This is a genomic window from Fretibacterium fastidiosum (genome assembly GCF_964642095.1).
In the GTDB taxonomy this organism is placed as follows: domain Bacteria; phylum Synergistota; class Synergistia; order Synergistales; family Aminobacteriaceae; genus Fretibacterium; species Fretibacterium fastidiosum.
On sequence record NZ_OZ209244.1, the window covers coordinates 628,108 to 743,450 of the forward strand.

Sequence of the window (115,343 nt, forward strand, 5' to 3'; positions counted from 1 at the left end):
CTTCTTCAGGGTCCTGCCCCGGCTGGTCAGGGTCTCGGCCGCGAGGTCGATCTCCACCTCCTCGCAGCCGCAGACCGCCGGCTTGCCCATGCCGCGGGCGACGACCGCCGCGTGGCTGGTCATGCCGCCCCGGCTCGTCACCACAGCGGCCGATGCAAAGAGGCCGTGGATGTCGTCCGGGCAGGTCTCAGGGCGCGCCAGGACGACGGACTTGTCCTGATGGGCCCACGCCTCGGCCTCGTCGGCGGAGAAGACCAGTATCCCGACCCCGGCGCCCGGCGAGGCGGGGAGGCCGACCGCCAGCACCTCCTGCGGCGCGCTCTTGTCCACCTGGCGGTGCAGCAGTTGTTCCACCTGTTCGGGCGACACGCGGGCCACGGCCGTTTTGGTGTCGATCAGGCCCTCGCCCACCATGTCCATGGCAACCTTCACCGCCGCGGCAGCCGTCCTCTTGCCCGTCCGGGTCTGGAGCAGGAAGAGCTTGCCGCGCTCGATGGTGAACTCGATGTCCTGCATGTCCCTGTAGGACTTCTCCAACTGGCCGGTCAGCCTGCAAAGCTCCCTGTAGATATCCGGCATGGCCCCCTCCAACTGGCCGATGGGCATGGGGGTGCGGATGCCTGCCACCACGTCCTCGCCCTGAGCGTTGATGAGGAACTCGCCGTACAGCTTGTTCTCGCCGGTGGAGGGGTTGCGCGTGAAGCAGACGCCCGTGCCGCAGTCGTCGCCCAGGTTGCCGAAGACCATGGAGATGACGTTCACCGCCGTCCCCAGGTCGTCCGCGATCTTGTTGATCTTGCGGTAGGTCACGGCGCGCGGAATGTTCCAGCTCCTGAACACGGCCTCGATGGCCCTGCGGAGCTGATCCCACGGGTCGGTGGGGAAGTCCCGGCCCGTGGCGGCCTTGTAGATCGCCTTGAACTCAGCCACCAGCTTCTCCAGCGCCTCGGCGGGGATCTCGAAGTCCTGGGCGACGCCAAGCGCTTTCTTGCAGGCCGAGAGGGCCTGCTCGAACCGGTCGGAACTCACCTCGTCCACGACGCTCCCGAACATCTGGATGAAGCGGCGGTAGCTGTCGAACGCGAAGCGGCGGTTGCCGGAGACGGAGGCCAGCCCCTCGACGGTCTCGTCGTTCAGGCCCAGGTTCAGGATCGTCTCCATCATGCCCGGCATGGAGATGGGGGCGCCGGACCGCACCGAGACCAAAAGCGGGTTCTTCCCGTCGTTGAAGCCCTTGCCGGCCTCCTTTTCAAGCTCCTTGACGTAGCGCTTGACCTCGTCCCAGATCGCGTCCATGATCTTCGGGTCCTGCATGTACCTGCGGCAGACCTCGGTGGTCAGGATGAAGCCGGGCGGCACGGGAAGACCGCTCTGCACCATCTGGCACAGGTTGGCCCCCTTGCCCCCCAGGAGCAGCTTCTGATCGCCCTTGCCTTCCTTCAAACTGTAGATGAACTTCTCCGCCATACCACTCACTCCTCGTTCGACAAAAACGTTTTGCGGAAGCATGCCACACTTCGCAATCCAAAGCGACGCGAACCCGCTTCCAACTCCAACCCTCCGGCGCGCTCAGACCTCGCAGCATCAACAAACCGCATCGAAAGCATCACTATCTTTTATACTATAGCGTTTTCCGTGGCTCCCTTCAATGGGGATTTCAAAGGATTTCATCCGTTGGAGGACACGCTCCGGCGGTCGGACGAGTCCGTCTTGCAGCGGCGGAGGCTTCGCCGGAACGGTATAATGCAGGGGCGGCTATATGACGAACGACGAAACGGGGGTGTCCATTGTGCAGACGACGGCCGACACGGTGTTTCAGCGCGTGAACGACACGGAGAAGGAGTATTGGAGCTCCTTTGCGGTGAGGTATCGCCAGCTTCAGGAGCAGATAGCGGAGTGGGATCGACGGGCTTTCCTCAAGGATGCCCGCAATCAAGGCCTTGCCGAAGGCCACAAACAGGGGCTTGAGGAGGGGCGCAAAGAAGGGCTTGAGCAGGGACTTGAACGGGGGCGCGCGCTGGGCGAGGCAAAGGGTCGGGCCGACGTAGTACGGCAACTCGCCGCCTCCGGTCTTCTGACGCTGGAGCAGGTCGCGCAGGCGACGGGAATGTCCACGGAGGAGGTCAAGGCCATAACTTCGGAATAAAAAGCGCAGGAGGCCCTCATGCGGGCACGTTCATGGCTTGCCCGCCTGGAGGCCTCCCGGCTTTCACCGCTCCTTCACGAACACCTGGCGCCGCGAGATGGAATTGATGTAGCGATCCTCCGTCAGGCTCAGGCCCCGTTCGCGGCAGATTGCGGGATAGGCGTTGTTCCAGTTGTCCCGGTTCCGCTCGCCCCAGCGGCAGAAGGGGTACCAGACGATCCCCCAGAGGCCGAAGCGTGGCCGGCTCCAATCCACCAGCAGAAAGGTCCCGCCCGGCCGCAGCAGCCGCGCCGTCTCCGCGATGGCGGCCCGCCGAACCGCAGGGGGTGTCTCGTGCAGCGCCATCGAGGTCATGACCAGGTCGAAGTGCCCGTCGGGAAAGGGAAGCTCATCCATGGACGCCTTCAAAAACTCCACCTTGCAGGCGAAGGCCCCCGCTCCCCGACGCGCGCACTCCAGCTGGTCATCCGAGATGTCCGCCCCGACGATCGACGCGCTGGCTGGGCTCGTTTCAGCCAAAGCGTAGCTCAGCCCTCCGGGGCCGCAGCCCAGGTCGAGCGCCCTGCCGCCCTCCCCAAGCCGCAGGTCCCCCACGGCCTGACGATAAAACCGCTCCTGAAAGCCGAACAGTGCGGCAAACCTCCGGTAGTTCTCCCCTCCGAACGCGCCCTTGAAGGCCCTGCCCTTACCCCGAAAATCCCGTGCTTCCTCAGTCATCGTGCCAACCTCCCCGATCTCTTTCCAATACGTATAGTTGCTATACAATTAAGAACGCGCAAACCCCCGCCTAAAAACCCTAACCAACTCACCGGTGGGCGCAGGACTGAAATTTTCCTTCCAGCGCGGCATCCAATGCGCCCAGAAAGTCCAGCAGAAAAAGCCTCTCTCCCTCCGCCGCGCCCGAGAGGAGGCCCTCCACCAGGCGGTCGAAATCCGCGTGAAGGCGCTCGTGGAAGCGGTAAGCCCGCTCGCCGTCGGGCGTCACCCTCAGGATGCGGCGGAGGCTGCTGCCCTCGTCCTTTTCCTTGACGAGCATCCCCTTCTCCTCCAGCTTCATCGCAATCTGGGACACGGCCCCCCGCGTCACTCCCAGCACCTCCGCCAGAGCCGTCATGTGCCGGTTCGGGTTCTCCTTGACGCACTTGATCAGGTGAATCTCCGCCGCGAAGAGGGGCGTGTCGGTGCCGTAACGGTGCAGCCGCTCCTGCGCTTCCTGCAGCTTCAGCATAACGTTCAGCAGGCGATAGCTGACTTTGCTCTCGTTGGCCTCGTTGATGATCTTCATGATGCCTATTGTATAGTATCTATACAATTAAGGCAAGAGGGTGCGGCCCTTGCACAAGCGCCTCGAAAGGCTATAATCGTCTGTACTTAATTAAGGCCTGCTCAGGCGGCCGAGGGAGGATTCTGCAATGCCGTACGATTTTCAGGCGATAGAGTCGAAGTGGCAGAGGAAGTGGACCGAGACCCGCTGCTTCGAGGCGAAGCCGGACCCGTCAAAGGAGAAGTTCTTCTGCCTCGAGATGTTCCCCTACCCCAGCGGAGCGCTTCACATGGGACACATCCGCAACTACTCCATGGGCGACATGCTGGCGCGCTTTCTGCGCAAGAAGGGCCGGAACGTGCTCTACACCATGGGCTTCGACTCCTTCGGAATGCCCGCGGAGAACGCCGCCATCAAGTACAGGACGAAACCCCACGACTGGACGCTCAACAACATCGACTACATGACAAAGCAGCTGAAGCGCATGGGCTACAGCTACGACTGGAACCGTGAGGCCATCACGTGCCTTCCGGAGTACTACCGCTGGAACCAGTGGATCTTCCTTCAAATGTACAGGAAGGGCCTCGTGTTCCGCAAGGAGGCGCCCGTCAACTGGTGCGACACCTGCGGCACCGTGCTGGCCAACGAGCAGGTGGAGGACGGCCGCTGCTGGCGGTGCCACAACCCCGTCTCCAAGAAGAACCTGAAGCAGTGGTTCATCAAGATCACGGACTACGCTCAGGAGCTCCTGGACAACATCGAGAAGGACCTGCAGGGCTGGCCCAAGCGGGTGCGCATCATGCAGACGAACTGGCTTGGCCGCTCCGAGGGCGCCGATCTGACCTTCCGGGTCCCTGAGCTGGACTGCGGCATCGAGGTCTACACCACGCGCTTCGACACGGTGTTCGGCGTCACCTTCATCGCCCTGGCCCCGGAACACGAGCTGGTGCGGCGCATGATGGAGCACATGCCCCAGGACGAGGCCGAGGCCATGGGGGACTTCGTTCGGAAGGCCGCGGCCCAGAGCTCCATCGAGCGCTCCGACGCCGGCGCGGAAAAGCTGGGCTTCAAGACGCCCTTCAGCGGCATCAACCCCGTCACGGGCAAGCCCGTTCCCATCTGGCTGGCCAACTACATCCTGACGGACTACGGCACGGGGGCCATCATGGGCGTGCCGGCGGGGGACCAGCGTGACTTCGAGTTCTGCCGCAAGTACGGCATCCCCGTCGTTCCCGTGGTCCAGCCGAAGGACGGCACGGTCCTGGACGGCGACACCATGACGGAGGCCTTCACGGAGCACGGGATCGTCGCCAACTCCGGCCGCTTCGACGGGATGACCACCGAGGAGGCCATCCCCGCCATGATCGAGTGGGGCGAGGAAAACGGCTACTGCAAGAGGACCGTCACCTTCCGCCTGCGCGACTGGCTGATCTCCCGCCAGCGCTACTGGGGCACGCCCATCCCCTTCGTACACTGCCCGCAGTGCGGCGACGTGCCCGTGCCGGAGGACCAACTGCCCGTGCGCCTGCCGGAGGACGTGACGGTCAAGGAAGTGGGGCACTCCCCGCTGCTGGACCTGCCGGACTGGCTGGCGACGACCTGTCCCCGGTGCGGCGGCCCCGCCAAGCGTGAGGCCGACACCATGGACACCTTCTTCTGCTCCTCCTGGTACTTCGACCGCTACTGCTCCCCCGGCGACGCGGAACGCCCCTTCGAGAGGGCCGACGTGGACTACTGGATGCCGGTGGACCAGTACATCGGCGGCATCGAACACGCCTGCCTGCACCTGATCTACGCCCGGTTCTTCACGAAGTTCCTGGCGGACATCGGCCTGATCCGCGTCCGGGAGCCCTTCACCAACCTGCTGACGCAGGGCATGGTCATCAAGGACGGCGCCAAGATGTCGAAGTCCCTGGGCAACGTGGTGGACCCCACGGAGATCGTGAACCGGTTCGGCGCGGACACCGTGAGGCTCTTCATCCTGTTCGCCGCGCCGCCCCAGAACGACCTGGACTGGTCGGAGAAGGGCGTGGAGGGGTCCAGCCGCTTCCTGGGCCGCGTGTGGCGCTGCGTGGAGGAGAACCTGGCGACGCTCAAGGCCCACAGGGGGCGCATCGTCCCCATGGGAGAGCTCGATGAGGACGCCCTGCGGGACTTCAAGCGGAAGATCCACACCACCATCCGCGACGTGACGTGTGACATCGAGACGGAGAAGCAGTTCAACACGGCCATCGCCCGCCTGATGGAGCTGACGAACAGCCTGACCGCCCTGAAGGAGACGGGGGAGACGGCGGATTCCCTGCGCGCCGAGGCCGTGGAGGCCCTCCTGCACTGCCTCTCACCCTTCTGCCCCCACATCGCGGAGGAGCTTTGGGAGATGCTGGGGCACCAGGAGGTGATCAGCACGGCCCCCTGGCCGGAGGCCGACCCGGCGGCGCTGGTCCGGGACGTGGCGACCATCGTCGTTCAGGTGAACGGCAAGGTCCGCGCCAGGCTGGAGCGCCCTGCCGGGCTCTCCAGGGAGGAGCTCGAGAGGAGCGTCGTCTCGGACCCGGCCGTGCAGGAGAAGCTCGCGGGCAAGGCCGTCCTCAAGGTCATCGCGGTGCCCGACCGCCTGGTCAACATCGTGGTGAAGGGCTAGTCCTTCCGCGATTGCAAGGGGGCCTCCCGCGGAGGCCCCCTTTTTGCGTTCTTTGCCGTTCTTTGCCGTTCTTTGCCGTTCTCCGCGGCCCGCCCTCCGGCGTCAAAGGGGACGGATCATGCGCCAGAGCGTGGTGCGGCTGATGCCCAGCCGTTCGGCCGCGGCGGTGCGGTTGCCCCCCGCCTCCTCCAGCACCCGAAGGGCGACGTCCCGATTGATCTCCTCCAGGGTTCGGTTCAGGTCCAGGGGGGCGGAGGCGTTCTCCGCGTTGGGCGAGAGCGTCCCCACGTGGCGCTCGCGCCCCAGCGTCCGCCGCACGTCCTCCGCACTGATGCGCCCCTGAGCCGTCACCACCAGCTCCCCCACCACCCTTCGGAACTGAGTGGCGTTGTGGGGCCAGGGGAACTCCTGGAGGAGGCGCAGCGCTTCGGGAGACGCCCCCAGGATCGGGCGCGGCAGGTCCGCGTTCAGACGATTCAGCAGAAGGCTCAGCAGGAGGGGGATGCGGGACGCGGTCTCCCTCAGAGGCCTCAGACAGAGGGAAAGGCAGCACAGCCTGTCCAGGAACAGGGACCCGACCTCGGAGGCGTACTCCCCCTGGCGGCACGCGCAGGAGAGGAGGACGCGGTTCTGTCGGCACACCTCCATGTCGGAGAGGATGGCCAGGAGCTGCCGGCGGCGCTCCGGGCTCAGCGCGTCCAGGTTCGAGAAGTAGAGCGTGCAGGCCTCTCCGTAGAGGGGCGAGGAGTGGCGCTCCGTCAGGAAACTCCAGCTCCTCTCCGTCAGCAGGCTGCAGTTGACGGCGACGAAGGGGTTTCGGCTCAGGGCGCCCTGCACGTGGAGCGCGCAGGCCATGGGCTCCTTGCCCGTGCCGTCCTCCCCCGTGATCATGACGGGGGCTTCGCTCCGATTGATGCGGTCCAGGTCCCGCCGATAGTCCGCGATGCCGTCGGCCAGGCTCAGCAGGCTGCCGTCGTAGATGCGCTCCGCCTCCTCCCGCGTCAGGAAGCGGATGCCCATCTGGCGGGGCGACAGGGGCGACCGGTGGGCCGTGAAGAAGAACGCCGTGCAGGAGAGCCCCCCGGCCTCGACGCGCCGGCTGCGGATGGAGTAGAGCATCCCGTCCGCGTTGCGCAGGATCCGACGCTCCTGCGCCGCACCGGCCCTCTCGATCTCGCCCCTCAACAGCGCCAGGAGCCTGGGGGAGGGGTTCTCGATGGAGGAGAGAAAGAGCCGTCCCCGGTCGTCGAAGACGACGGTCTGCCCCACCTGCCCCTGGATGACCTCCTTGAAAAAACGGTTCTCCGCCCACAGCTGCGCCTGGCTGTCGTAGAGCCGGACCGCCTGGTCAAAGGCCCGACGGACGCTGTCGGCGCCCGATGCGATGAGGAAGGAGTTCATCCCCAGCCGCCTGGCCGCGGCGTGGGAGATCGCGTCGCACAGGACGACCTCGAAACGCCTCTCCCGCAGTCGCAGCAGGGCGGGCTCCACCTCCTCCGGGGATTCGATGGTCACGATCTCGATCGGACGGCCCATGAGCTCGCAGAGCTGCCGCGCGCTGTTCGTGATGTTGGCGAAGGCCACCATGGCCGTCGGGGCCGCCACGTCGTCCGACAGCTTCAGGGCGCAGAGGACGTCGTAGGCGGACACTTCGATCTCGATGACCGGAAGCGTCAGGTGCTCCTGAAGCATCCGTGCCGTGCCGCCCCTGGAGACGAGGGCGTCGTAGTTCCCGTGAAAGCTGCTCCGCACCGCCTCCAACCCCTGCTCCATGTCCCCAACGAACGACGTCAGGTCAACCTGCGGGTATTCCCCCGCCAGCCTCTGCATCAGGGCCCCCATGCCCTCGTAGGGAGCGACGCCCAAAAGCCTGATCCGCCGTTCCACCCTCACGTCCCCCTCCTTCCCCTCCAATTCCAGACCTTGTTTCAAAACGAAACAAAATCATTCGCTTAAAATTCTTGCAAATCCAAAATCCCCCGGTATAATGAGGCCATTCGAGGAAGCCCCACGACAAAATTATAGCGGATCGAAGTAGCCGAACCAACAGGCGTTGAATTTGTTTCATTATTTAACAATCGAGACGGAGTTTGAGGGGCGTGGACGATGGTATCCCTTTTGATCGTAGCCGATGACTTTACGGGAGCGTTGGACACGGGCGTGCAGTTCGTGGCCCGTGGGGCCTCCACGCGGGTCGTGACGGACCTCGATCGGGACTTCAGCCGGGACGAAGCGCAGGTGCTGGTGCTGGACACCGAGACGCGGCACCTCGCGCCGGAGGCCGCCTACGCGGCGGTCCACCGTGCCGTGTCGGCGGCACTTCGCGCGGGCGTCCCCTACATCTACAAGAAGACGGACTCCGGGCTTCGAGGGAACGTCGGCAGCGAGCTGGCGGCCGCCATGGACGCAGCGGGCGTTCAGAGCCTGCCCTTCGTCCCCGCCTTCCCCTCCATGGGCCGGATCACGCGGGACGGCGTCCAGTACGTGGACGGCCTGCCCCTGGACCAGAGCGTCTTCGGTCGGGACCCCTTCGAGCCCGTGCGCTTCTCCCGGATCGGCGACGTCATCGCCCAGCAGACGTCAAAGGCGGTCTTCGTCCGCAGGCCGGGGGAGCCGGGGATGGGCCAGGGCATCCAGGTCTACGACGCCACGACGGACGAGGACCTGAAGCTCACCGCACGCGCCCTCGGCCCGGAGGGCCTGCGCCTGTCGGCGGGCTGCGCCGGATTCGCCTCGGTCCTGGCAGACCTCCTGATGCCGGCCGCGCGCCCCGCCGCGGTCCCCTCCCTGCCCCCGGCACTCCTCATGGCCTGCGGCAGCGTCAACCCCGTGACGCGGCGCCAGACGGCCGCCGCCGAGGGCTGCGGCTTCCAGCACGTCCATCTCAGCGTGCGGCAGAAGCTCGATGAGGCCTGGCCGTCGGAGAACGAGAGCTCCGCCCTGATCGAGGACTGCCTGGCGAGGGCCCGTCGGTACGGCCGGGTGATCCTGGACACGAACGACCCGGAGGGAAGCGCAGAGACGCAGGAGCGGGCCGCGGCCATGGGACTGAGCCTGCCCCAGACCCGGGTTCGGGTGTCCAAAGCGCTGGCTGAGTTGACCAAGGGACTTCTGGACCGAGGGCTCGAGGCCACGCTGCTGTGCGTCGGCGGGGACACGCTGCTGGCCCTGATGCAGGCCGTGGGGACGCACGAGTTGACGCCCGTCTGCGAGATGGCTCCGGGCGTCGTCCTGACGAGTTTCGTCTACGGGGGAAGGGCCCGTTACATCCTTGCCAAGTCCGGAGGGTTTGGCAAACCGGACCTTTTGTGCTGCCTGGCCGACCGGATTGGCGCCGGGAGAGAGGAGAAAGCCTGATGCTGACGAAGTACGATCTGAAGATGCCGAGCGCGGTCTACAGCGGCGAGGACGCGCTGACGAACGTGGGCAACGTCTTGGCCGAAAACGGCGTGAAGAAGCTGGCCGTCTTCACCGACAAGGGGATCGAGGGCGCAGGGCTCCTGGAGCCCCCCATGGCGGAGGTGCGCAGGACGGGCGTCGAGTTCACCGTCCTGGACGACCTGCCGGCCGAGCCCTCCTACGCTCAGGCTCAGAAGCTGGTGGACCAGTGCCGCGAGAGCGGAGCGGACTTCATCATGGCCGTGGGCGGCGGCAGCGTCATGGACACGGCGAAGCTGTCGAGCGTCCTGATGACCGACGAGTACGGGATCAAGGAGCTTCTGGAGGACCCCGGCCGCGCCCGCAAGCACGTCAAGACCCTCATGATTCCCACCACGGCGGGGACGGGGGCCGAGGCCACGCCCAACGCCATCGTGGCCGTGCCCGAAAAGGAGCTGAAGGTGGGCATCGTCAACCCGCGCATGATCGCGGACTACGTCGTCCTGGACGCCGTGATGGTCAAGAAGCTCCCCCGCAAGATCGCGGCGGCCACGGGGCTGGACGCCCTGGCCCACGCCATCGAGTGCTACACCAGCAACAAGGCCAACCCCTTCAGCGACATCTTCGCCCTTCAGGCCCTCGACATGATCCTGAACAACATCGAGCGGGCCTGTGACGACCCGAAGGCCATGGAGGCCAAGCGCATGATGCAGATCGCGAGCTTCTACGGCGGCATCGCCATCACGGCCTCCGGCACCACGGCAGTCCATGCGCTGAGCTACCCCCTCGGAGGCAGGTATCACATCGCCCACGGCGTCTCCAACGCCATCCTGCTGGCGCCCGTGATGCGCTTCAACGAGCCCGCCTGTCGAGAGCTGCTGGCCCACGCCTACGACCGCTGCATCCACGGCGACGCCTCCTCGACGGAGGCCAAGAGCGCAGCCGTCATCACCCGCATCGAGGAGATCGTTAGACACCTCGACATCCCCGTCAGCCTGCAGGAGTTCAACGTGCCCAAGGAAGACCTGGAATCGCTGGTACAGTCTGGAATGCAGGTCACGCGCCTCCTGGTGAACAACCGTCGCCCCGTCACGGAGGAGGACGCCCGCCGGATCTATCAGGAGATCCTGTAGCATTTTACGAGCCGAACAGGAAGGACAGAGGAGGAGAACGACCTTGAAGAAGATCGACATGAGGGGCATCATCGTCCCCATCCTGACCCCCATGAACGAGGACGAGAGCGTCAACGAGGGGGAGCTTCGCAGCCAGGTCCGCCGCATGATCGACGCGGGCATCCACGGCATCTTCGCCTTTGGGACCAACGGAGAGGGCTACGCCCTGAGCGACGCGGAGAAGGAGCGCGTGCTGACGGCTGTTGTCGACGAGGTGCGGGGGCGGGTCCCCGTCTACGCCGGGACAGGCTTCATCACCACGGCGGACACCGTCCGGCTGAGCCGTCGGGCTCAGGAGCTGGGCGCCGACGCCCTCTCCATCGTGGCTCCCTTCTACGCCGCGGCCTCTCAGGACGAGCTCTACGACCACTACATGGCGGTGGCCGAGGCCGTCGACCTGCCCATCGTGCTCTACAACATCCCGCCCCGCACGGGCAACGCCCTGGCGCCCGCCACGGTGGCCCGCCTGGCCAGGGACGCCCCCAACATCGCAGGGGCCAAGGACTCGAGCGGGAACTTCGACAACCTCAAGCAGTACATCGAGCTGACGAGCGCCCTGGACAAGGACTTCAGCGTCCTCTCCGGCAACGACGCCCTGATCCTGCCCGGGCTGGTCTTCGGAGGCAGGGGCGGCATCGCGGGCTGCGCCAACGTCTTCCCTCACACCATGGCGGAGATCTACGAGGCCTTCGCCGCCGGGGACCTCAAACGGGCTATGAGGGTCCAGGACAGCATCCGCACCTTCCGAAACTGCTTCAAGTACGGCAACCCCAACACGATCATCAAGATCGCCACGGGGCTTCTGGGCTATCCCGTCGGGGCCTGCCGCAGGCCCTTCTGTCGCCTGTCCGACGAAGGCATGAAGGCGCTGAAGGAGGCCCTGGAGCACTGCAGGGAGAACGGGCTCCATTAGGCCCGCAGCCTGTCTTTCTTAAGGAGGCATGTTCCATGGACAAACCCATCCTCGGCATCACCATGGGGGACCCCTTCGGCAACGGGCCGGAGATCACCGTCAAGGCCCTGGCCGACGCGGCGGTCTACGATCGCTGCCGTCCCCTCGTGGTGGGCGATGCATCCAGCATCCGATACGCCGCGGCGGCGGCCCGGACGCTCTCCGGAGCGGACCTGGAGGTCCGGCCCGTCAAGGCCGTGAGCGAGGCCGCCTTCACCCCCGGCGTCATTGACGTCCTCGACCTGGGCCTCGTGAAGGCCTCCGACATCCCCGGCGACCCGGCGGCCCCGAAACCCTTTGGACTGGGGGTCACGAAGCTGGGCGGCGAGGCCGCGTTTCAGTACGTGGTGAGGGTCATCCAGATGGCGATGGCGGGCACGGTGGACGCCACGGTCACGAACGCCCTCAGCAAGGAGGCCATCAACCTGGCGGGGCACCACTATTCGGGACACACGGAGATCTACGCCGACTACACGCACACGCAGAAGTACACCATGATGCTGGCCCACGAGAACCTGCGCGTCGTCCACGTCTCCACCCACGTCTCCCTCCGCGAGGCCTGCGATCGGGTGAAGAAGGAACGGGTGCTGGACTGCATCCGAATTGCAAACGACGCCTGTCTGGCTCTGGGCATCCGGGACCCGAAGGTCGGGGTGGCGGGCCTGAACCCCCACTGCGGCGAGAACGGCATGTTCGGCACGGAGGATATTCAGGAGATTCAGCCGGCCATCGACACGGCGCTGGCTCAGGGGATCAACGTCCCCGACCGCAAGCCCACGCCACCCGACACGATCTTCAGCAAGGCCATCGGCGGCTGGTACGACATCGTGGTGGCCATGTACCACGACCAGGGGCACATCCCCCTGAAGGTGAAAGGATTCGTCTACAACAAGGCCGAAAAGCGCTGGGAGGCCGTGGCGGGGGTCAACGTGACGCTCGGCCTGCCGATCATTCGCGCCAGCGTGGACCACGGCACGGGGTACGGCCACGCCGGCAGCGGCGGCGCCAACGCCCTGAGCCTGGTCAACGCGATGGACTACGGCATCCGGCTGGCGGAGCACCGGGGGTAAAACTGAGCCGGTAACCGAGCTCAACTTTAAGAAGGAGTTCATTGTTATGAAGAAAACGCTTGCTCTTTTGCTGACTCTGGGACTGGCTTTGAGCGTAATCAGCGGGAGCGCTTCCATGGCTTCCGCCACCGAGGCGAAGTTCGTATTGAAGCTCTGCACTGAGCAGACGGATGGCGACCCCATCGACGACGGCTGCGACCGATGGGCGGAGCTCGTGAGCAAGGCCACGGACGGTGCCGTCAAGATTCAAGTGTACCCCTCCAGCCAACTGGGAGCCAAGGCCGACCTCATCGAAATGATGCTCATGGGGCAGAACGTATGTACAATCGCCGACGGCTCCTACCTCATGGACTACGTACCGGACTTCGGCGTGGTCATGGGCCCCTTCCTGTTCTCCGAATGGTCCGCTATGTATCAGATCACCGACAGCGACTGGTGGGGGGAGGTCGCCGCTCAGCTTGAGGAGCAGGGCCTGAAGATCATCTCCACCAACTGGGTGTATGGCGAGCGTCAACTGATGACCCGCAGCCCCGTCAAGAGCCTGGCGGACATGAAGGGACTGAAGATTCGCGTCCCCAACAACGACATCTCCGTCACCATGTTCAACGACCTGGGCGCAGCCTCCACCCCCATGGCGCTCAGCGAGGTGTATACCGCCCTGAGCCAGGGCGTGGTGGACGGCGTTGAGAACCCCCTGACTACCCTCTACAACAACAAATTCCAGGAGGTTTGCAAGAACGTCACCATGACAAACCACCAGATGACCTTCTCCAACTTCATCGTGGGGAAGACTTTCTGGGACAAGCTACCCCCGAAGTACCAGGAGGCCATTGTTTCCTGCGGCAAGGAGGCGGCCCTCTACAACAACGACCTCTACCAGCAGGTCAGCCAGAAGATGCAACAAGCCCTCACCGACGAGGGTTGCACCATCATCACCCTGGACGAGGCCGCCCAGGCGGAGTTCAAGGATGCCTGTGTGAAGCTCTACAAGGAATACGAGGAGAAAGGTACCTGGTCTAAGGGGCTTTACGACAAAATCCAGGCCATTATCAATCATTAGGGATCGGTCAGGAGGGGCGGCGGCACGCCCGCTCCTCCTGATGACAGAGGAGTCGACATGAAAAAGACACTGAACGCACTTTTGAACCTGGACACGTTGGTCGCCGGCGTGGGACTGGTGCTCATCGTGGTGATGACGGTGGCCGGTGTCTTCATGCGGAAGGTGATGGGACGACCCTTCGCTTGGATGGAGGAGATGCAGATATTCTTCTTCATTTGGACGATCTTCTTCGGTGGCAGCGTCGCCTTCCGCACGGGCAGTCAGGTCAGCATCGACCTGATCGCCGTGCGCCTCAGCCCCAGGGCCCGGTGTATCCTGGACATCGTGGACTATCTCATCACGGTCCTGGTCCTGGCCTACCTTACAAAGGGAGGCTATCAGCTGATGATGTCCGTAACGAAGAAGGTTACACCCTATTTCAAGATCAGCTACAGCCTCATTGATTTGGCGGTTCCCATCGGGTGCGTGCTGATGATCATCCAGTACAGCCTTATAGCCTGGGACAAATTCCTCCGGAACAGGGAAGCTGCGCAAGAGGAAGGAGCTGAGGCATAATGTCACCTATCGCCCTATCGGCAGCCATTATGCTCGTGCTGCTCTTCGCCAACGTCCCCGTTTTTGCCTCCGTGGTGGGCGCCTGCATCGCCTACTTCGTCTCCGCCCCAGACACCGGCTTCACGGCCATGATGGCCACCCAACGCATCATCAGCGGCATGCAGTCCGTGACCATGCTGGCCATCCCATTCTTCGTGGCCACAGGGGTTTTGATGAACTACTGCGGCATCACCGGGCGTATGCTCCAGTTCTGCAAGGTCCTGACCCAGCACATGTACGGCGGACTGGGCCAGGTGAACATCACCCTCTCCACCCTCATGGGAGGTATGTCCGGCTCTTCCCTGGCAGACGCCGCCATGGAAGCACAGCTCTTGGTTCCAGAGATGCGCAAAGCAGGCTACTCCAATGGCTTCGCCTCCGCCATCACTGCGGCATCCTCCATGATCACGCCCCTGATCCCGCCGGGAATCGCCGCCATTATCTACGGGTCCATCACAGGCACCTCCATCGGCCGCCTGTTCGTGGCCGGTATTCTACCTGCGGCGGTGTTATGCGCTGCCATGATGATCATCGTATCCCGCTTCTCCAGGAAGAACGGCATCCCCCGCCTCTCCGAGAGGCGCGCCACCATCTACGAGCTCTGGGAGGCCTTCAAGCCCGCGTTCCTGCCCCTGTGCCTCCCCATCATCATCATCGGCGGCATTCGCATGGGCATCTTCACCCCCACTGAGGCCGGGTCCATCGCCATCTTCTACGCCCTCCTGCTGGGCATCCTCTACCAGGAAATCCGCCTGGACAACATTTTGACCTGCATCAAGGAAACTGTAGCCACCACCGCCTCCATCATGTTGATCGTAGGGGCAGCCACCTGCTTCAGCTGGATTCTAACCTGGGAGAACATCCCCCAGACCATGACGGCGGAGCTCATCGCGCTCTGCCACAACAAGTACGTGTTTCTCCTCGCCGTGAACGTTTTCCTGCTGGCGGTGGGGATGTTCGTGGAAGCCACGGCGGCGCAGATCGTGCTGGCTCCTATGCTAGCCCCGGTGGCGGTAGCCTTCGGCATTGACCCCGTGCATTTTGGCATGATATTCATCTTTAACATGGCTATCGGCTCCATCACGCCTCCCATGGGGAACCTCATGTTCGTCACCTGCGGCGTGACCCGTTGCACCACCGGTGATTTCATCAGGGAGTGCCGCGTGTTCTACGCTCTCTTAATTATCATCTTAATGCTGATGACCTACGTTCCCTTCCTCTCCACCTGGCTACCCAACCTGCTTTACGGGGTGCGCTGAGGTCAGGAGGAGCTTCCCCCTCCGAGGGAGGCGGTAAAGCCTAAATATTGAATTAAGCGCAAAAGCAGAATCGAGGGATCTGGTATGAAATTCGTACTCACTCAGGCTCTTTGTCCTGAGGGGATGGAACTCCTCAAGATGGGGGCAATCGACGTCCACGTGGCGGACGATCCGGACCCCAACCGCTACCTCGACGTCCTTCAGGACGCGGACGCCTTGATCGTCCGCATCGCCAGGTGCGACGCGAACGCCATTGAGCACAGCCCGCGGCTGAAGGTCATCGGGCGGACCGGCGTCGGCTACGACACCGTGGACGTGAAGAAGGCCAGCGAGCGCGGCATCCCGGTGGTGCTCACGCCGGGCGCCAACAATCGGAGCGTAGCCGAACACGCGGTCGCCATGATGTTCGCCCTCTCAAAAAACCTGGTGGAGGCACAGAACGAGATGTGCGCCGGGAACTGGGAGATTCGAGGGGCTGGCAAGGCCTTTGAGCTGGAGGGCAAGACGGTGGGCATCGTCGGCATGGGCGCCATTGGTCGCGAGGTGGCGACGATCTGTCGGGGCTGCGGCATGAAGCTGATCGGCTACGACCCCTTCCTGAGCCGTGACAAAATCGAGGCGCTGGGGGCCCTGTACTGCGCCGACTACGAAGACCTGCTGAAGCGGGCGGACGTCGTGACGATCCACGTGCCCCTGACCAACGAGACCCGCGGGATGATCGGAGCGAGGCAGCTCGCCTCGATGAAGAGGACGGCCCTCATCATCAACTGCAGTCGCGGCGGTATCATCGATGAGGGCGACCTGGTCCGCGCACTGAAGGACGGCGTCATCGCCGGAGCCGGTACGGACGTCTACTGCCACGAGCCGCCGAAGCCGGACGACCCCCTGCTGCACTGTCCCAACCTCATCCTGAGCCCCCACTCCGCTGCACAGACGCGCGAGGCCGTCGTCAAGATGGCGCAGATGTGCGTCCGGGGATGCCTCGCCGTCTGCAGCGGCAAAAAGTGGCCCCACGTGGCGGACCGATCAGTGTACGACCACCCGATCTGGGCGGGCAGGGACTGGGCCGAGGCCGACTAGGCCGTCGCACCGACAAAACCGGCGCAAAAGGAGGCGGCAGCGTGAAAATTCAGGAACAATCTGCGTTGCGCGAGGTGCTGAGGACGGTGAACCTCCCGAAAATGCTGACGGTTCGGCAGAGGTTCAAGAGGGACGGGATTTCGGACGTTTCCTCCTGCCTCCGGGGAAAACTGATGCGCGAGGACCTGATGCGCCGTATCCAGCCTGGGATGAAGGTGGTCCTGACGGGCAGCAGCCGCCAGGTTTCCAACATGCCTGTCGTCCTCCGGGAGCTGGCCGCGTTCGTCAGAGGGTGCGGCGCGACGCCTTGGATCATCCCGGCGATGGGCAGCCACGGAGGGGCCACCGCCGAGGGGCAGATGGCGATCCTGGAGGGCTACGGCATCACCGAGGCAGCCTGTGGGTGCCGGATCTTCTCCAGCATGGAGACCGTCCGGGTGGGACAGCTGGACAACGGTGACGAGGTGTGCGTGGACCGGTTTGCCCACGACGCCGACGCCGTCATCGTGGTGGGACGAATCAAGCCCCACACGGCCTTCCGCGGCCCCTACGAGTCCGGCCTCGTCAAGATGATGGCAATCGGCATGGGCAAGCGGGAGGGGGCGGACTCGCTCCATCGGTCGGGCTTCGGCGCGATGGGCAAGCGTCTTCCACAGTACGCCCGGGTCGTCTTTGACCACTGTAACGTCGTCTTCGGGGTTGGGCTAATCGAGAACGAGTTTGACGAAACGTGCCGGATCGAAGTCCTCCCCGCGGAGAATATCTTCGCGAGGGAGCCGGAACTTCTGGAGTACGCGCGGGGGCGGATGCCCCGCATCCTCCTTCCGGAGACGGACGTCCTGGTGGTTCGGGAGATCGGCAAGAACTTTTCCGGAAGCGGCATGGACCCCAACGTGACGGGGACGTTCGGCACCCCCTACGCCTCGGGCGGCATCAAAAAACAGCGCGTCGTGGTGCTGGACATCTCCCAGGAGAGCCACGGCAGCTTTATCGGCCTGGGGAAGGCGGACGTGACCACGCTCCGAGCCTTCGAAAAACTCGCGACGAACGCGACCTATCTCAACATGCTCACCTCCACGGTGCTGGAGGTCGGCAAGATCCCGATGGTGCTGGAGGACGACCGGCTCGCTATCCAGGCAGCCATCAAAACCCTGACCGGGGTGGACAGGGCACGGGTCCGGGTCGTCTACATCAAGAACACGCTGTCGCTCGCCTCCGTCATGATCTCCGAGGCGCTCATGGACGAAGCGAGGGCGACGGAGGGCATGGAGGTCCTTGGAGACCCCCAACCCCTTCGATTTGACGGGATAGGGAACCTGCTGGACCTTGCGTGAGCACCTATGCTGGCATGCTGATTTCAACATAAAAATTTACAGTAGAAACTTGAGGAGGGGACTCTCATGATAAGATGGAAATTTAGCACGGTAATTTTGGCGATTGCTTTCATGACTGCTGTATGTCCTGCAACTGAGGCTGCTGACGCGATACACCTTACGTTGGCCCATGCAGATACACCGGAGGGGAGCCTCTTCGGGACTTGCATGACTGAATTCAAGAATGTGCTTGAGCAGAGGTCCAATGGTTCAATTATCGTAGATATCTTTCCTAATGGGCAATTGGGGACCGTGTCAGAATACGTCGTTGGCGTCCAAAGTGGTACGATCGATCTGGCCCCCGCAGCCAGTACCTTTATAGCAAACTTCTGCCATACGGTTTCCATTTTTGACCTGCCTTTCTTGTTCGAGGATTATGAGCACGTATGGCAAACGCTAGACGGGGAGGTCGGAACCCAATTGACCAGCGCCTTGGCAGACAATGGCATAGAGGCTCTAGCATGGTGGGGGCTTGGATTCCGCAACGTCACGACCTCAAAAAAACACCCGATTAACAGTATCGGGGATCTAAAAGGCTTTCGTATTCGCACCATGCAGTCTGCGATCCACCAAGCCCTATTTCAGGCCTTAGGTGCTGATGCCGTTCCTATGGATTGGGGCGAACTGTACACTGCCCTGCAACAGGGGACCGTCGATGGCGAGGAAAATCCTTTTACCCAGGTGCTAAGCTCCAACATCTGGGAGGTTAATCCCATTATCGTCAAGACAGAACATGCCTTTACTCCAGCTGTATTCATGATGTCCCCTCAAGTTGCCTCAAAAGTCAGCTCGGAGCAACTCGAATTGATCCGCAACTGTGCCAAGGAATGCACACCTATCTTCCGTAAGGCGACTGTAGATATTAACGCTGATGCATTGAAAACGCTGATTCAAGAAAAAGAGTGTTCCTTCATTGAAACAATCAGTAAGGCGGATCTCCAGGCTGCCACCGCTTCTGTATACAACAGCTATCCGGAGTATGCCGATCTAGTGCAGAGCATCCGTAACATTCGGTAATCTCGTCCATATACAGCGTCCTTTCATGTTCATATCCCTGATGCGGTGTACCTCATCAGGGATTCAAAACAGAGGAAGCGAAGGGGGGCTATTTTAGAATGCTCAAGCTACTTGTTAGACTGAAAAAAGCAGACAATTTTTTGTACTCTATTCAGAAAATATTGATCCTTTTTGGCGTCATAGCCATGGTGATTATTAACGGCGCCCAGGTTTTTTGCCGATATGTCCTGCACTCAAGCCTTGCATGGTCTGAACAAGTCAGCGTTCTTCTCTTCTTCATCTTGATTATGCTTGGCGCAAATCTGGCTGTCAAAACAGACAGCGAAACAAAAGTCGACATCCTGAAATTTAAGAATAAGAGGACTAACTCCGCCCTCCATATCCTAACCGATGCGCTGTCCATAGTAGCCCTGGTAGTTTTTATCGTTTCTGGATTCGCATTGCTGAAACATGCCCGTAAATTCCCACAGTTTCTTTCCTCTATTCGTCTAAATTATTTTTACATTTATTTATGGCTTCCCATGGGCTTTGGGCTGGTACTGTTTGATAAAGTTATCAACGTTCTTGAAAATACGTGCGTATTGATGGGAATCGACACTTCAACTTCTTGTAATTCCGAGAAAGAAATGGAGCAAGCGCAATCATGACCATTTCCATGTTTTTCCTTGCTCTTTGCTTCGCTGTTACTCTAGCGATTGGCGTCCCCGTAGTGTGGTCCTTGGCCCTCTCCAGCATGGTTGCATGTCTGTCAATACCGGGCATTTCTCTCTCTTTTCTCGCTCAGAAGATGGAACTTGGCAGCGAGAAATATGCCTTGCTGGCCATATTCTTCTTTCTGCTGGCTGGTTCTATCATGCAACATGGCGGTATTGCCAAACGACTGATAGCCTTTGCAAAATCTATCACCAGCTTTATCCGTGGTGGCATGTCCATCGTTGCAATCATTACCTGTATGTTTTTTGCGGCCTTGTCTGGCTCGTCCGTTGCTACAACAGCAGCGATCGGCACCATCTTCTATCCGGAACTGGTTAAAGATGGCTATAAAAAAGGTTATGCTGCAACGTTACCTGTCGTCGGTGGTACGCTGGGCATTGTTATTCCTCCCAGCATCGTGTTCGTTGTCTACGGTACAACGACAAACACGTCTGTGGCTCGCCTTCTTATGTCCGGCGTGCTGCCCGGCCTCCTTGGTGGTTTAGCCATGTGTCTATATGCCTATTTCTATGCATTGCGGCATAAAATGCCAAAAGGAGCTCCCTTTCGCTTCAATGCATTTCTTGATGCGACGAAGGACGCCATGTGGGCCTTGATGATGCCCATTATTGTCCTTGGAGGCATTTACGCTGGCATCTTCACACCAACAGAGTCAGCTGCCATAGCGTGCATTTACGGCCTTTTCGTCTCATGTGGGGTCTATCGTGAGCTAAAACTGAAGCGATTGATTCAAATCGCGATTGAAAGCGTAAAATCGACGGCTAACGTTATGTTGATCATCATGGCGGCGACTTTGTTCTCTTACGTATTAACACGTAATAACATTCCCGTTATGTTGTCTAACGCCATAACAAGTGCTATCACTACAAAGACGGAATTTCTTCTGGCACTCAACATACTCCTGCTTATCCTTGGCATGGTTATGGATGCGGGCCCCATCATTTTAATTATCGCACCAATCGTCTATCCTATAGCTTTAAAGTTTGGCATTGACCCCGTACACTTGGGGTGCATTATCGTGTTTAACCTATCCGTCGGGCAGGCAACACCGCCCTTCGGTCTATGCCTTTTCGCGGCACAGCCCGTTACAGGGCAGAGCATCGCAACCCTAAGTCGAAACGCCATGCCTTTCGTTATCATTTTGTACCTTATGGTTTTGGCAACGTCTTTCATACCAGAGATCGCGCTAACGATTCCGCGCCTTATGATGGCGCGCTAGAAGCAGAAAAGAGGCGTTGAGTTTTGTACGACCACATTATCAAGAACGGGATAGTCATTGATTTTCAAACAATGCAAACCAGCCAGAGGAACATATGCATCAAAGATGGCTTCATTGCACCACCAGATGAAGGGAGTGAGGCAAGGTTTATTATCGACGCTTCTGGCAAATACGTCCTCCCCGGATTAGTTGACGAGCACGTTCACCTGAATTACAATAACAGCAACATTGGTGCTAATGCTGACTTATTGTGCATTCCCATGGGTGTTACAACGGCGGTGGACGCAGGCACCAGCGGCTGGACAAATTTTGAGGGATTTTATCGTTACAATATTGTACGGTATACCACAAATGTACTGGCCTATATACACGTTTCTCCTTATGGCGTTCATAATGGTGGCCTTCAGCGTGATGAGGATCACAACCCGGCGGACTTCAACGAAACCGAAATTATAAAGCTGGCTGTAAAATACCCAGAGGTCATTCGGGGATTGAAGGTCCGTATGTGTCGTGCGACCCTAGGTGACTTTGGCATTAAACCACTGTTGCGCACTATTGAAATCGCGAAAAACGTTGAAGCGGCAAGAGGTTTTCCCTGTATCGTAGACGTGCATTATGACGATTTGCCAGATAATGTCACGTTACAAGCCATCTTGGATGCGCTGCGCACAGGGGATATCCTTTCGCATGTCATGCAAACGCACCGAGAAACTATTTTTAACAAAGATAATAAGGTTCGCAGCATACTAAGGCAGGCACGCGATCGAGGTATTTGGATGGATAACTGCCATGGGCGCGTTCACTGGTCGTTTAAAAATCTGAGAAACGCATATAGTGATGACTTCTTTCCTGATATTATCAGCTCAGATATCGTGAGGAACAGCATGTACGTCAAACCAGGATGTTCTCTGATACATGCTCTGTGCGTAAACTCTGCGGCAGGAATGAAGGACTTGGACATCCTCAAAGCTGTTACCTACACTCCTGCAAAAGCGCTAGGTATTTTGGACCGTGCCGGCACCTTGGAGGTTGGGAAACCAGCGGATATCTGTTTAATGGACGTTCAAAAAACAAGCGAGGTGTATTATGATTGGTGGGGTGGGTCCTGCCAAGGCAATAAAGTATTTGTACCACTTATGACGCTTAAAGACGGTAATATCGTCTATCGTCAGTCGTTTTTTTAGATAGAGCTAAACAAGAGGAAGTATTCCAAGTCGAATCACTAGTTTATTAATTTTGTAACTTTAATAGAATCAAAAACGGGAGGAGAATATCTTGAAAAAAGACGGCCAATATAAGCTGGATATCGTTCCCGGCGTGATCCTGGCCCTGTTCTCCGCGTTCTACATGGGCAACGTTCCGGGCATTCAGGCGTTCAAGGGGCTGGGATCGACGCCCATCAACAATCGCTTCGTTCCCTGGCTCTGGGGTGGATCGCTCATGCTCCTGAGCCTGTGGCTGATCGTCAGAGGGGTGTTGAAGTACCGGCGCTTCACGGCGGCGAACGCCCGCCCGGCGCGGACATCCCTGTGGCGCGCCCTTCTGGAGAAGCGTGAGGTGATCGCGAGTTTCGTCGCCCTGACGCTTTACGTCATCTTCATGGAGTCTGCGGGGTTTATCCTGGCGACCGTCGCCTACACGTTCGTGCAGATCCTGATCCTCACCCCTGTGGAGCGGTGGGGAAGAAACCTTCTGCCCGCCGCCGTGACGGCGATCATCACGGGCTTTCTTTTGTTTTACGTCTTTCGGCGGACGCTGGGCGTGTTGCTTCCCGCGGGCGCGTTCGGCGAGTTCATGCTGTAGGGGGGATAGAGGATGATCATGGAAGGACTGCTGGCCGTCTGCCAGCCGCTCACCCTCCTGTTCATCGCCATCGGCGTGGCGGTGGGCATCGTCTTCGGCGCAATCCCAGGCCTGACCGCCACGATGGCCGTCGTCATGTTCCTGCCCCTCACCTACTCCATGGCCGCCTCCGAGGGGATCGCGATGTTGATGGCCCTCTACATCGGGGGCATCTCCGGTGGACTGATCTCTGCCATCCTGTTGAATATTCCCGGAACCCCGTCCTCCGTCGCCACCTGCCTCGACGGCAAGCCCATGGCGAACAGGGGAGAGGCCGGGAAGGCGTTGGGCGTCGGGGTGGTGTTCTCCTTCATCGGGACGCTCATCGGCATCGCCATCCTGGTCGTCCTGGCCCCGGTGCTCTGTGCCTTTGCCCTCAAGTTTCAGTCCTACGAGTACTGCGCGCTGGCCCTGTTCTCCCTCAGCATGGTCGTCGCCCTGACGGGAACCGACATGACCAAGGGGCTGATCAGCGCCATCCTGGGAGCCCTGCTGGCAACCGTGGGGCTGGCCCCCATCGACTCGCGCCCTCGCTTCACGTTTGGCCTGTTTCAACTGAACAACGGCTTCGCGCTGGTGGTGCTCCTCATCGGCCTGTTCGCCATCTCCGAGGTCATGGCCTTTGCGGAAACGGTGCGCCGGAGACAGGACTACACGGTTGAGGCAAGCGTCAGGATCCGGGGAGCGGGCTTCAGCCTCGCCGAGTTCTTCGGCCAGATCCGGAACGCCATCGTCTCCGCGCTGATCGGCGTGGGCATCGGCATCCTGCCGGGCATCGGCGGAGGCGTGTCCTGCATGATCTCCTACACCGTGTCCAAGAACACGTCGAAGCATCGGGAGCTGTACGGCACGGGAATCATCGACGGCGTCGTCGCCTCCGAGACGGCAAACAACGCCACCATCGGCGGCGCCATGATCCCGCTCCTGTCCCTGGGCATTCCGGGGGACGCCGTCACGGCCATGCTGCTGGGAGGGCTTCAGATCCACAACGTCGCCCCCGGACCGCTGATCTACGAGAAGAACGGCGTCGTCGTCCACGCCATCTTCTTCGCCATGTTGATCGCGGCCGTGATGATGCTGTTCTTCATGCTGTGGGGCATGAGGTTCTTCATCTCGGTGCTGAAGGTGCCGAAGAACTACCTTTTGCCCCTGGTGCTGGTGCTGTGCGGCATCGGCGCCATCGGCAACGCAAATCAGATCTTCGACACCTACACGATGGTGGCCTTCGGGCTGATGGCGTACCTGATGATCAAGGCAAGGATACCCACGGTCCCCATGATCCTGGGCTTCATCCTCGGCCCGACCTTTGAACAGAACCTGCGTCGGGCCTCTCAGCTCACCTCGAGCGACCCGTTTTGGAATCACCCGATCTTCTGCGTGCTGATCGTCGCCACGCTCCTGGTCGTCGTCTTCTCCGCGCGCGCCAACATGAGGGACGCGGCCCGCGAGGAAGCGGCGCAGGGTGACGATTGATGAAAACAGGCGATTGTAGGACAGGAAAGGAAGGTTTTTGAAGATGAAGAAAGCGTTTTCAGCGCTCCTCACCGCCCTCTTGCTCACGGGCATGGCCTCCGCCTCGTTTGCGGCCGACTGGCCCACGAAGCCCATCAACGTTTACGTGACCCATGCGCCCGGCGGCGACACCGACTACATGGCCCGTCAGCTCTCCGCTCAACTGGAGAAGGTCCTGGGGGTTTCCGTGGTCGTCAGCAACGTCACCGGCGCCAACGGCGCGACCTGTATGCAGCAGTACAAGGACGGCAGCAAGGACGGCTACACCTTCATCGCCACCAACACGGCCGCGCTGAACGGCAACGAGGCCACTCAGATGGTGGACTTCGGCTACTCCGCCTTTGAACCCGTCGCCGTCTACGGCATCCAGTCCGGAGAGAACATCGTAGTCCCGGCCGACTCCCCTTACAAGGACCTCAAGGAGCTCATCGACGCCTCCATCGCGAACCCCGGCCAGATCCGGTTCGGGATATCGACGGGCGGCGGCGTGTACATCATGGCCTGCGTCCTGACGAACTTAGGGCACGCCCAGTTCAACATCATCGACGCCGGAGACGGCGCCAACCGCCTGACGGCGCTCCTGGGGAAGGCGATCGACGCCACGTCGCTGCCCTACTCCACCGCCGCCGACTACATCGAGAAGGGCCAGCTCCGAAGCCTCTGCACCGTCCTGTCGAAGGCCCCGACGCTGCTCCCGGACCAGCCCTCCGCCTCCGCCGTGATCCCGGAGCTGAAGCTGGACACGGAGTACGTGATCCTGGCGCCCAAGGGGACGCCGGCCGACCTGGTGAAGTCCATGAACGACGCCATCCTGAAGGTCTGTGGCTCTGAGCAGTGGAAGAAACTCGTCAACGACTACTGCTATCAGGACCCCTTCTTCTTCAACGTCGAGGACACGGTCCAGAACCTCAAGGAACAGCGCGACCTCTTCCAGAGCTTTCTCCCCTTCCTGTAACCCCCGCAGGAGGCCTGAAGGTTTGGTCCGGATTTTCGCCGCCGACTGAGGCGGCGTGCAGCAAAAAACGTCTTACTTTTTGAAGGAGGAAGAACCATGAAGAAGATCCTTGCGTTGTCGTTGATCCTCGCGTTTGCCGCCGCTGCGTCGGCCGAGTTGACGCAGCCCGTCAACCTGACCTTTGCGGCCCAGGAGGTGGGGACCGGAGCCTACTCGGTGGCGGCCGCCATCCAGTCGGTGCTGGTGAAGGGCCTGCCCCAGGGCTCGACCATCGACCTCACCACCAACTCCCCCGGCGGCGTGGGCGCCCCCATGCTGATCCAGAACGAGGACTGCGACCTGATCGTCTCCAACGCCGGCCCCTCCCTCTGGAGCTACGAGCGCACGCCCGATCAGTATCAGTTTGGCGGCTGTAAGGACGTCCGCAGCATCGGCGGCGGCCTTGGGCACACCTTCACGAACGTCATGTTCACGAAGAAGTTCGTGGACGAGACGGGCATCACGACCCTGGAGGAGCTCATCGCAAAAAAGCACCCCGTCAAGATCGTCACGAAGAAGAACGGGTCCCTTGGGGAGCTGACGGCTGAGCGCGTCATCGAGGCCTGCGGCATCTCCGTCGAGGAGTTCAACTCCTTTGCCAAATGGGAAAAGACCGGCACCGACGCCATCAAGAGCGGCCTGCAGGACGACCTGTACGAGATGACCATCGATCACATCGACGCGGGACAGGCCACCACCACCGAGATCGCCCTCACCCACGACATGTTCTTCGTTCAGCTCTCCGACGCGACGCTCGCCAACATGCAGAAGATGGGCTACGCCCCCATCGTCATGCCGGCCGGCACCTGGAACAAGCAGGACAAGGACATCAAGACCATGGGGTCACAGCAGAACGTCCTGGTCCCCGCGGCGATGGACGAGGAGCTCGCCTACGCGCTGACCAAGGCCATCTGCGAGAACAAGGACGAGATGGCCAAGTTCGTCGCCTCCCTAGGCTGGTTCGACCTCAAGACCGCCGCCAGAAAAGAGCTCAACGGCGCCCCCCTGCACCCCGGCGCGATCCGATACTACAAGGAGATCGGCGTCCAGGTGGACGAATAGCTCCGGCGCCATGCAAAGCCTCCTGAAGGGGAAGGCCGCGATCGTCACGGGCTCGTCCCGCGGCATCGGCAGGGACATCGCCCTCGCCTTCGCGGAGAACGGCGCCGACGTGGTGATCCACGGCACGCGAGAACAACCCGACCTGCGGGACCGCATCCGCGCAACGGGTGTTCGCTGTGAGTGTGCAGCAGGCGACATCGGCGACTACTCCACGGCGGAGCGCCTGACGGCGGCCTGCCTGGACGCCTTCGGCCGGATCGACGTTCTGGTGAACAACGCCGGCGTCAACAGCCGGACCCCCTTCGCGGACCTCTCCCTTGAGGAGTGGGAGCGCGTGCTGCGAACGAACCTGACGGGCGCCTTTTGCACGTGCAAGTGCGTGGTGCCTCACATGCTGAGGCAGCGCAGCGGCTGCATCATCAACCTGTCCTCCTCCGCCGGAAAGACGGCACACCCGAACGCCGCCCTTCCCTATGGCGTCTCCAAGGCCGGAATCAACTCCCTGACGCAGAAGCTGGCGTGGGACCTGGCGCCCTTCGGAATCCGCGTCAACGCGATCTGCCCCGGCCCCATCGAGACGGATATGACGAGGCAGTGGATCCCGGAGTACCGTGAGGAGGTCCTGAAGTCCATCCCCGTCCGGCGGCTGGGCTGTGGGGCGGACGTCGCGAACGTGGCCGTCTTCCTGGCGTCGGACATGTCCACGTTCATCGTGGGCGAATCCATCAACGTCAACGGCGGGAAGTACATGAACTGACCCTGCGCTCCATGCCGGCGCAGTGCGGGGAGCCGGGCTCACCCCGGCTCCCCATTATTAAGGAAGCGCTGATTAATCTTCAAAAGTTGTTGAAACAATCAAGGAGTATCAAGCGAAGGGTATCCTTCAGCGCTTCCTTAAAATTTTAACATGGGGCTACGCCCCAATCCCCACGCGCTTCGCGCGGCCTGATGAAGTTTCAGACACTAAATATAGAGAACATACGGTTGACAGTTCTCAACGACTTAATCAGTGTTTCCCTAAAATCCTTACAAGTAAGGAAGTGAGCGACTTGAGTACCGATAAGAAGATCGCCCCGCGGACCGTCGCCGCCGTCGTCGTCACCACGGCGTTCTTTGCGTTTCAGCTCTACATCGCCCTCGTGAAACAGTTTCCCCCCATGCTGCAGAGCCCGCTGCACCTGGTGTTCGCCCTGACGTTGGTCTTCATCTACTTCCCTGCGGACCACAACCACCGCAAAAAGGTGCGGAAGGCCGCGGAATCCCAGGGCCACGCGCCGGACCCGACGGAGCTCAACCGCTACGCCTGGACCAACTGGCTGGACCTCCCGGCCTTCGCGGGGATCGCCTACCTCCTGTGGTACGCCCTGACCCAGAACGCCCGACTGACCGACTACGTGGTCAGCATCTCCCCCGTCTACGGCATCGACTACGCCTGCATGATCGTCACCGTGGGGCTGCTCCTCGTGGCGGTGTACAGGACGCTTGGGATGACTCTGGCCGCCTTCATCGCCGTCTTCATCCTCTACGCCTGGACGTCCCCCCACCTGCCCGGCATCCTCTACACGAAGCCGAAGAGCTTTCTCAAGTTCCTGAACCAGTTCACCGCGGGCATGACCATGACGGAGAGCGGCGTGTTCGGCACACCCCTCTATACGAGCGCCAGCACGTTGTTCTACTTCATCGTGTTCGGAGCGTTCTTCTCCACCATAGGCGGCGGCCAGCTCCTGATCGACATGGGGATGAACGTGTCCAACAAATCCGCAGGGGGGCCGGCCAAGGCCGCGGTGCTCTCCTCAGGCCTCATGGGCATGATCTCCGGCTCCGCCGTGGCCAACGTCGCCACCACAGGGGTCATGACCATCCCCATGATGAAGAAGATCGGCTACGCCCCGGAGGAGGCCGGAGCCGTCGAGGCCGTGGCCTCCACCGGCGGGCAGATCATGCCGCCCATCATGGGCGTCGGCGCCTTCATCATGGCCGAGATGCTGGGGGTCAACTACATGAGCGTCGCGGCGTCGGCTATCATCCCCGCGCTGGCCTACTACTTCGCGGTGTTCGTCCTGGTGGACCGCCTCGCCGCCAGGCGCGCCTCCCACCTCAACGCCAACGTGGACGCGACCATCCAGATAAAGCGGGCCATCCTGCCCCGCCTCTACCTGCTGATACCGGCCATCCTCCTGGTGGTCTGGATCATCCGCGGCGCCTCGCTGATGCGGTCCGGCATGGTAGGCATCTTCGCCTGCATCGCCTGCAACGTCCTCAACCGCTTCTTCAACCGGGACGACTACATCAACCTCAGAGGTCTCGCCGCCTGCTGCATGGACGGCGCGCGTCAGGCCGCCAGCATCGCCATCCCAACGGCGGCGTGCGGGATCATCATCAACGTCGTCACGGGGCAGACCTCCCTGGCCACCAACCTCTCCAACCTGATCAGCGCCCTGGGGACCAGCAACCTGTTCCTCGCCCTGAGCATCGCCATGATCGGCTGCATGATCCTGGGCATGGCACTGCCCACCGTAGCCGCCTACCTGGTGGGCGCCATCCTGTTCGTGCCCTGCATCCAGCCCATCCTGCTGGCCAGCGGCATGAGCGGCCCCGTCGCGAGGCTCTGCGCCAACATGTTCGTGTTCTACTACGGCATCATGGCTCAGATCACCCCGCCCGTCTGCGTGGCGTCCTACACCGCAGCGGGCATCGCGGAGGCCAACGCCATGAAGACGGGCATGAAGGGCTTCACCTTCGCGATGGTCGGCTTCATGGTCCCCTTCGTGTTCGTGTACAACCCCGCCATCCTGCTTCAGGGCTCCGTGGCGGAGATCGCCATCTCGACGCTTCAGTTGGGAGCCGGAACCTTCTTCCTGGCCGTCGTCGTGGCCGGTTACTTCAAGGGCGAGCTGAACGTGATCGAGCGCGCGCTGCTGTTCGTGGCAACCCTGTGCCTGATCGCCCCGGAGTACGTCAGCTCCGTCGTGGGGGCCGTCCTCGGCGTCACGGTCCTGGCCGTCAACTCCCTGAAGCGGAAGCGCGCCCTCACGGAAGGGGGGACTTCCGAATGAGCCGGCACAGCGTGGCCATCGCGGGCAGCGGCCTGGCCGCCCTCGCCACAGCAGCCCGCCTCCACGAGCTGGGCGTGCGCGACATCGCCCTCTACGCAAACGGCTTCGGAGGGACGCCCTTCATCGCGGCCATCAACTTCGTCCTGCCGGACAACCCCTACGGCGACACCCCGGAGCTGTACTGCACGGACATGCTGCACGCGGGTTACGACATCGCCGATCGGGAAACGGTACGTCGGATGACGAGCCGGACGGCGGACGGCTACGAGCTCCTGTGCCGTTGGGGCGTGACCTTCGCCCGCAACGAGGACGGGACGCTCAAGCGCCGCCACGTCTCCGGTCACACGCACCCCCGCTCCCTCTGCCAAACCACCCGGCTCATCGGGGCCGAGATCCTGGAGGCCATGCTGACGCGCCTCGAGGCGGCGGGCATCGAGGTCCATCGCAGGTGTCCGGTGGCGGGCCTCCTGACGCGGGGCGGGCGCATCGAGGGGTTCACGGTCCTGCAGGACGGCGAACCGCACAACGTCTACGCCCCAGCGACGGTCGCAGCCTGGGGCGGCGTGGGCGGCCTTCTTGGCCCCACCACCTATCCGGGCGACGTCCAGGGCAACACCCTGGGGATGGCCAAAGAGGCCGGAGCCACGATGATCGACATGGAGTTTCTGGAGTTTGAGCCCATGGTCATGATGGACCCGCCGGGCACGGTGGGCGAGCCGGCCCCCACCGCCATGCTGGGGGAGGGCGGACACCTTCTGAACTCCCGGGGTGAGCGCTTCCTTCTGTCCGTCCGGCCCCAGGGAGAGGGCGGCGCGCCCAAGTCCCTCATCAACCGCGAGGCCTGGAAGCAGGTCCAAAGCGGCAAGGGCAGTCCCAGGGGCGGCGTCTTTCTGGACCTGCGCCACATCGACCGCGCGGTGTTGCAATCCTATCCCTGGTTCTACGACCGCCTCATGAAGAACGGCTGCGACCCCAACCGACAGTTGTTGGAGGTAGGGCCCATGGCCCACAGCTTCTCCGGAGGCATTCGGGTCGACGCCGACTATCGCTCCGACGTCCAGGGGCTCTACGCCGTGGGCGAGGCCTGCGGCGGGCTGCACGGCGCCTGCCGCTGCGCTGGAAACGCCGCGAGCCAGGCCGTGCTCTCGGGGCTCCTCTGCGCGGAGGGCATCGCAAAGGAAGGCGGCCTGGACCGCGCGATCTCCCCTCACCCTCTGCGATGTACTCAGGACGCAACCCTGCGCGGGAAGGTCCTGCCGAAGCTGCGAGGCATCGCCGCCCACGCCCTGGGAATCTACCGGAACGGCCCCGACCTGGAGGCGGCCCGCTCCGCCGTGAAGGCCATCCTGGACGAGCCGGTGACGGCACGGGACGACCTGACGCGCCAGTCCGCGCTGGCCATCCTGACGATCGCCGAAGCGGCGCTGAACCGCAAGGAGAGCCGCGGGACCCACAGCCGCCTGGACTTTCCGGAGACCGATCCGGCGTTTCAGCGGGAGTTCACCCTTTGAGAGAGGCGCCCCTGCGGCACAGACGGCAGCCCGACGTCGCCTGTGCCGCGGGATCGCGGCTCCGCCAAAGAAGCCCCTTACGATATTCTCCAGTATTCTGTAATTATCAATTACATGTTTCTTCTTCCTTTCCTCATATAGTGCTCCCCAAATAGAGGACCACTATACAATGACTGTTTTGCCATCCGCAAAAATGCGAACATCTCCATCGGCTTTTTCAATCTCTTCCATTTTAGCCGCAGTAATTGGAGTGCCCCTTAGCCTTTGATATACCTCTTGGATCGGCTTGAACTCCACCCCTTCGGGGCAGTATTCCTGAATCAATTCATCCAGTCTGCTCATTCGCTCTCACCGTCTTTTTCGGTTTCCGTTTCGGTAGCTGCCGGCAAACCTGGCGCTGCTTCCTCAAGAAGCATTCGGTCAAAGTCGCTTTGATACAGCCGGTCCTGCCGGACGCGGTATTTTTCAAACTCGGTCAGGGCGTGCCGTTCGGCAATTTTTGCGGAAATGCTCCCCGCATGAACCAGGATTTCCTTTCTGCTCAGCCGGAGGGGACCCCCTCGAACTGTTCCGCCCAATCCTCCATGGTCATGGGGACTTCTTCCTCGGCCCGCAATTCCGCCAAGTCCAGATAGGCGTTGACGATTCTCGCCATTGCGGAAAGCTCTTCCTGCGTCAGATAATTCTTTGCCATCACCACGTCGAATTTCTGTATTTTGCCGCCTGGCGCATCCTTCCAGGTGGTCAGCCCCATGTGCTCTTTGCTGCTGTCGGCACGGCGATAGATGGTCTCCGCCGCCGTTTCGCCGTGAATGGCCCAATGAAGCTGATTCTGCACCCGTGCGAAAAACAGCCTTGTCGTTTCCGCTTTGGCGTCATAATCAATGCTGGTGGCATAGATGTCTGTAATTTTTTGATAAAACCGACGCTCCGAAAGACGAATCTCACGGATACGCTCCAACTGTTCCCTGAAATAGTCCTTCGTCAGGACGGTGCCGCCGTTTTTCAGGCGCTCATCATCCATCGCGAAGCCCTTCACGGTAAACTCCTCAATAATACGGTTCGCCCATTTTCTAAACTGCACCGCACGGGGTGAGTCCACTTTATTGCCCACGGCAATGATGGCGCTCAAATTGTAGTGATTGGTATTGTAGCTCTTGCCGTCTGCGGCAGTTACTCGAAATTTTCGAATAACTGAGCTTTCGTCGATCTCGCCATCGGCAAATATTTTTTTCAGGTGATAGTTGATCGTGTGGGTTTCCACATGATACAAAAGCCCCATCATCTTTTGCGTCAGCCACACATTTTCATCAAAGTACACCGCGTTTACGTCGCTTTCTCCGGTAGCGGTAATAAAAGTGAGGTATTCCGCAGCGGAGGAACGGACGATGCTGATTTCGCGCTCGTCTTTTTTCATCTGTCCACCTCGATTTCCGCGATAATCTTCTCAATTTCGTCACGGAGGACCTGTTCGCGCGCAACAATTTTCTCAATCTCTGCATTGAGCTTCACAATGTCGATCTTCTCTCTTGCGTCGTTCCCCGTTGCCCGCCGGCCCTCCTGCGTCAACAATTGAGACGGCCCCCATCAAGGGGGCCGTCAGGTTATCGAGGAAAGAGCTCAGCTTCTGAGAAAGGGCTCAGCCCCTCCGACGGCCCAGGAAGGGCCGGGTCACTTGCTGGCGTCTATCCGCGGTTATGCCTTCCTCCTCAGAAGGAACGCCGCGCCAAGGGCCAGCGCCAGTCCACCGAACCCAGCGTCGCATCCGCCACCGGAGCTCTTCTTGGAGTCTCCGGGGTTACCAGGCTGCCCGGGATTACCGGGCTGTCCAGGATTACCAGGATTACCAGGGGTACCAGGCTGCCCGGGGTTTCCGCCCGGCTTGGCGATATCCTTCAGCTTCCTGCCCACCTTGATCGGATGGACCTTGCCGTCGTCCGTCGCCACCAGCACCTTCTCGATCGCCGCCTTGCCCGAGTCGATGTCGGCCTTCGTGGTCTTGCACGTCAGCCTCAGCTTGTAGCTCTTCGCGCTCGCCTTGACCACCGGCATGGAGCTCACGACGACCTTGCCACTGCCATCCAGCAGCTCGGCCTTCGGCTTCTCCTTCATCCCGGAGGCGACCACATCCAGGGACTTCGGCGTCCCCTCGAGCTTCAGCGTCGCCGCGAGCTGGACGGTCACGTTCCCCTGAGCGTCCGGGGCGCTGGTGCTCGTCGTCTCCCAGCTGCTCGGCTCGATGCTCGGGGCCGCGGGCGTACCCGGCGTACCGCCGCCGCCGCCACCGCCACCGCCGCCGCCGCCGGGAACGGCATTCAGGTCGGCGTCGACAAAGCCCTCAAAATTTGGCACGACCTGGTTCTTGGCGTACACCCTCAGGGTCCCGCTCGTGAAACCGGCGCCCACCTCCACCTTAAAGGACGCGGCCTTCGCGGTGGCCCCAGGCTGTAAAGTAAACGTGACGGGGCCCGGAGCGACAACGCTCAAAAGCTCAGCGCGCCAAGAAGCGGCATCCACATCAACGTCATTCGAGACCGTGACGTCTACAACGCGCTCGTTCCCCGAGCCCGTCACCTTCGCCACCAGCTCGGGGACCTTAATAAGATCGCCCTTCGCCGTGAGGAGCAGCGCCTTCGCGCCATCCCACGCGATCGTCGCCACAGCGTCGTCAGCAGGATCGCCCTCGATCTTGCTATTGGCATTCAGAGTCACATCCTCGGCCTTCAATAACTCGACCGTATCGCCCGCCGCCAGGCTCTTCCACCAGGTCTTGGGACGGTTCATCTTCAGCAGTTTATTAGCAACGACGTCGATCTTCTTCACCTTCAGGACCGGGTTCTGCGTCGCCGCGTCGACCTCGATCGTCGCGGGGTTGGCGGGGTTGACGGCACTCAACTCCAGATTCGGGAACTCCCCGCTGGGCAGGGTCAGGATGCTGAAATTCGCGAGCGTCACCTTGACCGTCCCGGAGAGCAGGTTCCTGCCCTTCACCCTGAACGTCTCGGTTCCGCCCACCTTCACGTTCCAGTTCGCGTCCTTCGTTCCGTCCCGGACCACCAGAGCTCGAGTGCCACCCGCAAGCTCCAGCGTGGCGTCAGCGGCAGGCTGAAGGAAGTGGATTGTGTTCTCCGTATCCGCAGCTCCACCGCTCTTGACCACCAGGCCGTTGTTCGTCTTCGCGAAGCTCAGGGTTCCAATCTCGTTCTTGTTAAGCTCCAGTTTAAAGGTATCGCCCTCGGCCGCTGCCGTAAAATCGACCGAGCTCACCGTCACGTCCGCAGCGAGGGCCAGGGTCGCAGTTCCGCCGCCGGCGGGAGCCACGAACTCGACCTTTCCCTGGACGTTCTTGTTCAGGGTGCCTGTCTTGGTATCCGCAAGTGTCAGCTTCAGGTTCCCGGTCACCTCGGCGTTGAGGTTATCACCAGTAAGTTCTTTGATGATCAGGGTCTTGCCGCTCGCGACCGTGATCGTGTTTGCGGTGTCCTCCGTCGCCAGCTTCGCGAGGGTCATGTCCCCGTTGAGCTTAAGATGTCCGACCTTGTCGGCGGCAGATCCCAGCTTCAGCTCACCGGTCGGAGTGAGCGGGTTGCCGATCTCGACGCCCTCCGCAACAACCAGGTCGCCGCTCCAGACCTCCACGGTCTTGAGGGCCTCCTTCATCGGATTGTTCAGCGTCAGGTTGCCATCCTTCAGGGTCAGAACCGTGGCGGCGCTGCCGAAGTCCTCCGCATTGACCACGAGATTGCCCTTGGCGATGTTATTCAGACCCGTTGCCGCAAGGGCCGGCAGGGCGTCATCGACGTCCACGACCAGCGTGCCGCCGTTCTCGATCTTCAGGGCATTGACCGTCGCCACCGGAGCCTTCAGAGTCAGCGTGCCCGCGCCGGAGAGGGTCAGGGGGCCGGCTACGCCTGTGACTTTATGGGGAGCAGCAGCTTGAAGGATGAGCTTCGAACCTTCTAGAATTTTAACGGGAGAACTGCCTGCATCGCCCCAGACGAAGTTACCGGGGTTACCCGCAACACGCAACGTGGCCTCTGGGGCCTCCGCGACCTGGATTCCTTTGACCGTCAATTTATTAGCAGCAATATTAACGGTCAGTTTACCCCCCTCCACGAACCCCAGAATAGCAACTGAGGCATCAGCATCAAGCGTTGTGATCGTGGCGTCCGTACTGATGATCGCCGTGTCGGTGTCCCCCGGCTTATTGGGGGTCCAGTTATCATCAGCATCCCACTTATGAGGATCAGTCCCTCCACCCGTCCACGTCTTAATCGCCGCCAGCGCGGTCCCGGCGAAGGCCAGGGCAAGGATCGCCCCCAGCGCCGCCGTGCGCAAAAACTTCCTGTTCAAATTCATCTTCTCATCCTCCTCACAAACTCACAAAAAAGCAGATCCAAACCCTGACTCCCTGAAACAAAACTCCCGACCCCCTTGTCACCTTCCCCTTCACGAACGTCTCAAGACGCCTCGCTCACCTCCCCAGGGCCCCGACGTTCCCACAGCGCGAACGGGCACCAGCCAAACGAACCACGACGCAGACAAAACGCCCGCCACACACAGGGTCAAACGTAAAGTACCAGAAGTCCACAAAAAATGCAAGCAATGCAAGCATTTTAAGGAATCGCTGTCTTTCTAAACCGTCCCTGCCTGGCGCTCTCCTTATTTACTGCGGTTTTGGGGCCCGCGCCCGCCGTCCCCCCAAGGTTGCGTCAACGATCCCTTAAATTGTCTGACGTTCAACGTTACCTGAATGGGATCGGACGGATGCTTTCCCGTTGATCCGGTCCATAGGGCACACGCCGCAGGATCGCAGCCTGAAACTCCGACGCGACGCGCCAAACGAACGCCTGATCCATCCGCATCCGGCCCCTCCGAAACGGTATAATAATCACGAGCGTCCCGCCGGGGGACGACGGCCGGCGAACGAGGCGATGCGGGCCGTCTTTTTGATGTAGGGATGCAGGATAAAAAGAAAGCGTCCGCAGGACCGGGCGCACGATGAGGGAGACGACACTATGGAGAAAAACGAGCTCAATCGCGTTCAGTTTCACGACCTCATGAAGTACCGCTTCATCTCCTCGCCGCGCATCTCGCCGAATGGGGCCAAGGCGGCCTTCGCCGTACACCAGGGGGACCTTGAGGGCAACCGCTACCTCTCCTGCCTCTGGCTCTGCGACCTGACGTCCGCCCAAACCTCCCAGCTGACCTTCTCCGGGACGGAGCGGGCCTTCTGCTGGTCGCAGGACGGGCGGGACCTGATCTTCGTCAGCGGCCGCAGCCCTCAGCCCGGAGAGCCCGAACCCGCCCCGGACGCGCCCAGGGACTCCCGGCTCTACCGCATGAACGTTGCCGGAGGCGAGGCCCGCTTCCTGGCCGCCCTGCCTCGCACGGTCACGGCCCTGTGGGACCTGGGGGACGGCAGGCTCCTCCTGAAGACCACGGACCCCCGCAAGGGCGAGCGCTTCGAGGACGCGGACTACATGGTCTTTCAGCAGATACCCTTCAACTCCAACGGCAAGGGCTTCACGGCCCAGCAGAGGTCCCGCCTCTCGCTCCTCACCCTGGAGGGCTCTAAGCTGGAGGACCTGACCCCGGAGACGATGGACGTCCGACAGGTGCGCCCGTCGCCGGACGGAACGCGCGTCCTCCTTACGGGGGTGGACTACGAGGACGTCATGCCGCTGACCACGGGGGTCTGGGAGATCGACCTGAGCTCGAAGACCCTGAAGGAGCGCCTGCCGCAGGGGCAGTACGCCTGGGGCTGCGCCGCGTTCTTCGAGGGGGAGGTCCTGCTGGCGGGCACGGACATGAAGCGCCACGGCCTCAACGAGAACAAGCGGTTCTTCATGGCGCGGGAGGGCGCCGCCCCCCGCTGCCTGACCCCGGACTGGGATCGCAGCCTGCACAACTCCATCATCTGCGACTGCCGGTACGGCATCGGCCCCATCGGGGAGAGCTTCCTCGTGGACGGGGACAAGGCATGGTTCATCTCCACGGAGGGCTGGCGCTCCCGCCTCTCGACCGTGGACGCGCAGGGCGCGGTCGTGCAGGTCACGCGGATGCTCCGCAGCGTGGACGACTTCGACGTGAAGGACGGACGCGCGGTCGTCGTGGGCCTCGAAGGGCTCTCCCTGCAGGAGCTCTACCTGATCGAGGACGGCGCGGAGCGGCGCCTGACGGGCCTGAACACGGCGGCCCTCGAGGGGACGGACCTGAGCGTCCCGGAGTACGTCCGACTGGAGAACGGGACGCCCGATGGGCTGGACTGCTGGTACATGCGCCCCATCGGCTTCGAGGTGGGGAAGAAGTACCCCGCCATCCTGCACATACACGGCGGCCCCAAGGCGACCTTCAGCGACGTGTTCGTCCACGAGATGCAGTGCTGGGCAGCGGAGGGGTTCGCCGTCCTCTTCTGCAACCCACGGGGCAGCGACGGCAAGGGCGGCGGCTTTGACGACATCCGGGGCAAGTACGGGACCGTGGACTACGAAGACCTGATGGCCTTCGTGGATTGGGCCGTTCAGACCCTGCCCTTTGTGGACGGCGACCGCCTGGGCGTGACGGGCGGCAGTTACGGGGGCTTCATGACCAACTGGATCATCGGGCACACCAACCGCTTCCGCGCTGCAGCGACCCAGCGCAGCATCTGCAACTGGGTCTCCATGACCGGCATGACCGACATCGGCTACTACTTCGACCCGGACCAGCACGGAGCGGACGTTGGGGACAGCGTGGAGACCCTGTGGGACCGTTCGCCCCTGAAGTACGCCAACCAGATGAGGACGCCGACGCTCGTCATCCACTCCGACGAGGACCACCGCTGCGACCTGGGGCAGGGGTTGCAACTCTTCACGGCACTGAAGCGTGGAGGTGTGGAGTCCCGCATGTGCGTCTTCAAGGGCGAGAACCACGAACTATCCCGCTCAGGCCGACCCCAGCCGCGCCTGGCCCGGCTGCAGGAGATCGCGAGGTGGCTGAAGGAGAGGGTGTGAGCGCTTTAAGAGCGCTTTAAGAAAGAAGGGCGGGTGCTTCGGCGCCCGCCCCTTCGATTTTCGCCCTACTTCAGCTTCAGCAGGCGCTTGGTGCTATACTGAGGTGTGTCATCAATTGACAAAATTTGGATAGAGCCAGTAAAGTAGATCCCAGGTTGAAGATAGGTTAACTTAGGGCGTGTCACAAATAAGCCATACCACAATAATAGCGGCGAGATAAACAGCGCTCTGGAAATGAACAGCTCTCTTGTCGTAACGTATTGCTATTGCTATTGCTCGATATTGTTTCAAGCGTGCAAAAAGTCCTCAATCAATCTCAATCAAATTGAAGGGCTCCGTAAAGGTCTTTATCCCGCTCATCGAAAATACGCGGTTCTTTTGCATTGCTCTTAGACGGGATAATAGCTTTCTTCCCGGACTTCTCCAAGAGGCCGATAACCCGTTCTTGAGCATCGTAACCCTTGTCCGCGATTACCGTTTTCGCCCTTACTTCGGGCAAAAGCTGATCCGCTCCTGCAAGATCGTGAGCCTGGCCAGGCGTCAGTAAAAAGCTTGTGGGGTTTCCCAGCGCATCAACCGTCGCATGAATTTTGGTGCTGAGACCTCCACGGCTGCGACCAATGGCTTCCTCATCCGGGCTGCTTTTTTTGCCCCCGCGCTATGCTGGTGAGCGCGGACAATGGTCGAATCAATCATGGCATATTCGTTGTCGGCGTCTTCCGCCAACGTCTCGAAGATACGTTTCCAGACTCCGCTCTTGCACCACCGGGAGAAGCGAGTGTGGACGACGCGAAAATCTCCGAAACGTTCAGGAAGGTCTCGCCATGGGATTCCGGCCCGATAACGGAATAAGACCGTTTCAACGAAAAGGCGGTTATCCTTGCCGTTGGCACCAACATAGCCGGGTTGTCCCGGCAGAAAATCCTTGATGCGTTCCCATTGGTCATCCCGCAAAGCGTAACGGCGTGTCATCTGAGTGCTTTTCTCCCCTGACAATTATAAGTTCACCTAACTTCAACCTAGAGGCTACTTTCTTTACTGTCGCTGTCCATATTTCGTCAATCGATGACACACCCTAAACTCTTCTTCCTTTTTGGGGTTCTTGACATGGGGACCACTATTGGGGTACCATTGGGATACTTCATAGATTCAATCAGCGTTTTCTTTGCATAACTGACGCTACGAGGTATGTCAGGAGGTGGGATACGCATGATCCGGAAATTGGAGATCCACAATTATAAGTTGTTTCGTAACTTTGCTCTTGAACTGGACGGTGGGGTCAATCTGTTGTGCGGCCCAAACGGCAGCGGGAAAACGTCTGTCATTGAAATCGTCTACGCCCTGACGCGATTTCTCGCCATACCCGATCACTCGGACACCATCGCATGCTCGGTGGAGGACGCCTTTCCTTTCCGCACGTTTTGTAGGTGGTGCACCGAGGAGAACGGCTGGGGAGAAATGTCTGTCAAGCTTGAGATTGAATCTGATGAACAGCCGCTTTACATCTATGATTTGACGGTTCGGTACAATTTCCTGGAAAAAATCTCCAGGGTTCAACACGAGTCGCTTCGGCTGGGTGAGGCGTTGTTGTTGCGATTTCAGGAAGGCAGAATAGAAATGTTCACGGACGACGAGAAAAAGCTAGCCTTCAGAAGTGACTGGAAGCGCTCCGGCTTGGTCGTCGGTTCGAGCAACAACAGCCGAATCCGGAGATTTGGCAAGCAGGTTGCGTCGCTGTATGCGTTTCACCTCGTTCCCGCGCTGATGAAGCAGGATGTGGAAAAACCGATGGAAACTCTTGCCTTGTACGGAGAAAACTTTGCCGCGTGGCGTTTCCTGCGTGCAACTCAGCAGCTCATGAGACAAGCTAGGGTCGTTGAGCAGTCGAAATATTTCATCCCCGGCCTTGTCGATATCCGCTACATCAAAAAAGGCGATTGGCACGCGCTTGCCGTGAAGGTTGAGTTCAACGGAAGGGAAAACGATATCGAATTCAATGAGCTGTCGGACGGTCAGAAAACCCTTCTCGCGCTCTACTCGATCCTCGCCAATATCCCCAACGGAAGCACCGTGCTTATCGACGAACCGGAGAACTTTTTGGCTCTTAGCGAGCTACAGCCTTGGCTGGAGGCGATGAACGACGCCTGGGAGGAGCGGGACATACAATTTATTATCATCTCGCATAATCCCCGGACGTTGAATTGGCACAATAAAAACGCAATGATTCTCTCTCTGGAGGGGACTCCGCCGAAAGTGGTCGTCGAGCGGCGTACCGATGACGATGACGACCCCCTCGTCGACAAGCTCCGCCTGATGGAGTGGGAGGAGTGCGACAATGCTTGACCTTTCTAGATATCGAGTGTTCATACTCTGTGAGGATCAGGAGCACAACTATTTCGTACGCACATTTTTTAAGTCTTTAGGGATCGGCGATAGGAAATTCGACACCTATCCGTTGGTCGACGGAGCCCGCTCCGCTGAGGGACATGTGAGAGAACGTTTGCCCGAGGCATTGGACAAGATTCGTAAAAACCGTGAGAATGTTTTTCTTGTGCTCGTAAGCGACGCGGACAAAAACGATCCCAATCTGTCGGATCGCGTAAAACAGTGGAATGAGGAGCTGCACTCCAGGGGACTACCGAAAATCTGCAAAGAGGATCGGGTTTTGTGTCTTGTTCCCAAAAGGAATATCGAAACGTGGTTTGCCTGGATCGATGGAGAAGAAGCAGTCGACGAGATCAAGGACTACAAGCAAAGATACAAGAAAGCCAAAGCGGGCCATTATGGCAAAAGGTTTTTTGAAAAGTATACCGAGTGCCGTAGCCGAGACGCGAGATGCGATGACGCACCGCAATCGGTTCGGGACGCGTGTACGGAATTTGGTCGATTTTGTGACTCGCTCGATAAGCATGAGAGACAGAGGAAATCGAGCGCATGACAAACTTGAGAAAAGCCGGTCCTCCGTTCGAGCGGGCCGGCTTTTTCTGCAAAGAAACCGCCGCTACTTCCCGTAGCGTGCCATCAGGTACTCGTCGGCGTGGACGCCGTTCTTGACGGCGGCATACCGCTTCGTCCCCTCGACGACAAACCCCAGCGACTCGTACAGGCGGACGGCCCGTCCGTTGTCCGTGAAGACCGATATCTCCACGCGCTTCAGCATCAGCCAGTTGTCTATAGTGGTCCCCATGTCAAGGACCAAAAAGAGGGGAACCTAGGGTGTGTTCACTCAAAAACATTGTCAAAAGGGTGAAGGTATGTCAAAATAGTTGCATGATGGAGATCAGCCAGGTGCAATACGAGCGTATAGCAGATTGTTTCCCTGTCCACCGAGGTAATGTCGCTTACGACAACCTTAGAGTGCTCAATGCCATTCTGTATGTCATGGAAAACGGGTGCAAATGGAGGAGGCTCCCGGAAAAGTTTGGAAACTGGCATACAATCTACATGCGCATGAGCCGCTGGTACAAGTCCGGTGTTCTGGATAAGGTTTTTGAACGCCTGTAGCACGAGCGTCTTCTCCGCATGAGGCTTGAAGCGGTGTGTTTAGACAGTTCCTGCGTCAAAGTTCATCCTGATGGGACGGGAGCTTTAAAAAAGGGGGTCCTCAATCTATCGGCAAGTCCCGTGGAGGATGGACCACCAAGATTCATCTGGTTGCCGCGGGTCCCGCTTGTCCGTTGATTTTTCATCTCTCGCCCGGCAATGCTCATGACGGTCCGGAAGGCCGCAAGTTGATAGAGCGGCTGAAGGAGTTGCTGACGCCGGGATGCAAATTGTTGATGGATAAGGCCTATTGTGGAGTGGCGACACGTCGTCTTGCGGAAGAATATGTGTTGGAGCCGGTCGTTCCGCCCAAGAGTAACGCGAAGAAGCCCTGGCCGTATGATGTAGAGCTTTACAAGAGACGGAACGAGATCGAACGTCTTTTCTGCAGGGTCAAAAGGTTTCGTCGTATTGCTACGCGGTACGATAAGTTGGATGTCATTTTCCTGGGCTTCCTGCTTTTTGCTTTTGTTGTCGACTTCTTGCTCTTGTGTTAACACAACCTAGACAATATTTGCCATCCTTTCCATCTTTCATCTCCAATCTCATCCACTATTTTCATAAGCTCCTTTCCACTATGTTCCTCAAATGGATACTTTTTTGCTGCCTCACAAGCCATTTCCTCCATCAAGTTCCTCGGCTCAGTACGGCCGGTCAAACCTCTTCCTTCTACGCATACATTATGCACCAGCACGCCGCCGGCGACGAAGTAGGAGTGGAAGTCCTCGACGTCGAGGTTGTAGACGGGGATCGGGGACTCCAGCTTCTCAAGCCTCAGTCCCGTTACAACCCCTGCATCCCCGGAGAGCGCCTGGATCGCGTCCCCAACCACCAGGTCCCCCGCCGCTACCCAGCCCTTGCCCACGACGTAGAACGGGTGGTTGGTCGTCGCATCGATGGCGCCCCGGCTCGTCTCGATGTGCAGAAGCTCGTCGTTCTCCCGGACGAGGACCTCCTTGACCGCCTTCAGCGCCCTCTCGCCGGTCTCGACGTTGTACGACCACACCCGGTCCCCGGCCTGAACCTCGTCGATGCGCTTGAACCCCGCCTCCGTCGCCACCAACGTGTCGCCGTCAAAGCAGGTTTCATGCAGCACGGCAAGGTTCAACGAAAGCTGCAGAGCGGATAACAACATTTGGGGAACGTCGTCATCCCGAACGGCTTTCAGAAAAGCCTCCAAGCTCTCGTTTGCTCCATACGCTGCAAGAGCTTTCGTAAGTATCTGCATTGCAAGATGCGATTCACAGATCCTGGAAAAGCTTGCAATTGAGACAAGCCCATTCGCTATTGCAAGCAGGACCCCTTCGGTTTTTCCCGTCAGAGCAGCCGTGACCAGTGCCGTTATTGAATACGAGACGTTGGCAACGTGGGCTGCGTTCATCAACATCTGGAATGCCAGTGCGTAGTTCAGCGTAACCGTGCCATTCAAAATGTCCAGAACAAACAGCGAACCCGTCATTTCTCCCAGCGAGAACAGCCCTGTCGGGTCGGTGTTGTTGACGGGGTTCGCGTTGGCGTACAGGTACTTGTGCAGGCTCAGCGGATCTTGCCGGTTCCCCTGGTGCGGATCCAGGCTCAGGAACGTCCCCGTCTTCGGGTCCATGTACCGCGCCCGCAGCTGATACAGCTCCGTCGTCCGGTCAAAGCGCTCGCCCGCGATTTCCGGATGCGGTTACCGCGCCAGTCGTAGCCGTACTCCTCTACCGCCACGTTCGCGCCCTCCTGCCCCGTGGCGCAATACCTTTATTTCGATTATCAAGGTGCCAGACTTTAAGATTGACATTCGTTTAATGGCAGCAAAGAAAAACAGTTGACCGTTCTGCTACGTCATTGAAATGCCTGCTTCATGAGCTTCTCTTCAATTCTTTCAGGTACTTTATCAAGAAATTAAAAGCTTTATTGTGAGACCAATATAAGTTCCCTTACAGCTAAAGCGGGGGGATACTCAATCGGTCACAACAGATCATGAATATTCTTAGCATGCTCCAGGTTTTTCCACCATTCTTTCAGCATACTTTTCTTCTCGTTTGAGATGCGATCATCCATAAGATATTCCTCGATAGGAACCACTTCTTTGACCATTTTCTTACTGTTGTTAAGTAAATGTTCCAAATCTGTAATGGTAAAATTACTGTCTGTATTTATGATGTTAGCCAATTGGCAAAATGCCTCGGTGCAAATTTGCTTGCTGCAGATATATTCAAGCTGATAGATCGCAATTTGACTATGCGCCAGTGAAATCATAAGCGATCGACGTGTGCTGCGGGACGGATACTTGATGATCTTCTGAAATACATCATCAGTAACTGCCTTGCTGCTTACATAGCATAAAAGGTTGTCAAGGAAACCAACAACTCCACATAATGAATAGCTCTTTTCTATCAGCGCTAAGAGCGTCTCTCTGTTGCTTTCCCGCCCTGCTTGCTCAAACCACTCGTCATTGTAATCATCATTAAAGAGTGCATCGCACACAACATTCATTTCCGCATCACTTAGCTTCATGATCTCTTTCAACGTTATCGATTTTACTGATCCAAGAGTTACTTTACCGAGCATAATACCACTCCTTTATCCCATCTTTAATCTGCTGTGAGTATTTATCGACAAATCTTTTTGCTTTTACGCTCAGCTTTCCAACTACTACTTCGCCTAGTTCGTCAATAGATGCAATTCGCTTTCCGCCTTCCTGAATATGAGCATGTCCCCTAGGATGATCAGGCACTCTATTCCATTGTCAAGTTGCCGATGCTTTTTTACGGCGTTTACCTTACCGGCTCGCGTTCTCCAGGCGTTTGAGCGTATCCGTCCCTTTTAACCTCTCATTCACCCTCGCATGATCAATGACCCGCTTGCCCTCATGGTCCTTCATGCTAACTTCTGCTCCAGCATCAAGTAATGTACCGATGGTCTCAACATTGGGGGTATCCCCCCACACGGAGTACATCAATGCCGTCATGCCGTTTTCGTCCTTTGCATTCACGTCCGCTCCGGCATCGAGCAATGTACGGATGACTCCGACATTGGAGGCCTCCCCCCACACGGAGTACATCAGCGCCGTCATGCCGTCCTCATCCCTCACATTCACGTCCGCTCCAGCATCGAGCAAGCTACCGATAACTTCAGCATTGGGTGCCTCTCCCCACACGGAGTACATCAGCGCCGTCATGCCGCCCTCATCCTTCACATTCACGTCCGCTCCAGCATCGAGCAATGCGCTGACAACCTCTATGCTGGGGACATCCCGCCACGCGGCATACATCAAAGCCGTCATACCATATACATTCTTTTCGTTGACATCCATGCCAGTTGCAAGCAACTCGTTGAGGAGCTGAAAGTCGGTGTCCTGCCATACGGTACGCATCAGCAGTGTCATGCATTCCACAGCCATTTTAGGGTCCTGGTATGCCTTATTGGTAGTGATCTGAGGAGTTCCTTCATGGGAATCCAGGTACTTTTTGATCGAGAGCGTCTTTCGGGCATTGCTCCTTATACACGACGCATTTTCAATGTCGGACGCGTTTCCCAATGACTCCAACATGTCTCTAGTGGCAAACATATTCCTCGACAAAGCAAGGAAACAGAGGGGGTCGTTTCTCTCATAGGCCGATTGAATCATCACGGGATCGTTTGTTATCTCAAGACACCTCAACTCAATCAGTTTTTCAACATCCGGGCGATGCTTATTGGAATAGAAATAAAACAGTATTATTTCCTTTTCCGGATCGTCCGGTTTAAGCGAGCCCAGCTGCTCCAATAACGCGTCGTAATAATATTCGCAAAGAAAACCAGCAAAGTCCTCGGCGGAATATTTGCTCTCGCCGTTAAAATCCGAAGGATAATATTCGCTTTGTCCATAATATCGCTTTGCTAATGTAAACAGCGCTTCTTCCGCATACGGAATCAGCTTCTTCAATCTCTCATCGTCAGAGCGCCTGTGCGCCAGGGAGACCAATGCAATTTTATTTTCTAAAAGATAAGCGAATACATTTTGAGTTAAAGATTTTTCTGGCAAATAATCAAGCAGGTCATTCCAAAAGGACTCCCTTTCCTTTTGTTTGTGTAACTTGGATGCAACCTTCAAGAGCAGCTCCTCGTCAACGATATCTGGCGTTATACCACAAGCATAGAGGTCGCAGTCCTCTTTATAAACCCATTGCTCGTCGTTTACAACTTGCTTCAAGTACTCCGTTAATTTCATCTCTACCGCCTTATATCTCCGGGGATCTTGGATTTACAATCCAAGGGCAACAGTAGAGGGGAAAATCATACGTCATCCTCTTCTCCCCATAAAATTAAGTCGAACCCACAATCAAGTTTCAGCGCCGACAAATTATTCATTGTTTCAGCATCTAGAGCATAGCCAATCTGATTATCTCCTGCACGTATATAAAACGTAATACGCACCTCATAATCCTTATTTTTCTGCAGTTCTGCAATGACTTCCTTTCTGGCCTTTAATGATTCTGAAAAGTCTCGAGCTTTAGTCGTAAAATCGTCGCATCCGCAAAAAGACATTTCATAGCGCCACGAGTTTATTGATATCGGGAGATTGGGGTTTCCCATAAAGAAGTCTCCCTTTTTACCAATTTTTGTATGAATTAGCCCAAGTTTTGCATCCATTTCCTCTCCAAATTCCATGTTGTTGCTATAGATTCCAAAGACTATTTCTCCCCGCAATCCGCCTTCCCTCCAAACTGATTGCGGAGAGTAGTTTTTTCCATGTGCACCGAACAAAAAAACTACTCTCCAACCTATTTATGATACCGGACCGTGACGCCCTCCCGCGACTTCCGGATGCGGTTGCCGCGCCAGTCGTAACCGTACTCCTCCACCGCCACGTTCGCGCCCTCCTGCACCGTGGCACAATACCTTTTATTCGATTGTCAAGGTACCAGGGGCCTTTCCAAGCCGCAGGCAAAGTTTTTAACGTGTCGCCGAGGCAGATTTTGTGCACTTTTCTTCCGAACCGAACGAGAGCAAGGCCAGAGTTCGCTTAACCCACACAACAACGGGTTTGAGCCTCAATAAGGCTTCACTGAAACTTAAGCTCTGCCTTGATTTACCAGCATATGCCCCACAGCCGTCTAAGCGTGTCCGTGCTCTGCAATTTTTTGTTCTCTTGCGCGTAATCAGCAGCTTGTTTCTCCTCGTCATCTTTGATGGCGATATCCGCACCGGAATCAAGCAATGTGTTCACGACCCCGTCCGAATTCCATTTCGCTGCCAGCATCAATGCCGTTAATCCCTTGTTATCCTTTATGTTAGCATCTGTTCCAGCCTCAAGCAATACTCTGACCACTTCCGGGTTCGTGTTGTCCCGCGCGGCCCACATCAGAGCCGTCCTGCCCTTCTCGTCCTTCGCCCGTATGTCCGCACCGGCATCGAGTAACCGCTTGAGGACCTCCGGGTTCGTGTTGTCCCGTGCTGCCCACATCAGAGCCGTCCTGCCCTTCTCGTCCTTCGCCCGTATGTCCGCACCGGCATCGAGTAACCGCTTGAGGACCTCCGGGTTCGTGTTGTCCCGTGCTGCCCACGTCAGAGCCGTCCTGCCCTCTTCGTCCTTCGCCCGTACGTCCGCACCGTTCTCAAGCAACAGCTTGAGAACCTCCGGGTTCGTGTTGTCCCGTGCTGCCCACATCAGAGCTGTCCTGCCCTCTTCGTCCTTCGCCCGTACGTCCGCACCGGCATCGAGCAACAGCTTGAGGACCTCCGGGTTCGTGTTGTCCCGCGCTGCCCACGTCAGAGCCGTCCTGCCCTCTTCGTCCTTCGCCCGTATGTCCGCACCGGCATCGAGCAACAGCTTGAGGACCTCCGGATTCGTGTTGTCCCGCGCTGCCCACGTCAGAGCCGTCCTGCCGAACTCGTTCTTTGCGTTAATATCCGTTCCGGCATGAAGCGCATTTTGAACTTGCTGCACCGAACCGCCTTTACAAAGACAGGCAAAATGCTCTGATTCCTTTGTAATGGCTCTTACTGGTGAGGTTGTTTGAAAGGTTCCTTCGTCTTTGTCCGCCTTATTTGTTTTACCTGATATCGTTGAGATTATTTTGTCCGCCAGACATAAAAAGTCATCTTTTTTATATCTGATTTGCGGAAAGTATTTGTGCCAGATTTCCTGCAGCCTATCTGTAAGGGCTTTCGGGTTTCTTTCTTGACACGAAAGACTATAGACATCGTTAAGCAGCGGCGAGTTATAAACATCCTCGAACAACGTATATCGTCCCTCGGTCCATTCGGTAAAACATTGCGCCAGATTGTCTAAATCAGAGTAGATATCGTCTACGTTACAAAAACCACCCCGCCATTCCGCATTCGCATCCACTCTGTATGAGTCGATGACGAAACAGGACAGCGGATATTTTGAAAAGCCACTCAGATCTTTATAGTATTGTATAGCCGCTTTGGCTTTTGCCTCGCTTGAATATATCCCCAGGGTTTTGAGCTCCTCATGCTCGTTCTCGTCACCATACTCATAGATGTGGTATAACAGATATACAATAGACAAATGGGCTCCTCCTTATCCAAACAATAACAGCCAGTGAAGGACATTCTAAGCCTTCCTCCAAAAGATAGAGGACAAGACGGCGGCTGCTGTTCAGGCCGCCCTGATCCGTCTGCTCGAGGGGGTGGAGTGCCGCAGCCTGACGACAGACAACGGAAAGGAGTTTGCGCGACACAAGGAAGTATCCGCTGCCTTGGGGGTCCCTGTGTACTTCGCCCATCCCCACAGCCCCTGGGAGCGTGGTACGAATGAAAACACGAACGGACTCATTTGCGAGTATTTGCCCAAGGGAATCGACTTCCGAGAGGTTCGGAACGACGATGTTCTGCGGATTGTAGAACAGCTGAACAACCGTCCCAGAAAGTGTCTCGGCTTTCGTACCCCTAATGAGGCCTTTTTCAATTTACCTGTTGCTTTTGGCTTGACAATCTAGCATCTTTATCTCCCCATCGCTCTCCTACCATGCTCGGCCAGCACAGCCACAACTTTATCGGAAACCGATGGATTTAAACTTGACGTTAGAAATTAAATTTCAACTATATCGTTTAAAAGCATCTTGGCTTTCTTGTAAGATGGATTTACTTTCAATATGGACTGAAGGATCTCCTTCGCTTTAGCAGTATTGCCATTACGTTTTAGTTGCTCTGCAAAGATATACGCAGTTTTGTTGTTTCTAGAATTTGCGTCAAAGGCTAATTCAATATACTTGAGAGCCATATTAATCGATCCAAGTTTTTGATAGCAAAGCGATATTTTCTCTAATGTTTTGAAGTGCTTGTCTAGCATAAGCGATTTCTGAAACAATTTAAGCGCTTCGCTGACATTTTTACATTCAAGCAGTGTGCAAGCTGCCAAATAATAACTATAAGCGCGGTCCATACCATTATCATTCATATATTTTTACCTGAAGACGAAAAACTTCAATGTATTAAGTAATTATGAGGCCTGTGATTTTGCAATAAGCCGTTATACTTAAAACTCGCAATGTGAAAAACTCCCAGGATTTGATGAAGAGGGGCGGGCGCTTCAGCGCCCGCCCCTCTCGATTTTCGTCCTACTTCAGCTTCAGCAGGCGCTCCGGTATGTGGCAGTAGCCACCCGGATTCTTGTCCAGGTACTTCTGATGGAATTCCTCCGCCCGCGAGAAGTTGTCGATGGGCAGCACCTCCACCGCGAGCGCCTTCCCCTCCTTCTCCTCAACTGCGGCGCAGGCCTCGCGGATGGCCTCCTGTTGCGCGGGGTCCGTGTAGTAGATTCCCGTCCGGTACTGCCGGCCGTAGTCCCCTCCCTGATGGTCCCTGGAGAAGGGATCGATCGCCATGAAGTAGTGCTCCAGAAGGCGCCGCAGCGGGAGCTTCGCCTCGTCATAGAGGACTTTCACCGTCTCCGCGTGCCCCGTATTCTCCCTGCAGACCTGCTGGTAGGTTGGCTCCACGCCGTTTCCGTTGGCGTAACCCACCTCCGTCTCCACCACCCCGTCGAACTGGTCCAGGAACTTCTGCATCCCCCAGAAGCAGCCGCCCGCCAGGTAGACGATCCGGACGTCCTTCCCGTGTCCCGCAGCCTCCTCCGCCGCTGTCTCCGCCGGCCACAGCTCCCGCTTCAGGCGGCCCAGCCCCGCGGCCTCCATCCCGTCAAAGGGGATGAAGCGAAGCGCCGCGGAGTTGATGCAGAACCTCTTTCCGCCCCGCTCCGCCGGGCCGTCCTCGAAGACGTGCCCGAGGTGGGAGTCCGCGCCCGCGCTCCGAACCTCGACGCGCGTCATCCCGTGGGACGAGTCGCCCCGCAGGGACACCGCCTCCGGCGCGATGCTCTTGGAAAAGGCGGGCCAGCCGCACCCGGAGTCGAACTTGTCCTTGGAGGAGAACAGGGGCTTCCCGCTCACGACGTCCACGTAGACGCCCTTCTCGAAGAAATGGTCGTACTCCCCGCTGAAGGCCATCTCCGTCGCGGAGTTCTGGGTGACGTTCCAGGCCAGGTCCCCGATCCGCTGCCTCAGCTCCTCCTTGCTCTCTCCATTCGTCCTGCTCTCCACGGATTCCATCTCCCCGTTTCCTCGCTGCTTTTCAGGCGCTCCGTTCGCTCCCCGCACGGCCAGGACGGCAACGCAGGACAGACAGAACAGGAACAACGCAAAACCCTTACGACTCAACAGAACACAACACCTCCAAAAAACTGTTTGAAACGCCCTGAGTCGGCCGGACCGGACGGCCCACCGGCTCAGGGAATTCCCACGTAGGCCACGACGACGTCGCCGGCGTACTGCGGCGCCAGGTCAAGGCAGGGCTTCACCCGATGGAAGGTGACGGTCTTGTGCGCGCACACCGCCGCGCCCAGGACCTCTCCCGTGTCGGCGTCAACGCCCGACGGGACATCCACGGACACGATGTGGAGGGCGTACCGGTTCATCGCCTCGATGGCACGCCGAGGAAGGCCCTCCACGGGGCGGTTCAGGCCGATGCCGAACATCGCGTCAATGCAGGTTTCGCAGCCCTTCAGGGCGTACTCGAAGTCCTTGAAGCTCTCGTCCGTCAGCGCGTAGATCGACTCCGGGGACATCCTTCTCATGATCTCCAGGTTCGTCCTGAAGTCCGCGGACCCGCCCTCGGGGTCGCCGACCAGGTAGACGCGGACGTCGCGCCCCAGAAGGCACAGGTGCCGCGCCACGGCCAGGCCATCGCCTCCGTTGCCCCCCGGCGCGCAGACCACAGCGAACGCGCTGTAGTCCTCCACCTCGTGCACCACCGCCAGGGCGGCGTTCTCCATCAGGAGGAGGCTGGGAATGCCGAACTTCTTGACGGCGCGCTCCTCCATCCGGCGCATCTTCTCGCGCCCGACCGTCTCCGGAGAGCTCACGCCGCGGTAGACCACCTCACGGATCAAACTCTCGCCCGCCAGCTCCTCCACTCCAAAACCCTCTACGATCATCGTGTCATTTCTCCCATCTCAGGGGGCCAGGCCGCCGGGCCCCGCCCCTGCGCCGCATCCACCGTACAAACCCATGCGCCGCGCCTCGTGGGGCCTATTATATCAAAAGGGGTCGGGCAGACCCCGACCCCTCCTCAATTTAGGCGTTCCTGCGGACGAGCCTCTAGTCCTTTGCCACGAGGTCCTTCAGGTAGTCCATGTCCGCCAAGTACGGCAGGGTGATGTGCTCCCCCGTGCGCTTTTTGTTGAACTCGGCCGACGTCTCGAGCGCCGCCTCGTTCCGGGCCCAGGCCCGACGCGCCACGCCGCCCATGACGTCCCAGCTCATCGCGCTTCGGATGACGTCGTCCACGCGGAAGGAGCCGTCCAGCACCAGGCCGAAGCCGCCGTTGATCGCCCGGCCGATGCCCACGCCGCCGCCGTTGTGCAGCGCCACGAGGCTCATGCCGCGCGCCGCGTTGCCCGCAAAGCACTGCACCGCCATGTCCGCCATGACGTTGCTGCCGTCCTTGATGTTGGCCGTCTCCCGGAAGGGCGAGTCCGTCCCCGACACGTCGTGGTGGTCGCGGCCCAGCATCACCGGCCCGATCTCCCCGTTGCGCACCATCTCGTTGAACTTCAGCGCGATGCGCACGCGCCCCTCCGCATCCTGATACAGGATGCGGCATTGGGTCCCCACCACGAGAGCGTTCTTCTCCGCGTCCCGGATCCAGACCCAGTTGTCCTTGTCCTGCTGACGGCGCTCCGGGTCGATGCAGTCCATGGCCGCTCGATCCGTCCTCCGCAGGTCCTCCGGGTCGCGGGACAGACAGCACCAGCGGAAGGGTCCGTAGCCGTAGTCGAACAGCATGGGCCCCATGATGTCCTCCACGTAGCTCGGGAAGATGAAGCCGTCGTAGGTGTCCTTGCCGTTCTTCGCGATCTCGGTGACGCCCGCGTCGAACACCGTGCGCAGGAAGGCGTTGCCGTAGTCGAAGAAGTACGTTCCGCGGTCCACCAGCGTCTTGATCAAATGGAAATGGCGCTTCAGCGTCTCGTCCACCAGCGTGCGGTACCGCGCCGGGTCCTCCTTCAGGAGGCGCGTGCGCTCCTCGAACGTGATGCCCGCCGGGCAGTAGCCCCCGTCGTAGGCCGCGTGGCAGCTGGTCTGATCGGAGAGCAGGTCGATGCCGATGCCCTGGTCCACGGCGTACTGAAGCAGGTCCACCACGTTGCCGTGGAAGGCGATGGAGTGGACATCGTCCTTCTTCATCTGCTCCCGGGCCCGGTCAAAGGCCTCCTTCGGCGTCCGGCAGACCTCCTGCACCCAGCCCTGATCGTGGCGCGTCCGGATGCGGGACTCGTCCACCTCCGCCGTGATGGAGACGCAGCCCGCGATGTCCGCGGCCTTGGGCTGTGCGCCGCTCATGCCGCCCAGGCCCGACGTGACGAAGAGCCGCCCCTTCAGCACGTCCGGCTTGTTGCCGAACTTCTTTCGCCCGGCGTTGAGCACCGTGTTGAACGTGCCGTGCACGATGCCCTGAGGGCCGATGTACATCCAGCCGCCCGCGGTCATCTGGCCGTAGTTCGCCACGCCGAGCTGCATGGCGCGGTGCCACTCCTCCTGATTGTCGAAGAGCCCCACCATCAGGGCGTTGGTGACGACTACCCGCGGCGCCTCCGGCCTGGAGCGGAAGAGCCCCAGGGGGTGCCCCGACTCCACCACCAGCGTCTGGTCCTGGGTCAGGTTTTCCAGGTACCTTTTGATGAGGAGGTACTGCATCCAGTTCTGACACACCTGCCCCGTCTCGCCGTAGGTGACCAGCTCGTAGGGGTAGAGCGCCACGTCGAAGTCCAGGTTGTTGTCGATCATCACCTGGAAGGCGCGCCCCTCCGCAGAGCGCCCCCGGTACTCGCCGATGGGTTTGCCCCACAGTTTGCCCTCGGGGCGGAAGCGGTAGCCGTAGATGCGGCCCCGGGTGCGCAGCTCCTCCAGAAACTCCGGCGCAAGCTCCCGATGAAAGCGCTCCGGGATGTAGCGCAGCGCGTTGGCCAGGGCCAGCACCGTCTCCTTCTCGTTCAGGGTGTACCCCCGGTCCGGCGCGCGGCGGTACTGCGGGTCGAACTTCGGGAGCGCAGGAAGCCCGTCGGGAAAGTCCAGCGACAACGTTACCCTCTCGTCCACAGCCATACAAAAGCATCTCCTCTCGATTGGATCGGGTCGGTTGAACGGCAGCCCAGCGACCCGAAAGATCACTTTAGCTTATTAACAAAGCGCTTTCAAGGGTTCAGGCGTTTTTACCGGTTTTTATAACTATAGCATGTCATATAAAAAAACGGACATGCGAAAGCGCCAAAATACGTCAAACGCATGACGTTTCAAATCTTGATGGGCTTAATACGATATGTTATGCTTTGCGGAAGAAGGGAGATGACGCAATGAAGCTGTCAACCACGACCCGATACGGACTGAGAGCGCTGACGGACCTCTGCGTTCAGCAGCAGGACGCGCCGGTTTCCGTCAGCGATATCGCGCGGCGTCAAAGCATCCCGGTAAACTACCTCGAACAGCTCTTCGCAAAGCTGCGCCGCAGCAACATCCTGAAGAGCGTTCGAGGGGCTCAGGGCGGCTATCTCCTTGCACGTCCGGCGAAGGAGATCACGCTGTCGGAGGTCATCGCCGCGCTGGGCGAGGAGATCCTCTTCGGCTCCTGTCAGAGCGAAAAGGGCTGTGCGAACGCCGCCACCTGCTCGACCTTCGACCTGTGGAACAGGCTGCGTATCTCCATCGACGGCATTCTGGACGGCACGACCCTGGAGGACCTCGCCAAAAAGGACAGGACGCTCCGGGCAAGAAAGACGGTGGACCCGCTGCGGCGCGCCGCCGTGGCGCGCGCGTTGAAGCATCAGGAGATCCGCCCATAGGCGCGCGGGACGGGAGTGGTCCCGCCCCTTGCAGCGGGTGGAGACGGTCGAAAAACCAGGATGGACTGCGGGGCGCACCAGTGGACCTGCGGAAGGGAGGCTCTGCGCTATGAAGAGCGTTTACATGGATCACGCGGCGACGACGCCCACGGACCCCCAGGTCCTGGAGGCGATGACGCCCTATTTCACGGAAGTCTACGGCAACCCGTCCTCCGTCTACTCCCTCTCCCGTGGGAGCCGGGCAGCCATCGAAAAGGCCAGGGAACAGGTGGCGGCCGCGCTCTCCGCGGACCCGTCGGAGGTCTACTTCACCGCCAGCGGCACCGAGGCGGACAACTGGGCCTTGAAGGGCACGATGGAGCGGATGCGCGCCCAGGGCAAGGACCACCTGATCACGACCCAAATCGAACACCACGCCGTCCTCCACACGGCGGCCTACCTGGAGAAGGTGGAGGGCCTCACGGTCACCTACCTGCCCGTGGACCCCGATGGGCGGGTGAGCGCCTCGGACCTGAAGGACGCCCTGACGGACCGGACGGGACTGGTTTCCGTGATGTTCGCCAACAACGAGGTGGGGACCATCCAGCCCATCGGGGAGATCGGCGCCCTGTGCCGCGAGCGCGGCATCCCGTTCCACACGGACGCCGTGCAGGCGGCGGCCCAGCTGGACATCGACGTCCGGGCGCTGAACATCGACATGCTCTCCCTGTCCGCGCACAAGATGTACGGCCCTAAGGGGACGGGGGCCTTTTACCTGAGAAAGGGCCTGCGCCTGGAGAACTTCATGCACGGCGGCGCCCAGGAGCACGGGCGGCGCGCCAGCACGGAGAACACCGCGGGCATCGTGGGGCTGGGGGCGGCCATTCTCCTCATGAAGTCCCGGCTCTCTCAGGACAGGCCCCGCATCGTCTCCCTGAGGGACCGACTGATCGACGGCGTCCTGACGAAGGTCCCCCACGCGAAGCTGAACGGCGCCCGGGGCGGGCTTCGCCTGCCCAACAACGCGAACTTCAGCTTCATCGGCGTCGAGGGCGAGACGCTCCTGCTGGACCTGGACGCGAAGGGCATCTACGCCTCCACGGGCAGCGCCTGTTCCTCCGAGTCCCTGGACCCGTCCCACGTGCTGCTGGCCCTGGGCCTGTCCCACGAGATGGCCCACGGCTCCCTGCGCCTGACGCTTGGGCGGGAGACGACGGACGAGGACATCGACTACGTGTTGGACGTGCTGCCGAAGATCGTGGCCCGGCGCCGCGAGATGTCCCCCCTGTGGGAGGACTACCTCAAGGGGGTCGGCGAGCCGTAGACCGAGGCGAGGGCGCCTCCCCGTCATGGGAAACTCAAGCCCCGTTTCGTTCCATGTCTTTAACGTTTGCCGGAAATTCTTTCGTTCCCGGAGAGAATGAGATACAATAAGAGCACCCTTTCTGGAGGGGATAGCATGGCACTGGATTACAGTCAGAAGGTGATGGATCACTTCACCAATCCGCGCAACGTGGGCGAGCTCAAGGACGCGGATGGGGTGGGTGAGGCGGGGAACCCCAGGTGCGGGGACATCATGAAGATCTACCTGAAGGTGAACGACCGGAACGTCATCGAGGACGTGAAGTTCAAGACGTTCGGGTGCGCGTCGGCCATCGCCTCGTCGAGCATGGCGACCGAGCTCATCAAGGGCAAGACCATCGACGAGGCCTGGGACATGACCAATCAGGCCGTAGCCGAGGCGCTTGACGGACTTCCACCCGTCAAGATGCACTGTTCGGTCCTGGCGGAGGAGGCCATTCACGCCGCGCTGAACGACTACCGAACGAAGCACGGAATGGCGGCCATTCCGATGGAAAAGCACGACGACTAGCCGCCTCGGGGGACCGCGGGCGCCGCTGACAAGGAGGTACCGGATGAAAAACATCTCGAGCGTCATCGTGGAGTACCTTGAGAGGACCATGCTGAACAAGGGGCTGGTGTTGTACGTGTCCGACGAGGGCAAGTACATGGCCATGGACGAGAGCTTCAACATCCGATTCAAGTTCGATCTCGAATTTTCGGACAGAGCCTTCGTCTGCCACACCCTGATCCACAACGAGGGGGAGCTACAGCTCTGCCATTCCGTCAACATCGCATGGACCAACGGCAAGGCCATTCGAGATTTCTTTCAATACCTTCAGGAGTTGTAGCATGTTTCGCGTCGCCTCCTTTGAGCGACACGAAAGCCCTACGCACAAGGCAGCGCCCGGCGTTAAGCCGGGCGCTGCCTTGTGCTTTCACAGGCGCCTCCTTGAACGAGAAGGCGTTTTTCCGGCGGCTACGCGCCCCGGTAGACCTCGCGGAACACGTCCACCGCCGTCTCGAGGATGCGGTCGTTGAAGTCGTACTCCGGCGTGTGCAGCGCGGGCCAGTTCGCGCCGTTTCCGACGTAGAAGATGGCGCCGGGACACCGCTTCGTGTAGTGGCCGAAGTCCTCCGACGCGCGCCAGGGGGCCTCCATCCAAACGACCGGACATCCCAGCCGCCCGGCCGCCGCCTCGACCCTGGCAACGCAGCCGGCGTCGCTCACCGTCGCCGGGAAGGGGTCCGAGACGTCGAATCCCACCTCCAGGCCCTCCGCCGCAGCCAGGGCGATGGCCCGACCCCGCACCTCCGCCTCGAAGGCCTCCATCTCCGCCTCGTCGTCAGCCCTCAGCGTCATGGACGCCGTGCCCTCGCCCGGCGAGATGCCGAAGTCCCGCCGGCCCACCGACAGGTTGACGACCGTGGCCAGCACCATCCCCCGATGGGGGCGCGCCAACAGGGTTCTCACCTCCGTCACCAGGGCCGCCAGGGCGAAGGCCGGGTTGTTCCCCTTCTCCGGCTCGCTGGCGTGGGACCGACGGCCCGTCATGCGAACGGTGAGCCCCCTGGACGCGCACTGGCACAGGCCGTTCCGCAGGATGACGCTGCCCTCCGGATAGCCGCTCAGGTTGTGGAAGGCGTAGACCTCCGAGACGTGCCGCTCCGGCAGCAGGGCTGCCGCAGCGGCCCCTCCCTGTCCCGTCTCCTCCGCCTGCTGGAAGATCAGGTAGACGGACCGGGGGCACTCCATGGCCTCCAGCTCCAGGGCCAGGCCACAGAGGGCGGCGCTGTGCCCGTCGTGGCCGCACTTGTGCGAGACGCCCGGACTCTGCGACGCATGGGGGAGCGAGATGGTCTCCGGGATCGGCAGGGCGTCCATGTCCGCGCGGAAGGCGACGGCAGGCGTCCCCTCCCGGTATCGGGAGGCGTAGAACCACCCGCCGCAGTCCACCACCGCAAGCGTCGTGTTCGCCCCGATGAAGTCCATCAGGCGCCGCTTCGTCCAGCCCTCGTGCATCGAGAGCTCCGGGTGCGCGTGCAGCTCGTGGCGCAGCTCCACAATCTTCTTCAGGTTCTTCCCGTCCATTTCGTCGCATCCCTCCCTGGGGCGTGTTCCGGCCCCGCAACAGGGCACGCCGCTATTATACGCGAAACTGCCCGGGGACGGCTCACGCCTCCTTGCGGCCCACGCTGAGGTCGATCTTCGAGAACTCTTCGATAAAGCGGACCGTGTAGTCCACCACGGCGTCGACGATGGCCTGTCCCGTCTCCCGGCTGGCGCGGCTTGGACTGTCGTCGTAGCCCGCGTCGCCCGACGGGATCGAGTCCTTGGCGTTGCGGATCATCTTCACCGTAGCGCCCTCGAAGAGGACGTTGTGGATGTGGACGTTACGGAGCGCGTCGCTGAAGTGGACGACCTCGCTCGCAAAACAGTCTTCGGGGTGCACCCAGTCCGGCCTCACCGCCATGGCCGCGGAGGCCTCGATGCCGCCGCCGTGGCCGCACTTCCACTCCGCCTTCATCTCCGCGCAGGTCACCCACCAGTCGATCTGGGCCGCCTGACCTCCGCGCTGGTACAGGTAGAGCGCCGCCGTGCTCAGCGCGGGCCAGTTGCCGCCGTGGCCGTTGAAGAACAGCACGCGCCGCACGCCGCAACTCAGCACGGCGTCCACGATGCCCTTGAGCACGCCCGTGAGGGCCTCCTCGCCGATGTCCACCGTGCCGGGGAAGGCCTTCAACGCCGGGCTGACGCCGTAGGGCATCGTGGGGAGGACGAGCACCTTGTCCGGCAGCCTGGCCTCGATCGTGGACGCCATGGACTCCGGAATAATGTAGTCCGTCCCAAGGGGGCCGATGGGGCCGTGTTCCTCCAGGTTGCCGATGGGCAGCAGGGCGACGATCCCCTCCCCGTGCTTCGCCGTGAGCTCGCTGGCCTTTTTCCACGAATAGGACGCTAAATACATGAAGTCGCTTCCTTTCTCGATACAGACAGGTTAAAACGGATTCGCCTCTCAGCCGAAATGACGCTTCAGCGTCGCCTCCGAAACCGGCTTCGTCACAAGGCTGACGAGCACCGTGACGATCATCGCCACGACCCACGTGGGGATCAGGGCGTTGAAGCCGAAGGTGTAGCCCTTCAGGGTCGAGGATATCTCCACCAGGCCGCCCAGCCCGATCTTCTCCAGGATCTGGGGTGAGGCCGAGAGCGGGATGTAGAGCAGCACGCCGGTCAGGATGCCCAGGACGGCCCCCGCACTCGTCGTCCGCTTCCAGTAGAGCCCCAGGAGGACGGGTGTCGCCCAGATCGTCAGGCCGCCAAAGGAGAAGATGATGATGTCGAAGATGGCGCTGGGGCGCCAGATTCCGAACAGGATGGCGACGACCCCGAACACGCAGGTCACGACGCGGGAGAGCCTCAGGATCTCCGCGTCCGAGGCGTTTCGGTTCATCAGGTTCTGATAGATGTCCCTCGAGATGCCGCCCGAGGACACGACCAGCAGGCTGTCGATCGTGGACATGCCCGCCGCCATGATCCCAGCGATCATCAGGGACGCGAAGACGGGGGACACGCCCTTCTGAAGGATCAGGGGCACGATGAAGTCCATCTGCTTCCCTTCGAGGCCGGGGACCGAGACGATGCCCAGGACGCCGACCCACTCGATGAGCGTGGCGGACACCCACATGCCGAGCGTCCCCAGGATGACCGCCTTGAACATGACCTTGTAGTTCTTCATCGTAAAGAACTTCGTCGCAAGCGTCGGGCTTCCGATGTTGAAGAAGCTCCACATGACCACCATCGAGACGAGAGCGGGCCAGGGGTAGGCGCCCGTTGCGCCGGGGTGGGCCATGTAGGCGGGGTTCAGCTCAAACAGCTTTGCGTTGATGGCCTCGAGGCCGCCGCCCATGTCGAGAGCCACGAAGAACGTCACGACCGCCGTGACGACCATCAGAAGTCCCTGGATGACGTCCGTCAGCATGGCTCCGCGGATGCCGCCGCTCATGCAGTAGACGATGACGATGAGCCCCGTCGCGACGACGCCGACCCACTCCGGGTATCCCGTAAACGTGTTGAAGATGATGCCCGCGCCGATGATCTGCGCCCCCATCATCGGGACCATGAAGAACACCATCAGGACCGCCTGAAGGCCGCGGAGCAGGTTGGACTCGTAACGGTCACCCAGGTAGTCCGCCATCGTCATGAACCCCTGCTCGTGCCCCAGCTTGATCAGCTTCCTGCCCACGACCAGAGCGGGGATGATCATGCTGAACACCAGGCCGGGGACGGAGACCGTCAATCCGGGGTACCCTTGCCGGTAGCACGCGGCGGGAACCCCCATAAACGTGCTCATGCTGTATTGCGTCGCAAAGTAGGCGATGCCGCTGACGATCGCGCCGGCCTTGCCGCCCATGACGAAGAACTCCTTCAGCGATTTCGTCTCACGCGCCGAATAGAAGCCGATCAGGGCCATGATCAGAAAGTACCCGCCCAGGACGAGAAAGAACGTCCCCGTGGCAGGCACCAACATCGTGCTGACGTCCATTTGCAAAATCCTCCTTAGCTTTGAAGGAAACGCGGACCCCTAGTCCTCCGTTCCAAACGCCCGATACTCTTCGCGTCCCATCGCCTGCCAGTAGAACAGCAGGATCAGGACCATGACGGCCACCGTGAGCCAGAACCAGCCCACCATGAAGAGCGGCAGCCCCTTCCACGACGGAACGTACTCCGTGGAGTAGAAGCACTTGACCGGCAGCATCACGACGACGTACGCCGCCAGAAAAACACAGGACCACCTTGTCTCAAATGCGTTATCCCACATTCCCATACCTCATGCGCCTGCCTTTCAAAGTCAAAACGATTCCGTGTCCCGCACGCGCCCCTCTGCCTGGAGGGGCAAAGCGTTCAGGGCGTCGGCCAACAGGAGAAGACGGTTCCGCTGCGACGCCGCGTAGTTGAGGATGACGGCCTGGGCGCGGTCCGACCCTGGGCCGCGCCGCAGGAGGCGGGCCGCCTCCGAAAGGCCGGGGACGAAGCCCGCCCCCCCGCTCCAGTCCTGAAGGTGAGGCCCGCGGGCGGCGTAGTACATCCGGTTCAGCAATCTGACGGCGCTCAGCGCCGTCGCAAGGTCCGCGTCGCCGCGCCGCCGCCAGGCGTCTTGAAACCCGTCGAGCGCCGCGCACAAAGCCCCCAGGTCCAGCCAGGGATGCAGGGCCCCCCGCAGCTCCTTAAGCCGCTCCCGCAGGGCGCCGCACAACGCCGCGACGTCGAAGGGCACGCCCTCCGCTTCCATCAGGCCAGACAGGCCCGACGCATAGACCTCGGCGTCCGTCTCCAGCACCCGGCGATCGCAGAAGTCCGCCGTATCCGCCTCGGTGTGCCACCACCAGGGCATGAGGGTGTCCCCCGTCCTGTTGGGGTCGCCCTGGGGCAGCGCGGAGGTCCAGATGAAGAAGGGGGACACGCCGATGTTCTGGAAGGACTGATCCCAGGAGCGCACGCGCCCCACCGGGGCCCCCCGCTGTCCCGTGACGCCGTACACCGCATCGGCCGCCAGGGAGAACAGGTCCGGTCCGGCGGTGACGGAGCTGAAGTCCGACGCGCCCCTCATGCCCGGCATGTCGATGTTCGTGTAGCAGAGGCAGTGCTTCAGGACCTCCTCAAAGCGCTCCCGCGCGTAGTTGGAGGAGCCCGCGTACTTGCCGAACTCGTGTCCGGACCACCAGCAAACCCTCAGGCCGAAGCGCCGCCTCTCCATGCGGGCCGCCGCCAGGGCCAGAGCCAGCGCCAGTGCAGCGCCGGTGGCGTTGTCCGTAGCCCCGTAGTGCTTGCTGTCCAGGTGAGCTCCCACCAGCAGGAAGTACGGCTGCCCCTCCGTAGAGGGGAGGCACGCCTCGAGGCGGACGACATCCGAAACCCGGACCTCGCTGGAGCAGGACAAGGAGAGCTCCGCGCCGTCCCGCCCCATCAGCTCACGGCCGTCCGCCCCGTTCACGGCCAACACGGGGATGCCCGGCAGCCACCCCGTCTCCTCCGGAAGGGGGGTCCCCCACATCATCGCGACGCCGCTCTGGTGGATTTCCCGCTCGCCCTCCGTGGGCCAGCAGATGACGAAGCCCGCCGCCCCGCGATCCTGGGCGGAGAGCACGGCCTCCGGGGAGAAGGAGCGCGACAGCACGACGCGCCCCGCAAGGTCCTGTTTTGCGCCGTGCGGGACGCGGGAGGAAAGGTAGTCCAGGGGCGAGACGGGGAAGTCCTCCGCGCCCATCCTGTGGCCGACGCCGCGCACGCCGTCCGCCGGCGCGGAGAAGTTCCACGCCTTGGCCGGGAAGCTCCTGTCGGACGCCCCATCGGCGAGCGTCACAACGCCCGGCCCACCAAAGGCCAGAAGGCCCTTCTCCGCGCTTCGAGAGCAGGAGACGCCAGCCCCTTCAAGCCGGGATTGGACGTACTGCCTGGCCGCCTCCTCCCCCTCGCCGTCCGAGCGCCTCACGAAGGAGGCGATCCGCAGGAAATCCTGGTAGAGTTCGTCGCGGTCCAGGAGGGAAGCCAGGTCCGCGGTGCGATCGTTCAGCATGTCATATCAAACCGCCTGTCTGCCTGTTCTAAGAAGAAGTGCCAGTAAACCCGCAACGAAAAGCGGGGCTGCCGACCGGAACGACAGCCCCGCCTCCTAGAGGCGTCCCGGCAAAGCCCTATTTCTCGACCGTGACGTTCTCCAGCTTGTGATATCCCGCGGGGTCCAGGACGAAGCCGTGGACCTTCTTGGACGTTCCGGAGTTCAGCGTGCTGTAGACCAGGGGTGCGTTGTTGGAGAGGTCCTGCAGGATCTGCTCCAGGTCGGCGTAGGCCTTGCGGCGGATCGTCTCGTCCGTGTTGCCGCGGCCCAGGTCCACCAGCTCATCGACCCTGGGGTCCTGGATGAAGCTGCGGTTCCCCGGCGCGCCGGTCTGCGTGGAGTACACCAGGGAATAGTAGGTGTAATCGGCGTCCGCCGTCGAGGTGGTCCAGCCGAAGTACGCCATGTCGTGCTCGCCCTTGGAGGTGCGCTCGATGAAGCTGCCGAACTCCATGACCTCCACCTCGCACTTGATGCCGACCTCCAGCAGCATGGCCTGAACGGCCTGGCAGACCTCGATGCGGGTCTGACTGTCGTTCACCCACAGCTTGCAGGAGAAGCCGTCCGGATACCCCGCCTCGGCCAGCAGCTTCCTGGCCAGCTCGACGTCGTACGCATAGGGCTTGTCGCCGGCGTAGCCGAACACGCCCGGCGCGATGAGGTCGCCCGCCGGCTCGCCTCCGCCGTACATGATGGAGTCAATGATCGTGTTCACGTCGATGGCGTGCCGGATCGCCTGGCGCACCAGCTTGTTGTCAAAGGGCTTCTTCTTCATGTTGAACGAGAGGTACCAGCAGCTCAGGCCCGCCTTCTCGTTCAGGGTCAGGTCGGGGTTGTCGCGGACCTTCTGCTGGTCGTTGGCCTGGATGTCGTTTGCGATGTCCACCTCGCCCGTCTCGAGAGCGATGGTGCGCTGCGCGGCCTCCGGGACGACCTTCATCACGAGGTTCTTCGTCTTTGGGGCGCCCGCGTAGTACTCGTCGAAGGCCTCCAGCTTCAGGGAGTCCCCCTGTTTCCAGCTCACGAACCGGTAGGGACCGGACCCGATGGGGTTCAGGCGAAACCGCGCCTCGTCGGCCTTCACGTAGGCCTCCGGAACGATGGCCGAGGAGGGGTGCGCCAGGTTCCGCAGCGCCGCCGCGTAGGGCTTGGCCGTCTCGATGACGACGGTGTGATCGTCCACGACGCGGACCTCCTTGATGAAGTTCACGATGTAGGAGACCGCGGTGGAGGCGATCGCCCGATCCAGGGAGAACTTCACGTCCGAGGCCGAGAGGGGAGAGCCGTCGTGAAACTTGATCCCGCTGCGGACGTGGACCTCGAGCTCCGTGTCGCTGAGGTACTTCCACGACTCCGCGATCTGACCCACGATCTTTCCCTCGTCGTCCGTCGTGAACAGCGTGTCGAAGATCTGGTTCGTCGCCATGATGGCAGGGGTCTCCTTGCCGATGTGGGGGTCCAGAGACGTGACGTCAGCCCCTTGAGCCCAGGTCAACGTGTCCTTGTTCTCCGCCGCCGACAGCGCGACCGGCTGGGAGAGCGAGAGGACGAGCGCCGCGATGAGCAATGCCGAATGGAACCGCTTCATAAAACAGACCTCCTGTAAAAGAATTTAAACACCATAACCGGGGCCTCCCGGGTTATGTTCGAGTGGCGCCCGCCTCAGCACAGCGCGCAGGCGCAGAGGTGGCCGGGAGCGACCTCACGCAGCGGCACGTCCGCCTCCGAGCAGGCCGGCACGGCATCGACGCACCGCCCGGCGAAGCGACAGCCCGGCTTCGGGTCGATCGGCGAGGAGATCTCGCCACGCAGGATGATGCGCTCCGTCTCAAAGTCCGGGTCCGGCGTCGGGATCGCCGAGAGCAGCGCCCTCGTGTAGGGGTGCAGCGGGTTGGCGAAGACCTCGTCGGCGGACGCCAGCTCCACGACCTGCCCCAGGTACATCACGGCGATCTCGTCCGAGAGGTGCTTGACGACGGAGAGGTCGTGCGTGATGAACATGTAGGTCAGGCCCAGGTCGCGCTGCAGGTCCTGCATCAGGTTCAGGATCTGCGCCTGGATCGAGACGTCGAGGGCCGACACCGGCTCGTCGCAGACGATGAACTGCGGGCTGAGGGCCAGGGCGCGGGCGATCCCGATCCTCTGCCGCCGTCCGCCGTCCAGCTCGTGGGGGTAGGCGTTGATCAGGCGCTCGGACAGCCCGACGAGGGACATGATCTCGCGCACCTTCTGCCGGAGCTCCGGCTGCTTTCGGCTGGCGTAGACGCCCTGGATCAGCAGGGGCTCCGTGATCGTCTCGAAGACGGTCATCCGCGGATTCAGGGAGGCGAAGGGGTCCTGAAAGACGATCTGCATCTCGCGCCGGAGCGCCTTCAGCCGCGCCGCGTCGAACCCCAGGATGTCCTCTCCGTTGAACTGCACCGTGCCCGACGTCGGCTCCTGAAGCCGCAGGATGCTGCGGCCCAGCGTCGATTTTCCGCAGCCCGACTCCCCCACCACCCCCAGCGTCCTACGCCGGCGGATGCTGAAGGACACGTCATCCACCGCGTGAAGCGTCCCGCCCTTCGTGCTGAAGTACTTCTTCAGGTGCTCCACCCTCAGGATTTCATCGGTCATGCGACACCCTCCCTCTGGCCAGGACGCAGCGCACCACGTGTTCGCCGCCAAGCTGTACGAGCGCGGGAACTTCCCTGCTGCAGACCTCCGCGCTGTGGGGACACCGCTCCGAGAAGGGACAGCCCGGAGGCAGGTTCGTCGGGTCCGGCATCAGGCCGGGGATGGGGCGCAGGCGGTCCGCCTTCCTCTCGAGGCTTGGGATGGAGCCAAAGAGCCCGATCGTGTAGGGGTGCTGGGGGGACTTGAAGATCTCGCGCAGGGCCCCGTACTCCATCAGCGTTCCCGCGTAGATGATCGCCACGTAGTCGCAGTTGTGGGCAACGACGCCCAGGTCGTGGGTGATGAGGATGACGGAGGTGCCCAACGCCTTCTTGAGGTCTCGAATCATCTCCAGCACCTGAGCCTGAATGGTGACGTCCAGCGCCGTCGTGGGCTCGTCGGCGATGAGGAGCGTGGGCGCGCAGGCCAGGGCGATGGCGATGCCGACCCGCTGCCGCATCCCGCCGGAGAACTGATGGGGATACTCCCTGCCCCTCTGCCCGGGGATCCCCACCATCTCCAGGATGCGGCAGGCCTCCTGCCAGGCCTCCTGACGACGGAGGTTCTTGTGCGCCTGGATGACCTCCATGATCTGATCCCCGACGGTCATGACGGGGTTGAGGCTCGTCATGGGGTCCTGAAAGATCATGGAGATGCTGCGCCCCCGAATCTTGCGCATCTCCGCCTCCGACAGCTTCAGCAGGTCCTGTCCCTCGAACAGCACCGAACCCGACACGATCCGTCCGGGCGGAGAGGGGATGAGCCGCAGGACGCCCTTGCCGAGCGTCGTCTTCCCCGCGCCCGTCTCCCCGACCACGCCCAGCGTCCGCCCCTTGACGAGGCTCAGCGAGACGGAGTTCAGCGCCTTGACGACGCCGTCGTCGGTCTCGTAGTGGATGGCAAGGTCCTTGATCTCGATCAGCTTTTCCATGTCGGCCGCCTCAGCTCTTCAACTTCGGGTCCAGCGCGTCGCGCAGGCCGTCGCCCACGAGGTTGAGCGCCAGGATGGTGAGCATGATCCCCGCGCCGGGGATCATGGTGATGTGCCACGCATCGCGGATGTACGTTCGGGCGTTGGAGAGCATGGAGCCCCACTCCGGGGTCGGTGGCTGGATGCCCAGCCCAAGGAAGCTCAGCCCCGCGATGGAGAGGATGGCGCCCGCGACCCCCAGGGTGGACTGCACGATCAGCGGGGCAAGCGAGTTGGGGACGATGTAGCGCATGATGATGCGCCCGTTGTCCGCGCCGACGGATCGCGCCGCCTCGATGAACTCCTGCTCCTTGACCGTCAGCACGGAGGCGCGGAGCGTGCGGGCGAACGTCGGGACGTAGGCGATGCTGATGGCGATCAGGACGTTGACCAGCCCCGGACCCAGAGCCGCCACGATGGCCGTCGCCAGGAGCATGGAAGGGATCGCCAGCAGGACGTCCATGGCGCGCATCAGGACGTTGTCCAGCCTCTTGTAGTACCCTGCTACGGCCCCGATGAGCCCTCCCAGGAGCGTCGAAAAGGCGATGCCCGCCATCCCCATGAAGAGGGAGTAGCGTATTCCCCAGAGCATCCTGAGGAACATGTCGCGCCCGAACTCGTCCAGGCCGAAGATGTGCTCCGCGCTGGGGCCCTTCAGCCTCAGGCGAAGGTTCTGCTTGATGACGTGCGCGTTGTAGAACGCCCGGCCGTCGGCAAAATCCCAGAGTATGGTCGCCGCCGCGACGGCGGCCAGCAGGAGCAGGAAGACCAAAGAAAGGATGGCCAGCCGGTTCTTGCGGAACCGGCGCCACGCCTCCTCCCAGAGGGACCTCTGCTCTCGCTGCTCGTTGTCCTGCGAAATCCGATCGTTCATGGCGGCACCTCACGCCTTCTGGTACTGAGATTTGATCCGGGGGTCCACGAAGGCGTAGATGATGTCGACCACCAGGTTGACGACGGAGAACATGACGGCCAGGAAGATGACGGAACCCAGCACCAGCGGCATGTCCTTGGACTTGATGGAGTCCACCATGAGCCTCCCCAGCCCCGGCCACGAGAAGATGGTCTCCGTCAGCATGGCGCCGCCCAAAAGGTGCCCAAATTGAAGCCCCACCGCCGTGACGATGGGGATGAGCGCGTTGCGCATCATGTGCCGCATGGTGACGGCGCCCTCCGAAATGCCCTTGGAGCGCGCGGTACTGATGTAGTCCTGCCGGATCACCTCGAGCATACTGGAGCGCGTCATCCTGACGATCGTCGCCGCACAGCCCGTGCCCAGCGTCAGGGCGGGGAGGACGAGGCTCTTCACGAGGGGAACGAACCCCTCGCCCATCCCCTGCGACGGCAGCCATCCGAGCCCCAGCGAGAAGACGAGGACCACCAGGAGCCCGAACCAGAAGTTGGGCATGGCGACCCCGATGAGCGACAGGACGGTCGTCGTGTAGTCGAGCAGGGTGTACTGGTGCTTCGCCGAGATGATGCCGGTGGGGAGCCCGATGAGGAGCGCCACAAAAATTCCGGCCAGGGCCAGGACGCAGGTCGCGGGGAAGCGCTCCAGCACCATGTCCATGACGTCGATCTTGTTGCGGTAGGAAACTCCCAGGTCCCCGTGCAGGGCGTCCTTCATGTAGATCAGGTAGCGCACGACGATGGGCCGATTGAGGCCGAGCTCCTCCCGCGTCCGCTGCAGGAGCTCCGGCGTCGCGCCGTCGCCCAGGATGATGGCGGCCGGGTCCCCAGGCGTCAGGGCCAGGATGAAAAAGACGATGAACGTGACGCCAATCAGCACGGGGATCATCATCAGGAGCCTACGTAGGATATAGCGCAGCATCAGCTATCAGCCTCACCTTGCAAGGAATACTGAAGTTTTCAAAAAGTGCTCTCCTATTATATCACTTCACAAAAGAACCCTATCACCACAGGTGAGAAAAGACGTGAAACGGACTTAGCGCGCCCCTGGCCTCTGCAACCAAGGCCTTACGAGGTCCTTGAAGATCATTGCCCCGCACCACGGGCTCCGTGAAGCGGTCCCTCTCAGGTTACCCGCTGCGTCCGACGGCAGGGTCTCTGTCCCACAGCCGCATCCAGCCGTGTGAACTCCTCAAGGACGTCCTTGTTAATTTTCCATAAATTAAACATAACAAAATTTAGAAAAAAAGTGTTATCATAAATTATAAACAGAACTCTTGTTCGTCGGGGGAAGTCGGGTGCAACGCCCGCGCGGTCCCGCCGCCGTGAGAGGAGGACAAGCCAGGTTCGGGGAGGGCGCGAAGGCGCGGCTCCATCGAACTATGTCTTGGATCCCAAGCCGGAATACCTGACGTTCAAGCGGACACAAGACGTTTTGCCACGAGCGATGGCGCAGGAGCGTGTCGTCTGTGACGCCCCCGCCCGCGCCCATCGCGAGGCGGGGGTTTTTGCAGCGTTTTATTCTCTGGACGACGTACCCCGGCAACGGGGTTTTGCCGTAATTCTGTAAGTATTGAGGAGGATGATTTTTTCATGAAACGCGGAAACAAAGTAGTGTTGGCGGCTGGTTTGCTCCTTGGGGTCGCCTCGGCGGCCTTTGCGCACGAGCTGGTGATGAAGCCGCAGAAGATGAACGCGGCGAAGGGCGAGACTCTGGCGGTTGAGATCCACTCGGGACACAAGTTCATCGTACCCGAGGAGGTGGAGAGCGTCGAGCGCATCAAGGCGGGAGTCTTCAAGGACGGCAAGCTCCAGGAGGCCGGGCTGAAGCCGAACGAGAAAAACCTGTGCATCGACTTCTCCCTGCCCGTCGAGGATGCCTCTCAGTCCATGGTGATCCTCGCCAACAAGGACGGCGGTGTCTGGTGCGTCACGAATGAGGGCGGCAAGTCCGGCCTTCGCAAGGACCTGGAGGCCCAGGGCCTGAAGGTCACGAAGGCGACCAAGAACGACAAGTTCGTCAAGGTTATCGTCAACGCCTCCAGGGACGACAAGAACTTCGCCGTTCAGACGGGGCAGGCCCTTGAGATCATCCCCGTGACCAACCCTGCGGACGCCAAGGTTGGAGAGTTCTTCGAGGTGAAGATACTGGTCGACGGAAAACCCTACTCAGGGGCGGTGTGGGCGAGCTACGACGGTTTTGCGCCTGAGTACGAGGACACCTATGCCTACTATACCCAGGCGGTCCAGGGCGTGGCCCATATCAAGATCACAGCCCCCGGTCTCTGGGGTGTGCGCGCCATGAAGACGGACCTGCCCGGCAAGGAGGGCGAGTACGACTCCGTTGCTCGCAGGACCTTCCTGCTCTTTGAAGTGAAGTAGCAAAGTCCATCAAAGATGAACGCCTCTTTCAAAAAGACGGCGCTGCTCGGGCTGGCGGTGATCGCCGGCCTGAGCGGCCTTTTAGCGCAGCAGGCGGACGCACACGGCGTGGGCTATTCGGAGTCCACGCTGAAGCCGGTATCGCTCGAATTCTTCTACTCGACGGGAGAGCTTATGAACTACCTTGAGGCCAAGGTCTTCTCCCCTGCCGACGAGAAGATCGCCTACCAGTCAGGACGGACCGACGAGGGGGGGCGTTTCGCCTTCACCCCCAATAAGCCCGGGACGTGGCGGGTCATCGTCAGCGATGAGGACGGGCACAGGGCCGAGGCGACAGTGAACGTGACGGAGGACTTCCTGAAGGCCGGGGCCACAGGAGGCGGTTCGGGCATCGACATTCAGGAGAAGAAGGCCGCCCCTGAGGGACTGGATCTTCTCCTGAGGGCGGGGCTCGGCGTCAGCCTGATCTTCAACATCGCCGCGTTCGTCCTGCTGCTGCGGTGCAGGAAGGCGGTGTAGTCCCATGCATATCAGCGAGGGAATCCTCTCCACTCAGGCCTTGGCCGCCGGATGGGCCGTCGCGGGCGTCGGGACGGCGGTCGGGCTCAAAAAGCTCAACCCCGATAAGATCGTCCGCGTCGCGTTCTCCTCGTCGGTGTTCTTTCTGGCCTCCCTGATCAACGTGCGGCTCGGCCCCAGTTCGACCCACCTCTCCCTTATCGCGCCCATGGGGCTGATCTTGGGGTGGTCGGCCTTTCCCGCCGTGATGGTCGCCCTGATTCTGCAGGCCCTCCTGTTTCAGTTCGGCGGCCTCATCGTTCTGGGGGTGAATACGGTGGATGTCGCCGTTCCTGCGCTCGCCGCCTACTTCCTGTTCGCGGGCCCGATCTGCAGGAGCAGAGGCCCCATCGCCTCCGTACTGGGCTTCATCGCAGGTGCCCTGGCCGTGCTCCTCTGTGCCGTGGGGGTGGAGATCTTCCTGAGGGGGACGGACGCCAATCTATCCGACATCGCCGACACCGTCTTTATCGCCCATATCCCCCTGGCCCTGATTGAGGGGGCGATCACGGCCTTCATGGTGGCCTACATGAAACGTGCGGCCCCGGAGCTCCTGATGGGTGTGGACCACTAGGGCAGGACCGGCATGGAGCTTGAGACGCGCGGCCTTCGGTCCGAGGCCGCACCGACGCGGCTCAGCGTCTTCGATCCACGCGCGCGCGTGCTGTGCGCTCTGGCCATGGCCTGTATCCTGGCCTCCGTTCGGTCGTTTCCGGCCCTGCTCTGCGGTCTCCCGATCCCCATCGCCTTGCTGTTCCTCGACAGTGCGATGATGCTCCGGGAGCTGTTCCACTGGAACGCCGCCGGCCTCTTCATCGCACTGCTCCTGACGCTGACCTATCCCGGCGACCGCTTCTGGGGCGTCTTCTCCACAGCGGGGCTGAGGCTCTCCGGGCTCATCCTCCTGAAGCTCAACCTGATCTCGATCCTGCTGACCCGAATGGTCCTCTCGCTTGGAGTGGAGAAAGTCGATCACGTCCTGACCTGTCTCGGAGTCTCCGAGAAACTCCGGGTCCTCCTGCTGCTCTCCGCGCGCTGTATTTTCATCCTTGCGGAGCGCGTGGAGACGATGGTCCGGGCGGTACACCTCAGGGCTCCTGAGCTGAGGGGGCTCGCGATGTGCCGGACGTTCGCATGTGTGTTGGGGACGACGCTGCTGCACAGCTCCGACCGGGCGGAGCAGATGATGCGGGCTATCCGATGCCGCGGAGGGATGGCGGGCTTCTCTCAGTGCCGTCCGCTGCTCTGGCGCGGCATCGATACTGTGCTGTGCCTTGCGTTCGCGTTGAATATCGGGGTGATCCTGGCTTGTGCTCTGCTCTGGAGGTCTTAGACAGATGAGTTCAGCAAACGGCGTTATGGAAGGCCTGAGGGATATCCCGGTCGGAGGGGTGCGGAAGAGGTATCTCATGGAGGTGCAGGATCTCCGTTACGCCTACCCCGATGGGCATGAGGCCCTGAACGGGGTTTTCTTCGTGCTGCGAGATGGAGAGAAGCTCGCGCTGGTAGGCCCCAACGGATCGGGGAAATCCACATTGATGCTGCATCTGTCCGGATGTCTTGCGGCCCAATCTGGCGTGGTATGTCTGAACGGAGAGCCCGTCGGAGAGGACCTGAAGCGTCTTCGGAGCGCCGTCGGCCTGATCTTTCAGGAGCCAGACAACCAGCTCTTCATGCCGGAGGTCGTCGAGGACGTCGCCTTCGGTCTGGTGGCGCATGGAACGCCCGTTCAGGAGGCCCAAGAGAGGGCTTTGAGCGTCATGGAGACCCTAGGCATCGCGCACCTCGCCGAGCGGGCGCCCCATCGTCTCTCCGGCGGGGAGAAACGCATGGCCGCCCTGGCAGGGATACTAGTCATGCAGCCGGACATCGTGGTCCTGGACGAGCCCTCCGCGGCCCTGGACCCCAGGGCACGCCGTCGGGTCATCGAGAGGCTAAACACCCTGGAGAAGCCGATGATCCTGGCGACCCACGACTTGGACATGGCCCTCGACGTGTGCGACCGGGCGATCATCCTGTACGAGGGGCGCATCGCGGCGGACGGAGCGCTGCAGGACGTCCTGAGAAATGAGGCGCTGCTTCAGCAAAACGGCTTGGAGCTGCCCCTGCGCTACACAAAATCCACGGAGGCCCTCTGACTTCTCATGAGGCGGAGGGGCGACTGCCCCTCCGAAGCACGACTCGCCCCGTGAGGCTGTCCTTAACGTTTCGGGACGACCTCGCGGGGCGCACGCTGGGCGCAGGGCACTTCGCCGTCATCTTTCAGGACATCTTGCTCAACATCTTCGGACAGCTCGTCACCATGTCCATGTTCTCCATCCCCAACGCCATCTTCTCCGAGGCGTTCCTGTCTTTCATGGGGCTTGGGGTCCACGCGCCGGTGGCGTCGCTGGGGGCCCTGATCAACGACGGCTACAAGTCCTTTCTGATGCACCCCTACATGCTGGTGTTCCCGGCCATGGTGACGGCGCTCTCTGGAATGCCCTTGGAGCGCGCGGTGCTGATGTAGTCCTGCCGGATCACCTCGAGCATACTGGAGCGCGTCATCCTGACGATCGTCGCCGCACAGCCTGTGCCGAGAGTCAGGGCGGGGAGGACGAGGCTCTTCACGAGGGGGACGAACCCCTCGCCCATCCCCTGCGACGGCAGCCATCCGAGCCCCAGCGAGAAGACGAGGACCACCAGGAGCCCGAACCAGAAGTTGGGCATGGCGACCCCGATGAGCGACAGGACGGTCGTCGTGTAGTCGAGCAGGGTGTACTGGTGCTTCGCCGAGATGATGCCGGTGGGGATTCCGATGAGGAGCGCCACAAAAATTCCGGCCAGGGCCAGGACGCAGGTCGCGGGGAAGCGCTCCAGCACCATGTCCATGACGTCGATCTTGTTGCGGTAGGAAACTCCCAGGTCCCCGTGCAGGGCGTCCTTCATGTAGATCAGGTAGCGCACGGCGATGGGCCGATCGAGGCCGAGCTCCTCCCGCGTCCGCTGCAGGAGCTCCGGCGTCGCGCCGTCGCCCAGGATGATGGCGGCCGGGTCGCCCGGCGTCAAGGCCAGGATGAAGAAGACGATGAACGTGACGCCAATCAGCACGGGGATCATCATCAGGAGCCTACGTAGGATATAGCGCAGCATCAGCTATCAGCCTCACCTTGCAAGAAATAGTGAAGTTTTCAAAAAGTGCTCTCCCATTATATCACTTCACAAAGAAGCTCTGTCACCGCAGGTGAGAAAAGACGTGAAACGGACCCGGGCGCCCCTGGCCCCTACTGCCAGGCCGTATTGAAGTCCCCCTCCAGCATACGCCGATAGGCGGTCACGAGGCGCGCGAACATTCGTTCGTAGGGCGCGCGGGACTCCGCGCTCAGGCCGATGGACCAGATGCGGCCGGACGCGATGTTGTAGGGGATCAGGCGGTTGAGGGGCAGGCTGGCCGCCGCGGGATAGCCCTTGCCGGCGATGACCTCCTCCGCCATTTGAGCGAGGCGCGTGGCGTCATACCCCACCTTGATCAGCGGCAGTTGGCTCCTGTCCTTGCCGCACTCCCGCGCAACGGAGTAGAGCACGCCCAGGTTGGAGAGCGAGAAGAGGTCCGGCCGCACGGGGACCAGCGCGATATCGGAAAAGTTCAGGGCGACCCTGGAGATCGACCCCAGCGACGGCGGGCAGTCCAGGACGATCCAGTCCTCCGGGGCCCCGGCGTCCTCGGGGGCAAGGGCCCCCTTCACCCTCAGGCTCTCCTTGAAGTAGCCCCGGATGAAGGAGAGGGCGTCCGTGAAGTTGCGCTGGGGGTCCAGGTCCACGGCCAGGACCCTGTTCCGCTTCATGAGCGCCATCTGGGTCAGGATGAGGGACAGCGTGGTCTTCCCAACGCCCCCCTTATGGTTGATGACCGCCACCGCAAATTTCTCCAAGTCCGCGTTCCTCCGTTCGTTCCCAAACTGTCGGCCCAAAGCAGGGCCTCCATAGCTTAACATAACCTTCTCCGCACACAAAAACAAGCTTGTGCAGCCCGCCACAGGCTGCCTGAGCCCAAGCTCTGTTTTTATTTAACGCGCCTTACAGGCAGCGCTATAAGCGTATGCTATAATGAAATCCGCTCGCAGGGAAGTCCGATCGGGTTCAAATCCCCATCGTCTGCGGGCGCGAGGAGGGCCGCAAGACGGGCGGCCCATTGTCTTATCGCGGTCGTTCACAGGGTGTTCACAATGATTTACGAAGGGGAGATTCAAGTTGAGACGATGGTTTGCAGCGTTGCTTGCGTTGGCGTTGACCTGGGCCCCGCGCCCCGCGGCGCTCGCGGCGGAAAAGGTGATCGTCAATTACGGCGTTGAAACGGAGCTCACGACGATGGACGCTCAGATCGTGTCGGACGGGACGTCCTACACGATCATCGAGAACACCATGGAGGGCCTGACGCAGTTCGACAAGGACAGCAACGTCATCCCCGCCATTGCGGAGTCCTGGGACGTCAGCCCCGACGGCCTCTCCTACACCTTCCACATCCGGGAGGACGCAAAGTGGTCCAACGGCGAGCCCGTCAGGGCGCAGGACTTCGTCTTTGCGTGGCGGCGCCTCGCGGACCCCAGGACGGGGAGCGAGACGCAGTTCCTCATGGCGGACACGTCGGGCATCAAGAACGCCGAGGCCATCGCCTACAGGGGGGCGGACCCGGAGACGCTCGGCGTGAAGGCCCTGGACGACCGGACCCTTGCGGTCGAGCTGGACCACCCCGTGCCCTTTTTCCTCTCGCTCCTCCTGTTCCCCTCCTTCTACCCGGCCAACGAGGCCTTCTTCAAGGCCCAGGGCGACCGGTACGGTCAGGGCGTGGAGAACGTCCTCGCCAACGGCGCGTTCCAGCTGACCTACTGGGATCAGGGCGGCTCCCTCTCCACCGTGGAGCGCAACCCCTACTACTACGCCAGGGATGAGGTCAAGGTGGACGGCGTCTCCTTCGTGGTGATCAAGGACGCGCAGAGCGCCCTCCTGGCCTACCAGAACGGAGACGTAGACAAGATCGCGCTCACCGGCGAGCTGGTGGAGCAGTTCAAGGACGACCCCGAGTGCCGCATCATCGACGGCAGCTTTTTGTGGTACGTGCTGTGCAACCACAAGAACAAGTTTCTCGCCAACCCGGATTTCCGCCTGGCCCTGGCCATGGGCTTCGACAAGCAGGAGCTGTGCAGCGGTGTGTTGAAGGACGGCTCCCACCCGGCCGACTACTTCGTCCCCTCCATGCTCGCCACCGGCCCGGACGGCAAGGACTTCCGCGACGGCGCGCCGACCTACCTGCACTACGACAAGGACAAGGCGCTGGAGCACTGGAACGCCGCCAAGAAGGCCCTGGGCTTCGAGAGCGTGTCGCTGTCGCTCCTCGTCGAGGACACGGAATCCGCCATCGGCGTGGCGACGTACCTTCAGGACGCGCTTCAGAAGAACCTGCCCGGTCTTACGATCAACCTCGAGAGCATGGCCAAGAAGGCGCGCCTGCAGAGGGAGCGGGACCGGGAGTACGAGCTGTCCCTCACCCGCTGGGGCCCCGATTATGCGGACCCGATGACCTACCTGGACCAGTTCGTGAGCAACAAGACGAAGATCGGCTGGACCAACGCGCACTACGACGAGATGATCAAGGAGGCCAGCTCGGGCAAGACGGCCCTCGACCCGGCGGCGCGCTGGCAACTCATGAAGGACATCGAGGCCGAGCTTCTGAAGGAGGCGGCGGTCCTCCCCGTGTACCAAAAGAACAGCGCCCTGCTGCAGAAGGCCTACCTCACGGGCATCGAGGAGCACGCCAGCATCGGCAACCTCTTCAAGCACGCGACGAAGGCCGTCAATCCATAAAGGCCTCCGTTGCCGAAGACAGGGAGGCCGTCGGACGCCGTCCGCCGGCCTTCGTCTTTTTCGGGGATGAGATCATGAAAACATACATTGTCAAACGGGTGTTGACCGCCGCGGCCACGCTCTTCGCCATCGTTCTGGCGCTCTTTCTCATGCTGGAGCTGATGCCGGGCTCGCCCTTCAACGACGAAAAGCTGAGTCCGGAACAGGTGGCGGTCCTCAGGGAAAAGTACGGGCTGGACGGCCCGGTGCTGATTCGCTTCGCCCGATACGTCGGGCGGATGATGACCGGCGACCTGGGCGTCTCCTACAACATCCAGAAGAACGTCCCGGTGACCGAGATGATCCGGGCGCGCCTGCCCATCTCCATCCGCATCGGCCTTCAGGCCGTGTTCGTGGGGGCCGTCCTTGGCCTGCTGCTGGGGGTGCTGGCCGCGCTGCGCCACAACTCCATCGCGGACACGTTCAGCACCGTCGTCTCCGTGCTGGGCGTGAGCGTCCCCTCCTTCGTGTTCGCCTTCGTCCTGCTCTACTACCTCGGCTTCAAGGCGGGGTGGTTCCCCACCCTGTACAAGGTCAACCGCCCCGCCGCCTCCACCGTCCTGCCCACGCTGGCCCTCAGCATGTTCACCCTGGCCCAGATCGCCCGCTTCGCCCGGTCGGAGATGCTGGAGGCTCTGGGGAGCGAATACATGCTCTTCGCCCAAAGCAAGGGCCTCTCTCCGTTCCGAACGAACTTCGTCCACGCCCTGCGAAACGTCCTCATTCCCATCATCACGGTGCTCGCGCCCCTCATCGTCAACCTCATGACGGGCAGTATGGTGGTGGAGAAGATATTTTCCATTCCGGGCGTCGGCAGCCTTCTGGTGACAGCGATACAGTCCAACGACTACAACGTCGTCATCAGCCTGACCTTCGTCTACTGCGTGCTGTACATCGGGCTGATGCTGGTGGTAGACCTGCTCTACGGCGTCATCGACCCCAGGATTCGGCTTGCGGGAGGGAAGCGCCATGACTGAACCCATCATCGAACCGGGACACGAGTTTGAGCGCATCGACGTCACCGGCGCCGCCCATATCGACAGGGACTGCGCCAGTCAGCCGTTCTGGCGGGACGTCCTGTCCCGCTTCGCCAGGAACCGCGGCGCGGTCTTCGGGGCCGTGACGATCCTCGTCATCGCCGTCCTCGCCGCCTTCGGCCCCGGCATGAACGAACACGCCTACAACGACGTCAACATCCTCCACCAGAACCTGGCCCCCCGCATCCCCGTCATCGAGAGGCTGGGGGTCTTCGACGGAGGCGAGAGGCGCGTCAACCGATACAGGCAAAAAGGGCTGGACGACGTCTACTACTGGTTCGGAACGGACACCTTCGGCCGCGATCAGTGGACGCGAACCTGGATGGGGACGCGCATCTCCCTCTACATCGCCTTCGTCGCGGTGCTCATCGACATGCTGATCGGCATGAGCTACGGGCTGACCTCCGGCTACTTCGGCGGGGCGACGGACATGATCATGCAGCGCGTCCTCGAGGTCGTCAACGGCATCCCCACGCTCATCATCGTGACGCTCCTGATGCTCGTCATGCCGCCCGGGCTGAACTCCATCATCCTGGCCCTGCTCATCACGGGATGGGTCGGCATGAGCCGCGTCGCGCGGGCGCAGATGCTCAAGCTTCGGGAGCAGGAGTTCGTCCTCGCGTCCCGCACGCTGGGCGCAGGGCACTTCGCCATCATCTTTCGGGACGTCCTGCCCAACATCTTCGGGCAGCTCGTCACCATGTCCATGTTCTCCATCCCCAACGCCATCTTCTCCGAGGCGTTCCTGTCCTTCGTGGGGCTTGGGGTCCCCGCGCCGATGGCGTCGCTGGGGTCCCTGATCAACGACGGTTACAAGTCCTTTCTGATGCACCCCCACATGCTGGTGTTCCCGGCCATGGTACTGGCGCTCCTGATGCTGAGCTTCAACCTGCTGGCCGACGGCCTGCGCGACGCCTTCGACCCAAGGATGCAGGAGGTGTGATCATGGAGAATCGGGAACGCCCTTCGATGCTTCGCATTCGCGGCCTGCACATCAGCTTCCGCACGACGGCGGGGCGCGTGAACGCGATTCGCGGCGTGGACCTCGACCTGCGCCGCGGAGAGACGCTGGCCATCGTCGGGGAGTCCGGCTCCGGAAAGTCGGTCACCATGAAGGCCGTCATGGGCATCCTGAGCAGCAACGGCAAGTTGGAGAGCGGGACGATCGACTTCACGCCTCCCGACGGAGGCGTCTGGCACATCATGGACATGTCCCAGGCCGAAATCCGCCGGGAGCTGGCGGGGAAACGAATCGCCATGGTCTTTCAGGACCCCATGACGTCGCTCGACCCGACGATGTCCATCGGGGCACAGCTCACGGAGGGGATGCGCCACCACTTCGGCACGCCGCGGCGCGAGGCGGAGGAAAGGGCGGCGGCGCTCCTGCGCCGGGTGGGGATCGCGGAGGCGGAAGCCTACATGAAGAGCTACCCGCACCAGCTCTCCGGCGGGATGAGGCAGAGGGTCGTCATCGCCATCGCCCTCTCCTGCAGCCCGGACGTCCTCATCTGCGACGAGCCGACGACGGCGCTGGACGTCACGATCCAGGCGAAGATCCTGGAGATGATCCAGGACGTCCAGCGCGAGCGTGGCCTGTCCGTGATCTACATCACCCACGACCTGGGCGTCGTCGCCAAGATCGCGGACTGCGTCGATGTGATGTACGCCGGAAAGATCGTCGAGAGCGGGACCGTGAACGACATCTTCTACGACCCGCGCCACCCCTACACCTGGGGCCTGCTCTCCTCCATTCCGGATCCCGACGGCCGGGACCGAAAGCTGTTCGCCATCCCCGGCTCCCCGCCCAACCTGCTCCACCCCATTCGAGGCGACGCCTTTGCCCCGCGCAACCCCTACGCCCTCGGCATGGACTTTCTGGAGGAGCCGCCGGTGTTCCAGGTCAGCTCCACCCACAGCGCCGCGACATGGCTCCTGGACCCACGGGCCCCCAGGGTGGAGATGCCGGAGGAACTGCGCCGCCGCATTAAGGCCATGCAGCGGGAAAACGAGGCGGAGGTGAGGGCATGAGCGCGCTCCTGGAGGTAGAAGACCTGCGTCAGCACTTCAGGGTGTCGCGTCATTTCGTCGTGCGGGCGGTGGACGGCGTGAGCTTCCACATCGACCGGGGAGAGACCTTCGGCCTGGTGGGCGAGTCCGGATCGGGCAAATCCACCATCGGGAGGACCATCATCCGCCTCTATGCGCCGACCTCAGGGCGCGTCGTCCTGGATGGAACGGACATATCGGGCCGCCTCTCCGCGGCAGCGCTCAGGCGCCTGCGCACGCAGGTGCAGATGATCTTTCAGGACCCCATGGCGTGTCTGAACCCGCGCAAAAAGGTCATCAACATCGTGGCCGAGGGGCTGGACATCCATCGCCTCTACGGCAGCTCAAGGGAGCGCCGGGAGAAGGTGTACGACGCCCTGGAGACGGTGGGATTGTCCGCCGAGCACGCCAACCGCTACCCCCACCAATTTTCAGGAGGCCAACGCCAGCGCATCGGCATCGCCCGCGCGCTGGTGATGGAGCCCTCCCTCATCATCGCCGACGAGCCCATCACAGCCCTCGACGTGTCGATCCAGGCGCAGGTGGTGAACCTTCTGAAGGAGGTACAGCAGCGAACCGGCGTCTCCTACCTCTTTATCGCACACGACCTGTCCATGGTGAAGTACATCTCGAACCGGATCGGGGTGATGCACCAGGGGCGCCTCCTGGAGACGGGGACTCCGACGGAGATATTCTCTCGCCCCATCCACCCCTACACGCGCTCGCTCCTGTCGGCGATCCCTCTGCCGAACCCCGTCAAGGAGAAGAAGCGTCACGCCGTGGACTACGACCGCAGAGCCGAGGGAATCGAGTACGCTCAGGGCACGCTCCACGACGCCGGCGGCGCGCACCGCGTGCTGGCCACCGACGCGGAATTTGAGCGCTGGCGCGCCCTTTCCCCCAACGCATCGTAACCGCACCTTGCAGACAAAGGGGCCGCGCTGCAGGCGCCGCCGGCCGCCCTCCCCCGGCCCTTCACATTCACTGCGCGCTATACGCTATACTATATAATACGGACGTTCGCGCGGCCGCAAAGGGCGAGCGGAGGCGGAAAAGGGAGGGGCGTGGAGGCACATGGCAGGAGCGGTGTCTTTGGGGATGACGAGTCGGGAGGTGCGCCGCTTCGGGGACGGGCCGGCCTTTTGCCGCGTGACGTGCGCCATGCGGCCGATGAGGTGCGCACGCCGCGCTTTTTCGCTAGCAGAGGTCCTGATCGTCCTCACGATCCTGGCCGCCCTGAGCGGCTCCGTGCTCTCGGTGGGGGCGATCTGGGGAAGGCCGACGGCGGCCCAAGAGGCGGACCGCGCCATGCGGTGGCTCTACGGCGTCGTCGCCAGGGCGGACCTTTCGGGACGGCCCTTCGGCCTGGGGGTTGACGAGGACGCACAATGCCTTCAGGTGCGCTGGGAAAAGCCGCGGAGCGTGGAGCGGCTCCCGGCGCGCAGCGGCTGCACCTTTCAGTGGCTTGGGGTCGGCAGCGCGACGGTGGACTCCCACTACGCCCCCCAATGGGGGACCTTCAGCTCCGCCATGACCACCCTGATCCGCGACGCGGAGGGGAAGCGCCACTTCCTGATCCTGTCGGGACAGGGGCAGATTCGGACCGCCGACCACCCTCCGGTCGCGAGGTAGAACGGCCCTGCCGCGACGGGATCGATCGGCGCGCCCCCGTCGGGCGCGCATCCTAAACAAGGGGGGAGCCGCATGATCTCGGTCCTGAGGACGAACACCAACCAGAAGAACCCCGGACACGAGGACCTCAGCCTCGACACGCTGCGCCACGGAAGCTGGATCAACCTGGTGGCGCCCACGCGCCAGGAGCTGGAGGACGTGGCGCGCATCGCCGCGGTGCCCCTCGACTTCCTCACGGCGGCCATGGACGTCGAGGAGTCGAGCCGCATCGACGTGGAGGAGGCGGACGAGGACAGCGGGTGCGACACCTCGCTGCTGATGGTCCTCAACATCCCGAAGCACCCGGAGAGCTTCAGCTTTGACACGCTGCCCCTGGGCATCGTCATCACGGAGTCCGCCTTCATCACCGTCTGCCTCGAGGAGAACGTGATCCTGCCGGGAGCCGCCGGCGGGGTCAGGGGCTTCTGCACCTGGAAGCACACGCGGTTTCTGCTGCAGATCCTCTACAGGACGGCGGGCGCCTACCTTCAATACCTGAGCGAGATCAACCGCATGTCCAACAGCATCGAACACACCATGCGCCAGTCCCTGCAGAACGAGGAGCTGTTCCGGCTGATGGACCTGGAGAAGGGGCTGACGTACTTCACGGGGTCCATCCGCAGCAACCGCGTGGCCATCGACAAGCTGCTGCGCGTGCTGAAGAACCCGCAGTATCAGGAACTGGTGAAGATGCGGGAGGAGGACGAGGACCTGCTGGAAGACGTGATCGTGGAGCACGACCAGGCCTACGACATGGTGCGCGTGTACAGCGACGTGCTGGGCGACACGATGGACGCCTTCGCCTCCATCATCTCCAACAACCTGAACATCGTCATGAAGTTTCTGGCCTCCGTGACGATCATCCTGGCCATCCCCGCCGCCGTCTCCAGCTTCTGGGGGATGAACGTGCGGCTGCCGCTGATGGACAGCCCCAACGGCTTCTTCTGGGTCTCCCTGATCGCCCTGGCCCTCAGCGCCGTGGCGACCCTGTGGCTCTGGATGCGAAGGATGCTGTGAGGCGCGGCATGCTTTCGGCCCCCCGAAGGGGGGGTGTTGTTGAGTGTGGGAAGCAACCCCTCCGGTTCGCTAGTGCGAACCACCTCCCCTTGCAGGGGAGGCAAAAAGAAGAGGCGCGTTTTTCAAGCCCCCGGTTTATTAGGCTCCCCTGGAAGGGGAGCTGGCGAGCCCTGCAAGGGCGAGACTGAGGGGTTGTTGGCCCTTTGCACGATGGGTTGTCGTTGGGTATGAAGCTAACCCCTCCACCTCACTCCGTTCGGCGCCTCCCCTTACAGGGGAGGCGAAAGCCTTTCGGGCCACTTCCCCTTTCATACCTTTCATCAGCGAGGCGGCAAATGCCGTTTCGTTAAACGCGCTTTGTTATCGGTGCGCCCTTCGGGTGAAGAGCCAGACGGCGGCCAGCAGGGCCAGCCCCACCGCCGTGACGGCGGGCCACACGGAGAGGACCAGCACCCCCGCGACGCAGAGGACGAGGCGCGTCAGGAGGTTCAGTGGTCCGTTCATGTAGCCCATCCACATGCTGGCGAAGGCGACGACGGCGGAGACGCCGCTCAGGAGCCCCCAGCCGACGGCGGCCGGGCCGCCCTGCATGAGGAGCCCCGGATCGTAGCAGAAGGCAAAGGGCACGACGTAGGCCATAAAGCCGAGCTGCATGGCGTGGAAGCCGGTCCTGTTCGGGTCTGCGCCGGCGATGGAGCTGGCCGCGTAGGCCGCCAGAGCGACGGGGGGCGTGATGTTGGAGATGATGGCGTAGTAGAAGACGAACATGTGCGCGGCGATGGGCAGGAACCCCAGCTTCACCAGGATGGGCGCGCCCAGGGCCGCCGCCAGGATGTAGGCGCCCGTGGTGGGCAGGCCCATGCCCAGAAAGGTGGCGATGAGCATCACGAGCACCAGCGCCAGGAAGGGCGCGTCCCCCGCCAGGGAGATGATGAAGCCCACCAGCTTGCCGCCGATCCCCGTCAGGGACACGGCCCCCAGCACGATGCCCGCCGAGGCGCAGGCCACGCACACCAGCGGGATGCCCCGCGCGCCCCTCTCCACCGCGTCGATGACGTCGCGCACGTTCATGCCGGGGTTGAACCTGGAGGCGACGAGGAGGAAGGCGCAGATCAGGACGAAGAGCAGGTTGGCGTTCACCCTCTCGGTGAGCTCAGGCCGCAGGGCCAAAAGCGCCGCGAGGGCCGCGGAGATCGCCGCCGCGACGCAGGCGGAGTGCTTTTCCGAAGGCGAGCTGTCCGGCCTGAAGTTGAAGAACGCCACGAACCAGGCCAGCCCGATGCCGATCAGGGCCGCCCTCATGGGGGTGTAGCCGGCGAGGAGGAACGCCACGAGGCCCACCAGGGGCGCGATCATGTAAAAGCGCTTCAAGACCTCGATCTTTGAGGGCAACTCGTCGGGGGGAAGCCCCTTGAGGCCCTTCTTCAGCGCGCGCAGGCGCACCATGACGAAGAGCGCGCCGTAGTAGAGCAGGGCCGGAAAGAGGGCCGCGATCATGACGTCGCGGTACGGCACGCCGAGGAAGGACGCCATCAGGAACGCGCCCGCCCCCATGATGGGCGGCATGATCTGGCCCCCCGAACTGGCCACGGCCTCCACCGCCCCGGCGAAGTCGGGGGCGTAGCCGATCTTCTTCATCAGCGGGATGGTGAAGGTCCCCGTGCCGTAGACGTTGGCCACGGCCGAGCCGCTAATGGAGCCGAAGAGGCAGGAGCTCACGACGGCGATCTGCGCCGGTCCCCCCGGCGTGGCGCCGGTGAAGGCCTGCGCCACGCTCATGAACCAGTCCCCTGCGCCGCTCTTCTCGAGGAAGGCGCCAAAGATCAGGAAGATCATGACGAAGGTGGCGGAGACGCCCAGCGGCATGGAGAAGATTCCCTCGTCCGTCAGGAACAGCCCCTCGACGACCTCCGAGCAGGAGAACTGAAAGCCGCGCATCAGGCCCGGCAGCTTGTAGCCGTAGAGCATGTAGACGGCGAACAGGCCCGCGATGAGCGCCAGGGGCAGTCCCACGATGCGCCGCGTGCCCTCCAGGAGCAGGACGACGAGCAGCGCCCCCAGCACGAGCTGCGTCGTCGTCAGCGGGTCGATCTGCTGGATGCGCTCCGTGATGGCGGTGTAGTTGATCGTGGAGTAGAGCCCCGGCGCGGCGGCCAGGGCTGCGAGGGCCCAGTCCCAGAGCGGCACGCGGTCCATCGGCGAGCGCTTCGTCATGGGGTAGAGCACGAAGGCCAGCGGCAGCACCCAGGCCAGGTGGATGCTGCGCTGAAGGTAGGCCTCGAAGTTTCCCGCCGCCGCCGTGTAGAGGTGGAACAACCCCATCAGCAGCACGTAGAGGTAGACGAACGTCCTCGTCCTTCCGCTTAATTTCCTCAAGGTATCATCCCCGTTCGGCGGGCGGCGCCCCCAGCAGGGCAGGCCCGCAGAAAATTTCGGGAGAGGGGAAGAACACGGCTCTCTCCCCCTCTCCCCTTCGGCCCCGACTCGGACGCGGGCCGCGCTATTTCGCCACGGTCTTCCAGAAGGCCTCGGAACCAGCGTGCGACGGCACCCTGGCCGGGACGGTCGCTGCCGGGTCCAGCTCCTCCATGTCCTTCACGGCCGCGACGAGGGAGTCCCTGTGCTCCCACAGGGCGCGGTTGAGCTCGAACACCAGGGATTCCGGAAGGTCCCTGCGGATGACGATGCAGGTGTAGTCTCCAACGGTCTTGACGGGCTCAGCTCCCTCCGGGACGGCCTTGTAGATGCCGGGGTCGATGGTGAAGGTCTCCGTACCGTAGGCGGCGGAAAGCCTGTCCAGCGCCTCCTGCCCCACGGGCAGCAGCACGACGTCCAGCTTGCTCTCGATGTTCATGACGATCGAGGCGACCTTGCCCACGGAAAACGCGAAGCAGTCCAGATGGTTGTCCGCCAGGAGGTCCGCGCCGCCCTCGTAGGACGCATACTCCACCGTGCCGCCCCACTCCTCGAAGGTCTTCTTGTAGTCGAACCCATAGCCCTTGTCGAACAGGGCCTTGACGACGAACTCCGACGACGTGCCGGGCTTCAGCGTGGCAAAGCGCATCTTGAGCTTCTTGTCGATCACGTCCCCCAGGGATTTGACGCCGTTCTTCTCGGCGAAGTCCCGGCGCATGATGAAGTAGGTGTACTGGGTGTAGAGGTTCGCCATGATGACGGCGTTTTCCATCTTCTGGCCTTTGGTGAAGTCCACGCCCCCCTCCTGGGTGGCCGCACCGACCATGGAGGTCACGGAGAAGCCCAGGTCCCCCTTGGCGTTGTTGGCGTTCACGATGTTGGCGACGCCGCCGCCCGAGCTGCTGGTGGTCTGGGGCAGGCCCGCGCCCGTCCACATGTCCGCCAGGGCCGTGCCCAGCGCAAACCAGTTGCCGCCGGGAGGTCCGGCCATGAAGCGCAGCTGGTCGGGCCATCCGGCCTTATCGACGCCGGCCGCCGGCCCTGCGGCAAGGGCCAGGGTGGCCAGGATCAGGAAAGCGAAACGAAAGGACCTTTTCATCGTGCGATCTCCCCTCTCTCGCGCGGCGATGCGCGCGCCTTCGCCGAAGCGGCCTTCCTTCCTCCCGCGGGAACCGTCGCCCGCCGAGGAAGGGGACCGCACGGCATCGATTTGTGGCGTAGCGGTATTGGTGACATCAGGCTAAAGCGTCTCTATTTTATCACAGTACGCTCCCGCGCCAGCCCTGCGGACCGTTCCGGTTGATCCACTCAAATGCAGCAAAAGGCGGGAGCGCCTGTCGAAACAGACATCCCCGCCCTGTAATATCCCGTCCTGTCAGCGTCCTGACGGCAAACGTCACAGCCCGTTGACGACGTTCACCGGCCTGCCCTCCAAATAGGCCTTGACGTTCGAGAGCGTACACTCCATGATGCGCCGCCTGCTCTCAAGGGAGGCCCATGAGATGTGGGGCGTTATCACGCAGTTTTTCGCTGACAACAGGGGGTTGTCGCCGCGGATGGGCTCGCTTGACACGACGTCCAGGGCCGCGCCGCCGACCTTGCCGCTGTTCAGCGCGTCGGCAAGGTCGCGTTCGTTGACGAGTTGTCCGCGCGCGTTGTTGACGATCAGCACGCCATCCTTCATCTTTGCGATCGTATTTTTGCAGATGAGGCCCGCGTTCTCGGACGTCAGGTTGCAGTGCAGCGTGATTGCGTCCGACCGGGCGAGAAGCGCGTCCAGATCGACGTACTCCGCTATCTGCCTGCCTGAGTCGTTGGGATAGAGGTCGTAAGCGAGGACGTTCATGCCCATCGCCCTCGCGATCGCGCCCTCACGCTGGCCGATTCTGCCGAAGCCGATGATCCCGATCGTCTTGCCGTCGAGCTCTATCTGCGGGGTCTCCCAGTAGCAGAAGTCGGCGCAGCGCTCCCACCGGCCCTCGTGGACGGTCTGGTCGTGGAGCCCGATCCTGTGGCATAGCTCAAGCAAGAGCGCTATCGAAAACTGGCTGACCGAGGCCGTCCCATAGGCGGGGACGTTCGACAGCGGGATGCCGCGCTCCTTCGCATAAGCCGCATCGACGACGTTGTACCCGGTCGCCAGCATGGCGATGAACTTCACGTTCGGACAGGCATCGATGACCCTCTTCGTTATCGGCGTCTTGTTGGTCAGCACGATCTCCGCTCCGCCAATGCGCGCGATGGCCTCGTCTTCATCGGTCAGGCTCGTGCGGTCATAGACCTTCAGCGCACCAAGCTTCTCCAACTCTCCCCAGCTCAGGTCACCGGGGTTTTCCGTGTATCCGTCGAGGACGACGATTTCAGGGGACATGGGATTGGAACCTCCGTTCTTTACATTTTTCATATCGCTCAGCATTGGAAATTGCAGACCGCTATTCCCTCGCGCTCAAAGGCTTTGCGGATTTTTCTGACGAAATCGAGGGCCTTCGGACCGTCGCCGTGTACGCAAAGCGTGTCGCCCTTGATCTCGAGCTCGCGGCCGCTCAACGCCGTCACCCTGCCCTCCTTGACCATGCGGACGCACCTCGCGATCGCGACGTCCTCGTCGGTGATCATCGCGCCCGGCGTCTTGCGCGGGACGAGGCTCAGGTCGTCCTGGTAAGCCCTGTCCACAAATATCTCGGCCTTTGCGTCGAGCCCCGCGCTCGCCGCCTCCTCTCCAAGGACCGCGCCGGCGCAGTAGTAGACGATCAGTGAATCGTCCACCTCTCGAACGGCCTCGCAGATCGCACGCGACGCGTCGCGGTCGTACTGGCAGAGATTGCCGAGCGCACCATGCGGGGCGACGTGCTGGAGCCTCATCCCTTCGGCCTCAACAAAGGCCTTCAAAGCGCCGATCTGATACTTCACATCGTTCTTTATCTCGAGGGGGGTGAGCGCCATCTTCCTGCGTCCAAAGCCCTGAAGGTCGGGATAGCCGGGGTGCGCGCCGACTGCAACGCCCCGCTCCCTTGCCATTTTGACCGTGCGGTCCATCACCATCGGGTCGCCGGCATGGAAGCCGCAGGCGACGTTCGCCGAGGTGACAAATTTTATCACCTCCTCGTCGCCGCCGATGGTGTACGCTCCGAAGCTTTCACCCATGTCGCTGTTCAAGTCTATCCGAAACATCGCTTCAATCCTCCTCTCTTTCGATGCTGACGCTGTACGCCCTCCCGTCCACGGTGACCTTGAAAGAACGACGCGCCGGACGTTCAAAGCCCCGCCCGATCCTTGCGGCCAGTGCATCAAGCTCACGGCGGCTCGCCTCGGCCAGGCGCTCCGCCTCCTCGACGCTCGTCCTCACGAAGCGAACCGCGTCGCCCGCCTTGCACTGTCCGAGGACCGGCAGGTCCACGGTGATGACGGTCGCTATCTTCGCGTAGCCGCCGACGGTCTGGTGTTCGGCCATCATGACGATCGGGTCTCCGGAGGTCGGCACCTGAACGGAGCCGAACACGATGCCGTCCGAGATGATGTTGCCGTCGGTGACGTGCCGAATCTTCGGCCCCTCCAACCGGTAGCCCTGCCTGTCGAAGTCCGCGCCAATCGTGTAGCGCGAGTTCAGGAACGTCGCGATCCCCTCTTCGGTGAACCTGTCGTCCTGCGGCCCCAAGATCACCCTCAGCGCGCGCTCACCGGATGGGATCGGTTCCGGCTCGGCGACCCGGCCGGCCAGGTTGGGCAAGCCGGAGACGTCCTTCAGCAGGCGGACCTCGTCGCCCTGCCTCAGCCTGCGGCCTCTGTATCCGCCAAAGCCCTTGCCGACCATCGTGCTCCTGCTGTTCATCAGGAGGGGAACGTCCACCCCGCCCGCAAACGCCAGGTAAGCGCGACATCCGATCCTGGCGGCGCCCAACCTCAACCTGTCACCGGGGCGCACGGCGAAGGCGCGGCAATTGGGAACCGGAGCACCGTTCAGGACCGGGCTCATATCAGCCCCGACAATGACCATGACCGCGTTCTCGGCGAATGAGATCGAAGGCCCGATCACGGTTGCCTCGAGGCACGCCTCACTTCGATCGTTGCCGACTAGAAGGTTGGCAATCTCAAACGATCGCCTGTCCATCGGACCAGACGACGAAACGCCGAACGATTCGTACCCGAACCGCCCGCCGTCCTGGACCGTGGTCAAAATCCCTCCATTCTCGATGATCATGGGGTCCCCTCCTTTTCGTACGTCCTGCAGACGTACTCGGAGAGCTCGACCCGACGTTTGATGTCGAAGTACTCGTCGCGGTCGATCGGGATATGGCGGATCCATTGCCCCGCCTTCAGCAGAAAAGGGTTTTCCCTGCGATAGTCGCAGACAAGGACCGGCGTTGTCCCGATGATGTTCCAGCCGCACGGCTGGTCGAAGGGGATTATGTTGCTCAACGCGAGTTGAACGACAACGCTGCCCCCGTCGATGCGCACGCGCGGACTCTCGCGGCGCTTGAACGAGAACGGGTTCTCGAAACGCGCCGTGTACGGGTGTCCGGGCGCGAAGCCCAGCATGTAGACGAAGTAATCGCTGCCGCTGTGTATCCTTATGACCTCCTCGACCGTCTTGTCCTCAATCCTCGCTATCTCCTCTATGTCGGGCGCAAACTCCGGGTCATAGATCACCGGGATCTCCGTGATCACCGGTTTCGGAAGCGTCACGCTCCGGAGGTTCGCAAGGCTTTGACCTACGAACTCCCTCACCGCACCGCTCTTTACAGCGCAGGGATCGTACTGAATCAGCAGAGAGCGATAGGCCGGAGTCAACTCGCGCATCCCGGCGAAAGGGCGCCGTTCGAGCGAGAACATCAGCGAGCGGACCTTGGCGTTGGTCTCGATCCCAATCTCGTTCTCGAACTCAACGAGGACTGCGGAATCCCCTGCCTGTTTTATCGCAACGTCCTGCATCTTTCACTCAGTCCACGAACTCGAAGCCGACTTCCCTGAGTTTTTCGTCAACCCACGGGCGCGGCCATCCGCCTCCGGAACGGATCCCCTCGAGCTGGCGAGCCTCCCCGGCATGGTACTCGCGCGCCCTTCCAGCGATCTCCCTCGCAATCTCCGGGGGCACGACGATCACGCCATCTCCGTCGCCGATGACGATATCGCCGGGATGGATGACGACACCGGCAAAGGAGACGGGAAAGTTCATCTCGCCCGGACCGTTCTTGTAGGGGCCGTTGGGCGTCACCCCCTTCGCGTATACCGGAAAGTCGAGTCTCGCGAGGGCTCGGCTGTCCCGGACGCAGCCGTCGATGATGATCCCCGCAAGCCCGCGGCTCCTGGCGTAGCTGCTCATGATCTCGCCGCACAGCGAGCGGCTCATGCTGCCCTTGTTCGCGAGGACGATCACATCGCCCGGCTCCGCCATGTCGAGAGCCTTGTGAAACAGCAGGTTGTCGCCGGCCGGAGCGTTGACGGTAAACGCCACGCCAAGCAGACTGACGTTTGGGTTCAACGGATAAACGCCCGCGTCCACGGCCGCGATCCGCCCCATGTTGTCGTCGATGTTCGCCACCGGTATGCCGCGAAACGCCTCGACCAACTCCCTGGAAGGCCTCACAAAATTTCTCCTGATCCTGCAACCTGCTGGCATAACCCGTCCCCCCGTGCAATAGAATTGGCGGCGGCAAGAAGCCTGCCGCGGTATCGATGCAGATATAATATAGTGAAAGTTTTTGATTGAAAAATGAATAAATTTTACTATGATAATAAATGAAATTTATGTTTGGGATGGGGAGGCGGATCGAATGAACCTTGCGGACATAGAGACCTTTCTCACGGTCGTCAACACAAAAAGCGTTACGCAAACCGCAAAGATGCTGTTTTTGACCCAGCCGACGGTCACGCACAGGCTGAACTCCCTCGAGGCGGAGCTGGGCTTTCCCCTTATGATTCGCAAAAAAGGATGCAAGCAAGTCGAGCTGACCGAGCGAGGGCTGGACTTCATCCCGGTCGCCGAGCGATGGGTCTCGCTGTGGAAGGAGACGCAAAACCTCAGCGGTGCCGAGGACAGGGTTCCCCTGTCGATCGGCTGCACGGACAGCATGAACGTCGTCCTCCTCGCGCCCCTGTACGAGGGGTTTCTCAAGACGAAACCGCAGGTGAACCTGACCGTCCATACCCATCAGTCCAGGGAACTGTACGGGCTCCTGGCCAATCACGACATCGACCTGGCGTTCGTCTATCACAACCTGCCGTACAAGAACATCCGGTCCGACAAGATATTTGAGGAAAGGCTCTACCTCGCGCAAACGGACGAGCCGGCCGTCTCGAAGCCGGTCGTTCGCATGAACGAACTCGATACCTCAAAGGAGATCTTCATGAGCTGGGACGACAATTACCAGATTTGGCGCGGGATCTGCGCAGGAGGCGTGTACCGCCCAAGGGTTTCGGTGGATACGGTGGCGATGCTCGACAGGTTGTGGAGCCAGCCCGACCATTGGGTGATCGCCCCGGAATCCGTCATTGCCGAGCTCTCCAGGAGGCGACGCCTCTACGTCAGCGAGATAGAAAGCGCCCCTCCCAACCGCAGCGTTTACAAAATAAAGCGGCAGGCTCCAAAACTGGCGAGCCACAGGGTCGTAGCCCTCTTTGAGAGCGCCGTCGAGGAATACCTGGGGGACCTGAAATTCCCGATAAAGATCGGGGAGGTCTTTGGCGGGAGGGACTGACGGCCCGTGAGCGAGAGCGAACGGCTGCCGGAAGGCTCTCCCAAAGGGGGCACGCGGCCCCACCGCCGCACGTCGCTCTCCCCTGGATGGCCAAACGATTAAAATCAGAACCACTATATACCGCAGTTACGCAGGTGGTTCTCCTGTTTTCCTGAAAATATCCCCCACTTTTCCCCCACGTTATCCCCCACATGTGGTAGGATAAGCGGCAGGGGGTCAACAGGACAACCCAGGAGCGTGAACATGAAAGATTACAGGGAAATTGTCAGGGAGCTGACGGCTCATCCATCCGAGGAAGAATGGTTTGAGTTCAAGGAGAACTGGTACGATGCCCATGGGATTGGGGAATACATCTCTTCCTTGTCAAATTCCGCAGCCATGAATGGGAAGGGAAACGCCTATCTCATCTGGGGCATTGATAATGTTACGCACGACGTTGTTGGCACCCGTTTTGCTCACCGGCAGGACGTGAAAAACGAGCCCCTGGAACACTACCTGGCAAGGCAGCTCACTCCGGATCTGAACTTTTCCTTCCACGATGTGACGCTGAATCGCAGGCGGGTCGTTGTCCTCGAGATTCCCGCGGCAAAACAGTCTCCCGTTGCTTTTGACAACGTGAGGTATATCCGCATAGGCTCCAGCAAGGTCAACCTGAGTAAACATCCTGAGCGGGAGGCGGCCCTCTTCTCGGTTCTTAAAAACGGGCTGCCGACAACGGAGAATACCGAGGCGGACATACAGGAACTATCCTTTCGGAAGCTGTTCTTTTACTACGAGGACAGAGGCATCGTCCTTAACCGGAGAAATTTCAAGAAGAACCTGGGTCTGCTGACGAAGGACGGGACGTATAATCTGCTCGCGCAACTGCTGTCCGATGACAGTAAAATCCCCATCAGAGTGTCGATCTTCATGGGGAGAACCAAGGCAGATCCGTTGTATTCCGTGCGGGAATTTGGGAATACCTGCCTGCTGATCTCCCTGGAAAAAATTTTGGAGTATGGTGACGTGCTGAACATCATGCAGGCAGACGAGAAGGATCGCATCGTCGAGCGCCGGGAGGTTCCGCTGTTCGATCAGGATGCCTTCCGTGAAGCCGTGATCAACGCATTCGTCCACAATCTCTGGGTGACTGGGAATGCCCCGATGTTCACGGTGTTCAATGACAGGATAGAGATACTGTCGCGCGGAACGCTGGCCCCTGCGCAAACCCTGGAGGGGTTTTACACCGGTGATTCCGTTCCGGTCAACAAACGCCTGTCCGACATCTTTCTTCAGTTGCACATCAGCGAGAGGTCCGGCCGCGGAGTTCCCAAAATTACACAGGTTTACGGCAGAGAAGCCTTTGAATTCAGGGAGAACTCCATTATCGTGACCATTCCTCTGAACAGAATGCTGCCTGCTGCAGGTGACAGGAGCGGGGGGAAAATGGGGGATAATGTGGGGGATAACACGCTGAATCCGACTCGGCAGCGCATACTGGCCGAGATGAGGAACAACCCCAACATCACACATCCGCAGTTGATGAGGATAACGGGACTTGGCAAAACCGCGATTCAAAACAATGTATCCTATCTACGGAAAAACGGATACGTTGAGCGGGTAGGCTCCAACAGGAATGGATATTGGAAGGTCTGTGAACGTTGACATACCTGTTTCGGCGGCGGCAATCGGCGGGGCCATTGCCGCATATTGGAAGGTCTGTGAACGTTGACATACTCCCACGAATAAATTCGTGCCCAAGAAGCGGGGCATACTATGGGATTCTAAGATCGACAAAGACAGCCGGACACGTCCGGTCTTACGTCTTCTCCCTTAAGAGTGGATGCCCCCACTCTTTGATCCCAGTTTTCTGAGTTTGTTCTTTGGCGTTGGATATTTTACGTTTGGGACTCCCCAAACAACCCGATATATCCAGTTTTCAAGATACGTTGTGCCCCAAAAAGGGGACAGGTTGGCACGGGATTTCACCCCACGTTGCCAAATACAGTATACCAGAGAAACAAAAGCAAAGGCGAACGTCGCTCGTTGGCGACGTTGCGGACCGCAGGTTTCGCGAAGCGACGCATCATCCCATAGTATGCCCCGCTTTATGGGCACGACTAAAGTCGTGGGCTTTCCCGTCGCCCTGTCGTAAAGTAGTGAAACAACATCAAGCAACAGCAACACGTTGCGACAAGCGAGCTGTTAATTTCCCGGCTGCTGTTTATCTCGTTGCCATTGTGACCTGACCTAATTGATGACATGCCTCAGATAAATTTCTTGAATATTTCACAAAGAAAAAATCAATTTTCCTTAAAGCAAAAGCCCTGTTATATTGGGGATGGCGGTTACAAAACCATACCCAAGGGGGATGCAGCAAATGAAGGGAAAAACCACGATCGTTCACAAGATGCTCATTGCTCTCGTTTGTGGTCTTGCCGTCGGCATCGGGTGCCTGTTTCTGAGGGAATACCTGTTGTCAAATGGCGGCGAGGGGACGTGGAAGCTCATCAACGGCCTGCTGTTTCAGGACATCACGCGCCCCGAAGGCGTCCGATCGCTCGGACTGTTCTACATCATCGGGCAGGTGTTCATGAACGGCCTCCAGCTTGCCATCGTTCCGTTGGTCCTCGTTTCGATCAGCCTCGCGATGTGCAGCATCTCCGAGGCCGCGAAGCTTGGACGCATTGCCATCCGTTCGTTGATCGGTTTCTTAGGCTTTTACGCCGTCGGGTGCCTGATAGCGGGAGCGATCGCCTACGGGGCCCGGGGGATGGGGTGGTTTACGGTGGTTCTTCCGGGCGGCGAGGTCACGAAGACGGCTCAGATCGCCCCGTACAACCCGCTTGGCGTTATCGTCGACGCCATACCGAACAACATCATCAACGTCATGGGCGTCAACACGCGGATCCTTGCGGTCGTAGTCGTCGCCGTCATCCTTGGGATCTGCATGAACAAGCTCGGAGAGAAGGCCCATGTGCTCAAAAGCGTTCTGGAGGGCCTCAGCGACGTCATCAACATGTGGCTGACCTTTCTGCTCAACAGGGTGGGGCCGTTTGCGATCTTCTGCATGATCTCCCGCACCTTCGCCGTCTACGGCGTTGAATACCTGAAACCGGCCGCCGCCTACATGGGGACCGCTATCTTCACGCTCTTCCTGGTGCTCCTGACGGTCTACCCGATAGGGATCCTTCTGCTGACCGGCCTGAACCCGTTCAAGTTCATCAAGAAGATGGCGAAGGTCGGCGTGTTCGGCTTCGCGATGAACTCGTCGGCGGCAACTCTGCCGATCAACATGCGCACGAACCTCGACGAACTCGGATGCAGCGAGGAGATAACGAGCTTCGTGCTTCCGCTGGGCATGACGATCAACATGAACGGAACCTCGATCATGCACATGGTGGCGGTGACGTTCATCGCAACGAGTGCAGGCATCCCGATAACGCCGGCCACGCTCGTCATCATGGCGGTCCTGACGATATGCGCAGCCGCGGGGACGCCGGCCATTCCGGTCGCAGGAACGACGATGATCTTCACGGTCATGGCCGGCCTGGGGTTTACGACCGAGGCGTGCCTGGTCGGCTACGCGCTGGTCGTCGCGATCAACCGCCCGGTCGAGATGTCGCTCCTCACGCTGAACGTCATCGGTGACGCGGCGGTCAACGTGATCGTGAACGCCAAAGAGGGGGAGCTGAACCGCGATGTCTACAACAGCTGACGGAAGGGAGGAGACGACGGTGAACTACGCTGCGGCGGAACGGATGAACTCTTTGCCCTTCTCCGGCATACGCAAGATGATGGAGAAGGCGACGAAGATGCAGCAGGCGGGTGAGCGCGTGATCCACCTGGAGATCGGCCGTCCGGATTTTGACACGCCGGAGAGGATCAAGCGCGCAGCGGACGAGAGCCTGGCTCAGGGACACGTCTTTTACACGTCGAACTATGGGACGCCAGAGCTGAGGACGGCAATCGCCGACAAGATGCGCGAGAAGAACCGCGTGGGGTACGACCCGTCCGAAGTCCTGGTTACCGTCGGCGTCGGAGAAGGAACCTTTGCCGGCATGGCGGCGTTTCTGAACCCGGGCGACGAGGTCCTCGTCCCCAATCCGGTGTGGCTGAACTACATCCACGTTCCGGAATCCCTGGGAGCGGTTCCATCGACGTACAGCCTTAAGGAAGAAAACGACTACCAGGTGGACTTCGCGGAGCTCGAGAGCAAGATAACGAGCCGAACGAAAATGCTGGTCCTCGTCGATCCAAGCAACCCGACCGGAGGCGTTTTTTCGCGCGAAACCCTGGACCGCCTTGCCGATACGGCACGGAAACACGATCTGCTGGTCCTGTCGGACGAGATCTATGAACGGCTCGTCTACGACGGAGTGGAGCACGTGAGCATCGCGTCGTTGCCAGGGATGAAGGAGCGGACGATCACGTTGGGCGGCATGTCCAAAGCGTACTCGATGACGGGATGGCGCCTTGGCTACCTGTGCGCCCCGTGCGAGATCGTTCAGGCGTGCGTGCGCATTCATCAATACACGGTAACGTGTGCGCCGTCGTTCGTCCAGGATGCGTCGGTCGTCGCCCTTCGCGAATGCGACGAGGACGTCGAGGCGATGCGCCGCGAGTATCAAAGGCGCAAGGATTACGTCGTCAAGGCGATCAATGCGATCGACGGCCTGAGCTGCAACAATCCGAAGGGCGCGTTCTACGTTTTCGTCAACGTCAAGAGCCTGGGCCGCTCGTCCGCTGAGGTCGCCGAGTACATGCTCGACCACGCAAAAGTGGCACTGGTTCCGGGAAGTGCGTTCGGGTCGGAGGGTGAGGGCTACCTGCGCCTCTCGTATGCGGCCGCTTACGAAGAGCTCGTCGAGGCCTGCGAAAGGATCGAAAAGGCCGTCCAGGAGCTGCGGTAAGCCGTTGAGTGCCCGCTGATCCGCTCAGAAAAAAATCAGCCTGACGAAGGCCCCGCACCGATGCGTGGAGCACGCAACGGGATGTCGCGCGTGTCCTTGTCATTTCAGGCTATAATGAAGAAACGTGGGACACTTCGTCCCAGGCCGTCGGGGAGGTGCGCGGGATGGATAAGCTGCGGGAGGATGCGCTGGAGATCGTGAGGCGGGCCATCGACGCCGTGCTGCCCGAAGCGGCGGTGAGGGAGGCGTTGGGGCGTGGAGAGCTCGCCGCCCGGCTGAGGGAGACGGGGCGAGGACGGGTGATCCTGGCCGCCATCGGCAAGGCGGCGTGGCGCATGGCGCAAGCCGCCTCGGAGGCGCTGGGGGATCGGCTGGCCGGCGGCGTCCTCATCACCAAATACGGCCATTCGCTGGGGGAGATGCGGGGGATCAAGGCCTTTGAGGCGGGTCACCCGGTGCCGGACGAGAACGCGGTCCGGGGGACGGAGGCGCTCCTGAGGCGCGTGAGGGGCCTGTCGCCGGAGGATACGGTGCTGTTCCTCGTATCGGGCGGCGGGTCGGCGCTCTTCGAGCTGCCGGCGGAGGGCGTGACGCTGAAGGACTTGGCGGACGTGACGGGCCAGCTTTTGGCCTGCGGAGCGGACATCGTGGAGGTCAACGCGGTCCGCAAGCACCTGTCTGCCGTGAAGGGAGGGCGCTTCGCAAAGCTCTGCGCGCCGGCCCGCGTCCTGACGGTGGCCCTGTCGGACGTGCTGGGGGACCGCCTGGACAGCATCGCGTCGGGGCCGGCCTGCCCCGACGCCTCCACGTCGGAGGACGCCCTGCGCGTCGTGGAGAAGTACGGGCTGGCGCTCCATCCCCGCCTCACGGAGGCCTTGAAACGCGAAACGCCCAAAAAGCTGGACAACGCCACGGCCGTAGCGGCGGGCAGCGTGGCGTCGCTCTGCGCGGCGGCCGGGAGGGCCGCCGCCGCCCTGGGCTACACGCCGCTGCTCCTGACCTCCACGCTCTCCTGCACGGCGCGGGAGGCCGGCGCGTTCCTGGCCGCCATCGCGCGGGAGGTTCGCGCCAGCGGGCGCCCCATCGCATCGCCCTGCGTCGTCATCGCGGGCGGCGAGACCGTGGTGCACGTGACGGGGAAGGGCAGGGGCGGGCGCAACCAGGAGCTGGCCCTGTCGGCGTGCCGCGGCATACGGGGGCTTCGGGACGTCGTGGTCGTCTCCGTGGGGTCGGACGGCACGGACGGCCCCACGGACGCGGCCGGGGGCATCGTGGACGGGACGACGGCGGAAGCGCTGGGCGCCAGAGGGATGGACGTCGAGGCCGTCCTGCGGGACAACGACGCATGGACTGCGCTGAAGGCCGTGGACTCCCTCGTGATCACCGGTCCCACGGGCACCAACGTCAACGACGTTTCGTTCGCCCTGATGGGCTAGGGCCGTATCGCCGTGATGAGCGCACTGGCGGAGAGCCCCGCAAGGGCCGCCTCGTCCTCCGCGCTCAGGCTTCCCGCCTCCTGTCGAACGACATCCGCATTGATCTCATGGGGTTTCGTCGGCCTGACGCTGACCTGAACGAACCCTGCCACCTCAAGTTTTCGCCGATACTCTTCCGACGGAAGAGCACCGGCGATTCACCCGCTCCAGGCCGTCTTGCTCCTGCGCAGCATCTCCGGAACGGGGCGCAGCAACACGACGTCCGAAACACAGAAGCGGCCGCCGGGCGCCAGCACCCGAAACGCCTCGCCAAACACCGCGTCCTTATCCGGGGAGAGGTTGATCACGCAGTTGGAGAGCAGCACGTCCACCCCGCCATCGAAGAGCGGGAGCGTCTCGATGTGGCCCTTCAGGAGCGTGACGTTCCTCAGGCCCAGCTTCGCGAGGTTCTTTCGGGCGCGGGCCAGCATGGCGGGGGTCATGTCCAGGCCATAGACATGGCCCGACGGCCCCACGTCCCGGGCTGCCAGGATCAGATCCAGCCCTGCGCCGCACCCCAGGTCCAACACGCGCTCCCCCGGCTTGAGGAGCGCCGCGCGGACGGGGTCCCCGCACCCGAAGGACTGCTCCGCCGCTTCCCCCGTCCCTGCGAGGTCCGCAGCACGGTAGTTGCCCTGAGTCATGTCCGTGACGGCGTCGGGGTCCGTGCAGCACCCCGCTTCCCGTCCCTCGATGGCCGCGCTGTACGCCGCGCGCACCGCCTCCCGAATGTCCTCCACAGCAGCCCCTCCGTCCTTCCTCATGGGCCCGCTCCTCAGGGCGGCCCCTACGCCTCCTGCCACCTGCAGTATAGCACCAATGGAATACCCCATCGCGTTATGAGACACCGTCAGGAAGGAGGGCATCAGGGAAACCACTCCCCCTTACTTCTCCTTCTTCTTCTCATCATCCAAAGAAAAAACCGTCGGGACCCCGTTTTCCATTTGCACGCCCGAGGCCGTCGAATAATAGACGTTCTGCCTGTAGTCGGTCATGGTGAACATAAAGGCATAAAACCCGTCGGGAAGCACCGTCTCCTTGAACTTGGACCCCTTGCCGATCGTGAGCGTATCGCCCTCGCACGCAACCAGCTCGTCTTTTTCGAGGTCCAGCTTATGCAGGACCAGCGTGATCTCGTCGCCCTCGACCAGCAGACGCTCCCCCCTGCCGGGGGGGCCCCCCTCCTCATCCGGTCTGGCGGTGAGCATCCGGAACGCCTTCGTGTCGAAATCGTAGGCCACCGTGAGGTTGTAAGGCTTGCCCTTCATCAGAAAGGGGACCTCATAAAGGACGTAGTCGTCCGTCACCGAGAGGACGGACATCGCGGCCAAATGCCCGTCGAGGCTGCCCCAGACCCCCCGAAAGTTATCCATGAAACGCCCCGCGTCCCAATCCGCGGAAAGATCGGAATCCTCGCCCAGAAGCACGGACGGGGTCCCCTCGTCGTCGCATAGCGCGAGGATAAAGGTGACGCGATCCAGCAGGGCCGCCTTCCCGGCCCCGAGGTTGAGACACGCGTAGGTCTCGCCGTCCTGCTCGACGTACTCGACCGGGTGGTCGTCCAAATTCATGCCGGAGGTCTCGGCGAAGTTGAGACCTGCGGCCAGCGCGGCGGCGTCCCAACGCCCCAGCGAGGGGAGATGGAGCCCCTGGGCCAACGCGGAGGCGTCCCAGGGCGAGGCCGAATGCCCCGGCCGATCTGCGCTCACCGGCCCCTCCGATTCCGCGTCGAGGGAGTTCAAAAAATCGGCGACATCTTGAACGAACTGCACCGCCTTGTCTGAAAAATCCCCCCGCAGCAGGGGCTCGTAAAGGTAATAGAGCCCCCGCATCCCCGACGCCAAAGCGGAGTCCTCAAACCGGTCGTAGGCGTCGGGCTCCGGAGCGGAGGGAATAAAGACGGAAATTCCGTTCGATCCCTTTCGGTAGGCCCCCTTCACCTGATAGACCACACTCTCCCGGACGGCCTCGATCACCGCCTCGGCAGCCTCCGGAAAGAGGTGCGCGTTCCTGGAGGCCAGGCTCGCCAGATCCACCATCCCGGCGCTGTAGCTCTCGGCGCTCTTCGCCCCCCGGGCGAATGCGGCGTAAAACGCGGAGGGGTCCTCCAGGACCGAGGTCATCCCCATAGCCCCAAGGCAGGACACCGCCAGGTTCAAGTCGTCGGCCTTCTGAAGATCGATCATGGACAGCGTGACGTTTTTCTCCAGCCCATGCTCCCGGCACCCTTCATAATACGAGTCACAGATGACGCGCCCAAGCTCCGCGGCACGCATCGCCGTGTTCGCGGAAAGGGCCGACAGCCAGCCGTCGTACTTCCACCCACAGCCCGGCTCCGTCTCCTCCGAGGCCACAAGATACCCCGCGTAAGGCGCACAGACGCCGACCATCTCCAGCGTCGCCATCAAACAGGCGTCGATCCCGATCAGCTCGAACGGCTTTTTATCCGGCTCGTCGCCGTAGACCGCCTCCAGCGCCTCCCTCAGCTCCCCAAAGGACAAGGCGTCGCCGCCGTGCGTTTCGTCGTAACAAAGCCCTCCGCTGCTTCCCCCGCCGTGGTCCCACAGGATCAGCACCTTGTGATCGGCAGGATAGTTCTTCTCGCAGAATCGCAGAAAATCCCTCAGGGTCTCAGGGGCGCCCATGTTCGCCCGCCCCGCCTTGCCGACGACGCCGATCTCATCCCCGGAACGCTCCAGACGGCACGGACCGGAGGCGTCCACAAGCTCGTTGTCCCACGTTTTGGAGCCGCCGGCCTGCACGACCACCTTCACGTTGTCGGGCAGGGCGACCTCCAGCGTCTCCGCAAGGTCACCCGTCGCAAACCCGTTTTCCGACTCCAGGTCGGACCCGCAGAGGTACCAATAGACCGCCCAGGTCTCCTTTGCCTTTGCGGCCGGCGCGGCGTGCAAAACAGGACAACCCCAAAACGCCAACATCGCGCAGAACAGAAAAAAACGTGCCGAAGCCCGCCTCATGACTTATCCCTCATCCGGCTCCAACCCCTCCCCGAACGACCCCGGCAGGTCAATCCAGACCTCGAATAGAACGGACGATGGATTCAAAAGCCTGATGCTGACCGATGAGCGTGACCATGGAGACAAACGTTTCGTCGCCCATGACGATCCCGCGGCAGGACAATCCATCCTTGTCCGTGAAGGAAAACCGATACCCGCCCCCCGATGGCTCCGGCTTATCGGCCCCCACCTCCTGGGCAACCCGTTCCGCAAACTCCGAAACGGACACCCCCGGCTCGTCGATCCCCGTCAGCATGACGGCCGCATCCTCATCCGGGGCCGTCATGCTCACGGTAGCGTTTTCCTCGTCCTCCTCGACCTCCCAGCCCTCCGGGACATCGACGGCACAGCGGATCGAGGGAAAACGCCTCTCCGCAGCAGACGCCGTCATCCCCCAAAACGCCCAAATCCCCAACAAAAACGCGAAAACGACAAGAATAAACGATCGCCGCACCCCAAAAACCTCCTCGCAAAACGCCTTCTCGCGCCGTCCTTCTTCAGGTCGGAGCACCATAACCTCATCACAACCCCTCAGTTCCCCCTTCGGGGCAGCCCTCCTTACATAAGCAGACTGCCAGCGAACGCAGTGAGCTGTGCCCCGGAAACGGGGCATACTGTGCAGGTCGCTTAGGATCAGGGGGGCAAAAAAACGGACGCCAACGCCTCCCCTGAAAGGGGGGCCTGAAGCGCGCCTCTCTTTTCGCCCGGCCCGTCCGCCGTCATCGTCCCGTCCCGCGGGGCGCGCCCCCTACGCCTCCTGCCACGTCAGCGCCAGCTCCGCAAAGGTCCCGGCCCCCGTCCAGAGCACGTCCTCGTTGACGGTGAACTTCGGGTGGTGGTGGGGGAAGTCCAGTCCGCCGCCGAGGGTTGAGGGGTGCGAGAAGAACACGCCCGGAACCCTCTCCATGTAGAAGGCCATGTCCTCGCTCACCATGGCCGGCTCGTCGATGGGGCGCACGTGTTCCGGCCCCACGACCGCGCCCGCGGCGCGGACGAGCTTTTCCGTCATGTCGGGGTCGCAGACCACGGGGGGCGGCCCATAGGTGAAGGCGACCCTGGCGCTGCCGCGCATGGCCGCAGCGACGCCCTCGGCGATGGTCCGGATGCGGTCCTGCAGCGAGCTGCGCGTCTCCTTTGAGAGGGAGCGGATGGTGCCCTTCATCGTGCAGGAGTCGGGGATGACGTTTGGGGCGGACCCCGCCTGGAAGCTCCCCACGGTCAGCACGGCGGGGGCCAGGGGCGGCGTCTCCCGGCTGATGACGGTCTGGAGAGTAGCATAGACCTGGCAGGCGATGGAGATGGGGTCCACCGAGCGGTCCGGCTGGGCCCCGTGGCCGCCCTTCCCGCTCACATCGATGGTGAAGGTGTCCGCCGCGGCCATGACGGCTCCCGGCCTGAAGCCGATCTCTCCCGCATCGGCGCCGTTCCACAGGCTGCCCGTGTGCAGTCCGGCGATGGCGTCCACGCCCTCGAGGACGCCGTCCTGGATCATGGCCATGGCCCCCATCCCGATCTCCTCCGCCGGCTGGAAGATCAGCTTCACGGCGCCCTGAAGGTCCTCCCGATGCCGCCCCAGCAGGACGGCCGCCCCCAGCAGCATGGCCGTGTGCGCGTCGTGCCCACAGGCGTGCATCCGCCCGGGGTGCGCGGACGCGAAGGGCAGCCCCGTCTCCTCGGAGACGGGCAGGGCGTCCATATCCGCGCGCAGCGCCAGCGTGCGCCCGGGTCGGGCGCCCCGAATCACCGCGGTGACGCCGCTCCTCCCGACCCCCGTCCGGACCTCCACGGCGCCCGCCTCGTTCAGCCGCTCGGCAACGAAGGCCGCCGTGCCCCCGGTGTCGAACCCAACCTCCGGATGAAGGTGGATGTGGCGACGCCAGCCCACCATCTCCCCGTTCAGCTCCCGCGCCTCATCCCGCACGCTCACGCCCTTCATCGCATACCCTCCGCCTTTCGCACGATTTCAAATGGATTCCATTCTATATCATCCGGAGCAGATTGCCTCCCGCGTTCTATTGTATCTTGCGCGAATATGTTATAAAATTGTACATCCTGCAAAGGTGGCATGGCTCGTTTCGTAACGTTTTACGAAAGCGCCGGTCGCGTTCGGCTGCAGGCTCTGCAAAAGGGGGTGGAAATCATGAGCGACTGTATTTTCTGCAAGATCGCAGGCGGCGAGATACCGACGGACTTCGTCTATCGGGACGAGGACGTCGTGGTCTTTCGTGATGTTGCACCCCAGGCTCCAACGCATCTCCTGGTGATCCCAAGGTGTCACGTAGCATCTTCGGCCGAGGTGAAGGATTCGGCCGTCTGGGGCGCCCTGATGGGCGCCGCTGTGAAGGTCGCGCTCTCGCTTGGCCTTGAGAAGGATGGCTATCGCATGGTCATCAACACGGGAGAAGGAAGCGGTCAGACGGTACCTCACCTTCACATTCATCTGCTGTCGGGACGCAATTTCGGCTGGCCTCCGGGCTAGTCGGAGAAGAGGAAGGGGGGATCTGTTCATGACGACTGTCACCCGCAAAGAAGGAGAGAACATTGAGGATACGCTGAGGCGCTTCAAAAAGGAAGTGGCCAAGGTGGGGACGCTGCGCGAGGCCCGCAAGCGCGAGCACTACGAGAAGCCCAGCGACGCCAAGAAACTCAAGCGCGCTGAGGCGGCGCGGAAGCGCAAGAGCATGAGGCGCAGGAACGCAGGTTAGTTCGCGTGTCGATGGGGGCTGAGGCCCCCATTTTTCTTTTCGCGAAAGGAGGGTGATCGCGATGAAGCTGACGGATCGGATCGCGGCCGACCTGATGGCCGCCATGAAGGCGAGGGAGGAGAGGCGCCTCTCCTCCCTGCGGATGCTGAAGACGGAGCTGCAGAAGCTCGCGGCCGACAAGGGGCGCGGCGCGGAGATCGCGGACGAGGACGTGCACACGGTGATCCGACGCCTGATCAAGCAGCGCAAAGAGGCCGCGGAGCAGTACGCTGCCGGCGGGGCGCGGGACCGGGCGGAGGCGGAGCTGGCGGAGGCGGCGGTCCTGGAGCCCTACCTCCCGGCCCAGCTGGAGGACGCAGCCCTGGACGAGATGGTGCGTCAGGCCGCCCAGGACACGGGGGCCTCCGGGCCCCGCGACATGGGCAGGCTCATGAAGGCCGTGCTGGCCCTGGCGGCGGGCCGCGCCGACGGCGCGCGCGTCAAGGACCGCGTCACGGCATACCTGAACCGTTAAGGGGGCCGCAGTCAGCCCCCACCCGTTTCGTCAGGAGGCGCCCCAGGGCGCCTCCTTCATTTTGTAGCTTCTCGCTATTTTAAGGGATAGCCCTATCTGTAGTTTCCCTGCGATGAGGTAAATCATTGAGATGAGGTTCTCCCTGCTCCTGCAGCCCCTGGCCCTCGCCTTACAGGCTTGGATCAAACTGTTGATTCCCTCAAGAATGCCGTTGTTGATACGGGACTCAAACCACTGAAGGACTCCATCCCAATGATGCTTGATCGTGCGCGCTGCTCCAACCATCGCATTTAGACGACTGTGCGTAGCCCAGAAATACCATCGCTTCAGTAACAGCTCCCCTTCTTCTCAAAGGCGAAATCTCCTGAAAATATCCTGGAAACCCAGCTTCATCTGACAGGCACGCGCGGTCTTCCGATTATGCTTCCTCAGACTCAGTTCCCCCAGCCAGGCCTTTTGCTTCTCCGTCAGGGTTTGAGGGTTCTTCAGCCAAAGATAACGGGTGTGCGCCAGGCTCGGGTCCTCCTTGCGCTCCTCGCGACGGACGCTGTCTACTGCATCGTTCACCACCTTCACGACATGAAATTTGTCGAACGTCAGCTTCGCACCCGGGAAGTGTTCTCGCGCCCCTTTGATGAAGGCTTGCGACATGTCACAACACATCCGCTCGATGTTTTCGCCTCGGCCGCCGTGTTTCTCGAGAAATGTCTTGAATCGCCCCAAAGTGCTCGAGTCCTTACCCTCTGTGGCGAAGATGACCTTTGACGTATCCAGGTCCACGAAGACCGACACGTAATCGTGCCCTCGCTTGCTCGCGGTCTCGTCGAATCCGACATTGCGGACCCCTGACAGATCCCTCCGCTCGAGGGCCTGTTCCGTGTAATGCCTGATCACGCGCCAGAGGCGTGTGTCGTGCATGTTCAGCTCCTTCGCCAGGGTCTTGATGGGCATGGCAGGAGCCAGGGAGAGGACCAACGCCTCGAAAAGCAAAGTAAACCCGCTGCCCTCGCGCGCCCAGGGGACGGGGACCAGGCAGACGCCACAGGAGTCGCAGTGGACCCTTGGGACTTTGGCCATTTTTGAGTGAACACACCCTAGTACAGCAGGTTTTCCACTTCGTCAATGATGGTGATGTCCACCGCCGTGGCGTCTTCAACACGAAACGTCATCATCACGTGTCTACTCTTCTGTTGTGGATGTCCTTCAAGTACAGAAAATTATCAAACATCGCCGCCTGCAAGTTTGAAATTTCCTCACGATGCGTTCAATAACTTCCCGGTTTGTGCTGCTGAGCAACATTCGCCGTGAGCAAGGAGATTACGACAGGTGCGCAACAAAGCAATGCGGGACCTTATCTCAGGGGCGGGTATCTCCAGCATATGATTAATGATCATGTGATTGAGCTGCCCCAACTCAATGTCACATAGATCATCAATGGCTTCGTTACTACCGTTGCCATATCCTCGTTGCTCAGGATGTTTTGCAAGCGCCGCCGCTATTTCAGCATGCCATTGCCGGACGATCTCTACGCGCTCAAGCTCAATAACAGGGAAAAGTACTTGAACCTGCGCACTCCAAAGACGCTTCTTAAGTGTAAGATTATTTCTGTTACGAAGGAGAGCAAAGGCGTGCTGTGCTCCTTCGCCGCGGCGTACAAAATCAGGCTCCTTTGCGATACGGCTTAATACATCCAGAGGTTCTTCGTTCATAAAATTTGTTTCAAGAATCATCCGTTCAGCAACTTCCGCATCCGTCTCGCACAGGTTTGATACCATCGCAGCGATATAACTTTTCCACTGGGCAGTAAGTTCTTTCTGTTCATCAAGCAGAAAGCTGCAGAAAAGCAGCAAATTATAACTGTCCACGTATTCGCTGAAGTTGATTTTTGGTATTGAACTGTGAGCTGGAAGCCTCATATTATCCTGAACTTCAAGGATGAATAACCCATCCACAACAGCTCCTGTGGCATAATCACTGCAGAAGTTCACCCAGTCTTTCACCTGCTCCGCATTATTGAATCCCTTCAACCACAGGATTGTGTTTTTCAACACGCTGTTTCTCTTGATGTATTCCTGCATACTCATGCCAGAACCGACACGATACTCATTTTTTACAGATTCGGAGGCGTAGTTTCGAAGGATGAACTGGCCTGGCGCTATATCCTGAAGGTACTCATCCTTCACATCAATAGGCCTGATCAGTATATCCATCATGCTACTTCTCCGTTTAAACTCCGCATCGATAGCGCTGCGCATGGTGTGGCGCCATGGGAGATCACCAGGTACCAACAAGAGAACCGCAAATTTTGTTGATAAAAGCTCTGATGTTTTTGTCACGACGGAGTGTGGCCCGGTAATATTATTCCACCAAAATTCCTCAAAGTCTGTCATGATTGAACCGCCTCTTCAGGATTATTGGCTTTGTCGATATCATCAAGCAGACTGCTGTCATCATGGCTGATAATATTAAGGAAGGAACGCCGCCGCAGACGATAGATTCCGCTTTCTGGACGCCCCAAGATACCCATCTCAACCATCTCATCAAGAAGATTGATGGTAGTCTCCGATGAGAGCTGTTCAAGACAGTAAATTTGATACTCCTTTGCACAATCTGAAATTTGTTTCTGCGTAAAGCCATGTTGATCTCCAACAAGATACTCCTCCTGAGTATAGTAGAGCAAGGCAATGCATCGAGCCAGCATAAAATAACGCTGGTCGAGATTCAGGGAGAGGTGGAATCTAGAACGAATGCTGTCGTTCAAACTTTCGTCGGCCATAACATTTCCAAGCTGCATATCGTTCAGTACAAATGGCGGATTGTTTGTTGCATGATAATATTGGGCGTATTTACTCGTGAGCGTCTGCACTAGAGTATAGCCAAAGAACTGAAGAATACCAGGGTAATAATTTGTGTTTATCAAAATCGTTTGAAGGTGAGCATCCCCAACCTGGAACCCCAAATAGTGCAGTGGGCGTGAGATAAGATCCATCGCATCAACAGGTGAAAGCGGCTGAATGCACAGAGGTGTCCCCAGCTGTCCAAACACGTTATTGGAGGATAACGTATTCTTAGCCCTGCAGACGTTATGAAGGCCTGCAAGTACAAATTTAAAGTTATTCTGCGTCTCGCGCTTCAGATTCACCAGCGGAAGAAGCGGGTTGTAATCGACCGAACCGATGCTCTCGAGAAAGTTATCCGTTTCGTCCAGAAGAAGCAGGAATGAAGCAATTTTCTCCTGCCTGAATAAGCTGCTGATCTGTCGGCACATGTCTTCCAAAGATGCACAAGGTGTAATGGGAAGGTTTGTTTTTTCAACGATATCCTTTATGACATGCTCCACAACCTGCTCTTCCTTATGGAATTCCTTGATTGTACTGAGTACAGCGAAGGCTCCGTTCTCAGGGGCGAATCGCAAATTCTCCGCACGCTGAAGTAATGCTGTTTTTCCTAACTGGCGACCGCCGTATACAATGGAAGCCCCATTAGGATCTGTAATATCATGAATTTCCTTTCTGCGCCCAAAGAACATTTCGTCGGAAACAGCACCAACGCCGCTTACAAAGGGTTGATAGATAGTATAAGGGAGTGTGCACTTTAAAAGTATCGACAAACGCTCCGTAGGAAGATGCAGGGCCAGGTGCAGGGCCAGAACTCGATCGATGAGAAGAAATGGTTTCTGACCGGATGTTTGAGTATGAAATATTTCGGCCACTTGTCTACGTGTCCCCCGATCAAGATAGTAATCTACAAGGACAACTGCAATTCCGTTGGGGTTAAGGTTAAGCGCGGTAACAGTCTTTACAATTCCGTCAGCCATGTGATTTCCGTACAAAATCACGACGGAGAGCGGCGAGGCCATCTTGGTACCAAAGGCCGCTATGGGATGGTCATAATCAGAGGCATTACGAGGGCTTTTCTGAACAAACACCTTAAATTGATCAGGCGCTTTTTGATCACAATCGATCTTTTCAGCTTTAATCACGTTAAAGCCGAGACAGAAAAAAAGCGTCTTAATCTGGTCAGTGGTTGTCTTGCCACGCCGGGAGGGCCAGGCCTCAACAAGTTTTTCGCTGCTCGTTTTCAGGCGACTTGACCAATCCTTGGGTCTGGCTTTATCCAAATCTTTAGAGAAATCCCCAAGTTTTCTGGAACTGTTTCTGCTGCACAGGTCATAAAGCGGATCAAAGGATTCGTCGGACAGAAAATCCCTAAAGCTGTCCCCGGAAGTCATGACAGTCTGAAGTTCTTTCGTCAACTCATATTCGCCATAATCGAAGCGGTTGATGTATTCTTCCGCAACGGCAAAGTTATCCTCATCAAGCAACTTCTCCGCTTTGTCCAGTGTTGAGAACGTTTTTTGTTTTTCGTCGAGATTTGCCCTACGAATCTTAATATCATTTTTCAATTGTTTTTTTCGCTCTGCAGTCAAATCAGTAACTTTTTGCTCAAGAGCGTTCAGGAACTGTCGCCAACAACCAAAATTTCGCCCATCAAAAAAATCCGGCTTATAACGCATCTGGATATTCGTCAGGTTTTCCTTATCATCCTCACGAATACGGCCATAAGTGTAAGCCAGTTCGAGCTGCCCCTTAAAACTGTCCAGACGTTTCTCAGCAGAATTTTGAACAGCAGTAATATCATCGTGAACCTGAATTTCCTTACCCTCAGCCCTGTCTATCAGTTCCAGCTGATTCAGGTTATCAAATGTTGTCGTCTCATCTGGCGCAGAATTATCAAATATCCCCTGCCGTGCTTCATTCAAACTTCGTGCAGGTGAAGCGATATGACGAAGCACATTGCGCCATGGCTCATAGTATGGAATAGCACATTGTTCGGTCGTCAATATGGGATTACCTTCGTTATCAAGTGGTATGAATCTTGTAGTCAAAAGATCCATGAAGAGCGGCTTCACATGATGCCCCGAAAGGCGATCGTGAATGACTTTCAGCATTTTCAAGACAAAGACGTTGCCCGGTGCAGCTTTCAACTCTTCACTCTTCATGAAGATTGCATTAACATCGTTGAGGGTTTTAGCCCGCAAACTACGCAGGTGATTGCAGCGATTATCATCGACCTCTTCAATGTTACCCCATTCCATCATAAGTGTCAGGCGTTCCAAAAATGCGTCAAAGACCTTACGTCGGGCGTCAAAAGCCAATTTCATTTTAGGTTTATTCTTACGGCTCCGTGCAATATCCCACTCCCGATCAAGCTTCATATTGATCAGGTCTTCCGATATTACTGTCTCTGAAGAATCACAGTACTCGGAAAGCACAGCTTGAACAAGTTCCTTATCCTCAACCTTGTTCTGCGCAATAATGCCCATGCAATTTGCCAGATCACTATTATTGCCAAAGCAATTTTGCACAAAATTTGGAAGCCCGGTTATCCTTATCTTGAGAGAAGGGGCATTCATGAGTATAGAAGCCTTCTGCTGGAACTTCTCTAAGAACTTTTTTCGCTCTGCTTTATCTCCAAGAAAACTAAGTACAGTGTCTGTAAATCCTCCAGGGAGAGTTGCAGCAACGGCACAAAACTCGCTGAATAGAGGCTTAATCGTAGCGTAAGAAGGATAAATCGTATCATAATCGCTCAATATCCGCTTTGCCCGGGCCCGTAGTGTATAATCATGTGCCTGCCATGGAAAAATAAGCGCATGGAGCCATGCAGCAAGCTGCATTCCCTCTATCGCCGATTTACCAGGAGCAGTATCATTCTCAAAAGCATTGGAAAGTACTGTACCAGTATAGTGTAAATTGTCAAAAGGAACTCCAGATGCCAGGATGAGCTGCTCATAGAGTTGCTTACTCTTTGAGTAACCCTTTTCCAGGGATGCGGCTTTAGCAAGAAGAACGGCACGAACGAGAGCTCGGTCTTCGATGCTCTCCGTGCTGTTCCAAGGCCCAATCTCTTCTATCTGCAACTGGATAAGCTTTTCAAACTGTTCATCAGATGGTTTGATGTTAATATTCAAAATCTGTCGACATACGTCAGCTACAGTCTTTGTGTGATCTTCTACAAGTGCATCATCAAGTTTCTTTGCCCCTGTTGATGGATGCAAGACATCATTAAAGTCATTTTCACTTATATTATGAGGCTCTGTTGGAGAAAGCAGACTGACTGCTCCCTGCGTTGAAGCCCTTTGAACTGCTGCTGACACAGGTTCCCCCTGCTCCACCGTGCTTTCAGGATTCACGCTGGTTCGATTCACATCTCCAGAATTCGCATCGGAAAATTGCGTCATGCTTTCATCAGTTGTCACGGCCTCTGAAGTCTTCGCGCCGCAGGCTCGGAGGCCGTTGCGATTGAGAATAAGGCATGTACGTCCCATGGCAAGTTTTTCTTCCCTCTCACCGATGTCTTCATCTGAAAGAACCAGGACATCCCTTTCGACAACTGCATTCGCCTTTTCAAAGGAATCCATAAGGCAGCAACGATGATCCACATCTCCCCATGGCACGGTAAGACTAAAGCAGGTATCTTTCCAGACGATGGAAGGCATGACTTTATCTCTAAACTGCCTGTCGTTCATCGTTGATTTCAGGGCATAAAGTGCCTTCAGCAATGTTTCATTATTGCTGAATATTCTTTGGGCAAGCGATTTTTCTATCCTCTCTTCCCCGGTCAAAACATACTTTCCAATGGAAACAGGCCATTTACGATTACGTATCGTCTCTTTAGACATGCAGCTAAGAGCCCCATGGGTCAGGCAGTAAATATCTTGAGCTGGCGTACCAAATTCATAGACGGCAAAACACCCTTTCTCCGTTAACCAGTCTAGGGCTTGAGGAATATTATTGTGATTTGGTGTAAATTTACCGCCATAGCCATAGAAGGCACACATCTTTCGAACCTGTCTTGCAGTCAAAAGGGCAAAATTTGTAAACAGCGGGAGTATGAAGACATTAATACCTCTTCGTGCTCCATCCTTTATAATATCGCCTTCAAAAGTTTTCGTCGTATAATTCCATTTTTTTAATGGATTTTTTGCATATAGTACATCATCAACATGCTCAGAGGGTTCTGTTGTCTCAATTTTTTTTGAAGCCCCACCTTCGACAAGAAACGTCTTATTTTCTGTAATATAATACCTGCCACGGTTAATATTAAAGACAACAGCAGGTGGATAAAATTTCATCAAATCTTCCAAAAGCGTAATACCTTCTGGAGAGTCTAACTGCTTCTCACTCATATCAACAGCACGAATAAAGGAACGGTATTTTTCAGCAGACTCGATAACTCGTGTCCATGCATCAATATCTGCCGAACTCTCAACTTTTCTAAATATATTGACAGCATCATCCTGAATGGGTTTTAGAACTGCAACGCTATCTTCATTCTGCGATGTAATCGCTGTAAAACGATTGATCAGGCCGCCTACTTCCTCAAGTTTTGTCTTGAGTTGCTGTCTTTGACTCTTCTGTATGGCCTCCAGATATTCCTTGACAGGACAACCTGCTTCAGGGAGTTCTGTCGTATCAAGTATTGATGACGCAACAGAACGAACGTTCTGATACTTTGCGTGTAAATTTTTCAAAACAGATCCCAACTCTGAAATTTCGTCTAGAGTTGGAGGTTGGCCATTGGTAACGCCTTTGAGAAGATTCGAAAGCAAATTTTGAGCATTCTCTGCTTCTTGAGTGAAGTTACCGATCAGCTTCTCAATATCGTAATTGGCGATGTCCATAATCTCACATCCTTTCACAACTAATTACGTAAAATAAGAGTCTTATCGCATTTCCAAAAAAGAACGAGAATAAAAGTTGGCTATATGCAAATTGATATGCCATATCCTTTCATTCTACGTCATTAAGTTTATCATTTTTTCGCCTAAAATCAAGGCGTTATACTCCTCTCTGGTTTGTAATGAGGCCTAAGGAGGGGGAAAGCGATGTATCCTATTAGGGCGTGTCATCAAATAAGCCATACTACAATAGCAGCTAGATGAACAGTGCCCAGGAAATTAACAGCTCTCTTGTCGTAACGTGTTGCTATTGCTCGATATTGTTTCAAGCGTGCAAAAAAGTTCTCAATCAAATGACGGGCTCCGTAAAAGTCTTTATCCTACTCATCAAAATACGAATACGCGGTTCTTTTACATTGCTCTTAGACGGGATAATAGCTTTCTTCTCAGACTTCTCCAGGAGGCCAATAACCCGTTCTTGAGCATCGTAACCCTTGTTCGCAAGTTACCGTTTCTACTCCCCTACTTCGGGCCGAAGCTGAGCCGCTTCTGCAAGATCACGAGCCTGGCCAGGCGTCAGTAAAAAGCTTGTGGGGTCTCCCAGTGCATCAACTGTCGCATGAATTTTGGTACTGAGACCTCACGGCTGCGACCAATGGCTTCCTCATCCGGGCTGCTTTTTTTGCCCCCGCGCTATGCTGATGAACGCGGACAAACGAGAAAATATACTGTGTCTTCGTGCTCAGGGATGTGGAATCCGCAAGATTGCCGGTACCCTGGGCCGAAGTCCATCGACGATCGGCAGGGAGCTCTGGCTCTGACCACTTATAGGGTGACATTATCACTGATCAACGACAGCCCGTCGTTGTATAGGCAAGCCAACTTTGACCTTGCATCCGTCGGGTGCGGCAGAAAACGCATAAACCGGTCTCCGTCACACGTTAAAAATTTTGCCTGTGGGTTTGGCAGTGTATCCGGACGCCGTTCTATGGGAGCAGGAGCCTGGCGATTTGGCGCGGTTCTTCATTCAGAGGAGCCTGAAAAATGTGCCTCTTCACTTTGCCTCCCCTGCAAGGGGAGGTGCCAAACGAAGTGAGGCGGAGGGGTTCAGCCAGACGACACGACTTACGGACGCCGACAGGCGGTCGGCGTCGTGTCGGTCGGCTGTGCCGAAGCAAGGCAATTGATTGCCTTGTGGAGGCGTTGACGGGGAATGTCAGACAGGCGCGTCTTATGAAAAACACCCCCCAGCCCCTTCGGGGAGGTGCCGTGCATTTTGCACACCCCTGGTTTTTGCCTCATTATGCATGGCAGCGCTGCTGACCCTGATTTGGCGCCGGTCTTCGGCACTCTGCCGCCCTGATGCAACAGACGGTATAATAGGGCAAAGAGCCTGAAGCGTCCTTTGAGGTCACACGACGGGCTATCCTTGATCTTTTAGATTGCGGAGGGATCGAACATGTTGAGTAAGCCAAACAAGACGTTGGGGGTCTTAGGAGGGATGGGGCCGGCCGCGGCCGCGGAGTTCCTTCGCCTGCTTGCGGAGGGCGCGCCGGCGGCGAGCGACGCGGAGCACCCGCGCACAATCCTGCTGTCGGACCCCGACGTCCCGGACCGCAGCGACGGGATCATGGGCCTCGGCCCGGACCCGCTGCCGGCGATCAAGAAGGACCTGCTGCAGCTGGTGGAGTGGGGCGCGGAGGTCCTGGCCGTCCCCTGCAACACGGCCCACTTCTTCATCGACCGTTTCCGCGAGGAGCTCTCCGTGCCGCTGGTGCACATCGTGGAGGCGACGGTGAACGCCGCCCGGCGCGCCAGTCCGGAAGGAGCGTGGCTTGTAGCCACCTCCGGCACCCAGAAGAGCCTCATCTACCCCGCCTGCGCCGAGAAAGCGGGCTACCTGTTCCTCCGTCCTTCGAGGGAGCAGCAGGAGTGCGTGCAGCAGAGCCTGCGCGCCGTGAAGGCCGGGGACATGGGGCGCGCCGCGGAGCTCCTGAAGGAGGTGGTGGAGGCCCTGTGGCGGGAAAAGGACCTCCCCATCACGACGGCCTGCACGGAACTGCCCCTGGCCTACGCGGCTGCGGGCCTGCCGCCGGACCGGCAGATATCGAGCCTCCAGGCCCTGGCGGATGCGTGCCTCGACCTGCTCTACGAGCGCGGGGACGGCGCGGCGGGCTGGGGCGTCGGCGCCTTCATGCCCAGGTAGGGGGCGCCAGGGGCGCTTTGCAATTCGGCGCCGCTGTTATAAAATGGAAATCCGAGAGGGTGCAGCGGCCCCCGACGGGGGCGGAGTTTTCCTTAACCGGAGGTGAGACAGGGATGCAGGTCATCCAGCAGACGCGCACGTCGGTGAACGTGTCGGGGTACGTTGACCGACTGGAGCACGGGATCGTCCGAAAGCACCTTGAGGTCCAGCTGGAGCACGTCAAGGAACCCGTGTACGTTCAGCGTCCAATCATCGACGACCTGAACTCGCAGGTCATCGTTCACGATCAGGTGGAGCAGTACGTCTGACGTCCGCGCCGCGCCTTTGTGCGCGGCGCGGACCGGTTTTGGCGAGGAGGTCCCGAATGAGAAAGGTGTTTCTGCGGCTCGCCGCGCTTGCGGCAGCCTGTGCTTTCGCCGGTCCGGCCGCGGCTGCCCGGCACGTCCCGGGGGAGGTCCTGGCGGTCTTCAAGGGCGAGGAGGGCACGAAGGTCGTGGCATCGTCCCTGCACCTGGGGCGGGAGGCGTTTCGCGCGGCGTCGCTGGCCGCCGCCGTGGGGGCGCGCGTCGAGGAGACCTACGCGGAGCTCTCCGAGGCGGGAAACGGCGTCTTCGTCCTGCTCAAGTCCGACATCCTCTCCCCGGAGGCGTTGACGGCGCGCCTCCTCAAGCGGGAGGACGTCCTGGCCGCGTCGCCCAACTTCATCGTGCGGGCGTCCGTCACGGAGCCGAACGACCCGTTTTATGCGTCGGGGGCCCTCTGGAACCTCAAGGCCATCCGCGCGCCAGAGGCCTGGGACACGACGACGGGCAGAGGGGACGTCTGCGTGGCCGTCCTGGACACGGGCGTCGACTATACGGCGCTTGAGCTGGCCCCCAACTTCAGGCGCGACCTGAGCCGTAATTTCTACAAGGACGGCGGCACCTCCAGGGCGGACCCGGAGGCCTATGCGGACCGGAACGGGCACGGGACCCACGTGGCCGGCACCATCGGCGCAGCGGGGAACAACGGCAGGGGCGTGACGGGCGTGAACTGGAGCGTGGGGCTCATCTCCCTCAGAACCCTGGGGCCGGATGGGTCAGGGCCCGTAAGCGGGATCGTGGACGCGCTCAACTTCCTGACCAAACGGCTGGAGGAGGACGCCAGCCTGAAGGTGGCGGCCGTCAACCTGTCGTTCAACTGGTTTTCCTCCATGCCCCCCACGCTGGCAAACCAGCGCAAGGACCCGGTGTGGCGCGCGTTCAAGGCGCTGGACTCCCTGAACCGGACCGTGATCGTGACGAGCGCCGGAAACGATGGACTTGAGGTGGGTGTCCTCGCGCCGGCGGACGGTCCGAAGGGCGCGGACGGCACACCGACGTACGAGAGGGGCGATTACGTCTACAGCTCCTCTTACAGGGGAATCCACAACCTGATCGTCGTGGGGGCGTCCTCGCAGAACGGCTCCCTCGCCAACTTCAGCAACTGGAGCCGCAACTTCGTGGACGTCGCGGCTCCGGGCGTGTCCATCCTCAGCACGACGATCGCCGCCTACGAGCACTCCACCCGCGTCGGAGATGGAACCGTGATGGCCACCATGAACGGCACCTCCATGGCGGCCCCCCACGTGGCGGGGGCAGTGGCACTGCTGAAGGCCGCAGACCCCGCCCGAACGGCGTACCAGGTCCGGACAGCGCTGCTCCATGGCGCGGCGGTGAAGTCGGTCCTCGTGGGCAAAGTGGCCGGGGGACGCTTCCTGGATTTGAAGGGAGCGCTGGACTACCAGGCCGCACACCCGGAACTGGCCTCCGAGGCGCCCCGGACGGAGTATGACGAGCGAATCAAGGACGCGGACGGCACCTCCTCCTCAGGGGGAGCGGGATGCGATGCGGCAGGCCTTGGCGCGTTGGGGTGGGGCCTTGTGGCCCTGCTTGCGGTCGTGGGTCGTCGAAGGTAGCCCATCGCGGCGGCACGACGACGGGCCTGGAGGAACCTCCAGGCCCGTTCTTTTTTGGCCCAGCGCTTACCCCACCGCCCGGCGCGGCTGAGCGGCCAGCCCGCCCTGGGATGTCTCGCGGTACTTCGCGCTGAGGTCCTTTCCGGTCTGGTACATGGTCGAGATGACCTCGTCCAGGCTGATGAGGGGCGGGGTGCTGCGGTGCATGGCCATGTGGGCGGCGTTGATGGCCTTCACCGCCGCGACGGCGTTGCGTTCGATGCAGGGCACCTGCACCAGCCCCGCGATGGGGTCGCAGGTCATGCCGAGACAGTGCTCCATGGCGATCTCCGCCGCCGTCGTCACCTGCCGCGGGCTGCGGCCCGACAGCTCCGTCAGCCCCGCTGCGGCCATGGAGCAGGCGACGCCCACCTCCCCCTGACAGCCCACCTCCGCCCCCGAGATGGAGGCGTTGGCCTTGAACAGCAGGCCGATGGCGCCGCAGGTCAAGAAGTAGCGCGTGCGGTCCTCCGGCGTCGTGGAGCGGACGTAGCGGTTGTAGTACTCCAGCACCGCGGGGACGACACCGCAGGCGCCGCTGGTGGGGGCGGTCACCATGCGTCCGCCCGCCGCGTTCTCCTCGCTCACCGCCAGGGCAAAGACGTTGACCCAGTCCAGAATCTGCATGGGGTCCGAGGACAGGGGCCTGTCGGAGGAGAGCATCCGCAGGAGAGGAGCGGCGCGCCTCGCGACGTGCAGCCCACCCGGCAGGATGCCCTCCGTCCTCATGCCGCGCTCCATACAGGCGCTCATGAGGGCCCAGATGCGCTCGAAGTGGGCCTGGACGTCAACGCCGGGGTGCAGGGCCCGCTCGTTCTTCATGACCAGCGTGGAGACGGAGAGGCCGTGTTCCGCACAGACCGCGATCAGCTCGTCCGCCGAGGCATAGGGATAGGGCACGTCGCCCGATAC

Annotated in this window: 103 protein-coding genes, 3 pseudogenes and 1 riboswitch (2 of these 107 only partly in view); of the genes and pseudogenes, 56 read left to right on the forward strand and 50 right to left on the reverse strand. The window is 60.5% G+C overall.

Annotation, left to right across the window (positions count from 1 at the left end):
- Positions 1-1,467: the 5' portion of a pyruvate, phosphate dikinase gene (gene ppdK, locus ACK28C_RS02870; protein ID WP_015556155.1), read on the reverse strand. The gene continues 1,179 nt to the left of window position 1, outside the view; the window shows 1,467 of its 2,646 coding nt (coding positions 1-1,467); its start codon is at positions 1,465-1,467; its stop codon lies beyond the left edge, outside the window.
- Positions 1,468-1,759: 292 nt separating this feature from the next.
- Here ppdK and ACK28C_RS02875 point away from each other — a divergent pair, with 292 nt between their 5' ends.
- Positions 1,760-2,146 (forward strand): Yae1 family protein, encoded by a 387-nt coding sequence (locus ACK28C_RS02875; protein ID WP_015556154.1) that lies wholly within the window; start codon positions 1,760-1,762, stop codon positions 2,144-2,146.
- Between the two features lie 63 nt (positions 2,147-2,209).
- On the opposite strand, the gene ACK28C_RS02880 is transcribed toward ACK28C_RS02875, so the two are convergent.
- Together ACK28C_RS02880 and ACK28C_RS02885 are read right to left on the reverse strand one after the other, a co-directional pair.
- Positions 2,210-2,863: a class I SAM-dependent methyltransferase gene (locus ACK28C_RS02880; RefSeq protein ID WP_015556153.1), complete on the reverse strand. Its 654-nt coding sequence runs from the start codon at positions 2,861-2,863 to the stop codon at positions 2,210-2,212.
- An 88-nt stretch (positions 2,864-2,951) separates the two neighbouring features.
- Positions 2,952-3,431, reverse strand: a complete 480-nt coding sequence (locus ACK28C_RS02885) for a MarR family winged helix-turn-helix transcriptional regulator (RefSeq protein WP_015556152.1) — start codon at positions 3,429-3,431, stop codon at positions 2,952-2,954.
- A 127-nt stretch (positions 3,432-3,558) separates the two neighbouring features.
- On the opposite strand from ACK28C_RS02885, the gene leuS reads away from it, so the two are divergent.
- Positions 3,559-6,051: a leucine--tRNA ligase gene (leuS, locus tag ACK28C_RS02890; protein ID WP_409152428.1), complete on the forward strand. Its 2,493-nt coding sequence runs from the start codon at positions 3,559-3,561 to the stop codon at positions 6,049-6,051.
- Between the two features lie 102 nt (positions 6,052-6,153).
- Here the strand turns inward: leuS and ACK28C_RS02895 are convergent, their stop codons facing one another.
- Positions 6,154-7,938 (reverse strand): PrpR N-terminal domain-containing protein, encoded by a 1,785-nt coding sequence (locus ACK28C_RS02895; RefSeq protein WP_409152429.1) that lies wholly within the window; start codon positions 7,936-7,938, stop codon positions 6,154-6,156.
- A 219-nt stretch (positions 7,939-8,157) separates the two neighbouring features.
- Between ACK28C_RS02895 and ACK28C_RS02900 the strand changes: the two genes are divergently transcribed.
- The 20 genes from ACK28C_RS02900 to ACK28C_RS02995 all read left to right on the forward strand — a co-directional run bounded on the left by ACK28C_RS02900 (position 8,158) and on the right by ACK28C_RS02995 (position 30,916).
- On the forward strand, positions 8,158-9,408 hold the full coding sequence (locus ACK28C_RS02900) for a four-carbon acid sugar kinase family protein (protein ID WP_409152430.1): 1,251 nt from the start codon (positions 8,158-8,160) through the stop codon (positions 9,406-9,408).
- Positions 9,408-10,562 (forward strand): iron-containing alcohol dehydrogenase, encoded by a 1,155-nt coding sequence (locus ACK28C_RS02905; RefSeq protein ID WP_015556149.1) that lies wholly within the window; start codon positions 9,408-9,410, stop codon positions 10,560-10,562. Before ACK28C_RS02900 ends, ACK28C_RS02905 begins: the two co-directional genes overlap by 1 nt.
- Positions 10,563-10,605: 43 nt before the next feature.
- The gene (dapA, locus tag ACK28C_RS02910) at positions 10,606-11,514 is read left to right on the forward strand and encodes a 4-hydroxy-tetrahydrodipicolinate synthase (protein ID WP_208872666.1); all 909 of its coding nucleotides are present in this window, start codon (positions 10,606-10,608) and stop codon (positions 11,512-11,514) included.
- 35 nt (positions 11,515-11,549) lie between these two features.
- The gene (pdxA, locus tag ACK28C_RS02915; protein WP_015556148.1) at positions 11,550-12,623 is read left to right on the forward strand and encodes a 4-hydroxythreonine-4-phosphate dehydrogenase PdxA; all 1,074 of its coding nucleotides are present in this window, start codon (positions 11,550-11,552) and stop codon (positions 12,621-12,623) included.
- A gap of 46 nt (positions 12,624-12,669) precedes the next feature.
- Positions 12,670-13,683: a C4-dicarboxylate TRAP transporter substrate-binding protein gene (locus ACK28C_RS02920; protein ID WP_015556147.1), complete on the forward strand. Its 1,014-nt coding sequence runs from the start codon at positions 12,670-12,672 to the stop codon at positions 13,681-13,683.
- 57 nt (positions 13,684-13,740) lie between these two features.
- Positions 13,741-14,238 carry a TRAP transporter small permease gene (locus ACK28C_RS02925; protein ID WP_015556146.1) on the forward strand — a complete coding sequence of 166 codons (498 nt, stop codon included), beginning with the start codon at positions 13,741-13,743 and terminating at the stop codon, positions 14,236-14,238.
- A complete protein-coding gene (locus tag ACK28C_RS02930) occupies positions 14,238-15,536 on the forward strand; it encodes a TRAP transporter large permease (protein WP_015556145.1) in 1,299 nt (432 codons plus the stop codon). Before ACK28C_RS02925 ends, ACK28C_RS02930 begins: the two co-directional genes overlap by 1 nt.
- Positions 15,537-15,620: 84 nt before the next feature.
- A complete protein-coding gene (locus ACK28C_RS02935) occupies positions 15,621-16,616 on the forward strand; it encodes a hydroxyacid dehydrogenase (RefSeq protein ID WP_208872665.1) in 996 nt (331 codons plus the stop codon).
- 41 nt (positions 16,617-16,657) lie between these two features.
- A complete protein-coding gene (locus tag ACK28C_RS02940) occupies positions 16,658-17,950 on the forward strand; it encodes a lactate racemase domain-containing protein (protein WP_208872664.1) in 1,293 nt (430 codons plus the stop codon).
- Positions 17,951-18,061: 111 nt separating this feature from the next.
- Entirely contained in the window at positions 18,062-19,006 is a 945-nt protein-coding gene (locus tag ACK28C_RS02945) for a TRAP transporter substrate-binding protein (protein ID WP_279369741.1), read from the forward strand.
- Between the two features lie 98 nt (positions 19,007-19,104).
- Entirely contained in the window at positions 19,105-19,653 is a 549-nt protein-coding gene (locus ACK28C_RS02950) for a TRAP transporter small permease (RefSeq protein ID WP_015556142.1), read from the forward strand.
- On the forward strand, positions 19,650-20,939 hold the full coding sequence (locus tag ACK28C_RS02955; protein ID WP_015556141.1) for a TRAP transporter large permease: 1,290 nt from the start codon (positions 19,650-19,652) through the stop codon (positions 20,937-20,939). The genes ACK28C_RS02950 and ACK28C_RS02955 overlap by 4 nt, the downstream gene beginning before the upstream one ends.
- A gap of 23 nt (positions 20,940-20,962) precedes the next feature.
- Complete coding sequence (locus tag ACK28C_RS02960; protein ID WP_208872662.1) at positions 20,963-22,123, forward strand: amidohydrolase family protein; 1,161 nt, start codon at positions 20,963-20,965, stop codon at positions 22,121-22,123.
- Between the two features lie 91 nt (positions 22,124-22,214).
- Entirely contained in the window at positions 22,215-22,742 is a 528-nt protein-coding gene (locus ACK28C_RS02965) for a tripartite tricarboxylate transporter TctB family protein (RefSeq protein ID WP_208872661.1), read from the forward strand.
- A gap of 12 nt (positions 22,743-22,754) precedes the next feature.
- Positions 22,755-24,254: a tripartite tricarboxylate transporter permease gene (locus tag ACK28C_RS02970; RefSeq protein ID WP_015556140.1), complete on the forward strand. Its 1,500-nt coding sequence runs from the start codon at positions 22,755-22,757 to the stop codon at positions 24,252-24,254.
- 43 nt (positions 24,255-24,297) lie between these two features.
- Positions 24,298-25,248 carry a tripartite tricarboxylate transporter substrate binding protein gene (locus ACK28C_RS02975; protein WP_015556139.1) on the forward strand — a complete coding sequence of 317 codons (951 nt, stop codon included), beginning with the start codon at positions 24,298-24,300 and terminating at the stop codon, positions 25,246-25,248.
- A 96-nt stretch (positions 25,249-25,344) separates the two neighbouring features.
- The gene (locus tag ACK28C_RS02980; RefSeq protein WP_015556138.1) at positions 25,345-26,349 is read left to right on the forward strand and encodes a TAXI family TRAP transporter solute-binding subunit; all 1,005 of its coding nucleotides are present in this window, start codon (positions 25,345-25,347) and stop codon (positions 26,347-26,349) included.
- 10 nt (positions 26,350-26,359) lie between these two features.
- Entirely contained in the window at positions 26,360-27,106 is a 747-nt protein-coding gene (locus ACK28C_RS02985) for an SDR family NAD(P)-dependent oxidoreductase (protein ID WP_015556137.1), read from the forward strand.
- Positions 27,107-27,398: 292 nt separating this feature from the next.
- The gene (locus tag ACK28C_RS02990; protein WP_208872660.1) at positions 27,399-29,405 is read left to right on the forward strand and encodes a TRAP transporter fused permease subunit; all 2,007 of its coding nucleotides are present in this window, start codon (positions 27,399-27,401) and stop codon (positions 29,403-29,405) included.
- Positions 29,402-30,916: an FAD-binding protein gene (locus ACK28C_RS02995; RefSeq protein ID WP_015556136.1), complete on the forward strand. Its 1,515-nt coding sequence runs from the start codon at positions 29,402-29,404 to the stop codon at positions 30,914-30,916. The genes ACK28C_RS02990 and ACK28C_RS02995 overlap by 4 nt, the downstream gene beginning before the upstream one ends.
- A gap of 162 nt (positions 30,917-31,078) precedes the next feature.
- On the opposite strand, the gene ACK28C_RS03000 is transcribed toward ACK28C_RS02995, so the two are convergent.
- From ACK28C_RS03000 to ACK28C_RS03020, 5 genes are all read right to left on the reverse strand, one after another.
- The gene (locus ACK28C_RS03000) at positions 31,079-31,258 is read right to left on the reverse strand and encodes a hypothetical protein (protein WP_015556135.1); all 180 of its coding nucleotides are present in this window, start codon (positions 31,256-31,258) and stop codon (positions 31,079-31,081) included.
- Positions 31,255-31,494, reverse strand: coding sequence for a hypothetical protein (locus ACK28C_RS03005; protein WP_409152665.1), 240 nt, complete (start codon positions 31,492-31,494; stop codon positions 31,255-31,257). Before ACK28C_RS03005 ends, ACK28C_RS03000 begins: the two co-directional genes overlap by 4 nt.
- Positions 31,458-32,333 carry a RhuM family protein gene (rhuM, locus tag ACK28C_RS03010; RefSeq protein ID WP_015556134.1) on the reverse strand — a complete coding sequence of 292 codons (876 nt, stop codon included), beginning with the start codon at positions 32,331-32,333 and terminating at the stop codon, positions 31,458-31,460. Before rhuM ends, ACK28C_RS03005 begins: the two co-directional genes overlap by 37 nt.
- The gene (locus ACK28C_RS03015) at positions 32,330-32,488 is read right to left on the reverse strand and encodes a hypothetical protein (RefSeq protein ID WP_208872659.1); all 159 of its coding nucleotides are present in this window, start codon (positions 32,486-32,488) and stop codon (positions 32,330-32,332) included. The genes rhuM and ACK28C_RS03015 overlap by 4 nt, the downstream gene beginning before the upstream one ends.
- 123 nt (positions 32,489-32,611) lie before the next feature.
- Entirely contained in the window at positions 32,612-35,275 is a 2,664-nt protein-coding gene (locus ACK28C_RS03020) for a collagen-like protein (RefSeq protein ID WP_208872658.1), read from the reverse strand.
- Positions 35,276-35,934: 659 nt separating this feature from the next.
- Here ACK28C_RS03020 and ACK28C_RS03025 point away from each other — a divergent pair.
- Entirely contained in the window at positions 35,935-37,911 is a 1,977-nt protein-coding gene (locus ACK28C_RS03025; RefSeq protein ID WP_015556133.1) for a S9 family peptidase, read from the forward strand.
- Positions 37,912-38,082: 171 nt separating this feature from the next.
- Here ACK28C_RS03025 and ACK28C_RS03030 read toward each other — a convergent pair.
- Positions 38,083-38,883, reverse strand: a pseudogene (locus ACK28C_RS03030) (IS5 family transposase).
- A gap of 237 nt (positions 38,884-39,120) precedes the next feature.
- Between ACK28C_RS03030 and ACK28C_RS03035 the strand changes: the two are divergent.
- Together ACK28C_RS03035 and ACK28C_RS03040 are read left to right on the forward strand one after the other, a co-directional pair.
- Complete coding sequence (locus ACK28C_RS03035; RefSeq protein ID WP_015556131.1) at positions 39,121-40,254, forward strand: AAA family ATPase; 1,134 nt, start codon at positions 39,121-39,123, stop codon at positions 40,252-40,254.
- Positions 40,247-40,849, forward strand: a complete 603-nt coding sequence (locus tag ACK28C_RS03040; RefSeq protein ID WP_015556130.1) for a hypothetical protein — start codon at positions 40,247-40,249, stop codon at positions 40,847-40,849. Before ACK28C_RS03035 ends, ACK28C_RS03040 begins: the two co-directional genes overlap by 8 nt.
- A gap of 63 nt (positions 40,850-40,912) precedes the next feature.
- On the opposite strand, the gene ACK28C_RS03045 is transcribed toward ACK28C_RS03040, so the two are convergent.
- Positions 40,913-41,098: a hypothetical protein gene (locus tag ACK28C_RS03045; protein ID WP_208872657.1), complete on the reverse strand. Its 186-nt coding sequence runs from the start codon at positions 41,096-41,098 to the stop codon at positions 40,913-40,915.
- A gap of 86 nt (positions 41,099-41,184) precedes the next feature.
- Here ACK28C_RS03045 and ACK28C_RS03050 point away from each other — a divergent pair.
- Positions 41,185-41,951 (forward strand): annotated as a pseudogene (locus ACK28C_RS03050) (IS5 family transposase).
- On the opposite strand, the gene ACK28C_RS03055 reads toward ACK28C_RS03050, so the two are convergent.
- The 6 genes from ACK28C_RS03055 to ACK28C_RS03080 all read right to left on the reverse strand — a co-directional run bounded on the left by ACK28C_RS03055 (position 41,948) and on the right by ACK28C_RS03080 (position 47,959).
- Positions 41,948-43,114 carry a polymorphic toxin-type HINT domain-containing protein gene (locus ACK28C_RS03055; RefSeq protein ID WP_409152632.1) on the reverse strand — a complete coding sequence of 389 codons (1,167 nt, stop codon included), beginning with the start codon at positions 43,112-43,114 and terminating at the stop codon, positions 41,948-41,950. The pseudogene ACK28C_RS03050 and the gene ACK28C_RS03055 sit on opposite strands and share 4 nt — an antisense overlap.
- Before the next feature lie 293 nt (positions 43,115-43,407).
- A complete protein-coding gene (locus ACK28C_RS03060) occupies positions 43,408-43,968 on the reverse strand; it encodes a hypothetical protein (RefSeq protein WP_409152431.1) in 561 nt (186 codons plus the stop codon).
- A gap of 31 nt (positions 43,969-43,999) precedes the next feature.
- The gene (locus ACK28C_RS03065; RefSeq protein ID WP_409152432.1) at positions 44,000-44,176 is read right to left on the reverse strand and encodes a hypothetical protein; all 177 of its coding nucleotides are present in this window, start codon (positions 44,174-44,176) and stop codon (positions 44,000-44,002) included.
- Positions 44,177-44,221: 45 nt separating this feature from the next.
- Entirely contained in the window at positions 44,222-45,652 is a 1,431-nt protein-coding gene (locus tag ACK28C_RS03070; protein WP_015556129.1) for an ankyrin repeat domain-containing protein, read from the reverse strand.
- A gap of 65 nt (positions 45,653-45,717) precedes the next feature.
- Positions 45,718-46,188, reverse strand: coding sequence for a DUF4279 domain-containing protein (locus tag ACK28C_RS03075; RefSeq protein WP_208872655.1), 471 nt, complete (start codon positions 46,186-46,188; stop codon positions 45,718-45,720).
- A gap of 325 nt (positions 46,189-46,513) precedes the next feature.
- Complete coding sequence (locus tag ACK28C_RS03080; protein ID WP_409152433.1) at positions 46,514-47,959, reverse strand: ankyrin repeat domain-containing protein; 1,446 nt, start codon at positions 47,957-47,959, stop codon at positions 46,514-46,516.
- Positions 47,960-48,023: 64 nt separating this feature from the next.
- Between ACK28C_RS03080 and ACK28C_RS03085 the strand changes: the two genes are divergently transcribed.
- Complete coding sequence (locus tag ACK28C_RS03085) at positions 48,024-48,389, forward strand: IS30 family transposase (protein WP_279369740.1); 366 nt, start codon at positions 48,024-48,026, stop codon at positions 48,387-48,389.
- Between the two features lie 92 nt (positions 48,390-48,481).
- Here ACK28C_RS03085 and ACK28C_RS03090 read toward each other — a convergent pair whose 3' ends face one another.
- The 4 genes from ACK28C_RS03090 to ACK28C_RS03105 form a co-directional block, all read right to left on the reverse strand.
- Positions 48,482-48,850 (reverse strand): hypothetical protein, encoded by a 369-nt coding sequence (locus tag ACK28C_RS03090; protein WP_208872652.1) that lies wholly within the window; start codon positions 48,848-48,850, stop codon positions 48,482-48,484.
- A gap of 160 nt (positions 48,851-49,010) precedes the next feature.
- Positions 49,011-50,108 carry a peptide-methionine (R)-S-oxide reductase MsrB gene (gene msrB, locus ACK28C_RS03095; RefSeq protein WP_208872651.1) on the reverse strand — a complete coding sequence of 366 codons (1,098 nt, stop codon included), beginning with the start codon at positions 50,106-50,108 and terminating at the stop codon, positions 49,011-49,013.
- Positions 50,109-50,176: 68 nt separating this feature from the next.
- Positions 50,177-50,884 carry an NAD(P)H-hydrate epimerase gene (locus ACK28C_RS03100; protein WP_015556128.1) on the reverse strand — a complete coding sequence of 236 codons (708 nt, stop codon included), beginning with the start codon at positions 50,882-50,884 and terminating at the stop codon, positions 50,177-50,179.
- A 163-nt stretch (positions 50,885-51,047) separates the two neighbouring features.
- Positions 51,048-53,054 (reverse strand): urocanate hydratase, encoded by a 2,007-nt coding sequence (locus ACK28C_RS03105; RefSeq protein WP_015556127.1) that lies wholly within the window; start codon positions 53,052-53,054, stop codon positions 51,048-51,050.
- 248 nt (positions 53,055-53,302) lie between these two features.
- Between ACK28C_RS03105 and ACK28C_RS03110 the strand changes: the two genes are divergently transcribed.
- The 4 genes from ACK28C_RS03110 to ACK28C_RS03125 all read left to right on the forward strand — a co-directional run bounded on the left by ACK28C_RS03110 (position 53,303) and on the right by ACK28C_RS03125 (position 55,959).
- Complete coding sequence (locus ACK28C_RS03110) at positions 53,303-53,788, forward strand: Rrf2 family transcriptional regulator (protein WP_015556126.1); 486 nt, start codon at positions 53,303-53,305, stop codon at positions 53,786-53,788.
- Between the two features lie 109 nt (positions 53,789-53,897).
- Positions 53,898-55,091, forward strand: a complete 1,194-nt coding sequence (nifS, locus tag ACK28C_RS03115; RefSeq protein WP_015556125.1) for a cysteine desulfurase NifS — start codon at positions 53,898-53,900, stop codon at positions 55,089-55,091.
- A gap of 135 nt (positions 55,092-55,226) precedes the next feature.
- Complete coding sequence (nifU, locus tag ACK28C_RS03120; protein ID WP_015556124.1) at positions 55,227-55,640, forward strand: Fe-S cluster assembly scaffold protein NifU; 414 nt, start codon at positions 55,227-55,229, stop codon at positions 55,638-55,640.
- A gap of 43 nt (positions 55,641-55,683) precedes the next feature.
- Positions 55,684-55,959 (forward strand): hypothetical protein, encoded by a 276-nt coding sequence (locus ACK28C_RS03125; protein WP_015556123.1) that lies wholly within the window; start codon positions 55,684-55,686, stop codon positions 55,957-55,959.
- Positions 55,960-56,087: 128 nt separating this feature from the next.
- On the opposite strand, the gene ACK28C_RS03130 is transcribed toward ACK28C_RS03125, so the two are convergent.
- The 10 genes from ACK28C_RS03130 to ACK28C_RS03175 form a co-directional block, all read right to left on the reverse strand.
- The gene (locus tag ACK28C_RS03130) at positions 56,088-57,200 is read right to left on the reverse strand and encodes a M20 family metallopeptidase (RefSeq protein WP_015556122.1); all 1,113 of its coding nucleotides are present in this window, start codon (positions 57,198-57,200) and stop codon (positions 56,088-56,090) included.
- Positions 57,201-57,282: 82 nt separating this feature from the next.
- Positions 57,283-58,077, reverse strand: a complete 795-nt coding sequence (locus ACK28C_RS03135) for a creatininase family protein (RefSeq protein WP_409152434.1) — start codon at positions 58,075-58,077, stop codon at positions 57,283-57,285.
- A gap of 48 nt (positions 58,078-58,125) precedes the next feature.
- Complete coding sequence (locus ACK28C_RS03140; RefSeq protein WP_015556121.1) at positions 58,126-59,655, reverse strand: sodium:solute symporter family protein; 1,530 nt, start codon at positions 59,653-59,655, stop codon at positions 58,126-58,128.
- 39 nt (positions 59,656-59,694) lie between these two features.
- Positions 59,695-59,931 (reverse strand): hypothetical protein, encoded by a 237-nt coding sequence (locus ACK28C_RS03145; RefSeq protein WP_015556120.1) that lies wholly within the window; start codon positions 59,929-59,931, stop codon positions 59,695-59,697.
- Between the two features lie 30 nt (positions 59,932-59,961).
- Positions 59,962-61,686 carry a M28 family peptidase gene (locus tag ACK28C_RS03150; RefSeq protein WP_409152435.1) on the reverse strand — a complete coding sequence of 575 codons (1,725 nt, stop codon included), beginning with the start codon at positions 61,684-61,686 and terminating at the stop codon, positions 59,962-59,964.
- 118 nt (positions 61,687-61,804) lie between these two features.
- Complete coding sequence (locus ACK28C_RS03155; RefSeq protein WP_015556119.1) at positions 61,805-63,316, reverse strand: ABC transporter substrate-binding protein; 1,512 nt, start codon at positions 63,314-63,316, stop codon at positions 61,805-61,807.
- Between the two features lie 74 nt (positions 63,317-63,390).
- Complete coding sequence (locus tag ACK28C_RS03160) at positions 63,391-64,344, reverse strand: ABC transporter ATP-binding protein (RefSeq protein ID WP_409152436.1); 954 nt, start codon at positions 64,342-64,344, stop codon at positions 63,391-63,393.
- A complete protein-coding gene (locus ACK28C_RS03165; RefSeq protein WP_409152437.1) occupies positions 64,334-65,314 on the reverse strand; it encodes an ABC transporter ATP-binding protein in 981 nt (326 codons plus the stop codon). Before ACK28C_RS03165 ends, ACK28C_RS03160 begins: the two co-directional genes overlap by 11 nt.
- Positions 65,315-65,324: 10 nt before the next feature.
- Positions 65,325-66,227, reverse strand: a complete 903-nt coding sequence (locus ACK28C_RS03170; protein ID WP_015556171.1) for an ABC transporter permease — start codon at positions 66,225-66,227, stop codon at positions 65,325-65,327.
- Between the two features lie 9 nt (positions 66,228-66,236).
- Positions 66,237-67,184 carry an ABC transporter permease gene (locus ACK28C_RS03175; protein ID WP_409152438.1) on the reverse strand — a complete coding sequence of 316 codons (948 nt, stop codon included), beginning with the start codon at positions 67,182-67,184 and terminating at the stop codon, positions 66,237-66,239.
- 311 nt (positions 67,185-67,495) lie between these two features.
- A riboswitch (cobalamin riboswitch) is annotated at positions 67,496-67,693 on the forward strand.
- 162 nt (positions 67,694-67,855) lie between these two features.
- Here ACK28C_RS03175 and ACK28C_RS03180 point away from each other — a divergent pair.
- Genes ACK28C_RS03180 through ACK28C_RS03205 form a run of 6 tightly spaced genes read left to right on the forward strand, consistent with a single transcriptional unit; the run spans position 67,856 to position 71,711 of the window.
- Positions 67,856-68,644, forward strand: coding sequence for a DUF4198 domain-containing protein (locus tag ACK28C_RS03180; protein ID WP_015556118.1), 789 nt, complete (start codon positions 67,856-67,858; stop codon positions 68,642-68,644).
- Between the two features lie 15 nt (positions 68,645-68,659).
- Positions 68,660-69,163 carry a hypothetical protein gene (locus ACK28C_RS03185; RefSeq protein ID WP_015556117.1) on the forward strand — a complete coding sequence of 168 codons (504 nt, stop codon included), beginning with the start codon at positions 68,660-68,662 and terminating at the stop codon, positions 69,161-69,163.
- 4 nt (positions 69,164-69,167) lie between these two features.
- The gene (cbiM, locus tag ACK28C_RS03190) at positions 69,168-69,776 is read left to right on the forward strand and encodes a cobalt transporter CbiM (RefSeq protein ID WP_409152439.1); all 609 of its coding nucleotides are present in this window, start codon (positions 69,168-69,170) and stop codon (positions 69,774-69,776) included.
- Positions 69,777-69,788: 12 nt separating this feature from the next.
- Positions 69,789-70,535: an energy-coupling factor transporter transmembrane component T family protein gene (locus ACK28C_RS03195; protein ID WP_409152440.1), complete on the forward strand. Its 747-nt coding sequence runs from the start codon at positions 69,789-69,791 to the stop codon at positions 70,533-70,535.
- 4 nt (positions 70,536-70,539) lie between these two features.
- Positions 70,540-71,340: an energy-coupling factor ABC transporter ATP-binding protein gene (locus ACK28C_RS03200; RefSeq protein ID WP_015556116.1), complete on the forward strand. Its 801-nt coding sequence runs from the start codon at positions 70,540-70,542 to the stop codon at positions 71,338-71,340.
- A gap of 50 nt (positions 71,341-71,390) precedes the next feature.
- Positions 71,391-71,711, forward strand: coding sequence for an ABC transporter permease subunit (locus ACK28C_RS03205; protein ID WP_409152441.1), 321 nt, complete (start codon positions 71,391-71,393; stop codon positions 71,709-71,711).
- Here the strand turns inward: ACK28C_RS03205 and ACK28C_RS03210 are convergent.
- Together ACK28C_RS03210 and ACK28C_RS03215 are read right to left on the reverse strand one after the other, a co-directional pair.
- A complete protein-coding gene (locus ACK28C_RS03210) occupies positions 71,639-72,334 on the reverse strand; it encodes an ABC transporter permease (RefSeq protein WP_409152442.1) in 696 nt (231 codons plus the stop codon). The two genes, ACK28C_RS03205 and ACK28C_RS03210, sit on opposite strands and share 73 nt — an antisense overlap.
- A gap of 131 nt (positions 72,335-72,465) precedes the next feature.
- Positions 72,466-73,113, reverse strand: coding sequence for a ParA family protein (locus ACK28C_RS03215; RefSeq protein WP_208872645.1), 648 nt, complete (start codon positions 73,111-73,113; stop codon positions 72,466-72,468).
- A 319-nt stretch (positions 73,114-73,432) separates the two neighbouring features.
- Between ACK28C_RS03215 and ACK28C_RS03220 the strand changes: the two genes are divergently transcribed.
- The 7 genes from ACK28C_RS03220 (at position 73,433) to ACK28C_RS03250 (ending at position 80,853) form a co-directional block, all read left to right on the forward strand.
- Positions 73,433-75,043: a peptide ABC transporter substrate-binding protein gene (locus ACK28C_RS03220; protein ID WP_208872644.1), complete on the forward strand. Its 1,611-nt coding sequence runs from the start codon at positions 73,433-73,435 to the stop codon at positions 75,041-75,043.
- A 74-nt stretch (positions 75,044-75,117) separates the two neighbouring features.
- On the forward strand, positions 75,118-76,059 hold the full coding sequence (locus ACK28C_RS03225) for an ABC transporter permease (RefSeq protein WP_015556115.1): 942 nt from the start codon (positions 75,118-75,120) through the stop codon (positions 76,057-76,059).
- Positions 76,052-77,062, forward strand: a complete 1,011-nt coding sequence (opp3C, locus tag ACK28C_RS03230) for an oligopeptide ABC transporter permease (RefSeq protein WP_015556114.1) — start codon at positions 76,052-76,054, stop codon at positions 77,060-77,062. The genes ACK28C_RS03225 and opp3C overlap by 8 nt, the downstream gene beginning before the upstream one ends.
- Positions 77,063-77,064: 2 nt before the next feature.
- Complete coding sequence (locus ACK28C_RS03235) at positions 77,065-78,147, forward strand: ABC transporter ATP-binding protein (RefSeq protein ID WP_208872643.1); 1,083 nt, start codon at positions 77,065-77,067, stop codon at positions 78,145-78,147.
- The gene (locus ACK28C_RS03240; protein WP_015556113.1) at positions 78,144-79,079 is read left to right on the forward strand and encodes an ABC transporter ATP-binding protein; all 936 of its coding nucleotides are present in this window, start codon (positions 78,144-78,146) and stop codon (positions 79,077-79,079) included. Before ACK28C_RS03235 ends, ACK28C_RS03240 begins: the two co-directional genes overlap by 4 nt.
- Before the next feature lie 160 nt (positions 79,080-79,239).
- A complete protein-coding gene (locus ACK28C_RS03245) occupies positions 79,240-79,797 on the forward strand; it encodes a Tfp pilus assembly protein FimT/FimU (RefSeq protein ID WP_015556112.1) in 558 nt (185 codons plus the stop codon).
- A 72-nt stretch (positions 79,798-79,869) separates the two neighbouring features.
- Positions 79,870-80,853, forward strand: coding sequence for a magnesium transporter CorA family protein (locus tag ACK28C_RS03250; protein ID WP_015556111.1), 984 nt, complete (start codon positions 79,870-79,872; stop codon positions 80,851-80,853).
- 360 nt (positions 80,854-81,213) lie between these two features.
- On the opposite strand, the gene ACK28C_RS03255 is transcribed toward ACK28C_RS03250, so the two are convergent.
- From ACK28C_RS03255 to ACK28C_RS03285, 7 genes are all read right to left on the reverse strand, one after another.
- Positions 81,214-83,229 carry a TRAP transporter permease gene (locus ACK28C_RS03255; RefSeq protein WP_208872641.1) on the reverse strand — a complete coding sequence of 672 codons (2,016 nt, stop codon included), beginning with the start codon at positions 83,227-83,229 and terminating at the stop codon, positions 81,214-81,216.
- 124 nt (positions 83,230-83,353) lie between these two features.
- On the reverse strand, positions 83,354-84,367 hold the full coding sequence (locus ACK28C_RS03260) for a TAXI family TRAP transporter solute-binding subunit (protein ID WP_015556110.1): 1,014 nt from the start codon (positions 84,365-84,367) through the stop codon (positions 83,354-83,356).
- Positions 84,368-84,664: 297 nt separating this feature from the next.
- Positions 84,665-85,639: a D-2-hydroxyacid dehydrogenase gene (locus ACK28C_RS03265; RefSeq protein WP_015556109.1), complete on the reverse strand. Its 975-nt coding sequence runs from the start codon at positions 85,637-85,639 to the stop codon at positions 84,665-84,667.
- Between the two features lie 38 nt (positions 85,640-85,677).
- Positions 85,678-86,439 (reverse strand): LamB/YcsF family protein, encoded by a 762-nt coding sequence (locus ACK28C_RS03270; RefSeq protein WP_015556108.1) that lies wholly within the window; start codon positions 86,437-86,439, stop codon positions 85,678-85,680.
- 4 nt (positions 86,440-86,443) lie between these two features.
- Positions 86,444-87,466: a biotin-dependent carboxyltransferase family protein gene (locus tag ACK28C_RS03275; protein ID WP_015556107.1), complete on the reverse strand. Its 1,023-nt coding sequence runs from the start codon at positions 87,464-87,466 to the stop codon at positions 86,444-86,446.
- Positions 87,463-88,197: an allophanate hydrolase subunit 1 gene (locus ACK28C_RS03280; protein ID WP_015556106.1), complete on the reverse strand. Its 735-nt coding sequence runs from the start codon at positions 88,195-88,197 to the stop codon at positions 87,463-87,465. The genes ACK28C_RS03275 and ACK28C_RS03280 overlap by 4 nt, the downstream gene beginning before the upstream one ends.
- A 7-nt stretch (positions 88,198-88,204) precedes the next feature.
- Complete coding sequence (locus tag ACK28C_RS03285) at positions 88,205-88,885, reverse strand: RraA family protein (RefSeq protein ID WP_208872640.1); 681 nt, start codon at positions 88,883-88,885, stop codon at positions 88,205-88,207.
- A gap of 154 nt (positions 88,886-89,039) precedes the next feature.
- Between ACK28C_RS03285 and ACK28C_RS03290 the strand changes: the two genes are divergently transcribed.
- The 5 genes from ACK28C_RS03290 to ACK28C_RS03310 all read left to right on the forward strand — a co-directional run bounded on the left by ACK28C_RS03290 (position 89,040) and on the right by ACK28C_RS03310 (position 96,291).
- Entirely contained in the window at positions 89,040-89,963 is a 924-nt protein-coding gene (locus ACK28C_RS03290) for a LysR family transcriptional regulator (RefSeq protein WP_015556105.1), read from the forward strand.
- Positions 89,964-90,206: 243 nt separating this feature from the next.
- The gene (locus tag ACK28C_RS03295; RefSeq protein ID WP_015556104.1) at positions 90,207-91,607 is read left to right on the forward strand and encodes an RNA-binding domain-containing protein; all 1,401 of its coding nucleotides are present in this window, start codon (positions 90,207-90,209) and stop codon (positions 91,605-91,607) included.
- Between the two features lie 715 nt (positions 91,608-92,322).
- A complete protein-coding gene (locus ACK28C_RS03300) occupies positions 92,323-93,660 on the forward strand; it encodes a dicarboxylate/amino acid:cation symporter (RefSeq protein ID WP_015556103.1) in 1,338 nt (445 codons plus the stop codon).
- Positions 93,644-94,855 (forward strand): pyridoxal phosphate-dependent aminotransferase, encoded by a 1,212-nt coding sequence (locus ACK28C_RS03305; protein WP_208872639.1) that lies wholly within the window; start codon positions 93,644-93,646, stop codon positions 94,853-94,855. Before ACK28C_RS03300 ends, ACK28C_RS03305 begins: the two co-directional genes overlap by 17 nt.
- Positions 94,856-95,019: 164 nt before the next feature.
- Positions 95,020-96,291, forward strand: a complete 1,272-nt coding sequence (locus tag ACK28C_RS03310) for a glycerate kinase (RefSeq protein ID WP_015556102.1) — start codon at positions 95,020-95,022, stop codon at positions 96,289-96,291.
- On the opposite strand, the gene ACK28C_RS03315 is transcribed toward ACK28C_RS03310, so the two are convergent.
- The 5 genes from ACK28C_RS03315 to ACK28C_RS03335 form a co-directional block, all read right to left on the reverse strand.
- Complete coding sequence (locus tag ACK28C_RS03315; protein ID WP_208872638.1) at positions 96,288-96,443, reverse strand: hypothetical protein; 156 nt, start codon at positions 96,441-96,443, stop codon at positions 96,288-96,290. The two genes, ACK28C_RS03310 and ACK28C_RS03315, sit on opposite strands and share 4 nt — an antisense overlap.
- A gap of 45 nt (positions 96,444-96,488) precedes the next feature.
- Entirely contained in the window at positions 96,489-97,196 is a 708-nt protein-coding gene (locus tag ACK28C_RS03320) for a methyltransferase domain-containing protein (RefSeq protein WP_409152443.1), read from the reverse strand.
- A gap of 18 nt (positions 97,197-97,214) precedes the next feature.
- Entirely contained in the window at positions 97,215-99,242 is a 2,028-nt protein-coding gene (locus ACK28C_RS03325) for a clostripain-related cysteine peptidase (RefSeq protein ID WP_409152444.1), read from the reverse strand.
- Positions 99,243-99,357: 115 nt separating this feature from the next.
- Positions 99,358-99,765 (reverse strand): hypothetical protein, encoded by a 408-nt coding sequence (locus ACK28C_RS03330; RefSeq protein ID WP_409152445.1) that lies wholly within the window; start codon positions 99,763-99,765, stop codon positions 99,358-99,360.
- A 330-nt stretch (positions 99,766-100,095) separates the two neighbouring features.
- Positions 100,096-101,283 carry a M20 family metallopeptidase gene (locus tag ACK28C_RS03335; protein WP_015556101.1) on the reverse strand — a complete coding sequence of 396 codons (1,188 nt, stop codon included), beginning with the start codon at positions 101,281-101,283 and terminating at the stop codon, positions 100,096-100,098.
- A gap of 204 nt (positions 101,284-101,487) precedes the next feature.
- Here ACK28C_RS03335 and ACK28C_RS03340 point away from each other — a divergent pair, with 204 nt between their 5' ends.
- The 3 genes from ACK28C_RS03340 (at position 101,488) to ACK28C_RS03350 (ending at position 102,566) form a co-directional block, all read left to right on the forward strand.
- Positions 101,488-101,826: a histidine triad nucleotide-binding protein gene (locus tag ACK28C_RS03340; protein WP_015556100.1), complete on the forward strand. Its 339-nt coding sequence runs from the start codon at positions 101,488-101,490 to the stop codon at positions 101,824-101,826.
- A 28-nt stretch (positions 101,827-101,854) separates the two neighbouring features.
- Positions 101,855-102,052, forward strand: a complete 198-nt coding sequence (gene rpsU / locus ACK28C_RS03345; RefSeq protein WP_015556099.1) for a 30S ribosomal protein S21 — start codon at positions 101,855-101,857, stop codon at positions 102,050-102,052.
- A 61-nt stretch (positions 102,053-102,113) separates the two neighbouring features.
- Complete coding sequence (locus tag ACK28C_RS03350) at positions 102,114-102,566, forward strand: GatB/YqeY domain-containing protein (protein WP_015556098.1); 453 nt, start codon at positions 102,114-102,116, stop codon at positions 102,564-102,566.
- Between the two features lie 30 nt (positions 102,567-102,596).
- Here the strand turns inward: ACK28C_RS03350 and ACK28C_RS03355 are convergent.
- The 4 genes and pseudogenes from ACK28C_RS03355 to ACK28C_RS03370 form a co-directional block, all read right to left on the reverse strand.
- A pseudogene (locus tag ACK28C_RS03355) lies at positions 102,597-103,643 on the reverse strand (ISL3 family transposase).
- Between the two features lie 176 nt (positions 103,644-103,819).
- Positions 103,820-104,956: a hypothetical protein gene (locus tag ACK28C_RS03360; RefSeq protein WP_015556093.1), complete on the reverse strand. Its 1,137-nt coding sequence runs from the start codon at positions 104,954-104,956 to the stop codon at positions 103,820-103,822.
- Positions 104,953-110,253, reverse strand: coding sequence for a hypothetical protein (locus ACK28C_RS03365; protein WP_208872634.1), 5,301 nt, complete (start codon positions 110,251-110,253; stop codon positions 104,953-104,955). Before ACK28C_RS03365 ends, ACK28C_RS03360 begins: the two co-directional genes overlap by 4 nt.
- 227 nt (positions 110,254-110,480) lie before the next feature.
- The gene (locus ACK28C_RS03370) at positions 110,481-110,603 is read right to left on the reverse strand and encodes a transposase (RefSeq protein WP_208872633.1); all 123 of its coding nucleotides are present in this window, start codon (positions 110,601-110,603) and stop codon (positions 110,481-110,483) included.
- Positions 110,604-110,951: 348 nt separating this feature from the next.
- On the opposite strand from ACK28C_RS03370, the gene ACK28C_RS03375 reads away from it, so the two are divergent.
- The 4 genes from ACK28C_RS03375 to ACK28C_RS03390 all read left to right on the forward strand — a co-directional run bounded on the left by ACK28C_RS03375 (position 110,952) and on the right by ACK28C_RS03390 (position 114,392).
- Positions 110,952-111,071, forward strand: coding sequence for a helix-turn-helix domain-containing protein (locus ACK28C_RS03375; RefSeq protein ID WP_409152633.1), 120 nt, complete (start codon positions 110,952-110,954; stop codon positions 111,069-111,071).
- A 638-nt stretch (positions 111,072-111,709) separates the two neighbouring features.
- Entirely contained in the window at positions 111,710-112,456 is a 747-nt protein-coding gene (locus tag ACK28C_RS03380) for an aspartate/glutamate racemase family protein (RefSeq protein ID WP_208872631.1), read from the forward strand.
- Positions 112,457-112,569: 113 nt separating this feature from the next.
- Positions 112,570-112,764: a hypothetical protein gene (locus ACK28C_RS03385; protein ID WP_015556090.1), complete on the forward strand. Its 195-nt coding sequence runs from the start codon at positions 112,570-112,572 to the stop codon at positions 112,762-112,764.
- Positions 112,765-112,820: 56 nt separating this feature from the next.
- Positions 112,821-114,392 carry a S8 family serine peptidase gene (locus ACK28C_RS03390; RefSeq protein ID WP_015556089.1) on the forward strand — a complete coding sequence of 524 codons (1,572 nt, stop codon included), beginning with the start codon at positions 112,821-112,823 and terminating at the stop codon, positions 114,390-114,392.
- 66 nt (positions 114,393-114,458) lie between these two features.
- On the opposite strand, the gene ACK28C_RS03395 is transcribed toward ACK28C_RS03390, so the two are convergent.
- Positions 114,459-115,343, reverse strand: the 3' portion of a protein-coding gene (locus ACK28C_RS03395) for an L-serine ammonia-lyase (protein ID WP_015556088.1). 504 nt of this gene lie beyond the right edge of the window; the window shows 885 of its 1,389 coding nt (coding positions 505-1,389); the start codon falls outside the window, past its right edge; it ends in the stop codon at positions 114,459-114,461.

Bases quoted from the DNA above. Each gene is read 5' to 3' on its own strand.
- ACK28C_RS02875 (WP_015556154.1), top strand. From the start codon at position 1,760: ATGACGAACGACGAAACGGGGGTGTCCATTGTGCAGACGACGGCCGAC.
- ACK28C_RS02880 (WP_015556153.1), bottom strand. From the start codon at position 2,863: ATGACTGAGGAAGCACGGGATTTTCGGGGTAAGGGCAGGGCCTTCAAG.
- ACK28C_RS02885 (WP_015556152.1), bottom strand. From the start codon at position 3,431: ATGAAGATCATCAACGAGGCCAACGAGAGCAAAGTCAGCTATCGCCTG.
- leuS (WP_409152428.1), top strand. From the start codon at position 3,559: ATGCCGTACGATTTTCAGGCGATAGAGTCGAAGTGGCAGAGGAAGTGG.
- ACK28C_RS02900 (WP_409152430.1), top strand. From the start codon at position 8,158: ATGGTATCCCTTTTGATCGTAGCCGATGACTTTACGGGAGCGTTGGAC.
- ACK28C_RS02905 (WP_015556149.1), top strand. From the start codon at position 9,408: ATGCTGACGAAGTACGATCTGAAGATGCCGAGCGCGGTCTACAGCGGC.
- pdxA (WP_015556148.1), top strand. From the start codon at position 11,550: ATGGACAAACCCATCCTCGGCATCACCATGGGGGACCCCTTCGGCAAC.
- ACK28C_RS02920 (WP_015556147.1), top strand. From the start codon at position 12,670: ATGAAGAAAACGCTTGCTCTTTTGCTGACTCTGGGACTGGCTTTGAGC.
- ACK28C_RS02925 (WP_015556146.1), top strand. From the start codon at position 13,741: ATGAAAAAGACACTGAACGCACTTTTGAACCTGGACACGTTGGTCGCC.
- ACK28C_RS02930 (WP_015556145.1), top strand. From the start codon at position 14,238: ATGTCACCTATCGCCCTATCGGCAGCCATTATGCTCGTGCTGCTCTTC.
- ACK28C_RS02935 (WP_208872665.1), top strand. From the start codon at position 15,621: ATGAAATTCGTACTCACTCAGGCTCTTTGTCCTGAGGGGATGGAACTC.
- ACK28C_RS02945 (WP_279369741.1), top strand. From the start codon at position 18,062: ATGACTGCTGTATGTCCTGCAACTGAGGCTGCTGACGCGATACACCTT.
- ACK28C_RS02950 (WP_015556142.1), top strand. From the start codon at position 19,105: ATGCTCAAGCTACTTGTTAGACTGAAAAAAGCAGACAATTTTTTGTAC.
- ACK28C_RS02955 (WP_015556141.1), top strand. From the start codon at position 19,650: ATGACCATTTCCATGTTTTTCCTTGCTCTTTGCTTCGCTGTTACTCTA.
- ACK28C_RS02970 (WP_015556140.1), top strand. From the start codon at position 22,755: ATGATCATGGAAGGACTGCTGGCCGTCTGCCAGCCGCTCACCCTCCTG.
- ACK28C_RS02975 (WP_015556139.1), top strand. From the start codon at position 24,298: ATGAAGAAAGCGTTTTCAGCGCTCCTCACCGCCCTCTTGCTCACGGGC.
- ACK28C_RS02980 (WP_015556138.1), top strand. From the start codon at position 25,345: ATGAAGAAGATCCTTGCGTTGTCGTTGATCCTCGCGTTTGCCGCCGCT.
- ACK28C_RS02985 (WP_015556137.1), top strand. From the start codon at position 26,360: ATGCAAAGCCTCCTGAAGGGGAAGGCCGCGATCGTCACGGGCTCGTCC.
- ACK28C_RS02995 (WP_015556136.1), top strand. From the start codon at position 29,402: ATGAGCCGGCACAGCGTGGCCATCGCGGGCAGCGGCCTGGCCGCCCTC.
- ACK28C_RS03000 (WP_015556135.1), bottom strand. From the start codon at position 31,258: ATGAGCAGACTGGATGAATTGATTCAGGAATACTGCCCCGAAGGGGTG.
- rhuM (WP_015556134.1), bottom strand. From the start codon at position 32,333: ATGAAAAAAGACGAGCGCGAAATCAGCATCGTCCGTTCCTCCGCTGCG.
- ACK28C_RS03020 (WP_208872658.1), bottom strand. From the start codon at position 35,275: ATGAATTTGAACAGGAAGTTTTTGCGCACGGCGGCGCTGGGGGCGATC.
- ACK28C_RS03025 (WP_015556133.1), top strand. From the start codon at position 35,935: ATGGAGAAAAACGAGCTCAATCGCGTTCAGTTTCACGACCTCATGAAG.
- ACK28C_RS03035 (WP_015556131.1), top strand. From the start codon at position 39,121: ATGATCCGGAAATTGGAGATCCACAATTATAAGTTGTTTCGTAACTTT.
- ACK28C_RS03040 (WP_015556130.1), top strand. From the start codon at position 40,247: ATGCTTGACCTTTCTAGATATCGAGTGTTCATACTCTGTGAGGATCAG.
- ACK28C_RS03045 (WP_208872657.1), bottom strand. From the start codon at position 41,098: ATGGGGACCACTATAGACAACTGGCTGATGCTGAAGCGCGTGGAGATA.
- ACK28C_RS03070 (WP_015556129.1), bottom strand. From the start codon at position 45,652: ATGAAATTAACGGAGTACTTGAAGCAAGTTGTAAACGACGAGCAATGG.
- ACK28C_RS03090 (WP_208872652.1), bottom strand. From the start codon at position 48,850: ATGAATGATAATGGTATGGACCGCGCTTATAGTTATTATTTGGCAGCT.
- ACK28C_RS03100 (WP_015556128.1), bottom strand. From the start codon at position 50,884: ATGATCGTAGAGGGTTTTGGAGTGGAGGAGCTGGCGGGCGAGAGTTTG.
- ACK28C_RS03105 (WP_015556127.1), bottom strand. From the start codon at position 53,054: ATGGCTGTGGACGAGAGGGTAACGTTGTCGCTGGACTTTCCCGACGGG.
- ACK28C_RS03110 (WP_015556126.1), top strand. From the start codon at position 53,303: ATGAAGCTGTCAACCACGACCCGATACGGACTGAGAGCGCTGACGGAC.
- nifS (WP_015556125.1), top strand. From the start codon at position 53,898: ATGAAGAGCGTTTACATGGATCACGCGGCGACGACGCCCACGGACCCC.
- nifU (WP_015556124.1), top strand. From the start codon at position 55,227: ATGGCACTGGATTACAGTCAGAAGGTGATGGATCACTTCACCAATCCG.
- ACK28C_RS03125 (WP_015556123.1), top strand. From the start codon at position 55,684: ATGAAAAACATCTCGAGCGTCATCGTGGAGTACCTTGAGAGGACCATG.
- ACK28C_RS03130 (WP_015556122.1), bottom strand. From the start codon at position 57,200: ATGGACGGGAAGAACCTGAAGAAGATTGTGGAGCTGCGCCACGAGCTG.
- ACK28C_RS03135 (WP_409152434.1), bottom strand. From the start codon at position 58,077: ATGTATTTAGCGTCCTATTCGTGGAAAAAGGCCAGCGAGCTCACGGCG.
- ACK28C_RS03140 (WP_015556121.1), bottom strand. From the start codon at position 59,655: ATGGACGTCAGCACGATGTTGGTGCCTGCCACGGGGACGTTCTTTCTC.
- ACK28C_RS03145 (WP_015556120.1), bottom strand. From the start codon at position 59,931: ATGTGGGATAACGCATTTGAGACAAGGTGGTCCTGTGTTTTTCTGGCG.
- ACK28C_RS03150 (WP_409152435.1), bottom strand. From the start codon at position 61,686: ATGCTGAACGATCGCACCGCGGACCTGGCTTCCCTCCTGGACCGCGAC.
- ACK28C_RS03155 (WP_015556119.1), bottom strand. From the start codon at position 63,316: ATGAAGCGGTTCCATTCGGCATTGCTCATCGCGGCGCTCGTCCTCTCG.
- ACK28C_RS03160 (WP_409152436.1), bottom strand. From the start codon at position 64,344: ATGACCGATGAAATCCTGAGGGTGGAGCACCTGAAGAAGTACTTCAGC.
- ACK28C_RS03165 (WP_409152437.1), bottom strand. From the start codon at position 65,314: ATGGAAAAGCTGATCGAGATCAAGGACCTTGCCATCCACTACGAGACC.
- ACK28C_RS03170 (WP_015556171.1), bottom strand. From the start codon at position 66,227: ATGAACGATCGGATTTCGCAGGACAACGAGCAGCGAGAGCAGAGGTCC.
- ACK28C_RS03175 (WP_409152438.1), bottom strand. From the start codon at position 67,184: ATGCTGCGCTATATCCTACGTAGGCTCCTGATGATGATCCCCGTGCTG.
- ACK28C_RS03180 (WP_015556118.1), top strand. From the start codon at position 67,856: ATGAAACGCGGAAACAAAGTAGTGTTGGCGGCTGGTTTGCTCCTTGGG.
- ACK28C_RS03185 (WP_015556117.1), top strand. From the start codon at position 68,660: ATGAACGCCTCTTTCAAAAAGACGGCGCTGCTCGGGCTGGCGGTGATC.
- cbiM (WP_409152439.1), top strand. From the start codon at position 69,168: ATGCATATCAGCGAGGGAATCCTCTCCACTCAGGCCTTGGCCGCCGGA.
- ACK28C_RS03195 (WP_409152440.1), top strand. From the start codon at position 69,789: ATGGAGCTTGAGACGCGCGGCCTTCGGTCCGAGGCCGCACCGACGCGG.
- ACK28C_RS03200 (WP_015556116.1), top strand. From the start codon at position 70,540: ATGAGTTCAGCAAACGGCGTTATGGAAGGCCTGAGGGATATCCCGGTC.
- ACK28C_RS03210 (WP_409152442.1), bottom strand. From the start codon at position 72,334: ATGCTGCGCTATATCCTACGTAGGCTCCTGATGATGATCCCCGTGCTG.
- ACK28C_RS03225 (WP_015556115.1), top strand. From the start codon at position 75,118: ATGAAAACATACATTGTCAAACGGGTGTTGACCGCCGCGGCCACGCTC.
- opp3C (WP_015556114.1), top strand. From the start codon at position 76,052: ATGACTGAACCCATCATCGAACCGGGACACGAGTTTGAGCGCATCGAC.
- ACK28C_RS03235 (WP_208872643.1), top strand. From the start codon at position 77,065: ATGGAGAATCGGGAACGCCCTTCGATGCTTCGCATTCGCGGCCTGCAC.
- ACK28C_RS03240 (WP_015556113.1), top strand. From the start codon at position 78,144: ATGAGCGCGCTCCTGGAGGTAGAAGACCTGCGTCAGCACTTCAGGGTG.
- ACK28C_RS03245 (WP_015556112.1), top strand. From the start codon at position 79,240: ATGGCAGGAGCGGTGTCTTTGGGGATGACGAGTCGGGAGGTGCGCCGC.
- ACK28C_RS03250 (WP_015556111.1), top strand. From the start codon at position 79,870: ATGATCTCGGTCCTGAGGACGAACACCAACCAGAAGAACCCCGGACAC.
- ACK28C_RS03260 (WP_015556110.1), bottom strand. From the start codon at position 84,367: ATGAAAAGGTCCTTTCGTTTCGCTTTCCTGATCCTGGCCACCCTGGCC.
- ACK28C_RS03265 (WP_015556109.1), bottom strand. From the start codon at position 85,639: ATGTCCCCTGAAATCGTCGTCCTCGACGGATACACGGAAAACCCCGGT.
- ACK28C_RS03270 (WP_015556108.1), bottom strand. From the start codon at position 86,439: ATGTTTCGGATAGACTTGAACAGCGACATGGGTGAAAGCTTCGGAGCG.
- ACK28C_RS03275 (WP_015556107.1), bottom strand. From the start codon at position 87,466: ATGATCATCGAGAATGGAGGGATTTTGACCACGGTCCAGGACGGCGGG.
- ACK28C_RS03280 (WP_015556106.1), bottom strand. From the start codon at position 88,197: ATGCAGGACGTTGCGATAAAACAGGCAGGGGATTCCGCAGTCCTCGTT.
- ACK28C_RS03285 (WP_208872640.1), bottom strand. From the start codon at position 88,885: ATGCCAGCAGGTTGCAGGATCAGGAGAAATTTTGTGAGGCCTTCCAGG.
- ACK28C_RS03290 (WP_015556105.1), top strand. From the start codon at position 89,040: ATGAACCTTGCGGACATAGAGACCTTTCTCACGGTCGTCAACACAAAA.
- ACK28C_RS03295 (WP_015556104.1), top strand. From the start codon at position 90,207: ATGAAAGATTACAGGGAAATTGTCAGGGAGCTGACGGCTCATCCATCC.
- ACK28C_RS03300 (WP_015556103.1), top strand. From the start codon at position 92,323: ATGAAGGGAAAAACCACGATCGTTCACAAGATGCTCATTGCTCTCGTT.
- ACK28C_RS03305 (WP_208872639.1), top strand. From the start codon at position 93,644: ATGTCTACAACAGCTGACGGAAGGGAGGAGACGACGGTGAACTACGCT.
- ACK28C_RS03310 (WP_015556102.1), top strand. From the start codon at position 95,020: ATGGATAAGCTGCGGGAGGATGCGCTGGAGATCGTGAGGCGGGCCATC.
- ACK28C_RS03320 (WP_409152443.1), bottom strand. From the start codon at position 97,196: ATGCCCTCCTTCCTGACGGTGTCTCATAACGCGATGGGGTATTCCATT.
- ACK28C_RS03335 (WP_015556101.1), bottom strand. From the start codon at position 101,283: ATGAAGGGCGTGAGCGTGCGGGATGAGGCGCGGGAGCTGAACGGGGAG.
- ACK28C_RS03340 (WP_015556100.1), top strand. From the start codon at position 101,488: ATGAGCGACTGTATTTTCTGCAAGATCGCAGGCGGCGAGATACCGACG.
- rpsU (WP_015556099.1), top strand. From the start codon at position 101,855: ATGACGACTGTCACCCGCAAAGAAGGAGAGAACATTGAGGATACGCTG.
- ACK28C_RS03350 (WP_015556098.1), top strand. From the start codon at position 102,114: ATGAAGCTGACGGATCGGATCGCGGCCGACCTGATGGCCGCCATGAAG.
- ACK28C_RS03360 (WP_015556093.1), bottom strand. From the start codon at position 104,956: ATGACAGACTTTGAGGAATTTTGGTGGAATAATATTACCGGGCCACAC.
- ACK28C_RS03365 (WP_208872634.1), bottom strand. From the start codon at position 110,253: ATGGACATCGCCAATTACGATATTGAGAAGCTGATCGGTAACTTCACT.
- ACK28C_RS03375 (WP_409152633.1), top strand. From the start codon at position 110,952: ATGAACGCGGACAAACGAGAAAATATACTGTGTCTTCGTGCTCAGGGA.
- ACK28C_RS03380 (WP_208872631.1), top strand. From the start codon at position 111,710: ATGTTGAGTAAGCCAAACAAGACGTTGGGGGTCTTAGGAGGGATGGGG.
- ACK28C_RS03385 (WP_015556090.1), top strand. From the start codon at position 112,570: ATGCAGGTCATCCAGCAGACGCGCACGTCGGTGAACGTGTCGGGGTAC.
- ACK28C_RS03390 (WP_015556089.1), top strand. From the start codon at position 112,821: ATGAGAAAGGTGTTTCTGCGGCTCGCCGCGCTTGCGGCAGCCTGTGCT.